The sequence below is a fragment of the Polynucleobacter sp. JS-JIR-5-A7 genome (genome assembly GCF_018687935.1).
GTDB lineage: Bacteria > Pseudomonadota > Gammaproteobacteria > Burkholderiales > Burkholderiaceae > Polynucleobacter.
The window spans coordinates 2011757-2123758 of the sequence record NZ_CP061308.1; the positions used below are offsets into that span (position 1 = coordinate 2011757).

Below are 112002 nucleotides of genomic sequence, written 5' to 3' on the forward strand. Positions count from 1 at the left end.
CCATGCCATCGACCAGCGATATGAGATATCTACATTGACACCATTCTTGCCAGAATTCGATTCGGCGATCGTATCGCCAAACCAGTTGTAGAGCACAAATAAAATCCATGCCACGCCAACTAAACTCATAGCGCCACCCCAAGAGGTGTGATTGACCCAACCGGTCATACCATAGCCAAAGGCGATTAAACCAATAGCAGCCATGGCTGGATGTCTAGATAGTCCAGGGACGAAATAGTGTGGGGTTGAATTGGATGACATCTTATTCTCTCTATCAATCAAAAAATAATCATTGGGACACAACTGCTTTCACTATCAAGAGCAGGATAGCCATAAAAATCAAGGCTCCAACAACACCCGCAATAATAATGTGTAAAAAACTTAATGACGCTACATCTTCCTGCAAACCTGATTTCTTACGCACTCCTAAAAAACCCCACATCACGGCTTTCATAGACTGCGTAAAACTACTTTTTTTCTTCACGAAACTACCTTTGATTTTGGCGCTGGTGGAGTACCACCTAAACCTAGCTCAAAGAAGGTATACGACAAGGTGATCGTTTTCACATCATCTGGCAAGCCTGAATCAATTACAAACACTACTGGCATCTTCTTAGTTTCATTGGCTGCCAAAGTCTGCTCTTGAAAACAAAAACACTCTAATTTAGTAAAAAACTCAGTGGCACTTTTTGGCGCATAACTGGGGATTGCTTGAGCGCGCACGGAGCGACCAAGATTATTGGTAACTTCGTAAACAATCTCTGTCATTTCACCAGGATGTACTTCTAGAAAATTCTTTACTGGCTTAAATGTAAATGGTCCGCGGCTATTAGAGTCAAATTCAATTGTGACGGTACGGGCATAGTTCACTTGCGTATTGCCCACCTTGTTAGGACTAAATGCCCTAACGCCATAATCATTTTTACTCGTGACAACATTAATGCCAGTAACTTCACACAATGCCTTATACATTGGCACCAACGCATACCCAAAGCCGAACATCATTACTGAAGCAATGAGTAGCTTCAGTAAGATTTGGCGGTTAGCAGATTGAGTAACTATCATGTTGGCAAAGTGGGATTAACCCAAAAAGCTCCACTTCATCACAATGCCAATAAAGAACACTGCAGCAATGCTCAAAAGAATAAGCCCTAAGCGACGATTATTCGCTGCTAGGGCTTGTTGAGAAGACGTATTAAATTCCTGCTTCACGTAACTGCTCTGCACTAGGAGGTGTCTCAAAAGTGTGGTGTGGCGCTGGTGAAGCGATAGTCCACTCTAAACCCTTAGCACCATCCCAAGGCTTGGCTGGAGCCTTCTCACCATAACCGCGATAAGCAGGCAATGCTACGAAGAACAAGAAATACACTTGCGCCAAACCAAAGCCGAGCGCTCCAATTGAGGCAATAGAATTAAAGTCAGCAAACTGAGTTGGGTAGTCTGCATAACGACGTGGCATACCTGCGAGACCCAAGAAATGCATAGGGAAGAAGGTAATGTTAAAGAAAATCATGGAAGCCCAGAAGTGGATCTTGCCGCGAGTTTCATTTGCCATATAGCCAGTCCACTTAGGGCACCAGTAGTAGAAGCCCGCAAACATCGCAAACAAGGAACCCGCTACCAAAACATAGTGGAAGTGCGCTACAACATAGTAAGTATCTTGCAGGCCAATATCAATCGGAGCCATTGCCAGGATCAAGCCAGTAAATCCGCCCATCGTAAATACGAAGATAAAGCCAATAGCCCACAGCATTGGAGTTTCAAAGGTCATCGACCCTTTCCACATAGTTGCGACCCAGTTAAAAATCTTCACGCCAGTTGGTACAGCAATCAACATCGTTGCATACATAAAGAACAGCTGGCCAGTGACCGGCATACCCGTTGCAAACATATGGTGGGCCCAAACGATGAATGACAAGATCGCAATAGACGATGTTGCATAAACCATGGAGCTGTAGCCAAACAAGGTTTTTCTGGAGAAAGCAGGAACAATTTCACTGACGATTCCAAATGCTGGAAGAATCATGATGTAAACCTCTGGGTGACCAAAGAACCAGAAAATATGCTGGAACATGATTGGGTCACCGCCACCAACAGCAGAGAAGAATGAAGTGCCGAAGTGACGATCAGTCAAAACCATCGTAATAGCACCAGCCAAAACAGGCATCACCGCGATCAACAAGTAAGCAGTAATCAACCAAGTCCAACAGAACATTGGCATCTTCATCAAAGTCAAACCAGGAGCGCGCATATTCAAAATGGTGACGATGATGTTGATCGATCCCATGATGGAAGAAGCACCCAACAAGTGGAGTGAGAAAATTGCCATATCCATGCCAGGACCCATTTGTGAGGTCAAAGGTGCATAGATAGTCCAGCCGCCAGCAGGCGCGCCACCAGGAACTAGGAATGAGCTCAACAACAAGGTTGCGGCGACTGGCAGAATCCAGAAGCTAAAGTTGTTCATCCGCGCAAATGCCATATCCGATGCGCCAATTTGCAATGGCACCATCCAGTTAGCAAAGCCAACAAAGGCTGGCATGATCGCACCGAACACCATAACCAATCCGTGCATCGTAGTTAATTGATTAAAGAACTCTGGACGGAAGAATTGCAAACCAGGCTGGAACAATTCCAAACGAATTCCTAAAGCCATCAGGCCGCCAGCTAATAAGCTAACAAACGAGAAGATTAGGTACATCGTGCCGATGTCTTTATGGTTGGTTGCGAACAACCAACGGCGCCAACCATGTGGCGTGTGATCATCGTGCGCATGATCGTGTGCGTGATCGTGGGTAGTAGAGACTGTGCTCATGAATTACTCCGGTTTCGTTTTATCTATATTAGTTAATCTGAATTACTTGCCGCCGCGTGCAGTAATAATTTCCTGGGTCTGAATGACTTCACCGGTCTTATTGCTCCACGAGTTACGGGTATAGGTCATGACTGCAGCGATATCACCATCAGAAATCACGCCAGCCCATTTCGGCATCGCGCCCTTTCCATTGATCAGGATATTGAATTGGCCAGCTTTTGGACCCAGGACCATCTTGCTGCCATCCAAAGCTGGGAATGCGCCTGCGCCTTTGCCATTTGGCTGGTGGCATGCTGCACAGTTCGCTGCATACACTTTGGCACCGCGTTCTTTTTGCTCATCCAAGGTGTAAACCTTGGAAGGATCTTCGCCTCCAGCGCCCATCTCTTTCTTTTTCTGCGCAACCCAAGCCGTGTAATCCTCTTCTGAAACTACTCTCACAACGATTGGCATGAAAGCGTGCTCTGCACCGCAAAGCTCAGAACACTGACCACGGAATGTGCCGATGGTTTCGGCTTTAAACCAAGTGTCGCGAACAAATCCTGGGATGGCATCTTGCTTTACGCCAAACGCTGGAATAGTCCATGCGTGAATCACATCGTTCGCTGTAGTAATCAAACGAATCTTCTTGCCAACAGGCACAACCATTTCGTTGTCTACTTCCATCAAATAGGTATTTGATTTTGGTGCGAGATTATTAATTGCTTCACGTGAGGTAGCTAAGGTAGATACGAAGCTAATGCCTTCACCTTCACCTTTGATGTAGTCGTAACCCCACTTCCACTGATAACCAGTAGTCTTAATCGTGATGTCAGAGTTTGTAGTGTCTTTCATTGCAACAACTGTTTTAGTTGCTGGTAATGCCATACCGATCACGATGAGCAAGGGAATGACTGTCCAAATAATTTCAACAGTTGTGCTTTCGTGGAATGATGCTGACTTATGCCCCAATGATTTGCGATGCTTCAAAATCGAATAAAACATGACGCCAAATACGCCAACAAAAATGAGCGCGCAGATCACCAACATCATCCAATGCAACCAATGGATTTCTTGCATGATTTTAGTTGCTGGGGCAGCGAAGTTCAGCTGGTTTACAGCTGGGCCACCTGGCATATTTTCAGCAGCGTATGCAAAAGCAGTGCCGAAGGCTGCTGCAAGATAGAGCGAAGCCCTAGTGACTTTTCCAAATAAATTCATCTTATTCTCTATTGATTGTCGTGAGCACTGCAGCAAAATGCACCACAGAATGCTCAAAATGCGGTCTAAAGCCAATACATCAGCCAATGATTATAGGGTTAATTAAGTTCAAGAACAAACAAGGGCAACCCAGCTCTACTCAATCTTGATCTAGGTTTAAATGATAGTAAACACTTACACTTAAGCAGGATATTACCTAGTCTTGCGTCCAATTTGATTTACATCAATATAGGCAACGCTATCCTCCGCCTTTGCAAGGTGCTTGCCAAGGGCCCAGGCATGTCCATAAACCACCTCTAAGGTGAGTTTTTGAGGTAAATCTGCAATTTCATACTCTGTATTCGCGGTTGGATTGCCCAATTTCAGTGCCTGCACATCGGCCATTAAAAGTGCTGGCTTTTCATAATCAAGAGTCAGGAGCTCCATGTCCATTACGGGATCTGAAAAACGCTCTGCCATCAGAGCATCTCCCATATCGTGCATATCCCAAGGGCTTAATAAATTTTTAAACTGAAAAGATGGGGCTTGTAGAGGGCGCAACTCCTTCCCAGTGTCGGGACCCAGATAGCTAAATGCAATGAGGCCGCCCTCACGCAATACGCGCCAACACTCCTGCAAAAAATATTTGGGATCGGTAAGATCTTGTAATAAAAGATCACTAAATACCAAATCAACAGAATGGTCAGGAAGATCAAATTTTCCTGTGTTGAGATAGTCTGCCATGGAGTTAGTTCTGCTGGTACGCAAACATGATCGCCAATTAGCAAAAACCTTAGTGCGCCACAACTGAAAACTAGATAGGCCCTCTTCAGTAATGCTATGAATACGGGCTTTGGGAAAACGTTTTACAAAAGAAGAAAAGTGTTTTCCAGAAAAATCAGGGATGACTAAAACATCTTTGGCATCTAATTTGACGATATCAAGCTTTTGCAACATGCGGTCTGCAATTTCGTCTTGTAACCATCTGATTGGCTGGGTCATTGGCTCAGTATACTCAGCGCCCCATGCAATTTCTAGAGAAGCTTGTTTATTCAATCAGCGCACAAATAATGCCGACAGCTTGTATCGCCTGTCAGCAATTTCAAGCGCGATACATTTGCAATGCATGTCTTAATGTACTGGAGAGTAATAGCCTTATTCATTACGAGTGTTGTTATCAATGTGGTATTCCACTTCAACTTAAAGAACTTCCTGGGCAGCATTGCCTCCACTGCAAGCAGCATTCTCCGTGGTATGACGAAACCCATTGCCTTGATCGTTATAACGGTATTTTGCAAGATGCTTTGCACCAACTCAAATATCAGAAACAAATTGCATTTGCGCATGGGCTAGCTAAAGCGTGGAATCAAATTCAATCTACTCGATTGGAGCAATATTCTGCAGACTACCTGCTTCCCGTTCCCTTGAGTAGAAAAAAATTACTCGCCAGAGGATTTAATCAAAGCTGGGAGATTGCAAGAAGAATTTGTTCCAACAAGGACATACAAAAGTTGCCGCATGCCTTAAAACGTCATCATCATATAAGCCATCAAGCGGGCAACGCTTTGCATGCGAGGCATGATGCTATTCATGAGATGTTTTATATTGATACTCAATATGTGGATCGCTTGACTGATAAGACGGTCATTGTCTTTGATGATGTCATGACCAGTGGCGCGACACTGAACGAAATTGCGCGTATTCTCAAAGATATTGGAGTATTACGCGTGATTAACTGGGTATTACTGAGAACCACCAGACTGACTTGATCATTTGCTAAATGAATTGAAAATGCAGCATGTTTAATATTGTTTTATTCGAACCTGAAATTCCGCCCAACACGGGGAACATCATTCGCCTCTGTGCTAATACGGGAGCCAAACTGCATCTGATTGAGCCCTTAGGCTTTCCAATGGAAGATGCTAAATTGCGTCGGGCAGGCTTGGACTACCACGAGTTTGCGAGTATTCAAGTACATACCAATTGGGCGCAGTTTTTAAAAAATGAACAGCCTGATCCTCAACATCTTTTTGCTTTAACTACCAAAGGCGGCAGAAAGTTTCATGATGGTCAGTACGTTGCCAGCGATTACTTCGTCTTTGGCTCTGAGACCAAGGGCATTACCGATGAGGTGCGCAACTCCATTCCCACAGCAAATCAAATGCGTCTAGCAATGCAAGATAGCAGTCGCAGCCTGAACTTATCCAATACGGTAGCTATCGTGGTCTACGAAGCTTGGCGCCAGAATGGCCTTGCCGGCGGTAAGTAAAGCTACAGGTAACTTAGGATTCAATTTTGGGGTCGCGACCCATCAGTTTTTTTAACGCTTCTTTGGGAGCGAGCTTACCAGAAAGCACTTCACCCATCATCGCTGTAATTGGCATCTCTACATTTAAACGTTTTGCAAGATCACTTACCGCGGCTGCACATAAAACGCCCTCTGCAACATGACCTAAGCTTGCCAAGATCTGTTCTAGGGACTTACCTGAGGCCAACTCAAGACCTACACGGCGATTACGAGAAAGATCCCCCGTCGCAGTCAAAATCAGATCGCCAACGCCTGTTAAGCCCATACAGGTTTCAGATTTGCCACCGGCAGCTTTTACCAAGCGCATCATCTCTGCCAAGCCACGAGTGAGTACTGCCGCACGCGCATTCAAACCTAGATTTAAGCCATCGCCAATACCTGCAGCAATCGCCAATACATTCTTCACTGCGCCACCTAATTCAACGCCAATCAAATCATCACTTGAATACACCCGCATATTGCCGTGATGAAAAGCGGTCTGAACAATTTCACACAGTTGGGTTGAAGCACTTGCAATCGTTAATGCGCAAGGCATACCGGCGCCAACTTCGTGCGCAAAGCTCGGTCCAGATAGAGCGCCATAAGTATGTTTAAAGCCATGGCTGTATAACTTGTCTTCACGTTCAACCACCTGGTGTGGCAACAACGCTGTGGATGGCTCTAAGCCCTTGCACAACCAAACAATATTGAGCGGGTGCTGGGCAACTTTGAGAACATGAGCAATGGTTTCTGAGAGCCCAGACATTGGAGTTGCAATCACTAAAAGATCTTCAGGCCCAAGTCGTTTGATAGCAGCTGCAAAATCACTTTCCAGGAGCAAATCTTTTGGCAACGAAATGCCTGGTAGATAAGATTGATTTTCGCCACTTTGTGCGATTGCCTGCAGTTGTTTTTCACTGCGAGACCACAAGCACACATCTTCCGCCCGAAGCTGACGCGCCGCCTGAGAGGCCATTGCAGTGCCCCAAGCACCAGCACCGAGCAGCGTCACTTTCATCATCTGTGACCTAGCTGTTGTGCTCAATTCGGAAGAATAATTTTACTTTCATCTGCACTGTCACCCGCATTGCCGCCAGCTGCTTGCTGTGCTTGCATTAATCTGTGCTCGTACATGCCATGAAAATTAATTTCATTTAGATGAATGGGCTGGAAGCCCGCACGGCTAATAACATCAGCCATATTCGAGCGCAAGTATGGATACAAAATCGTAGGGCAAGTGATGCCCAACATGGGATCCACTTGCTCAGCAGGAATGTTGTTGAATTCGAAAATACCAGCTTGATTACCCTCAACTAAGAAGAGCACCTTGCCTTGAACACGTGCAGTTATGGTGGAGCTTAATGCAACCTCAAAGAGTTCATCACTCATGCGTTTAACAGCAACGTCGACCTCAACTTGCACCTGTGGTTCAGCAATCACTAGGAAGATTTCAGGCGCATTCGGTTGCTCTAAAGATAAATCCTTCAGGTAAATTCGCTGAATGCGAAATGAAGGATCATTGGATTCAGCTCCTGCTGCATTGGGAGTAGAAGATTGTTCAGTCATCACAAACTTTCTTTATGTTGTTAATCTATCAAGCCAATAAAGGATCGAGCTTGCCAGCGCGATCCAAAGCAACTAAATCGTCATAGCCACCAACATGAGTCTCGCCAATATAGATTTGCGGAACAGTGCGACGACTGGTACGAGTCATCATGATTTCACGCTGTGTGGGATCGCGATCAATCAAAATCTTTTCTAAGTTAATGACGCCTTTTTTAAGCAACAGTTTTTCTGCCATAACGCAGTATGGGCAAACCGTAGTGCTGTACATCGTTACTTGCGGCATAGAGTCCCTTACTTAACCAATGGGAGAGCGGCCGTTTTCCAGGCTTGAACGCCACCCTCTAAAACGCCAACCTCAACAAATTCGAGCTTTTGTACTTGTGCCAAGGCTTTGCGTGACTGGCTACCGTTATCGCAAACCAATACCAAGGGACGTTTACGATCCAATTTCAAGGTTTCAATCGCACCAATCAAATTCGCCATGCTGGCTAGCTTTGCGCCCGGTAAATGCCCCGCTTTAAATGCTTCCTCGATGCGCAAGTCCAAAACATGGGCCTTGCGGCGGTTTATCCAAATCGTCGCCTCAGTAGGCGACAAGCCTTTTCCGCTAATAAGCGTAGATAATGTAGGTAAGAAGAGCGCTGCGCCCGAAACCAGCAAGAGGGCAATCAGCGCTAAATTATCAATTTGCGTGAGAAAGTTCATCACCGGATTATAGAATGGCTCTATGAAACAACTTGTCCTTATTCGTCACGGCGAATCCGCCTGGAACCTTGAAAACCGCTTCACTGGCTGGGCTGACGTTGACTTAACCCCAAACGGCGCAGAACAGGCCCTAGCTGCGGGGCAAAGTCTCAAAAAAGCAGGCTATGAATTTGACATTGCCTATACCTCGGTTTTAAGGCGCGCTATACGAACACTGTGGCACATTCAGGACGCCATGGATCTGATGTGGATCCCAGTAGTGCATAGCTGGCGCTTAAATGAGCGTCATTATGGTGCTCTGACTGGTCTCAATAAAGCAGAAACTGCGGCCAAGTATGGCGATGAACAAGTCCATATTTGGCGTCGGTCCTATGATGTTCGCCCACCCTTACTTGAAGCACATGATGAGCGTAATCTCAAAAATGATGGGCGTTACTCAAAATTAAATGCTGCCGATATTCCGCTTGGCGAGTGTCTGAAGGACAATGTTGAACGTGTACTACCACTTTGGAATGAATCTATCGCTCCAGCCCTCAAAGCAAATAAGCGCGTATTGTTAGTAGCTCACGGTAATAGCATTCGCTCTTTAATTAAGTATATTGACGAGATGTCTGATGAGGCCATCATGGAAGTCAATGTACCCAATGGCATTCCACTGGTTTATGAGTTAGATGACAACCTCAAACCAATTCAACATTTCTACTTGGACTAATACAAGACATGCGTCAATTTCTTAAAAACTTTGCTCTCATTACGGTTGGCCTGATCGCAGGTGTAGCTGCCACTATCCAGCTCTCTGCAACAGCCCAACAAGGCACACAGCTGCCCTTAGATGAACTCCGCACACTTTCTAATGTATTTGCGCAAATCAAACGGGAGTATGTAGAGCCGATTGAAGACAAGCAACTGTTAACGGATGCTGTCAAAGGAATGGTAAGCAGCCTAGATCCTCACTCCACTTTCTTGGATAAAAAAGATTTTTCTGAAATGCAGGAACAAACTTCTGGGAAGTTTGCTGGTTTAGGAATTGAAATTACTTCAGAAGATGGTGTTGTTAAAGTGCTCAATCCCATTGAAGATAGTCCTGCTGCCCGTGCAGGCCTGCAAGCAGGAGACTTAATTACCCGACTCGATGATAAGCCTGTGCGTGGTATGTCTCTTGATAAAGCGGTACGCACTATGCGTGGCACACCTGGTACAAAAATTACCCTGACTGTATATCGCAAGAGTGAAGAGCGTAGCTTTCCAGTCACCATTACCCGCGCAGAAATTAAGGTGCAATCTGTCAAAGCCAAAATTTTGGATAACGATATTGCCTGGGTTCGGGTTACAAGCTTTCAAGAACGTACCGTTCCTGATCTAGCAAAAAAATTAACTGATCTTGCCAATCAAGATCCAAAACTCAAAGGCATCATTCTTGACCTTCGTAACAATGGTGGTGGCTTATTGCAAGGTGCAGTCGGTGTAGCGGCAGCCTTTCTTCCAGCCGATGCGGTTATTGTTTCAACCAAAGGACAAGCAGCTGACTCCAAGCAAGTATTTAATGCGACGCCAGCGATGTATCGCCTGAGTGAGCCCGGTGATCCATTGGCAGGTGTACCTGAAATCTTCAAGAAACTTCCGATGGTCGTTTTAGTCAACGCCTATTCAGCCTCGGCATCTGAGATTGTTGCGGGCGCCTTGCAAGACTACAAACGTGCAACGATTATTGGAAAAACTACCTTTGGTAAGGGCTCAGTGCAAACCGTTCGCCCACTGACCAATGACTCAGCTCTGAAGATCACCACTGCGTATTACTACACACCTAGTGGCAAATCTATTCAGGCTTATGGTATCAAGCCTGACATCCCCGTAGATCAAAATAAAGATGGCGATCCAGATGATGTATTGATTACCCGTGAGATTGATAGTGAAAAACACCTCCGTAACAAACAATCTGCAGAAGATAAGCTGATTAAAGATCGGGAACAACGCCGTCTCGAAGAGTTACAGCGCATTGAAGAGAAAAATGCCAAGAAAACGCCTGAGGAAAAAGAGAAAGAAAAAAATAAGAAGCCTCCTGAGCTTGGTAGCGCGGATGACTTCATGCTCAGTCAAGCCCTTGCGTTTATTAATGGGCAACCGGTGAAGCGCTCTTCTTCCAAGCTTGAGTAATTCTTTTTTGGTCTGTTAATGAATGATGCGCAGCTACTTCGCTACTCCAGGCATTTACTGCTTGAAGATATTGACGTTGAAGGGCAAGAAAAGCTCTTAAATGCGCATGTGTTGGTGATTGGTGCTGGCGGCCTAGGTAGCGCAGCTGCCCCCTATCTTGCGGCTGCCGGGGTAGGGCATATCACCCTCGTAGATCATGATGATGTTGAGCTGACTAATCTACAACGCCAAATTATGCATACAGAAGCCATGGTGGGTAAAGGCAAAGTTGTCTCAGGCAAGCAATTCTTGCAACAACTCAATCCAGGTATTCAAGTTGAAACCATTCAATCAAAAGCGAATTTATCCTTATTGGATGAGCTTCTACCAAGCGTAGATATTGTTTTAGATTGCACAGATAATTTCTCAACCCGACATCTCATTAATGCCAGTTGCGTTCAACACCAAAAACCTTTAGTTTCAGGATCTGCATTACGCTTTGATGGTCAAGTCTCAGTATTTGATCCCCGCAATGAAACATCTCCCTGCTATGCCTGCATCTTCTCGCCCGAAGAAACATTTGAAGAGGTGAGTTGTGCCACGATGGGCGTCTTCTCACCACTTGTCGGCATTATTGGCACTATTCAAGCAGCACAAGCTTTGCAAGTATTAATTCAATTTGGAGAGCCCCTCATAGGGCGGATGTTACTTTGGAATGCGCGCACTACTCAGGTAGATCAGATTCGCATTACACGCAACGCTGACTGTCCAGTCTGCAGCAAAAACCGCTAAAGCCTAAGCTATTAAACGCTCTAAAGCTTTTGCTTGAGCCTCTGGCTCATAAGCCTTCAGCACTCTAGGTAATCGGGACTTCAACATCCCCACGTTAGCTTGCAGAATCTCACGCTTTACTAGTAGCAGTTGACTGAAATGCATCGAGAAATCCGTTAATCCCATTGCGAGCAATAGTTTGGTTAAGGTAGGATCACCAGCCATCTCACCACAGACTGCAATCGGCACATTAGCACGCTTTGCCTGCTCAATAATATTTGCTAATAAATGCAAAATGGCAGGATGCAGGGGATCATACAAATGTGCTACTGCATGGTCTGCACGATCAATTGCTAAGGTGTACTGAATTAAATCGTTTGTTCCGATGGATAAAAAATCAAAACGATTAATAAACAAAGGCAAGACGAGAGCAGCAGCCGGAATTTCAATCATGGCGCCAACTTGAATATTCGGATTGAAAGGCTGTCCACGTTGCAATAATTGTTGCTTTGCTTTTTCGATCAAGCGAAAAGTTTCATCGATTTCTTTTGCATGCGCGAGCATCGGAATCATGATACGTGCCTGACCATGAGCAGATGCTCGCAAAATAGCCCTAAGCTGTGTCAAGAAAATTTCTGGCTCCGTTAGTGACCAGCGAATCGCCCGTAAACCCAATGGTGATGTGCCCGTTTGCGATACATCAGTGCCGCCTGCACCTAGTGCTTTATCTGCACCTACGTCAATGGTTCTAATATTGATAGGCAAGCCATGCATTAAATCAACCACACGGCGATATTCTTGATATTGCTGTTCCTCATCTGGCAATGCTTGCTTGCGATCCATAAATAAGAACTCGGAGCGGAATAGACCAACACCAACAGCACCTAGTTTTACGGCTTGTACAGCATCTTCGGGCAACTCAATATTAGCAAAGAGCTCAATATCTACTCGATCAAGCGTTTCTGTTTTGGCATGTTTTAGTTGCTGAAGCTTACGAGCCTCTTTTAATACCTGAGTTTGGAGTTTGCGATATTCAGCTAATAAGTGTTCATCAGGAGCAACTACTACTACGCCCTGCTCGCCATCCAAAATCAGCCAATCGCCATGGCGAATCATTTCACTAGCATGGCGCACACCGACTACTGCGGGAATTTCCATACTTCGCGCAACAATAGCGGTATGCGATGTTTTGCCACCTAAATCAGTAACAAAACCAGTAAAGGCATGCTCTTTGAAGCGCAACATATCATGTGGCGCAATATCGTGAGCAACAATAATAGATTCGACTCCAACCTCACTCGATGGCAAGAAATCAGTTTCGTTGAGCGCGTCTTTCTGTGCATTAAGCGCCTTAATCACACGCTCAGCCACCTGACGAATATCATTTGCGCGCTCTTTTAAATAAGGGTCTTCAATCTCAGAAAATTGCTCTAAAAGATCATTTAACTCTGTAGTCAAAGCCCAAGCAGCATTTAAGCGCTGAGTACGAATGAGCTTGATGGGTTTCTCGGCCAACGCTGGATCAGCCAGGATCATGCTGTGCACATCCAAGAATGCCGCCATCTCTTGCGGAGCATCCTTGGGTAATCCCAAGCGCAACTGAGCTAGCTCTAAACGTACTTGATCAAATGCATCTAATAATTTTTGGGCTTCAGCGTCTTCTTTGCCAGGCTCAACTAAATAATGACTAACCTCTAAAGCTGCTCGCGAAATCAGTACCGCCTTGCCGATAGCAATGCCTTTTGATACCGGAATGCCGTGCAGCGCGAACGTCATTATTATTCGCCCTCTCCAAAGCGGTCATTGATTAATACTGTCAGCGCTTCCATAGCCTCATCTGCTTTATCGCCTACCGTTTCAAGTGTGACTGTGCTTCCAATACCTGCTGCCAACATCATGACACCCATGATGCTCTTGGCATTAATCTGACGTCCATTGCGTGACAGGAATATTTCGCAAGGAAATTGGGCGGCCAATTGAGACAACTTTGCCGATGCTCTCGCATGGAGTCCCAACTTATTAATAATCTCAATTTCAGCAACTGGCATTCAACCCTGCTCCCTTTATGCTTGATCTACTTTTATACCAAGACGTAATATTCCATTCTGCCCGCCAGCTAAGGCTTTTTTAGCCAACTCTTCTAGGCCTTCGCCGCGATGAGATATGCAGCGCATGAGCATTGGCAGATTTAATCCCGCCAATACAATCACTGGGGTATTCAATCCCGATAATGGGCCCAAACTTTCTAGTTTGGATGCAACATTCGCTGGGGTTGCACCCATCACATCTGTCAGGATGAGAACACCATTACCAGTATTCACACCATAAGCAGCCTTTAGCAACCGATCAAAACTCACCTTAGTGTCTTCATAAGGGGGTATATCCACCGCCCTTACACGCTCTGGTACAACACCAAAAGTATGCTCTGCAAAACTCAGCATTGCACTTGCAACAGGAGTATGGGCAACGATTACGATTCCAGTCATGTTATGACAATGTCCTCTCTAGAGCCTTTAACCAAAGCTGTGGAACATCAAAACCACTTTGATCAGTAATTTCAACAAAACACGTTGGGCTAGTAACATTGATCTCCGTCAAATAGCCGCCAATTAAATCCAAGCCAACTAAGAATAAACCGCGTTGATTGAGGATGGGAGCAAGTTTTTCAGCGATTTGCTTTTCGACATCACTCAAAGGCATTGCCACACCTTTGCCCCCTGCTGCTAAGTTGCCACGAATCTCTTTACCCTGAGGAATGCGAGCCAACGCAAACGGCACAACCTTGCCACCAATCAACAGGACGCGCTTGTCACCATCAGAGATCTCAGGCAAGAAACGTTGAATCATCAGAGTTCTGGCGCCATTCTCGCCTAATGTCTCAACAATACTGGCGAGGTTCAAACCATCAGACCCCACCCGAAAGACACCCATGCCGCCCATGCCATCCAGTGGCTTAATGACGATATCGCTATGCACTTGATGAAACTCTTCCACCGCACTCAGTTCGCGAGTCACCAGCGTTGGCGGAATCAGCTCAGGAAATTCAGTGATGGAAAGTTTCTCAGAGTGATCACGTACTGCAGTAGGATCATTCAACACTCTTGCGCCCTGCTTCTTGGCGGCAGATAAAAGCCACGTTGTATTGAGATACTCAATATCAAACGGTGGGTCAGTTCTCATTTGTACCGCAGAGAATGTATTTAGTGCCTTTGATTCAATCTCACCCAACTCAAACCAAGATGTAGAGCTAGGCTTAATCATGAGCGACTGACAATCAGCCACAACGAGATTATCTTTCCACAAAATATTGCGGCTCTGACAGAACCACAAACGATGACTAGCTTCTTGAGCAACCCGCATCATCGCTAAAGTGGAATCTTTTTTAATCTTGAAAGATTCGAGAGGGTCAGCAATAAATAAAAGATCCATATTCTTCTATTAAGTTCTCAGCATTGATTTATGCTGCTTCCATATCTGGATCAGTTCTCTCAAGCTCAAGTGAAGCCGCTAGTAATGCTAAGCGGGCAACAACACCATAGAGGTAAAAGCGATTCGGAGCTGCGCTACCAGGCTTAGCAGAAAGATCTGGCATGGAGTTTTGCTCGAATGCTAATGGTACAAAATGCATTCCGGGGGCATTGAGATTTTCATCTGGGCCACGATCGGTATGCACACGATAGAAGCCACCAATCACGTAGCGATCAATCATGTACACCACAGGCTCTGCAACTGCCTCGTTCACCTTCTCAAAGGTATAAACGCCCTCTTGAATTAAGACATCACTTACCTCAAGACCCTCTTTGACAACACTCATCTTATTGCGATCTTTGCGGTTTAAGCCCTTAAGTTGAGCAGGATCATTCACAACCATCACGCCCATTCCATAAGTGCCGGCATCGGCCTTCACTACGACATAAGGTTTCTCTTTAATGCCATATTCACGGTATTTCTTAGCAGTCTTTTTCAGCACTTGCTCCACTGCAGTTTGTAATTCCTCTTCACCTTTGCGTTCATGGAAATTGACATTCGAGCAACTCGTAAAGTAGGGATTAATCATCCAAGGATCGATATCAACAACCTTAGCAAACTTCTTAGCCACCTCTTCATAAGCGGAAAAATGATTAGACTTACGACGGATGTGCCAACCTGCATGCAGCCCAGGTAAAAGGTATTGCTCGTGGATGTTTTCCAGAATCGGTGGAATACCAGCCGATAAATCGTTATTGAGCAAAATAGAACAGGGGTCAAAATCTTTTAAGCCTAAGCGCTGTTTTTTTAATCCTAAGCGCGCTAAAGGCTCCATCAACAAACGATTGCCATCTGGCAATTCAATCCAAGTTGGCTTCTTAATCTCTTCAGAAAAAGTGCCGAGGCGAACGTTGAGTCCAGCCTGACGCAAAATCGAAGACAAGCGCGCAATATTCTGCAAATAGAATGTATTGCGGGTATGGCGCTCAGGAATGAGTAATAAATTTTTGGCTTCTGGACAAATCTTCTCAATCGCAGCCATTGCTGCCTGTACAGCCAAAGGCAACATCTGTGGAGAGAGATTGTTAAATCCACCAGGAAATAAGTTGGTATCAACTGGGGCTAGCTTGAAACCAGAATTTCTTAAATCTACTGAACAATAGAATGGCGGGGTATGTTCCTGCCATTCCAGCCTAAACCAGCGCTCAATCGTTGGGGTAGCTTCTAACACCTTTGACTCTAATTCGAGCAAAGGGCCGCTTAGGGCAGTGATGAGATGTGGAACCATTCCACCATTGTAAGATTATTAAAAGAAAGACGCGGGATCCGAGGATCCCGCGCTTAAAACTAGGCAGCCAAGAAAGCCGCCCAGTGAGGGGTAAATCTGCTAATTATGACTCGTATGCAGTCTCACCATGTGAGCTGATATCCAAGCCTTCGCGCTCTTCTTCTTCCTTAACACGCAAACCGATCACGATATCAATCAATTTGAAGGCAATATAAGAAACAACACCAGACCAAATTACAGTAGTGATCACGCCTTGAGCTTGAATCCACAATTGGCTAGCAATGGAGTAGTCAGGAGCAACAGCATTAGCAACGTAGTCCCAAATACCAGAGCCACCCAATGCTGGATCAGCAAATACACCAGTCAACAATGCACCAGAAATACCGCCTACGCCGTGAACTCCAAATACGTCCAAGCTATCGTCTGAACCCAAAATCTTCTTCAGACCGGTAACACCCCAGAGGCAAACTACGCCAGCGAACAAGCCAATTGCGATAGAACCCATTGGGCCAGCAAAACCAGCGGCAGGAGTAATCGCAACCAAGCCAGCTACGCAGCCAGAAGCAGCGCCTAACATGGAAGGCTTACCTTTGAGAACCCACTCAGCAACAGACCAACCCAATACCGCAGCAGCGGTAGCTAAATAAGTATTAACGAAAGCCAATGCTGCGCTACCGTTTGCTTCTAGTGCTGAACCTGCATTGAAACCAAACCAGCCAAACCACAAGAGTGCAGCGCCAGTCATTACATAAACTAAGTTATGTGGCTTCATTGCTTCTTTGCCATAACCCAAACGCTTACCGATCACAAAGGAACCAACTAAACCAGCAACCGCAGCGTTGATGTGCACAACAGTACCGCCAGCAAAGTCGAGAACACCTTTTTGCCACAACCAACCAGCACGAGCTGTAATGGCTTCGAGTGATGCAGCATCTTTGATGTCATCAGGGCCAGGCCAGAACCAAACCATGTGAGCGATTGGCAAGTAGCTAAATGTGAACCAAAGGACCATGAAGACCAAGATTGCAGAGAACTTAGCGCGCTCAGCAAAAGAGCCGATGATCAAGCAGCAAGTAATCGTTGCAAACACTGCTTGGAAGGCCATGAATATAAATTCAGGAATGACAACACCTTTACTAAAAGTTGCCGCTACTGAGTCCGGAGTCATTCCACCCAAGAACAGACGATCAAGTCCACCAACAAATGCCCCGCCTTCCGTGAATGCAAAGCTATAGCCATAAATAGACCAGAGCACTGTAATCAAAGAAAACACCATGAAGCATTGCATACAGATAGACAAGATATTCTTACTACGTGTTAAACCACCGTAGAACAAAGCCAAGCCAGGAAGTGTCATTAACAACACTAAAGCTGTACATACCATCATCCATGCGGAATCAGCTTTGTTGCACTTTTCGGAACAAAGAACGGGCGCAGGTTCTGCAGCTGCTGGAGTTGCGGCAGGAGCAGTCACTGCTGGTTTTTTAACTTCATCAGCATGCGCTGGCGAAGTCACCATAACACCAGTAGCGCCTATAGCCAAGGCCATAGCACCACCAGCAATGAGTCGTTTCATCCAAGTTAACATTTTGAACCTCTCTTTAAAGTGCTGACGCGCCGGTTTCACCGGTACGAATACGAATGACGTGCTCGACTGGAGAGACAAAAATTTTGCCATCACCAATCTTGCCAGTACGTGCTGATTTTTCAATTGCTTCAATCGCACGCTCCAAGATGCCATCTTCAACAGCAGCTTCAATTTTTACCTTAGGTAAAAAGTCGACAACATACTCAGCACCGCGATACAACTCAGTGTGACCCTTTTGACGACCAAAGCCTTTAACTTCAGTGACGGTGATGCCCGAAACTCCCACTTCCGAGAGAGCTTCGCGCACTTCGTCAAGCTTAAAGGGCTTGATGATTGCGGTAATTAATTTCATGTGTTTCTCCGTTCAGAGGTGGAAATTAGAAAGTTTTGGTTAAGGAAATTAAACCTGCAGAGCGACCATTATTTTTGCCTTGCGGACTATACCAAGCATAATTTCCTTGATATGTTTTAGCGTTGGTACCCGTGTAAGCAATCGCACCAGATAAGCCGCCTCCAAAGTCTTTAGTTAAACCCAACTTCCAATCCGTATATGTGTAGAGATTGTTGTTACTAACACCATCTACTGAAATAGCATTAGGACCGAATGAGCTACCTGTTTTTTGTTGATTGCCGGCTACAAATTGATAACCAACATGTCCGTTTGCAGTAATACCCCAAAAGCCAGTGTCATAGTTCAAGGTTAAATCAGGATAGTAAGAGCCAGTTGAATTGGCATTGCCGAATAATGTTGTAACTGCATACGATACTTTTGCAAAGCCCGTCAAAGGGCCAAAGGTGAAATTTTGCGCAGCATAAATCTCTGTTGTATTTGGATTTACATATGAAGTTGTTGCTTGGATGCCGCTAGTAGGGTAGTAGTACTGAAGAACACCAATATCAGAGGCAAAACCTTCTCCAATAAATTCCTTTTTAAAGCCACCGTAAAAATCCATCTCGATAGGTGCGGATGTTCTTACGCCACCAGAAGTATTGTAGCTATCGCTAACCCAACTGATAGAGCTGTTCCAGTTTCCAATGTAGAAACCGCTCTCATGAGCGTAATCAAAACCACCCTGAATCGCAGGCTTGCCATTTGATTGGGTGATGCCTCGATAGATATAATTATTAGTTACTGTTACGTTTGCAGTAATCGGGCTAGCTTCTGGCTCATCAGCTGCAAAAGCTGGTGTATATGCCAAGCCGCTTAACAAGCCTGCTGCGACCGCAGAGATTGCAGTCTTATGTAAAGTTTTCATCTAATGCTCCTTACTAGTTGTAATAAAAAAAGGGTTGAATGCTTAATGCATGGAGCAATATTGATCGTTTGGGTATTCATGGATTTGTCATAAATCCCCCTAATAAGGCACCTGCACTTTTTTGGTGCTTAATCTTGCCCCATATATGTGAATTTTGGCTTTTTAGGGCTTTTTAAAGCCTTTTTGCCCATTTTTAGCCACCCAAACTAAAATATGTATGTGTATCTTTTATGCAACTTCCAATAGAACTGCGAACCCCTCATGCAAAAACCCGGTGAAATCCTCGAGCAAATCCAACGCATTGCTAACGATATGCAAAATAAAGTGGGTGATGCCATTCGTAATTCACCAATTCAAGAAATTGAAAAAAATGTGCGTGCAATGATGAATCAAGGTTTTCAGAAAATGGATCTCGTGACTCGTGAAGAATTCGAGTTACAAAGCAAAGTACTTACAAAGACCAGGGAAAAACTAGAAGCGCTTGAAGCAAAAGTTGCCGCACTAGAAAAAAATTAATCTACTTAAATTTTTCGTTCTACAGTTTCACTCTGGGTGGAACTCATTAAAAAAGTTTGCATACTCTTCTTTAGATAGGGCTACTTTTGCATCGCTAATATCTGCATTTGCATGCAATACAGATACTTGGTAAATCCAAATTCCACCACCCTCAACTGAACGTACTATCCAACGCACCCTCATGGCTTTTTGAACTTTGCCGTTTGAACTAAACGCAATGAAATAGTCTTTAATAGACAATCGCTGACGACTACCTGTTTGATAGAAAACATCTTCTGTCAAAACAGTACCGCCCGATGCTTTTGCTCGCTCCAATAAATTACTGTGTAATTGATCAATAATTTTCTGAGCTGAATCTGATTGATTAGATGGTACCTGAAGCGAACTGATGGAATAAATATCATCATCGATTTTCACGGCCTCAAGCGTTTGTTTGAATTCTTGATCCTGATAGGGGATAAGTCGCTCAAGCTTGTCTGGCTTACCCGGAAAGAGTGCGGTATATCGCTGCTCAGGAGATTGGACTGTGCGCCAATTCAGCTTAGGACTGCATGCTGCTAAAAAAATACATGCTGCTAAAACTACATAAGCTCTTAAAACACTTTTAAACAACGCCCGCTCCATGTGCTTGTTGATCTGCATGATAACTAGAGCGCACCATTGCACCAACTGCTGCATGCGAGAAGCCCATTGCATAAGCCCTCTCTTCAAACATCTTGAATACATCAGGGTGAACATAACGTTGAACAGGTAGATGATGACCCGAAGGCGCAAGATATTGGCCGATAGTGAGCATATCAATATTGTGCTCACGCATATCCTGCATGACCTCTAGAATCTCTTCGTCAGTCTCTCCCAACCCAACCATCAAACCACTCTTTGTTGGGATCTTAGGAAAGCGTTCCTTAAAGTCTTTTAATAACTTCAGTGAATGCAGATAGTCGGCCCCTGGTCGCGCTTGTTTGTATAAACGGGGGACAGTTTCCAGGTTGTGGTTCATGACATCAGGTAAACCATTGGGTGCATGCTCTGCGAAAATATCAAGCGCTTTATCCAAGCGACCACGGAAATCGGGCACCAATACCTCAATACGCGTATTTGGAGAGAGGCCGCGCGATTGTGAAATGCAATCGACATAATGCATCGCCCCACCATCACGCAAGTCATCGCGATCAACGCTAGTAATTACGACATAATTTAATTTCAACGCTGCAATTGTGCGAGCCAAGTTAGCCGGCTCTTTCTGATCTAGCGGATCTGGTCTGCCGTGACCTACATCACAAAACGGGCAACGTCGCGTGCACTTATCGCCCATGATCATGAATGTCGCCGTACCCTTACCAAAGCATTCGCCAATATTGGGGCAGCTGGCTTCTTCACAAACGGTTACCAATTCGTTTTCACGCAGAATCTTTTTTATCTCCGCAAAACGTGAGTTGCCTGACGCAGCCTTTACCCGAATCCAATCTGGCTTTTTCAGAACTTCCTGAAGAGGCACAATCTTGATTGGAATGCGCGCAGTCTTCTCGCTCGATTTTTGCTTACGAGTAGCGTCATACTGAAGGTCTTGGCGCCCTTCAATAGATTGCTTTGTATCGGTCTTGTTAACAGTCATGATGGTATTAGTTGCTTTTGCAAATGGCTCAAAAGCTTTTGGCTAATTGAATCCATATTGTCCTTGATCCCAAGGGTTTGCATGTCTACTGTCCTTAAGCCCTCATAACCACAAGGGTGGATGCACCCAAAAGCCTCCAAATCAGTTGCCACATTCAGCGCTAAGCCATGATAGGAGCAGCTTTTCGAGACCTTAAGTCCAAGGGCGGCTACTTTTGCCCCAAACCATTCTGGCGACACCCCAGTCTGCTGAGAAACATAGATCCCGGGTGCGCCTGGTTTTCTTTCGGCCTGTATTCCAAAATCTCCCAAGGTATCAATCAAGGACTGCTCAATACGCGAGACCAACTCTTTTACAAATATTCCAAGACGCTTCAGGTCGAGCAATAAGTAGACAACGATCTGACCAGGCCCATGGTAAGTAATCTCCCCGCCACGATCTACTTGCACCAGCGGGATTTGATTACTTGGGGAGTGCAAGTTACCAGCATCGCCAGTCAAACCTAAAGTAAATACTGGCGGATGCTCCAAGATCCAAATCTCATCTGGAGTACTAGAATCGCGATCCTTTGTGAAAGTACGCATTGCCTCATATGTTGCAGCGTAATCAGCCAAACCAAGATGTTTTACTAAAGCCGTCATAAGCGCTTGTTAGAGAACAATACTCACCAATGGATGAGTTGAAAGCGTTCGATAAAGCTCGTCAAGTTGCTCACGACTAGTTGCCGTAATTGGCAGAGTAATGCCAAGATAATTTCCGTCCTTCGATGGTCTCTGCTCTACCTTGCTCTCATCCAATGTTGGATCAAACTGTTTAGCAATATGAATGATTGAGGGCAGGTACTCAGGAATATTTTTTCCCATCACCTTAATCGGAAAAAGAGAGGGATATTCAATGAGTGATTTATCTTCGGCCATAATTTTATTAACTCAATTTCCTATTTTTCTAATCAACTCTTGCGATGGTCTGGCATACCTAGCCAGGCGCTTGTAATGATGTTGCGAATGCAATGCAGTCTACGATGAAAGAAATGGTCTGCGCCAGGCACTACTTGCACTGTTAACTCTTGCGGAAGTGCCCAATCAAAGACATTTTTCAAGAGAATAGTTTCGTCCAGCTCACCATGAATCAGAATGGTATCAGCGGGCACCGGAGCCAATGTCCACTTACCAGCAGCACTTCCCACCATTACTAAACGCTCGGCAGGACGCCCAAGCTCAGCAAGCCTTTGCACCAAATGACTACCCACAAAACTGCCGAACGAGAACCCTGAAACTACCAGCGGCAAAGTACTAGCTGCATTGACCCAAGGCTGATGTGCTGTCGCCTCAAATTGAGACCAACTAGATGGGGTTTGCATCCACTCAGTGACATGCAGTAAATCTTCTAGTTCTCCTACACCATGATCGTGAACACCTGCAGTACCCCCAACACCCCGAAAGTTTGGACGCACACTGACATATCCCAATTGATTAAATGCACGGGCCATTGTTTGCGCAACTTTATTGTCCATGGTGCCGCCCAACAGAGGATGTGGATGCGCAACTAAGGCGAGTCCACGCACAGCAAATGATGGATCATTTTTTAATTCATCAGGAAGATCGATAGACATTTCTATCGCGCCCACAATTCCATCTATATGAATTACTTTTGTACGGCTATTCATTAAGAAAACTTTCAACAATAACTAAAAACTACAAATTACTCAGAAGGGCTACGCAAGTTGTAATCGCTCTACTGGAAGACCATTGATTAAATGGGATTGAATAATTTCTTCTATATCTTCTTTATCCACCAAGGTATACCAAACACCCTCTGGATAGACGACCATCACTGGTCCATCAGCACAACGATCCAAGCATCCTGCTTTATTCACGCGGATCTTTCCGGGTCCGGCTAACCCCAGTTCTTTGACCCGGTTCTTGGCATATTCAAATAGCCCAAAGGCATTATGCCGATCGCAACAATCTTCCCCATTGCTGCGTTGATTCAAACAAAAAAATAGGTGGTGTGAAAAGCTCATCAGAAAATTATATTCATCAATACTTTGATTTCAGGTCTGCTATGTTGCGAATCATCCAAACAGAGGCTAGTGGTAACCATATCACTGAAACCCATTGCATTAACTCATTAAAGTGCAATAGTCGTCCCTGGTTCCAATGCCTGAGAGTCAGGATGAAATAGGGATTATCAGGCATTACATTAATGGCGACCGTAATGCCTATCAAACAAAATATTGCTAACAATTGCTTTGTTATTAACTTCAAACGCAAAGCCCATCGTAGTGCAACTGTTGCCAATAACATTCCCCAAAAGGCGCCTGCTGTCAGCCAGATGAAGCTGAACTCCCAACCAAACTGAAGTGCTGTAAACAGAATCTTTAGCAACACCGTAAGACCCAGTAAGCCGTTAAGAATATGCCATTGTGGCGCCTTGAGGCGCATCCCCGAAGAAATCAAAAGCGCAACGCCAAACCAACAAAAACCAGTAATGAGGGTTTCTTGAATGACTTGATTAATGACTGTCGTACCCCAATCAACAGGGCCAAAAATGACATGCCCCCAAAGTCCTACGCCAAGCCATGAGCTTTGGGGATAAATCTGCGACCATGGAAATAGCAGAAAAAGAGCACATATCGCCCAATTCACACCGAACCATTGACCAAACCTGCGCCGGATGGCAGTTCCAGATAGCCACTCAGGCCCCAGAGGAATAGCCAATAAACCGCCTAATAAACCTCCAAATACATTGGCCCACCAATCCATCAAGCTTGGAATACGCGTTGGAACCCAAGTTTGCAGGGTTTCAACACTCAGGGCCAACAGAGCACTTAAGCTAATAGCCATTCCTAAAGCAACAAAATTTCGCCAGCGAGGATATGCCGAAAAGACTAGTAAAAATCCAAAAGGAATATAGGCCAAGATGTTCACTGAAACATCAAAAAGCGTAATGAAGCGCGGCAAAGGGGCATCTAGCCAAGCCCATGTAGCAATCCCATTCTGAAAGTCAAAATCAAATGGATTTAGGCTGACATAGAGAATCAGCAATGCGTAAGCAAGACTCATTGCGCGAGCCAGCGGCATCGCTTGTAGAGGCCATATTAGTTTGCGGGGGCGCTGATCATTTACATCCATTCCACAATTCTAGGTCAGACCTTTCTACAATGGCGAAATGACTGCTAATTGCATCCTTGAACGTGTAATCGAGACTAGATCAACAAATGATGATCTCTTGGAGCGCTGGCGTGCTGGCGCACTGATAGACCCTATAGCTCGTATTGCCCACATACAGACTGCTGGCAAAGGAAGGGCGGGACGCGCGTGGCTCTCTAACCCAGAGGACTCCCTTTGCTTCTCAATGGCCTTCCCCTTTCATCGCAGCCCTACAGAACTAACCGGTCTTAGTCTATTAGTTGGTATTGCCGTCATTAAAGGCATTGCTCGCGCATATCAACTTGATCAATTCGATCTTCACCAAGCAGGATTGCGCCTCAAATGGCCTAACGATTTATTGCTAAACGGCGCAAAGCTAGCTGGAATTCTAGTTGAAGGTGGACAAGCCCAAGTTGGGGATCCAAGCTGGATGATCGTCGGTGTTGGCATTAATTTATGCAATGCTAATGCGATCGAAAAGGATCTGCAAAACGGGATAAAAGTCAGCTCCTTAGAAGAGTTACTCCCACAGGGAAGAAAACTCCCTGATGTTGAATATCTCTGGCTAACAATATTAGAGTCGCTCGAGGAGCATTTCAAAAAATTTGATCAACTAGGTTTTGCTGCCTATCAACAAGAATGGCTTCACTGGGATGCTTTTACAGATCAGAAAGTCTCTATTTCAGGCGCCAGTAAAGATCCTAGATACGGTATCGCAAAAGGGGTTGATATGAATGGCGCCCTTTTGCTTGAGCAGGAAGATAAAACGATTGCCATTTATGCTGGTGACGTATCACTGAGAGTTCAATCATGAGTCTGTATTTATTGTTTGATATCGGCAACACGCGCTTAAAGTGGGCGGCAGTTGAGTCTGCTCAACATCCTTCTGATCAACAGAAAAAATTGTGGGCCTACTCTGGAGCTATTAGCAGTAAGTCACTGCAATCCGCAGAGCATAGAGCGGAGTTAGCTGATTACATTTCTAAAACTTTACCCAAACCTAGTACCATTGCATTTAGTTGCGTCGCAGGGCAAGAAGCTATCGAGCACCTCAAGTCACTCTTTCCACAGTGGCAAGATGTTGAATGGAAGCAACTCATGGGTGATAGTGCTGTTGATGGCATTCGCACCCTATATCAAGACCCCAGCAAACTAGGGGCTGACCGCTGGGCCGCCGTCATCGCGGCGCGTGCACTATCAAAAACAAATGCCTTAATCATCAATGCAGGCACTGCCACAACCATTGATTTACTTGGCTCTAACGGCGTGCATTATGGCGGCTGGATTCTGCCGGGCCTTGAAGTCATGCGCAAGAGTTTAGAAGGAAATACGGCACAACTACCACTAGCAACTCCAGTAGAGCCTCAACATGGTTTTGGTTTATCCACGAATGAGGCCATTATTAGCGGATGTAATGCCGCGCAAATTGGTGCCATCCAGTGTGCGATCGAGCTTGCAAAACAAATGAATCAACCCGTTGAAAAAATTTGGCTTGATGGTGGTAACGCAAAAATATTAGCAACTGAAATGAAGCAATTTAGCAAACTGAATACATTAAATATAAAAACCAGTGAGGGGCTAGTACTGCGCGGTATTTGGAGCTGGCTTTTACAAAATCATTAAGAGCGAATTTTGCCTAGCAAACTGGTTGTAGAGCGCTCATACAAAAATGGAATGGCAATGGCTTTGCCACCCCACGTTTTGACAAGCTGAGTTTCAGCCAAAGTATTAATCTCATAATCGCCTCCCTTGACATAAATATCAGGACGAATTTTCTCAATTAGATTTACTGGGGTTTGCTCGGTAAACAGCACAGCCATATCAACACTTTCAAGAGCGGCTAATAAAGCTTGCCGATCAGATTCAGAATTAATAGGTCTATCGTCACCTTTACCCAACATTTTTACCGAAGCATCTGAATTCACGCCAACCACCAGACTTGCCCCAAGAGAACGGGCTTGAGAAAGGTAACTCGCATGGCCACGATGCAAGATATCAAATACACCGTTGGTAAATACCAGGGGTCTAGGCAATTTAGCAATTCGTGCCTCAAGTTGCTCGGCCGGGCAAACTTTAGACTCAAATGAAGGTGGGGGCAAAGAACTCATAACGCAATATTAATGGCATTACAAACTAAGCTGTGATATTACCCAGAATGTCTTAAACTTGGACACTCAAAAGCAGAAAAATAAAGTGACAATATGAACCGCAAGAGACTCAATAAAGTGGCTGGTTGGCTTTTCGTACTCTTTTTCTCCATTTCTGGAATCGAGATTGCAAATGCCGTCCCTAATTGCAGCCTCCTGCTTTCGCACACTTTCCTCCGCCTCCAAGACGAAGCACCGCAAAGTCTTTGCCAATACCAAGGCAAGGTCATCCTGGCGGTCAATACAGCGAGTTTTTGTGGATTCACGAGTCAGTATGAGGGTCTCGAAAAAATTTACGCTAAATATAAAGATCGAGGTTTTGTTGTGCTGGGCTTTCCATCGAATGACTTTGGCCAACAAGAACCAGGCAGTAACAAAGAAATTGCTGACTTTTGTAAAAATACTTACGATGTGAAGTTCCCGATGTTTTCCAAGAGTAATGTTTCTGGAAGCAACCCGAACCCCCTCTTCAAAATGTTAATTGCCAAAACAGGCACAACGCCAAAATGGAATTTCTATAAATATTTAATAGACCGTAATGGCAATGTGATTGATTCTTTTGGAAGCATGACCAAGCCCACTAGTAGCAGTATCACCAATCAAATAGAAAAACTCCTAGAGGAAAAAGTTCAGTGAGCAAAAAAAGAATTGCGATTGTTGGCGCTGGAATCTCCGGACTTGGGTGTGCATATGCATTAAGACAGAACCCAGATATTGAACTGACAATATACGAAGGCGGGGATCATATTGGTGGGCACAGCAATACCGTTGACTTTACTTGCAATATCGCTGGCGAAAATATTACGCACGGTGTTGATACTGGCTTTCTAGTATTTAACCGTAAGACCTACCCTAGACTAGTTAGACTGTTCGAGGAAATCCAGGCTCCAGTTGCCCCTTCTGAAATGTCTTTTTCTGTGTCGATTGATGTTTCTGAAAAAAATCCTGCGCATCGAAAGATAGAGTGGGCTGGCAATGACATCAATTCATTTTTTGGACAACGCTCTAACTTACTATCTCTGTCATTTTGGCGTATGGCTTATGACATTCTGCGTTTTAATCGCATGGCAACTCGGCTTGCTCATGAACAGATTTCTGCGGGTCATCATCATACTCAGCCAGATGAAACGATTGCTAATTTCCTAAACCGAAATCGCTTTAGTCAAAGCTTTAGAGAGAATTATTTCCTGCCTATGATTGGTGCAATCTGGTCTTGCTCTGTGGAGCAAATGCTGGAATTTCCAATCCAGACGATGATCCGTTTTTGTCACAATCACGGTTTACTGCAAATTCAAAATCGGCCGCAATGGCTCACCATTCAAGGCGGATCCCGAGAATACGTAAAGCGCTTAGTCAGTGCCTTAGAAAAAAATCAGGTTGCGATCAAGCGTGATTCTGTATTGCGCGTCAACACAAGCCAAGATGAAAGCGCCCAAGTTGAAGTGATTAGTTCAGCAGGCTCAGCCTGGTTTGACGAAGTAGTGATGGCCTGTCATAGCGATCAAGCCTTAGAGCTTGTGCATGGGATTGAGCAACAAGCCAGAAATATCTTAGCCGCCATTCCCTATCAAAAAAATCGTGCGATTTTGCACACGGATACCAATTTCTTGCCGGAAGCAAAGCATTGCTGGGCTGCATGGAACTACACAGCAAAGTCTGGTGCAGCACCAAGCTCGAAGCAGCACGTTAGCGTCAATTACCTCATTAATCGCTTACAGCCTTTACCTGCAAAACTCAACAATACCCAAATTATTGTGAGTCTTAACCCCTCCTCAGAGCCAGATCCAAAACTGGTACATCAAGAAATTCATTATTCACATCCAATATTTGACATGGGCGCTATTCAAGCACAGAAAGAGTTACCACTCATTCAAGGTAACTCATCTATTTGGTATTGCGGGGCATGGACTGGCTTTGGCTTCCATGAAGATGGTCTGCGCTCTGGCGAACTAGTCGCAGAAGCTTTACTTGAAAGCATCCGCCCGGCTCTCAATGTCATCCCAAAACAAGATGCACGCTAAATGAATCAAGCAAAGATTAACTTTGGAGATGTAAAACATAGTCGTCTTCGACCGGCAAAGAATGCTTTTGGATATGGTGTATTTACCGTATCTATCCCAATGCGGGCTCGCAGACAAAATCCTCAGCTTCTGAGCAATAGTGGTCTAGGCGACAACAAACTAGGTTTATGTTCATTCTTCGATAAAGACCATGGGCTTGGAGGCAAAGACAGTCTAGCCTGGATTGAAAATATTCTGCAAGAAAACAATCTACTGAATAAGGAAGGGGAAATTTGGTTACAAACTTTTCCTAGAGTATTAGGCTATGTTTTTAACCCTGTCAGCTTTTGGATTTGCTCCGAGGCAGATGGAAAAGTTTACGCAGTATTGGCTGAAGTAAATAATACCTTTGGCGAGCGTCACTGTTATTTATTACACAAAGATTCTGGAGAGCCGCTTCTATCGGGCGAGACCCTCACCAGTAAAAAAGTATTTCATGTGTCACCTTTTTGTGCAGTCCGTGGTGAATATCGGTTCCGGTTCTTGTTTGCTCAAGATAGCAATTCCAAGCAACACTCTGTTGCCCGTATTGAACTTCACGAAGATGGCCTGCCCCTCATCAATACCAGCATTAGCGGAAAAAGCCGCCTGCTTAGCAAATCCACGCTTTATTTAGCGCTCTTACGCTACCCATTAATGAGCTTGGGAGTCATTTTCCGTATTCACTGGCAAGCATTAAAATTATGGATTAAAGGTGTACCCTTTCATTCAAAACCTAAACCACCAGAATTTGAAGTCAGTAGATGAATCGCCCCGGACAAAACTTACTATCACGACTCAATTTTTCGCGTCCACAAAACCGCGCGATTAACTCATCTAGTAAAGATCTCAGTAGCAAAGCACTTCTGACCAGTTTGTCCAGACTCAGCAGTGGCTATCTCAAAATGACTTTGCCAGATGGTGAAATACGAGAATTTGGTAAGCATACAGATTCATTAAATGCTGACATTCAAATTCATGATTGGTCTGTTTTCAAACAAGTGATGTCACATGGCGATATCGGCTTTGCAGAGAGCTATATCCGCGGCGAGTGGAATACCTCTAATCTCCAAGCGATTTTGGAATTGGCTATTCGCAATCGCACCATTCTTGAAAAAGCAATTTACGGTAGCTGGTTTGGATCGATCCTCTACCGTTTTAAGCACTGGCTTCGCGATAACAGCAAAGCTGGTAGCCGCAAGAATATTCATGCGCACTACGATTTGGGGAATGCTTTTTATAGCCTGTGGTTAGACCCAACGATGAGTTACTCCAGTGCCTGGTTCTCAGAAAGCGACAGGCAAACACTGGCTGAAGCGCAGCGCGCTAAGATCAGGCGGATTCTGGAATCACTCAAGACTAGACCAGGAGATCATATATTAGAGATTGGCTGTGGCTGGGGTGGCATTATGGAGGAGGCATTATTAAGTGAGCGCTCCATTACTGGCCTGACACTTTCGACTGAACAAAAAGCCTTTGCTGAAAATCGTTTGGCAAAGATAGAGGCAAAAGCAAATAAGGCCCAATCGTTTGAAGTTCGGTTGCAAGACTATCGTGACTGCCAAGAAAAATTCAATGGGATTGCTTCCGTTGAAATGTTTGAAGCTGTTGGAGAAAAACATTGGCCAGAATACTTTCAGATGATTGCTAAATGCCTCAAGGCTGGCGGTAAAGCCTGCATTCAAACGATTGTGATTGCTGAAGAATTATTTGAACGCTATCGCCACAACACTGACTTTATTCAGCAATATGTCTTTCCAGGTGGAATGCTACCTTCTCGCTCTAGCTTTAAAGCAAGCGCAGAAAAGGCTGGCCTTCAAATTGAGGCGGAATTTGCGTTTGGATCTGACTATGCCAAAACACTCTGCCTCTGGCGCGACAGTTTTAACCAAAAACTCCAAGAAGTTCGCGAACTAGGCTTTGATGAGGCATTCATCAGACTTTGGAATTTCTATTTGATGTATTGTGCCGCAGGATTTTCAGAGCGCAATATTGATGTTGTGCAGTTCACTTTAAGTCATCAGCAAGCCCCAACATCTCCGGATGCGCTGACAGCATGAAACAAACAGGTATAGCAAATTTTGCAGGAAAGCGCATCTGGGTCATTGGCGCCTCTAGCGGAATTGGCGAAGCATGCGCTAAAGCCTTCATCAATCAAGGCGCTAAAGTTGCGTTATCGAGCAGAAGAGTAGAACGTTTAAATGCAATCGCAGAGCATGCAAAGCTTGCTCAAACCTTAGTCATTCCATTAGATGTCACCAATCGTGATCAACTCACTCAAGGCTATCAGGCTCTCCTTAAGACTTGGGGTGGATTAGATTTATTACTATTTGTCTCAGGCATCTATGTGCCCTTACGGGCAGACGATTTTGAGATCAATATTGCAGAGCAAACGATTGAGGCCAATCTCCTTGGACCCATGAGGGCAGTTGCACTAGCCCTACCTGAAATGCTCAAGGCGCATTCCGGACATATTGCCATTGTTGGTAGCGTTGCAGGATATAGCGGCCTACCTAAAGCATTAGCTTATGGCCCTAGTAAAGCCGGCATCATCAATTTCTGTGAAACTCTGTACTACGATTTACTGCCGCAAGGTATCAGTGTTCATATGATCTCCCCGGGTTTTGTTGCAACCGAGGCTACTGCTCAAAATGATTTTGAAATGCCTGCCTTGATTACGACTGAAGAAGCTGCCAAAGAAATTTTAAGCGGCATCCAAAGAGGGGAATTTGATATTCACTTCCCTAAGAGATTCTCAGGATTTTTAAAGTTCTTAAGAATTCTGCCTTATCCACTCTATTTCTGGATTGTGCGGCGCTTCGTCAAAATCTAAGCAAGAAGAGTGTCTGTAATGATTGAGAATTACTACTTGTACTTATCTTTCCGAATTTTCTCTTCGAGATAATCCATCACAGCAATTGCTTTAGCTTTAGTCCCAGCGATAGATGGTGAAGTAACATACCTGCCCTGCATCACAATCGTAGGAACACCGTCAATACGATATGCCTCCGCCAATTGCTTGGCAGCTCTTGCCTTAGACACAACAGCAAAGGAGCGATAGGTGGCTAAAAAAGTATTGCTATCAACGCCTTGTGAGGCAACCCAATCTGTAATTTCAGGCTCGGTCAGTAAGCGTTTATTTTCCTTATGCATCGCATACATCACCTTCTCATTCAAGGCATTACCTTTACCCATCGCCTCAAGCGCATAGAAAAGTTGGCTATGTGGCAAGAAATCATCGCGGAACGCTACTGGCACTCTACGGAAAACTACATCTTTTGGTTGACGCTTCACCCAAGCACTAAGCTCAGGCTCAAAGTCATAGCAATGGGGACAGCCATACCAAAAGAATTCAATGAACTCAACTTTGCCTTTGGTTCCCACTGGCTGGGGCACAGGCAAAACGCGATATTCAAATCCCTCTTCAATTTTTTGTCCCTGCGCAATGGCAAGGCCACTCAAAAAAATAAAGAAGAATACAAAAAATACTCTTTTACTAAATGCGATCATCATGTTTACTTTACTTGCTAGCTTTGATAAGAGTGGGTTTGATGCCCAAGGTATTTAACTTGTCACGCGCTGGATTGCTTTCTTCAGGACTGTTGTAGGGCCCTGAGCGAACACGCCATAGAGTATTTCCATCAGCAGTAACTTCGCTCAATTGTGTTTGGATACCCTGAATAGCTAGGCTTGCTTTTTGCGCATCTGCATCTGCACGTTTTGTAAAAGCACCAACCTGCAAGAAATAAATAGCATCGCCCTTTGCGGCTGCTTGAGCAGCAGCTTCCGCTGACTTCTTACCGCCTACCAAATCGCCAATAGGATCAGTGGTAGCTGGTGCAGGACTTTTGCCTTGTAGTGGCTTATTCAAATCTAATTGCTCTGCGGGGGCAGCAGCCTCTCCGTCAGCTTGATCGGCAGGCTTAATCAACATTGGTAAATTTGGCGCGCGTACGCCAGGTCTTTCTTGAGGCGTATTTTTAGAAAGGTAGAAAGCAATAAAAAATGCAATCCCAAGACCAGCGCCTAAACCCAAAACAAAGCCCAGAATAGTGCCGCCATATTGAGCATTATTAACAGGAATAGATTCTCTTTCGTGCTTCATGAAGCCATCCTGCTGATTCGGTTTTTTCATCATTTCCTCATCTTACCTATTCACGCTATTCTTTGCTACTACATCTTTACTGGTGCAGATACCCCTAGAAGCTTTAAACCATTCTGTAGAACTTGGCGGGTGGCTGATAAAAGAGCAAGTCGGGCTAATTTCAGGCTTTCATCATCTACCAATACACGATCGGCGTTGTAGAAAGTATGGAAATCTCCCGCCAAATCCCGCAAATAGAAAGCAAGCGCATGCGGGGCCAATTCAGCTGCTGCATCCGTTAACACCTCAGGATACTCAGCCAAACGTCTTAGCAAATGATCTGAAGCTTTACTTTGTAATAAAGATAAGTCTGCACCCGCTAGATCTGGCGTGCTGCCGCCCCATTGCTGCAGGATCGAACTTATCCGCGCATGGGCATATTGCACATAGAAGACAGGGTTCTCATCGTTTTGTTGAAGCGCTAAATCAATATCAAATACAAATTCTGTATCCGCTTTACGAGAGATGAGGAAAAAGCGCACCGCATCACGTCCGCGCTGTAGCGCTAACTCTCTTTCCTCTGGTGTCATCTCTGGGGTAACACCGCCAGACCACTCAACTAAATCGCGCACTGTCACGTATGAACCAGCCCGCTTAGAAATTTTGACTTCTTCGCCGTTACGCATCACAGTAACCATCTTATGCAATACATAGTCTGGATATGTCTTCGGGATTTTCCAGCCACGCTTCTGAGCCACACCCTGCAAGCCTGAACGGACACGCGCAATCGTGCCGTGGTGATCGCTACCTTGCACGTTGATCACTTTTGTAAAGCCTCGGTTCCATTTACTGGCGTGGTATGCGACATCAGGAACAAAGTAAGTAAAGCTGCCATCGGACTTACGCATCACACGATCTTTGTCATCGCTATCATCAGTTGTTCTGAGCCAAAGTGCGCCCTCGGATTCATAGGTCTTACCAATGCTCTGTAAATCCTGAACAATCTCACCAACGCTACCATCTGTATATAAAGAGGACTCTAGGTAATAGCAATCAAACTTCACACCAAATATTTTCAAATCGATATCTTGTTCATTGCGCAAATACGCAACAGCAAATTGACGAATAGCTTCTAGATCATCGCGATATTCGGGAGATGCTTTAAATGCTGTTGCAATCTCTGCAATATATTCACCGTTATAGGCTTGCTCGGGCCAATTAGTATCACCAGGTTTCAAACCATTCAGACGCGCCTGAACAGACAAAGCAAGGTTGGCTATCTGAACGCCCGCATCGTTGTAATAAAACTCACGATGCACCTTAATTCCCTGGGTTGCTAATAGATTTGCTAAGGCATCACCAAGTGCAGCCTGCCTGCCATGACCAACATGCAATGGGCCAGTGGGATTGGCTGAAACGAATTCAATCATAGCGCTAGCAATAGGCTCGCCTCCTTGAGCAATCTCACCAAAATAAGGACCACCCGAAAGAATCTCTCCAACTACTGCCGTTTTGGCTGCATTGCTTAGTCTGAAATTAATAAAGCCAGGGCCAGCGATTTCACAGGATGCGATTAATTGCTTAAAGTCAGACTGTTTTTGTAAACGCTCTACCAAAGCTTGGGCCAGATCTCTTGGATTGAGCTTCCAAGATTTTGAAAGTTGGAGCGCAATATTACAGGCGACATCGCCATGATCAACGGCCTTAGGACGCTCTAAGCGGGGCGCTGGTGTCTCACCTAGTCCGCGCTCTTGAGCCAAGCCCTGAAGGGCTGCACTCAGCATTTCAATTAAACGATTTTTATTAGTCAGCAACATAGATAAGTGAGTTTATCAGGTGGTAAGCTATCAAAATGATCTATCAATTTCGCTCCAAAGCGGGTCCGGACGTCATCATGCTGGCGGATCTGACTCAGCGAATTTTTGATATTTTGGGTCGGCCACTGGAACCCAGAGGGATCCTCACTAAAGAACAGCTCCCCACTCTCATTACAGCCTTGGAAACAGCCATCCTTCAAGACCTTGAAGAACGCTCTAAGGAAAATAATCCGGCTAATGAAAAAACTGAAAAGCCAAAGTTGGCCGACCGACTTGGCCAAAGGGCTTATCCTTTTTTAGAGCTCATGAAACAGGCAAAAGCCAAAAATGAGCCTGTGATGTGGGGCGTTTAATCTATCAGGCTAGCTAATTGACGGCGGACATCTTCGACAGACTGCCCTCGACGCTGAGCAAGATCCTCCACTTGATCGCTACTCATTTTTCCAACATTAAAGTATTGCGCATCTGGATGAGCCATATAAAAACCGCTCACACTAGAAGCTGGATTCATCGCCATTGACTCAGTCAGAGTCATGCCAATATCTTCAGAGCCAATCACTCTTAGCAAGTCCTGCTTTACTTCATGCGCTGGGCAAGCAGGATAACCTGGCGCTGGACGAATACCACGATATTCTTCATTGATCATCTGATCGTTGGTTAAAAGCTCATCTGTTGCATAGCCCCACAAATCAGTTCGCACGCGATGGTGCATTAGTTCTGCAAACGCTTCAGCCAAACGATCTGCTAGAGCCTTCAACATAATGGCACTGTAGTCATCATGCTTTACCTGAAACTCAGCAACTTTCTTTTCAACACCATGGCCAGTAGTCACTGCGAAGCAGCCAAGATAGTCAGCCACACCAGAATCTTTTGGCGCTACGTAATCTGCTAGACAACGATTAGGTCTGCGCGCACCATCGACCACTGGGCGTTCAGACTGTTGGCGCAAATTGTGCCAAACAAATAATGGATGTTGGCGAGCCTCATCGCTATATAAAACAATATCATCACCCACTGTATTGGCCGGGTAAAAAGCGACCACAGCATCAGCTTGAAGCCATTGACCCTTCACCAACTTATCCAACATAGCCTGAGCATCGGCATGCACTTTGCGTGCCTCTACTCCAACTACCTCATCATCCAAAATAGCCGGAAATTTTCCTGCTAAATCCCAAGTTTGAAAGAATGGTGTCCAATCGATGTATTTAGCAATATCACTCAGTGCAAAGTTTTTAAAAACGCGGCGTCCAATAAACTTTGGCTTTTCTGGAACGTAGCTAGACCAATCAATCATCTCGCGATTTTTACGAGCAGCTTCTAAGGAAATGGTTGGGGCAGCCTTCTTGTTGGCATGTTGCTCACGAATACGGACATAATCATCGCGCAAGTCTTGAATAAACTTCTTAGCACTTTCATCAGAGAGCAAGCTTGAGGCAACCGATACCGAACGCGAGGCGTCTGGCACATAAACCACCGGGCCATCATAATGCGGAGCAATCTTCACGGCAGTATGAACACGAGAAGTAGTAGCGCCACCAATCATTAAAGGAATTTGACGCTCACGGAAATAATCATCGCGCTGCATCTCTTGCGCAACATAAGTCATCTCTTCAAGTGATGGCGTAATTAGTCCTGATAAGCCAACAATGTCAGCATTTTCTTCTTTAGCACGCTTCAGAATTTCTGCACAGGGTACCATCACACCCATATTAGCCACTTCAAAGTTATTACATTGCAGAACTACTGTCACAATATTTTTACCAATATCATGGACGTCACCTTTAACGGTAGCCATCACGATCTTGCCCTTAGCTTTCGCTTCGCCACCAGCAGCAATGTGCTGACGCTTTTCTTCTTCAATGTAAGGAATCAGAATGGCAACCGCTTGTTTCATCACACGAGCGCTCTTTACGACCTGGGGCAAGAACATTTTGCCGGCGCCGAATAAGTCGCCAACTACGTTCATACCATCCATCAGAGGGCCTTCAATAACCTCAATTGGCCTACCGCCTGCGCCCATAATTTCCGCACGCAGCTCTTCGGTATCTTCTTCGATAAATGTGGTGATGCCATGAACCAAAGCATGCGTTAAACGATCGCGCACTAGGTTATCGCGCCAGACCAAGTTCTCAATCTGCTTAGTACCATCGCCTTTGAATTGATCGGCAATAGCCAGCAATCTCTCAGTTGGCGTTTGGCCATCTTTATCTTTAAAGCGGTTTAGCACGACATCTTCAACGCGCTCACGCAACTCAGGATCTAAATCTGCATAGACACCTAATTGACCAGCATTGACGATGCCCATATCCATGCCTGCTTGGATAGCGTGATACAGGAATACCGTATGAATAGCCTCGCGTACTCGATCATTGCCGCGGAAAGAGAAGCTCACATTCGAAACGCCACCACTGACCTTAGCGCCCGGCAGATTTTCTTTAATCCAGCGAGTAGCGTTAATAAAATCGACTGCGTAGTTATCGTGCTCTTCAATGCCCGTGGCAATCGCAAAGATATTAGGATCAAAAATAATATCTTCGGCTGGAAAGCCGATTTCATTGACTAAGATGCTGTAGCAACGCTGACAAATCTCGGTCTTGCGCTTAAAGGTATCAGCTTGACCGACTTCATCAAACGCCATCACTACCGAAGCAGCGCCATAGCGACGGATCAAGCGAGCTTGTTTACGAAAAGATTCTTCGCCTTCTTTTAAGGAAATCGAATTCACAATCGGTTTCCCTTGAATACATTTCAGCCCTGCTTCAATCACACTCCACTTAGAAGAATCGATCATGATGGGCACGCGAGCAATGTCAGGCTCGGAGGCAATCAGATTTAAGAAGCGCGTCATCGCCGCTTCTGAATCCAACATGGCCTCATCCATATTGATATCAATGACTTGAGCACCGCTTTCAACTTGCTGGCGAGCCACTACTAGCGCCTCATCAAATTGATTATTCAAAATCATCCGAGAAAATGCTTTAGATCCAGTTACGTTAGTACGCTCACCAATATTCACGAAACCGACAGCAGAAGTTACATTGAAGGGCTCAAGGCCAGAAAGTTTCATTGCTGGCATTGTTTGTTTATCTATCTTGCTCATGCTGATTCCTCTGCATTTTCACGATAGAACGCGCGCGGTTTACGCTTCGCAACGGCATTAGCAATTGCCCGAATGTGATCGGGTGTAGTGCCACAGCAACCACCGACCAAATTCACGAAGCCATCTTTTGCAAAACCATCCACTAGACCTGATGTGATATCAGGCGTCTCATCAAAGCCCGTGTCGCTCATTGGATTTGGTAGACCTGCATTGGGGTAGCAAGACACTGCTGTATCGCAGATACGTGAAAGCTCTGCGATATAAGGGCGCATTAATGCAGCACCGAGAGCACAGTTCAATCCAAATGTTAGTGGCTTGATGTGGCGCAAACTATTCCAGAACGCTTCAACTGTTTGACCAGAGAGAATGCGGCCAGAGGCATCAGTGACCGTTCCAGAAATCATCACTGGCAAGCGCTCACCCGTCTCTTCAAAAAATTCATCCAGCGCAAACAGGGCCGCTTTTGCATTCAGAGTATCGAATATAGTTTCAACTAAGAATAAATCGACCCCGCCTGCAAATAGACCTTCGATCTGTTCACGGTAGGAGGCACATAAAGCATCAAAGGTCACATTACGTGCGCCTGGGTCATTCACATCTGGAGAGATGCTGGCTGTCTTTGGAGTAGGTCCAATTGCTCCTGCGGCAAAACGTGGCTTTTCAGGTGTACTGTATTTTTCACAAGCAGCGCGCGCAAGCCTTGCAGAGACTTCATTCATCTCCCGTGCCAAACCTGGCATTTTGTAATCTTCTTGCGCTACTGAAGTTGCACCAAATGTGTTCGTTTCAATAATATCTGCACCGGCATCCAAATATTGCTCATGGATCTTGCTAATAATTTGTGGCTGAGTCAGTACTAAGAGTTCATTGTTACCCTTAATATCGCCTGGATGATCCGCAAAACGGGTATTAGTAGGCAACCCACGGTAATCTGCTTCACTGAGCTTGTACTGCTGAATCATGGTTCCCATTGCACCATCCAATATCAGGATGCGCTGCTTCAGCAGATCAGGAAGTGCCTGACCACGGGTATAAGGCTGGGACAAACCATTAAATTGCATTGCTTAACCGGGATTAATCTCTAGAATCCCTTATTCTATTGGAAAAGCCACTTTTTATTTATCCCGGAGCCTCTATGTTTGGAACCATTCCAGAATTTAATCAAAGCCTAGAAATGTTTAAAACCATGTGGGGCCAAGGTGCAGCAGGTCAAGCTGGGCAATTTCCCTTTACTACTGATACCTCAAAGGCTGCCGGGGGGATTGGATCCGCTTTTCCAGGCATGGATATTGATGAGCTCGAGAAGCGCATTAAAGACCTGAAAAGCGTCGAGAATTGGCTCAACCTTAACTTGAATATTCTGAAGTCAACCATTCAAGGTCTCGAGGTACAACACGCCACGATGATGGCCTTGAAGTCTTTTGGGGATGCCGTATCAGCAGCCGGGGCTGCAGCCACGACGCCTCGTGAAGAGCCTGAGACTAAAAAAACCAGTGCTAAACCGAAAGCGAAACCGCGGAAAACCTCAACACGCCGTCCTCGCAAAGCTGGCGATCCAACTTTCCTCGACGAAGTAGGTAATTCAGATGCGCAATAGCCTCGCCCATTGCAAATGTGAGTTGATGAATATCTAATTCACGCTTAAATAAAACTGGCACTATCTCACAAGCAGTTGCTGGTTTTTGACAGGCACCAAGCGCCTCTGCTAGACGCTCATCATGATGAGCATTGAGTTGTGCAATCCGAGGCTTCATGCCAGTAAACGGTTTGCCATGCGAGGGAAGCACCAAAGTTTCATCAGGCAAGGGCAAATATTTTTCTAGGGATTGCAAGTAAAGCCCTAGTGGATCAGCATCCGGGTCAGCATCATAAACACTGACATTAGTAGAGATGCGAGGTAACAACATATCGCCAGAAATTAATAAGCCAAGTGCTCTACAAAAAAGCGATGCGTGCTCCGGTGCGTGCCCGTAACCCATGATGACCTGCCAAGAATGACCACCGATCAAAATCAATTCGCCATCGAGGATACGGCGATATTGACGAGGCACGCCAGGAACCATATTGCTGTAGTAATTTGAGCGCGCCCGAATTTTTTCTAGATCTTCTAGAGCAGTTAAACCATGCCTCTGAAAATGATCTGCTGAGCCGCCCCCACCAGCGCGTGCACCAATAGCAGCGCCACCTTCTTTGCAACTTAACCACTGCGCCGTTAAATAGTCCGTCATGGAAATCCATAGGGGCACCTTCCACTTTTCGCACAGCCATTGTGACAAGCCAACATGGTCGGGATGCATGTGAGTCACGAGGACCCTTAGCACCGGCAGACCTTCTAATTGACTCGCAAAAATCTGCTCCCACGAGGCTTTAGTTTCATCATTTGCAATGCCACAATCTATGATGGTCCAACCGACAATGCCATCAATTTCATCTCGTAATAACCACAGATTAATATGGTCCAATGCGAATGGCAGGCGCATTCTGAGCCAGCGCACTCCAGGCGCTACCTCAATAGACTCCCCTGCCTGTGGAAGCTGATCACCTAAGGGATAATGGAGTGCACTTTCTGCAGCAGTTTGTTTTTGAGTGCTCATGAATTTATTTTTTCGTTTTTTCTAATACATCTAGACTTACTTTGACTACAGTACCATCACCTTGTATCAACTGGTGCGACATGAATCCTGAAAATGGGTATTGTCGAGGTTGCTATCGCACGCTTACTGAAATCGCAGATTGGTCAGAACTTTCAAATGCAGAGAAACTCAAGGTTTGGTCACAACTAGAAACTCGCAAACCTCAAGCTACTCAATAGTTCAATAAACGCTTTTTAAAAACTTTACTTATTGACGTCTACAATCAAACGTCCACGCACATTGCCCGCCATCAACTCTTGAGCATACTGAAGTGACTCGCCTAAATTAATTTCATGAGAAATTTCATCAAGCGTTTTCAAATCCACTAACTTACTAAGTTGCTCATAAGCCGCAATTCGTTTTTCACGGGGGACGGTAACGCTATTCACGCCATACAAAGTGACGCCACGCAAAATAAATGGCGCAACACTGGATGGAAAATCCATGCCTTGCGCAAGACCACAGGCAGCGACTGCGCCATTACTCTTTGTCTGTGCACAGGCGTTAGCCAAAGTATGACTGCCAACGCTATCTAATACCGCCGCCCAACGTTCTTTAGCTAAAGGTTTTCCTGGTGCAGACAAAGTTGCACGATCAATCACTTCAGCAGCACCTAGTTTTTTCAAATAATCCGCTTCGGCTATTCGACCTGTACTAGCAACGACCGTGAAACCCAGCTTACTCAACAAGTGGACGGCAAAACTACCTACACCACCTGCAGCACCCGTTACCAATACCTCGCCATCACTTGGTTTGAGACCATGCTTTTGCAAAGCCATGACACACAGCATTGCGGTATACCCAGCAGTGCCAATTGCTAAAGCTTGTTTGGCGGTAAAGCCTTTAGGTAAAGGAATCAGCCAATCAGCCTTTACCCTAGCCTGCTGAGCCAATCCACCCCAATGCCCCTCACCAACCCCCCAGCCATTCAAAAGCACCATGTCACCAGTCTTAAAATCAGGGCTAGAGCTTTCTATCACTTCGCCAGCAAAATCGATCCCCGGAACCATTGGAAAACTACGCACTACTGGGCTTTTGCCGGTAATCGCTAAACCATCCTTGTAATTGAGGGTGGAATATAAGACCCTTACCCGCACATCGCCCTCAGGGAGATTAGCCTCATCTGCCTGGCCCAATTCGGCTCGATAACCCTGATCATCCTTATTAATCAATATTGCTTTAAACATGTCTCTTCCTTTTCAAACGAGGCAATTCCCCACAGCTTTTGCTTAATAGGTTTATCCTAACGAGCATTGCTAATTATGGAGGCTTCCATGAAAAAAATTCTACTATTAACCGCGATTTCTGGTTTGATGCTCTCTGGGTGCTACTCTACCCAAATCAATATGTCTATGGGCAATATGCGCCTCATTACCTCTAGTGCGAACCCACAAGACGTGATGGATTTTGCGACTAAGACTTGTAAGAGCGATTTTTATGAAGGTGCCAGCTTCTTATCCAAGGCTGGCAAGGAATATCGTTTTAAATGCGTGAAGGCGGAAGAAAATGAAGTATTGATTCCCATTCCAGGAACTACTATCGCCCCAGCAGAGGCAAAGTAAGTCGTTGATGACCCCGTTTACCTCACAAGAGCTTCGCAAAGGTTTTGCCTCTTTTGCGACTGGGGTTACCGTCATTACCTGTATTGATGAGAATCAACATTCTCACGGCATCACGATTAGCTCTTTCAATACAGTATCTCTAGAGCCGCCCTTAATCTTGTGGAGCCTCAAGAAACACTCGCGCCTCATGCCCTGGGTGGAAGTTGGCAAAAAGCACCTCATTCATGTCCTAGAGCGGTCACAAGAAAACTTGGCGATGCACTTTGCAACTGTAAAAGTAGATCAGTTTGCTGGGCTTGATCATAAAATTGCCGCTAGTGGTCTTACTCAGATCGATCATTGCGTCGCATATTACGAGTGCGAAACAGTCTCAGTCCACGTCGGCGGGGATCACAATATCATTGTTGCCAAAGTCATTCAATTAAAAAATCATCCTGAAAAAGAGCCGCTCATTTTCGCGCGCAGCAAATTTGTTGGTCTTGATTTTTCTGAGATCAAAACTAGCTAACACTAATTAATACTTCTAAGGAAATGCCATGATGCGTTTATGGGGTCGCAAAAGTTCCATCAATGTTCAAAAAGTATTATGGTGTCTAGCTGAGTTGGGACTCAAAGAAGGGTCTGGTTTTGAAAGAATTGATGCAGGGCTTCAATTTGGCATCGTTCGCTCACCAGAATTCTTAAAGCTGAATCCTAATGGACTTGTGCCAACACTAGAAGATGGCGATCTCGTGCTATGGGAATCGAATACCATCATGCGCTACCTGGCCGCGCAGTACGATAAAAATAAACGCTTTCCATCAGACGTGAAGTCTCAGTTTGGTTCTGAAAAATGGATGGACTGGCAGGTCGGCACTCTTTGGCCAGTTTTACGTCCCACCTTTCTAGGTCTCACTAGAGTTCCGGAAGCGGAGCGTGATCACGCAGCTATTCAAAAAGCGTACCAAGATACCAACCAATTATTTGCTTTGCTTGATCAAACTCTGGAGTCACAAGCCTACTGCTCCGGCAAGCAATTTCATATCGGCGATATTGTGCTGGCCTTATGTGTGCATCGCTGGATATTGCTTAATGAGACCTTCCCTAAGCAAACTGGATTGCGCACTGATCTCAAAAACATTGAGCGTTGGGTAAAACAACTTCAAGCAGAAACTCACTTTCAAGAGTTTGCAGAGAAGGAACTCAATATCATCAGCAAGTGATATTGAGTTAGCTTAGCTTTCCACCTTTATCCCTGCTTAAATTTCTTCTCGTGGTGATCTGCACCCATGAAAAGATACATTGCGGGTACGACAAATAAAGTGAACAAGGTACCAATCGATAGGCCAGTAAAGATCACAATCCCCATTGATTGACGTCCTGCGGCACCAGCACCAGAAGCTATTACTAGCGGCACCACTCCCAAAACCATCGCGGCAGTCGTCATCAAGATCGGCCTTAAGCGCACGCTACTCGCCTCCACAATCGCATCTAGCTTGCTTCGCCCTGCCTCTTGTAATTCATTAGCAAACTCTACAATCAAGATACCGTGCTTGCTGATTAAACCCATCAGCGTAACTAATCCGACCTGTGTATAAACATTCAAAGTTGTGAATCCGAGGTTAATAAAGATGAGAGCCCCAAAGAGTGCTAGCGGCACAGAAACGAGAATGACAATCGGATCACGGAAACTTTCAAACTGCGCAGCAAGTACCAAGAACACGATCAAAATCGCAAAGAACATGGTGACTAGAAATCCGCCAGACTCCGCCATAAATTGACGAGAAGGACCTGCGTAGTCCATGGCATAACCATTTGGCGCAACCTCTTTTAAAGTTTGACGCATGTACTCTAATAGATCCGCCTGAGAAATAAAGGGCGTGCTCACACCAAAAATCGTTGCCGAATTTAATTGCTGAAAGTGATTAATCGATTGGGGAACCACTTTTTGTTTAATACTTGCAATCGTGCGCGCCTGAATCATGGCGCCACTTGGTGTACGAATGTAGTAATCCAAAATCTGGTCGGGATTCAAGCGATCAACTTGTTTCACCTGTGGAATCACTTTATAAGAGCGGCCTGCAACGGAGAAGTAGTTAACATAACCACCACCCAAGGCTGCAGATAATGCTGCGCCGACTTGCTGCTGTGTCATTCCCAAGGCAGCCACCTTTTCGCGATCAATCACTAATACGTCTTGTGGCTTGTCGATCTTTAGATCAGTATCTACAAAGAAGAAATTACTGCTACGGCGCGCTTTATCTAAAACCGCTTGCGCTACATCATTCAACTGCTCATAAGACTCTGTTGTGTTGATAACGACTTGTACTGGCAAGCCTTGGGCCCCCGGTAATGCTGGGAACTGAAATGCGGCTATGCGCGCGCCAGCAATCATATTCCACTTTTGCTGCATGTCTTGTTGGAACTTCGTTGCATTACGACTGCGCTCACTCCAATCTTTTAACAAAATTCCACCAAAGCTAGAGGTTGGACTGGTGATCTGAAACGCTTGCTCATATTCTGGTTCAGCAGCAGCAATTGCATAAATTTGATCTGCATAGGTTTGCATTTGATTCACGGTAGCGTTCGGGGGACCAGATGCCTGCATCAAAACAATGCCTTGGTCTTCGGTAGGAGCGAGCTCTGCGCGAGCGGTGGCATATAAGTAAGCAACACCACCCAACAAAATGGCGCCCATCACAACAATGACCTGCCAAGTACTCAACAAATCACGCAAAGTAGTCTGGTAACTGTGATGTACCTTATCAAAAATCTGATCAATCTTTTTAACGAATAAAGATGCCTCTTGCTCCTCAGTAAAGATGCGCGAGCACATCATCGGGGATAAAGTCAACGCAATTAAACCTGATACCGCAACCGCGCTGGCCAGCGTAAAAGCAAATTCAGTAAAGAGCGCGCCTGTGAGACCACCTTGGAAACCAATCGGAATATAGACCGCAATTAAGACAACGGTCATCGCTAAAATAGGACTGCCTAGTTCGCGAGCAGCAATCAGAGAGGCTTCTAAAGGCGACTTGCCCTCTTTCATATGCCTATCAACGTTTTCTACGACGATGATGGCATCATCAACCACTAAGCCGATTGCGAGCACTAGGGCGAGAAGAGTTAGCAAGTTAATCGAATAGCCCAAAACTTGCATCAAAAAGAAAGTGCCAATCAAAGAGAGTGGCATTGCAATTACTGGCACAGCAACAGCGCGCACGCTACCCAAGAAGAGATAAATCACCAAAGTCACAATGATCAAGGCTTCAAGCAAGGTCGTAACTACTTCATCAATCGAGCTAGTAATAAATTTAGTAGAGTCATAAACAATATTGCCATTCATGCCAATGGGTAATTGCTTTTGAATATTAGGGACGGCGTCTCTTACGCGTTGTGCAACATCTAGTAAGTTGGCCTGCGGTGCGACTTTAATTGCAATAAAGACCGACTGCTTGCCACTGAACGCTACATTCGTGTTGTAGTCTTCAGATCCCAAAGATACATTGGCGACCTGATCTAAATAGACAATATTGATGCCATCTTTTTTAACAACTAACTTGCGAAACTCATCCAGGGTATGAAGATCAGTCCCAGCAACTAAGTCAACAGAGACCATATCGCCCTTGGTGCTGCCCACTGCTGATAAATAGTTATTAGCAGACATCGCGCTATAAACGTCATCTGCGCCTATTCCTAGACCGGCCATCTTTTCACGATCTAGCCAAGCGCGTAAAGCAAACTTTCTGCCGCCAGTAATTTCGGCATTCTGTACACCCTCGATGGAATCTAACTTTGGCTTAACTACGCGCAACAAATAATCTGTGATCGCATTATTGGGTAACTGATCACTATAAAAGCCCATGTACATTGCCGCGATAGATTGACCTACCTGCACCGTGAGAACAGGCTGTTGTGCCTGCGGGGGTAATTGATTTTTGACTGCGCTAATTTGCGTCTGAATCTGTGTCAATGCTGCATTAGAGTTGTAGTTCAACTTTAAGGTAGCAACAATAGTAGATACACCACTAACACTAGTTGAAGATAAGTAATCAATTCCTTGAGCCTGTGCTATTGATGCCTCAAGGGGCTGCGTTATAAACCCAGCAATCGTTTCAGGATCTGCACCGTAATAGGCAGTGGTAATGGTAACAATGGCATTTTGTGTTTGAGGATATTGATTAACTGGGAGAGACCCGATCGCCTTCAAACCAAATGCCAGTACGAGCGCACTCACCACCAGCGAGAGTACTGGCCTGCGAATGAATATGTCCGTCCAATTCATCGACTACTTATTCCTGAGGTCTAGGATCAGGTGAATTTGCAGGTTGCACCTTATTGTTGATCATTAGTGGCGTGCCATTCTTTAGCTTGAGCTGACCACTCGTTACAACGGTATCGCCCTCATTAATACCTTTGAGAATAGCCACCTGATCGCCACGAGTACTACCGGTAGTCACAAATACTTGTTGTGCCTCTAAAGCGGGCTTACCTTTTTTATCTTTCTTACCAGTATCTTTAGCAATGAAGACTGTTGAACCATATGGGTTATAAGTCACAGCAGTTTGTGGCAGCGTTAGCAACTTCACTTGGTCGCCAAGCTTAATATTCACATTCGCAAACATTCCTGGAAGCACTTTCTTGTCCGGATTAGCAATCTGCGCCTCAATTTGAATATTGCGGGTATTGGTATCCACCTTCGGGCTCACGGCCGTAATCTTGCCAGTAAAGCTTGCATCCTTAAATGCATCCGTAGTAACCACTACATCTTGGCCAACTTGAATCTGTTCAGCATTGCTTTGTGGCAATGTGAAGTCCACAAAAATGGGGTCTAAAGTCTGCAGCGTGAATAACTTATCACCAGAATTAACGTACTGACCTAGATTAATAGAAACAATACCGACCCGCCCACTAAAAGGTGCCTTCAAATTTTTCTTGGCTACTAAGGCTGCTTGCGCTTCTACTTGTGCCTGCTTAGATTTTGCGTCAGCTTTGCTGCTATCAAATACGTTTTTACTAATCGCCTGAATCACTAATTGTTGCGCATCCCGCTCATTAATCACCTTAGCGAGGTCTGCCATGGCTTTTAAGGAATTCAACTGTGCCACATCTGAAGCATCATTGAGCTTAATCAATAGCTCGCCTTCTTTGACATCTTGACCAGACTTAATCGGTACTGTCTGTACCAGACCACCGATCTCAGTGCTCAACTCTACACCCCTGAAGGCGCGCACATTACCTACGCTACTCAACTGGGGCTGCCATTCAGAGCTTCCTACTACCATCGTCGACACGGTTGCTGGTGGCAAACCCATTCCCGAGATGAAGTACTTAATCATGAAAGTCTTCAATTGATTAAAAGTAAAAATTAAACCCAGCAATAAGAAAACGGCACACAACATGATCGTCATACGACGTTGAAGTGGCTCCATCGCCATGAGCTTGGCATAGGCTTTAGTACCACGCCACTTAGCTCCCATGCGCGCATAGAAAGCTTTGGCTTTTTCCCAAAGTGCGATAGCTTTATCCCGTAATTTCCATTGCTCAGCTTTGAGTTTCATCCAAGCCCATACGGCAAGAATGGCGGTAATCAACTTGCTTTTAATTGTTTCCAGAAGTTTCATTTTGATCTTTATTCGCTATGGCTTTTGGTTTGAAAGCGGGGCCTTCGCGATTCCACCAGCCCCCGCCTAATGCTGTAAATAATGCTGCTGTATCAGAAAATCTCGTTGCTTGTGCAGCCACCGATTTCACTTTTGCCTGTTGATACTGGTTTTGATAATAGAGTACCGCCAAGTAACTAGCTGTTCCTAATTTATATTGTTGCTGTACAAGGTCCAATGTTTCATAGGCATAGCGCTCGGCGTCAGATGCTGCTTTCAGTCCTTGCGCACCCGTCTCAAGTGCGCGTAATGCATTGGCAACCTCTTGAAAGGCGCTTAATACTGTTGCTTGATACTGAAAAGCTGCCTGCTCGTAATTCGCAATCGCACCACGACGCTGCGCTAATAGCTGCCCACCTTGGAACAGAGGCTGCAAAATACCGCCACCGATAGACCATAAGGCTGAGTTAGGCCCAAATAAAGCTGCTGAAGTTAACGCAGCAGAACCAATGGAACCCGTAATATTAAATTGAGGCAATAAATTTGCCGTAGCAACCCCTACAAATGCGTTCTGTGCCTTTAGCTGAGCCTCAGCTGCCCGCACATCAGGACGTTGACGCACCAAGCTCGATGGTACCGAAAGAGGTAATTTTTCTGGTAGGTGTAATTTGCTGAGATCGAACTGAGTAATAGCGGCATTGCTAGGCAGCTCGCCCACTAATACCGCTAACTGGTTGCGTGCAAACGCTAAATTTCTTTCGTAATTAAAAAGATCTACCTGAGAAGTTGAAACTAAAGTTCGCTGTGAAGTGACGTCTACTTTAGATACTGTGCCAATGGCTAATTGTTTTTCAGTCACTTCCGCAAGATTGGTTTGTGCTTTCAAAATTTCTTCCGTAGCTTGAAGTTGCGCACGGAGTGCTGCTTCTTTCACAGCGCTAGTGACAACGTTCGCCGTCAAAGAGAGATAGGCACCTTCAAGTTGATACTGCGCAACTTCTGCTTGAGCTCTTGCGCCCTCAACCGCACGGCGGGCGCCACCAAACACATCCAGTTTGTAGCTCACGTTTACCGAGGTGTTGTAGAGGTTGTAAGTATCTGAGCCATAAGGAATACCGTAGATTGCTGAAGGCTGAAGCTGCCTTGTGGCAGCACCGCCAACACTCACCGCCGGAAAATATTGCCCACCAATTTGAGCGTTGACATTTTCTTGGGCAGCGCGCAATGCTGCATCAGCTGCGCCTAAATTCGGATTTTGCTGTAAAGCTTTTTTAATCAAAGCATCTAATTCAGGGGACTTGTATAACTCCCACCACTGCGCCTCTATGTCAGCACCTTCGACAAACTCTTGCTCAGTGCCACCAGGAACGCCAGGAGCAGTAGTGAGTTTTTTAGATAAGGGGCCTTCGGTATACGAAGATGTTTTGGGTGCTTCTGGTTGCTTAAAATCTGGCCCAACTGCACACGCAGAAATTACGCCTGTCCAAATCAGTGCAAGTAAACGCAAGCTTGAGAATGGGGGTACTTTCGACAGAAACATGAATTGCAACAAATATCCTCTTTTACAAGAGTTATTTGAACACAAAAATGGCATCAGGACTTCCTAAAGTCCTGATTTATCTGCTTAAATTTATTCGACTGTCACACTCTTGGCTAAGTTTCTAGGCTTATCAACATCAGTGCCGCGAGCACACGCAGTGTGATAAGCCAACAACTGCAGTGGGACCACATGTAGGATGGGCGAAAGATTGCCATAGTGTTCAGGCAAGCGAATCACATGAATACCATCGCTGCTGACGATCTCAGTATCTTGATCGGCAAATACATATAACTTTCCACCACGCGCCTTTACTTCTTGCATATTGGACTTCAACTTCTCTAGCAAGTCATCTTTAGGAGCAACCGTAATGACTGGCATCTTGTCTGTCACTAATGCCAGCGGTCCATGCTTTAGCTCACCCGCAGGATAGGCTTCCGCATGTATATAGGAAATCTCTTTTAACTTCAATGCGCCTTCCAACGCGATTGGGTAATGCATGCCACGACCTAAGAAGAGCGCATTCTCGCATTTAGAAAAAACATCGCTCCAAGCAATGATTTGTGGCTCAAGTGCTAGCGCTGCATGCAACGCTTTTGGTAAATGGCGTAATTCTCGGAGAAGCTCTTTCTCTTTTTCTGCAGAAACTTTTCCAGCACGCTTAGCAATCGAAATCGCCAAAAGATAGAGCGCTAGCAATTGCGTGGTGAATGCTTTAGTAGATGCAACGCCAATTTCAGTACCTGCTTTGGTTAAGAAATGCCACCTGGTTTCACGAACCATCGCACTACTCGCAACGTTGCAGATAGCCAAAGTATATGGATGGCCAAGAGCCTTAGCATGGCGCAAGGCTGCCAAGGTATCCGCTGTCTCGCCTGATTGCGAGACCACCACGATTAAAGTCTTCGGATTAGGTACCGTTGTCCGATAACGATATTCACTCGCGATTTCTACTTGAGTAGGAATACCGGCAAGATCCTCCAACCAATACTTAGCAACGCACGCAGAGTAATAACTCGTGCCGCAAGCCAGAATTAAAATCTGGTCAAAAGCTTTCCAATCATCAGCGTTCGCGCCAAATAACTCTGGACCAAATGAAGCAATGTTGGTAAGAGTATCCCCAATTGCCCTTGGTTGCTCAAAAATTTCTTTTTGCATGTAATGCTGATAAGGGCCCAGGTCTACAGAATCTGCTTGTGCCGGCATTGGTTTGCGATCACGCTCCACAGATTCACCCGCCTGATTAATTACTTCAACGCTATCTGCCTTGAGAACAGCGACATCACCCTCTTCTAAATACATCATCGCATGAGCGCGACCAGCTAAGGCTAGGGCATCGGATGCAAGAAAATTTTCCTGATCGCCAAGCGCCACAACTAAAGGCGAACCTACACGTGCCCCAACCAAAGTTGCGGGGCTGTCTTGTGCGATCACCCCGATTGCATAAGCACCATGCAGCTTAGGTAATACCGCTCTAACCGACTGTGCAATATCCTTTTGGCCAGTACTCACATATTGCTGATGAATCAAATGGGCAATCACTTCGGTGTCAGTCTCAGAAGTAAAGACATAGCCACCCGTTTTTAATCCTGTGCGCAGCGCTTCGTAGTTTTCAATAATGCCGTTGTGAACAACCGCAACCAAATTATTTGAAATATGAGGATGTGCATTTTGTGTATCCGGCTTACCATGGGTTGCCCAGCGTGTATGAGCGATACCTAGGGTGCCACGAAAGTCTTTGCCTTGTTCAGCCAGCTCAGAAACACGTGCGGTGGTGCGCGCTCTTTCAATGGGGTGCTTAGCATCATCACCATTGATTACTGCAAAACCACAAGAGTCATACCCGCGATACTCAAGACGACGCAAACCCTCAACTAAAACATCAACAATATTTTTGTGAGATGCCGCCCCAATAATACCGCACATTATTTTTTACCCTTTACAGCTTTCTTTGCTACTTTTTTTACTACTTTCTTCACAGTCTTTTTGACCGCAACTTTTTTTGTCGCCAGTGTTTTCTTTTTTTTTGTGGGGCGCTGCCATGGCAAAGAAATTTGTTTTGCTCTTGAGATCGTCAATTGATTAGCAGGCGCATCTTTAGTCAAGGTGGTGCCAGCGCCTAATGTAGCGCCGCGTCCAACTCTCACCGGGGCAACCAACTGAGTATCTGAGCCAATGAAGGCATCGTCTTCAATAATGGTCTGGTGCTTATTTACTCCATCGTAATTACAAGTAATCGTGCCGGCACCAATATTGACTCTTGAGCCCACAATAGAATCACCAACATAAGCCAAGTGATTGGCTTTGCTATTAGCTGCAATTTTGCTGTTCTTCACTTCGACAAAATTACCGATGTGAACATCATTCGATAAATCTGCACCAGGTCGTAAGCGAGCATATGGCCCAATCACTGATTGATTGCCAACCTTTGCGCCGTCTAAATGACTATAAGGATGAACAACAACATCTTTACCAATCACGCTGTTACGAATCACGCAATATGGGCCAATCTTTGTGCCCGATGCCAATGTAACGCAACCCTCAAATACACAACCGACATCGATAGAAACATCATTACCGCACTCTAAGGTCCCGCGCACATCTATACGCGCTGGGTCAGCAAGAGATACGCCGGCATCCATTAATTGATTGGCAATATTAAGTTGATGAATTCGCTCTAAAGCGGCTAGTTGATCACGACTATTCACACCGACAGTTTCAAACTCGGCATCAGCTTGCGTAGTTCGAATGGGCACACCATCCTTAACAGCCATTGCGATGACATCCGTTAAATAGTATTCACCCTGAGCATTGCTTGCACGCAATGCTTTGAGCCATTTATTCAGAGCATTGGTTGGCAATACCATAATGCCGGTATTAATTTCATGAATGGTTTTTTGAGCGGATGTTGCATCCTTCTCTTCAACAATCTCTTTAACAGAGCCATCGGTATCGCGCACAATGCGCCCATAGCCTGTTGGATTATTTAAATTCTGAGTAAGAAGTGCTAACGCAGAATCTTTGCCACGTACACCATCAGCTAGCTTAGTCAATTTACTTAAAGTCTTTTGGGTTGTCAGCGGCACATCGCCGTACAAAACTAAAGTAGGTTCTTGTAAATCAAGCTTAGGCAGTGCCTGCAGCAGTGCATGCCCAGTACCCTTTTGTTGGGCCTGCAAAGCGGTGCTCACGCTACTAAATCTGGAATCTTCCTTAGCGGCACTGAATAGGAATTCTTTGACATCTGCAGCGCCATGCCCCACAACCACAATCGGTCCATTTTTAGAGGACTTTCCTTGCAGAGATAAAGCGGTATTAAGCACATGCTGTAGAAGGGGCTTACCTGCCAGAGTTTGCAGGACCTTGGGCAAGGCAGATTTCATCCGCTTTCCTTGCCCAGCAGCCAATATGACGATATTCATAAAGGGGGATTATAAGTCCCCTGAATCAGGGTTCCACATGCCAATTCGTCTAAATCCGCCTCATCAATTGCCTTGTCGCCTGCGGACCTCGCAGCAATTCCAGTCAACTCAGTATCAATCTCCAGACCCTGAAAATCAAAAGCTTCCCCATCCATAAGGTGGGAAGGCACGATATGGTGCATTGAGCGGAATAGATTCTCTACACGACCAGGATACTTCTTTTCCCAATCGCGGAGCATTTCTTTCATCGCCTGGCGCTGCAGATTAGGCTGACTGCCGCACAAATCACAGGGAATGATCGGGAAGTTCATATCAACCGCATATCGTTCCAACAATTTTTCTGGAACATAAGCTAGAGGTCGAATCACAATATGCTTGCCATCGTCTGAGCGTAACTTAGGCGGCATTCCTTTGAGCTTGCCCGCATAGAACATATTGAGCATCAGGGTTTCTAGAATGTCGTCGCGATGATGACCTAAGGCAATCTTGGTTGCGCCCAACTCATCGGCAACACGATACAAAATACCGCGACGCAAACGAGAACACAAACCACAGGTCGTTTTACCTTCAGGGATAACGCGCTTGACGATACTGTAGGTATCTTGCTCTTCAATGTGAAATGGAATGCCTAAACTCTTAAGATAATTAGGCAAGGTCTCCGCAGGAAAATTAGGCTGCTTCTGATCTAAGTTCACTGCAACGATTTCAAAATGGATAGGTGCACGCTCGCGAAGCTTCATCAAGACATCTAGCATGGCATAGCTATCTTTACCCCCAGATACACACACCATCACCTTATCGCCGTCTTCGATCATGCCAAAGTCACCAATGGCTTGACCCACCAAGCGGCAGAGTTTTTTCTCTAGCTTGTTTTCTTCGAAGACAACTTTACGAATATCGCCCATGACAATTGAATTCTTTTCTAATTTCTCTATGCTGATTTAATCCGAAACACCTCAACCCCTACTGAATGGCAGTCCGGGTAAACGTCGGGCTTAGCAGTGCTTACGCACGCAGCCAGGACCTTGGGGTGCAATAACATCGCGGTCACGATATCGTCGCAAAAGGTTTCTTGCAGATGGATATGGCCCTTAGAGGCTCGCGCCTTAATGGTCTCACGCATGAAGTCATAATCTACTACTTCATCCAATTGATCATTTGTTGGTGTATTCATATCCAGCGGAATATACAAATCGATATTTAAAATCACGCGTTGCTCTGCCTTCTTCTCAAAATCATGGACGCCGATATTGATGTAGATCTCGTAATCCCGCAAAAATAAACGGCGGCAATCAGCGAGGGCAGGATGAGAAAGAATAGCGTGCATAGATAGTTACTTTATAGAAATACTTAATTCGTTTTAAACATCACATCACGTGATGAAGATAGTAGATGTTGTCCACCATCTACATAGAGAGTCGTTCCAGTAATTGCGCTTGATTCGGCCAAAAATACAGCAGCCTTAGCAATGTCAGAGGGTGTAGATGATTTACCTAGTGGTGTCATTTGATGGGCTTTAGAGAAACCACTATCAGTTTGATCGCCAGAAGGCAAAGAAATGCCTGGGGCCAATCCCACCACCCTTAAGTGCGGAGCAAAATCCATTGCCAACACTTCGACAGAAGTTGCCAACGCTGCTTTTGATAAGGTGTATGACAAATAATCAGGATTGAGATTAATGAGCTTTTGATCTAGCATTTGAATGGCGGAAGGTACAGCATCTGATTGATCCCCATTGATTTTCTGAAACTCAAACATCAACTGGGACAGCAGAATTGGCGCAGTTAGATTGACTTGCATGTGCTCCTGCAGACTCTGAGAAGTCAGTGGCACATTGGAGTTAGCGCGATCGTATTCAAAAATTGATGCGTTGTTTACTAGGCAATGCAGATTCGTAAATTGTTTACTCACTTGAGAAAAAAGATTTTTAACAGCTTGCTCATCAGCCAAATCAGCCTGAAAGGCTACTGACTTCACACCAAGGCTCTGAATTTGAGCTACGGTTTCTTGAGCTTCTCTTTCAGATCGCCCATAATGAACGGCCACATCCCAGCCTTGGCGGGCGAACTGCATAGCAATTTCTTGACCTAGGCGCTTGGCGGCGCCGGTCACTAAAACGGCTTTTCGTTGCTGGGAAGGGGTGTTTGAACTAGGGTTCAATTAAATTCTCTTAGACTAGCGAGCTATGGATATTACCTTGACCAGCCTCGAAATGGAGCACAGTGAGCTTCTGAAGGCCAAAATAGCCTCTGAGATCGCCTCCCAAGATGCTTGGATTCCCTTTTCCCGCTATATGGAGATGGCTCTGTATGAGCCTGGAATGGGCTATTACAGCGCTGGCGCGCACAAGTTGGGTTCTGGTGGGGACTTCACCACGGCACCAGAACTAAGCCCGCTATTTGGTGCAGCCATTTGCACTACGCTCATTCCAGTTCTTGAAGGACTTAAAGCCCAAGGTCTACAAACCCAAATTTTGGAATTCGGGGCTGGCACCGGTAAATTAGCTGCCTCCATTCTGACTCGCTTACAAGATCTTGATTTCGCATTAGACCGTTATGACATCGTAGAGATCTCTCCCGACTTAGCGCAACGTCAACAAGATTTCATCGGCAAAACTATTAAACAACTCCATAGTCAAACTCAATGCGATTGGCTTAGCGAACTACCTCAAGATTTCAAGGGCATCATTTTGGCAAACGAGGTGATCGATGCCATTCCGTGCGATGCCATCATTTATCAAAATGGGTTTTGGTATTGGCATGGCGTTACTGTTGAAAATAATAATTTCACTTGGAAAAGAGGTTCACCTGTTGAGCAGGATTTGCTCCCAGAGACTTTATTAAGTGGGAATTTTTCAGAGGGCTACGTCACTGAATTGCATGCCCCCGCAAATGCATGGATGCATCAAGTTACACAGCAACTTCACAGCGGTTTGTTCCTAACTTTTGATTACGGCTTTCCAGAAGGTGAGTATTACCATCCACAAAGACTGGAGGGCACTTTAATGGCCCACCATCGTCATCATGCTATTCAAGACCCTTTTCATCTTCCAGGTCTATGTGATCTCACAACACACGTGGAGTGGTCACAAATTGCTCGCAGCGCTCTCGCAGAAAATGCCGACGATGTATTCCTCACAAACCAAGCTGCTTATCTCTTAGATGCAGGCATTGGTGACATTGCTTTGGCGATTGGCGACCCTAATAATCCAACAACGTTTTTACCAATTTCTAACTCATTACAGAAATTGTTATCCGAAGCAGAAATGGGTGAGCTATTTAAAGTCTTTGCTTTCACTAAAAACTTAGAACAGTTATTGCCAGGCTACACGCTAGAGGATCTGCCTGGATTACGCGGCAGAAATAGACTCTAAAACTTAAGTCTGGAGTGCTGAAGTAATTGCCGCTAATCTTGCAAGCTCAAATGCGCTACCGATTCGCTCACCATTAGATCGATCTTCTGCTGCGACACCAGCAATAATTTCGGCAGTATTAAGTGCTTGAGCGTTCCGCATTGCCTTGATCAAGGCGGCAACATTCAACCCTATCTTTGCAGCAAGATTTAATAATTGTTGTCCGCGATCAGGCTTGCGCCAAACATCGGCACGATTCAACCAAGCTAAGACATCCACCGCCTGAAAACGGCTATGGCATTTATCAATGAATGTAATGAGCTCACTAAAGATTTCACTAAAATCACGAACCTCAATAGGCATCCGAACACATTCTGCCCACGAACGAATCTCGCTGGCAGGCACATTCATTAAGGCAATTGCGCAACGATCATCTAATGCATCTCCAATCGAATCAAAATGGGCAATCAACTGTTCACGAAATTTTTCTTGAGCCAGTTGCACGTTTAATGTTGGTGAAAGAATCGTTTTAGCAGCGCCCGTGTTTAACAATACTTGGAACATATGCATTGGCTTGCTCGCAACCAAACCTCTAGCGAGTTCTTGCCAGATCCGCTCTGCGGATAAAGCATTTAATTCGCCGGCCTGAACGATGGCTTTTAATGAGAGCATCGTTTCATCTGCCACACTAAATTCTGGAAAGCGTGCGGCAAAACGAGCGATACGCAATAAACGCAATGGATCTTCTGCAAAAGCATCTGATACATGCCGAAAGACTTTTGCTGCTAAATCTTTTTGTCCGCCATAAGGATCCAAAATAGGTCCGCATAGCTTTCCATCACCATCGACTTCTTGGGCCATGGCATTAATCGTTAAATCACGACGCTGCAGATCTTGCTCTAAAGTGACTGAAGGGTCCGCATAAAAATGGAAGCCTTTATAGCCTTTGCCCGTCTTACGTTCAGTGCGCGCTAAAGCATATTCAGCTTGAGTCTTGGGATGCAAAAAAACGGGGAAATCTTTTCCAACTGGTCGAAAGCCATTCGCAATCATTTCCTCAACGCTGGAGCCCACTACTACGTAGTCAATATCATGGACTGGTAAACCCATGAGGGTATCTCGAATGGCACCGCCAACGGCGTAAATCTTCATTACTGCATACCCTCTAGGGTGCGGCGGCTCATTTTGAACACTTCAGTCAAAGCATCTCTACCGTTCACAGGCAAAGTATTGGGCAACTGCATAGAAGCAATGTTGTCGCGTGACATCAAGGTTGGCACAGGCAAAAACTCAAAGGCTAAAGCCTGGAGATATCCCACAAAAGCCGGCACGGGAATAATGGCACAAGAAGTCTTGGCTTTGCGTGCAGCAAACTCCACAATCTCTTTCATCGTATAAACCGTAGGGCCTACTAAATCATAAGACTGATGAATGGTTTGTGGCATCGCTAAAGATTTTACAAATGCGATTGCGACATCATCCACGCTCACTGGCTGAAACTTTGCTTGATGGTTTGCCAAAGGCATTGCTGGAAACAATTTGGCAAGCTTAGCAAATAAATTAATGAATTGATCTTGCGCGCCGAAAATAACTGAGGGTCTAAAAATAGTCCAATCTACATTACTAGCCTTAACCGCCGCCTCTCCATCACCCTTACTCCGTTGATACATAGAGGGTCCATTGGAGTCGGCACCAAGCGCACTCATGTGCAGATAGCGCTTTAGCCCATGGAGTTGCATCGCAGTAATAATATTTTTTGGTAAATCTACGTGTGCAGCTTTAAATACTTTCCCATAAGGCTGAGCCGGTTTGTCGTGCAATACGCCAACTAAGTTGATGACTGCGCCATTGGGTTTTATACGAGCACACAATGACTGCAATTCATCAAACTCATGAATGTCAGCATCCTCAATATGTATCTTCGGTAGCATACGTAACTCACGCCCAGCCGCAGGATGACTAGACGGAATTAATACTGAATAGCCCGCAACTTGAAGCTGTGCAGCTAACACACGGCCCACAAATCCATTGCCACCAATGAGTAAAATATCGTATTGCATAGAGCCTTCTTTTATAAACGTATCGTTAAGGTAACTCAGATTGTGTCGCAGCTTTAGGCGTAATCACACCTAAACGTTGCTTTAATGATTGTGCTTGTCCGTTCATTACCGATGAATAGTAATTCGCATTGGACAATACATTCTTTACATAAGTACGTGTTTCATTAAATGGAATCGTTTCAGCAAAGATGGCGCCTTCAGTAGGCCCTGTGAGCTTTTCGCGCCAAGCCTTAGACCGCGAAGGGCCTGCGTTATACGCAGCTGAAGCCAGCACCCAAGAGCCGTCCAAATCAATCAACACCATATTGAGGTAATTGCTGCCCAAGGTCAGATTGGTATTGGTATCGGTCAACTTATCGTTGGTGTAATTCGTCATTCCAATTTTCTTGGCGACATACTTTGCGGTGTTAGGCATGACTTGCATCAAGCCAGAAGCGCCAACTGAAGAAGAGGCATTCATGATGAAGCGTGACTCCTGACGAATGAGTCCATAAGCCCAAGCAAGATTCAAATCAATCTGCCTTGCAATTGGAGAAAGCTCATCACGGTATGGCGTCGGGTAACGCAAACTAAAATCATGCTCTTGCTTGGTTCGATCTGCAGTATTGACCACGCGATCATAGAGATTGACTCGTTTGGCATACTCTGCGGCAGCCAATAGCTGCTTATCTGTCATGTTCCGTAATTCCCAATTCCACTCACGATTACCTTCAAAACGTAAGTTCATCGCATAAAGGCGCTCACCACGAATAAATCCCTTATGGCTAGCCATGGCATCAATTTCAGACTCAGTTACCTTGGTGCGACTTGGTGCATGGTTCGATTTGCCCAACTCTTCACGAGCGAGCTGACCATAAAAGTTGTATTGATCAGCAATCATCTCAAAGCTATCTTTAGCCTTGGCATCCTGACCCTCAGCCTTTGATGCACGACCGTACCAATAGGTCCAAGCAGGATCTTTGCTGCGTATCACAGGGTTCATACCATCGATAGCATTCTTCACCAAGACCCAGTCTTTAGCACGTAATGCAGCACGCACTTTCCATTCTTGCGATTCAACCGAGAGCAGTTCGTTATAGCCCAGAGCTTGTTGCAATCGATAAGCGTCATCTGCATTTGGGTCTAATTTCTTCGCCAAAAATTGTCCAATAACACCCCATGCCACCGCTTGATTCTCTTTGCTATAGCGCGATGATGTTTGCAAGAAATCTCGATAGGCTTTTGATGGATCGGCTTTAGCCGCCCTCACAATCTCGCCAATAGGGTCATCACCACCAAGACGTTTCGCCATGGTGTCAAAACCTCTTTCGCTGGCAGCACGACCAATCGCCTTTGCCTCACTTGGCGTCATACCGCCTGCCGCTACTAGTGAAGGCACTAACTCTTGGCAGGCTTGACCGAAGTAACTGGGGTCCAACAAGATTGCCCGTGAATCAATTGCTAATTTTGTTGGGTTCTCACCTTGCGAAAGCTTGGATACCAAGGAATAGCATTTCACTTGAGTATCGTCATCTAAAACAAACTTGGCGTACTCAGCATCAAATCGCGCCCAGTCTTTGCGCTTACCCAGCACCAGTAGCCAATCATTGCGCATACGATCTGCTAAAGCAGTGCCTTGATATTGATTTAAGAATGCAACTACCTGAGTATCGGCACTGTAGTCATTTCGCGGCCCTCCAGCGCTATCAAACAACTGAGGCTTGATACGGAAATAAGCTACATAGTCATCAAAAGGATAGTTGGCTAAATTGGCTGACAACTGCTGCGTACGAAACACATCATTTTTTCTGGCTGCCTCACGTAAGTCGATAAACATCCTATCGGCGTCAGTAATTTCAGCTGGGGCGGCCTTACTCTCATAGGATTTAGGTAGAACTGGCTTTTTCAATTTTTCTGCAAATGCTTGGGGCGCATTGAAGACTAGGCCCAAAATCAGAATCTTGGCCCATTGTTGGCATATGCGAATTTTTAACTTCTTTTTCAACATCTAACCCTATATCGATGGATGAGGCATTTTGTTACGCTAACTTGATTACTACATCTATTGATTTTCGCCTGATAATGGTCGATATGCACGGTAATTCACCAAAAACTCTTCGCCAAGAATTGTTAAAGCAACGCAAAGAATTTGCGGCGAGGGCAAACTATACCCATACCACAGAACTCCTGCTAAGTAAGCTAAACGCATTTTTAGAATCGGATGGCGCATCCCTGCGCTCGATCGCGCTCTATTGGCCCATTCAGGATGAATTGGATTTGCGTCCTACCTTAATTGCTTGGTCTAAAAACGCATCCGGACGTCTACTCACACTGCCTTTTGCTCGGCCTGATAAGCATCTCGATTTTTATGAATGGAGAGATGGTGACAGCCTAATCCCAAGCAAACATGGTGTGCCAGAACCAGACCCGAATAACTCAGATAGGCCTGCTAGCACACCGGACTGCATCCTGATTCCTTGTGTTGGCTGGTCAAGCTCAACAGCAAACGGTAAAACGCATTACTGGCGTCTAGGTTATGGCGGTGGCTATTTTGATCGAACCCTTGCGAACTTGAGAGAAAACAATCCCAAGCTCATTTGTATTGGGATTGGATTTGATTGGCAAAAACTGGATGATACCCAGTGGGCGGCTCAAACACACGATGAGCCTTTGGATATACTACTGACTGAGTCAGGCTTACTTCGTTAGATCGAGGTTGTCGGCGATTGCTAAAACTGCATCTGCTTGATTCAAAGAATAGAAATGTAAGCCTGGTGCGCCAGCGGTCAGAAGCTGGTCACACAGATCCGTCACCACCTGTTCACCAAACGCACGTATAGATGCAATGTCATCGCCATATGACTGGAGGCGCAAGCGAATCCAACGTGGAATCTCAGCGCCACAGGCGTCTGAAAAACGTAGCAACTGCGTACTATTCGTAATCGGCATGATGCCGGCAATAATGGGCTGCGTAACACCTAAGTCATAAGCCTCATCGACAAAACGAAAGTAGGCATCACTGTTATAAAAATACTGCGTTACAGCAGAATTAGCCCCTGCCTTCATTTTTTGCACAAAGAAATCTATATCGCTTGCAGGCGACTTTGCCTGTGGATGAGTCTCTGGATAGGCTGCCACATCAATATGAAACCAATCACCTGTTTCCGCACGAATAAATTCAACTAATTCATTGGCATGATGAAACTCACCGTACTGGCCCATGCCAGATGGTAAGTCACCACGGAGAGCCACGATACGTTTTATGCCTAAAGCTTGATACTGCTTCAACATTTCTCTCACACTATCGCGTGAGCTGCCAACACAAGATAAGTGGGGAGCCACTGCAGCGCCTGCAGCATGAATATCACTCACTACTTTTAATGTGCCAGACTGAGTAGAACCACCGGCACCAAAAGTCACAGAATAAAACGCTGGCTTGAGTGTTTCGCTGAAGCGCTCACGCACAAGGCGCAACTTATTCTCACCTTCAGGTGTTTTTGGAGGAAAGAACTCGACGCTTAATTCCATGATCTTGGGCCTAGGTATCTATTAAATGAATGGATTAATAACGATAGTGGTCAGCCTTATATGGGCCTTCCTTCGTTACACCAATGTAGGAAGCCTGCTGATCAGACAACACCGTTAACTCTGCATTGAGAGTCTTGAGCTGTAAACGTGCAACCTTCTCATCCAAATGCTTAGGCAATGTATATACACCGATTGGGTATTTATCTGTACCTACCGCATTCCACAATTCGATTTGCGCGATCACTTGGTTTGCAAATGATGAGCTCATGACATAAGAGGGGTGTCCCGTACCGCAACCTAGGTTTACCAAACGGCCCTTGGCCAAAATGATGATGCGCTTTTCAGGTTGGCCATTGGCAGCCGGGAAAATCACATGGTCAACTTGTGGCTTGATCTCTTCCCATTTGTATTTTTCGATGCCGGCGACGTCGATCTCGTTATCAAAGTGGCCAATGTTACAAACGATCGCTTGATTCTTCATCTTCACCATATGGTCATGTGTAATCACATGATAGTTGCCTGTTGCAGAAACAAAGATATCTGCTTTGTCAGCAGCATAATCCATAGTCACAACACGATAGCCTTCCATAGCTGCTTGTAACGCACAAATCGGATCCACTTCGGTAACCCAAACTTGAGCAGACAAAGCGCGCAATGCTTGGGCCGAACCTTTGCCGACATCGCCATAACCACAAACTACTGCAACCTTGCCGGCAACCATGACGTCGGTAGCACGCTTGATCGCATCAACTAAAGACTCGCGGCAACCATAGAGGTTGTCGAACTTGCTCTTAGTAACTGAGTCGTTCACGTTGATTGCAGGGAATTTCAAATCGCCCTTAGCAAACATTTGATACAGGCGATGCACACCAGTAGTCGTCTCTTCTGTAACGCCCTTTACTTTTTCCAAGCGTGTGGAATACCAAGTTGGATCTTGTGCCAATTTTTTCTTAATGGCAGAGAACAAAATGGTTTCTTCTTCGCTAGTGGGGTGATTCAAGCAAGCTTGATCTTTTTCAGCACGTGCGCCGAGGTGCAGTAACAAAGTCGCATCGCCACCGTCATCCAAAATCATATTGGTATAACCGCCGTCAGCCCATTCAAAAATACGATGGGTGAAATCCCAATATTGCTCAAGGGTCTCACCCTTAATGGCATAGACTGGCGTGCCATTGGCAGCAATTGCAGCTGCAGCATGATCTTGTGTTGAGAAAATATTGCAAGAAGCCCATTGAACTTGGGCTCCGAGAGCCTCTAGGGTCTCAATCAATACTGCGGTTTGAATGGTCATGTGCAATGAACCAGTAATACGGGCACCGCGTAATGGCTGTTGCGCTGAAAACTCATCACGAATAGCGATCAAGCCAGGCATTTCAGTTTCAGCAATCGCAATTTCTTTACGGCCAAAATCAGCTAAAGAAATATCGGCAATTGCGCAACGGGTGGCAACAAAATTATTTAAATCAGAAACGGTATTCATCAATGCTCCAGCTAAAAACGATCCAATGCTGGAGTGCAAACTCGCTAGCCGTTGAATCATGGGTTAGCGAGCGCAGTTGCAATAAGCAAATTCTGGAGGTTGCCCTAGAACTTACTCCCTCCAAGCCTGGGGAAATGCTGGGTCTCAACATTCCTTGCAACGCTCCTTGAAGGTATAGAGAAATTGTAATCAATTTCTCTATATTTCGCCTCAATCCATCTATAAACTGCTTTTGAAGGCTTTCTAAACGGCTTTAGTACTTATAGACCTGCAGCAGCACGTAATGCGGCGGCCTTATCAGTCTGTTCCCAAGTAAATTCTGGCTCTTCACGACCAAAGTGACCGTAAGCAGCCGTCTTGCGATAGATTGGGCGCAAGAGGTTCAGCATTTTCACAATCCCTTTTGGACGCAAATCAAAGTGCTCAGATACTAATTGCGCAATCTTCTCATCAGAGATCTTGCCAGTGCCATAAGTGCTCACCATCACTGAAGTTGGTTTTGCAACGCCAATAGCGTAAGAGATCTGGATCAAACACTTGCTTGCTAAACCGGCAGCAACGACGTTCTTAGCCACATAACGACCGGCATAGGCCGCAGAGCGATCAACCTTAGATGGATCTTTACCAGAGAATGCGCCACCACCGTGAGGGGCTGCACCGCCGTAGGTATCCACAATAATTTTGCGACCAGTTAAACCGCAATCGCCTTGTGGGCCACCAATAACGAAACGGCCAGTAGGATTGACCAAAAAATTAATTGCGCCTTTGATCAAATGCTTTGGCAATACTGGTTTGATGATTTCTTCGATGACTGCTTCACGCAATTTTTCAAGAGAAATATCTTCATCATGCTGAGTAGACAGCACAACCGTATCGATTGAGTCAGGCTTACCGTCCACATAACGTAATGTCACTTGTGACTTGGCATCTGGGCGCAACCATGTCAAACGGCCATCACGACGCAATTGAGATTGACGCTCAACCAAACGGTGTGATAAGTGAATTGGCAAAGGCATAAGCTCAGCCGTCTCATCACAAGCATAACCAAACATTAAGCCTTGGTCGCCAGCGCCTTGATCTAAACCATCATCATGTGCCTTATCAACGCCTTGCGCAATATCTGGACTTTGCTTGTCATAGGCAACTAATACAGCGCATCCTTTGTAATCAATGCCGTAGGCGGTATTGTCGTAGCCAATTTCACGCAAAGTATTGCGAGCCACTTGAATGTAGTCAACGTTAGCGTTAGTAGTAATTTCACCAGCAAGTACTACTAAACCGGTATTACACAAAGTTTCTGCAGCGACGCGTGCTGTTGGATCTTGGGCCAAAATGGCATCCAAAATCGAATCAGAAATTTGGTCTGCTACTTTATCGGGGTGGCCTTCAGAAACAGATTCTGAGGTGAAGAAGTAATCATTTGCCATTGCATATTCCTTTAAAAATTAACACGCTCTGTAGGACAACTCGACGTGCCAGGAACTACAACGGCGACGCTTTAGCAGAATTTTTGAATCGCCCTGCAAGTTGTCTTAACTCGGCGATAACGTAATTCTATCTGAAAAGGGTGTAATCCATCAAGAGGCACTTAAATTTGGTCTCTACAGCCGCATTGAATATCATTGGAGGGTGCGAAAAATCCTTTTGAATTTCGGTCTCAACATCATCTCTGTGCTGCCCCTAGCAGTAGTGCAGGTATTTGGCGCAATTTTGGGTCTTTTGGCTTATTTGGGCTCAAAACAATATCGCTCATTATTTAGGCCTCAATACGAAGCTGTAGTGAATGCCCGCAAACTCCCTTTCAAACTCTGGGAAGCAGTGCGCGCATCGGGCATGCTGTTTTCAGATAGCCTGTGGATCTGGCGCAATCCCAAAAAAGCATTAGCAATCACCACCGTGCACAACTGGAATGTCGTACAGGATGCCATGTCTGAAGGTAAGGGCATGATCATTCTCTGTCCACATCTAGGTGGCTTTGAAATCATTCCTCGCTATCTTGCAAACCATTACCCAGCAACCATCATGTACCGCCCATCTCGCCAAGAATGGCTTAATGAAGTTGTTGAGGCAGGTCGCGCCTACCCTAACATGCATTTTGTCCCAACTAATCTCAACGGCGTCCGCCAAATGACGCGGGCGCTTTCCAAGGGAGAGGCAATCGCCATCCTTCCCGATCAGGTACCAAGCGGCGGTGATGGCATTTGGGCTCATTTTTTTGAACGTCCTGCCTACACAACCACCTTGCCAATTCGTCTTGCGAATCGCCACAACACTCCTGCAGTCATGTTTACAGCAAAAAGAAACGCGCTAGGCAAAGGATGGACGATTGACGCCAAACGTTTAGATGCGTTTTCAGACGATGCCAATATTGCGGTCAAAGAATTAAACACTTCGATTGAAAACGCGATTTTGGTTGCACCAGAACAATTTATTTGGTCTTACAACCGCTATAAGCATCCAGCCGGTGCAGAATTGCCGCCCAGCGTTTAATCAATTTATTATTTTTGAGATGACCTGGTTATCCAACCTCTTCAATTTCTTAGCGCTTAGCTTATTGCGCTTATTTGCCTTTCTGCCATACACCATCACGATTTATGTGGGCTATGGACTTGGTTGGTTGGCAGCCCATATACCCAATAGTCGCGCCCAGGTTGTTAAAACGAATTTGCGACTGTGTTTTCCCAATCTGAGCGAAGTGGAAATTGATCAGCTTGCGCTGGAGCACTGGAAATTATTTGGTCGCAGCGTATTGGAGAGAAGCCGAATTTGGCTTGGCAGTGGCAATCAAATCACCGATATCGTCACGATAAATTCTGCCATTACCTTGGGTGATCGCAAGCCACGCCTACTCATCAACCCCCACTTTGTTGGCCTTGAGGGTGGTTTTATGGCGCTCTCTGTACTGGCTAACCAGCATGATTGGCCAAGGGGTGCAGGCCTCTACCAAAATATGAAGAACCCCTTCTTCAATCAAAAAATGATTGAATGGAGAAATCGCTTTGGGGGTAAATCGATTGAAAGACAAAGTCGACTCCGCGATCTCATCCGTGAAATTCAGACAGGTAACTTTATTTTTATTGCTCCTGATATTGATTTGGGGCCAAGAGACTCAGTCTTTGTCCCTTTCTTCGGTATTCAAACCAACACTATCACTTCCGTATCACGCCTTGCCAAATTGAGCGGAGCTGAGGTGTGTTTAATGACCACTACGCTAAATCAAGATCGCAAAGGCTATACCTGCAATATCAGTGAACCTTTGCCCAACTTTCCAAGCGATGATGTAGAAAAAGATACAGCTCGTCTTAATCTATATATTGAAGAACTTGTTCGAGAAAGACCAGCAGAGTACTATTGGGTTCATAAACGCTTTAAGCATCGCCCTCCTGGTGAGGCTAGCCTTTACGATTAAAGAGATATTTTGAGCGCTCATCAAGCCAACACTGGACGCAAACTTCGCTTCACCAAAATGCATGGTGCTGGCAATGACTTTATCGTGCTCAATGGCATCGATCAAGACCTCAGCGGCATCACACGCGAGCAGTGGCAATCGTTAGCTCATCGTCAATTTGGCATTGGTGCTGATCAAATTCTCTTGGTGGAAAAAGCTACCAGACCCGATGCGGATTTTAAATATCGGATTTTTAATGCAGACGGTGGCGAAGTAGAGCAATGCGGTAATGGCTCGCGTTGTTTTGTGCGCTTCGTATTAGATCAAGGCTTATCCACTAAAAATCCTTTACGTGTCGAAGTTGCACACACTATTCTCTCGCTTAAATCTTATCCAGATGGACAGGTTGAGGTAGATATGGGTGCACCAATTTTTGAGCCTAGCCAAATCCCATTTAATGACAATGGCTTGGCAAGCATGCAAGAGTTTCATGAAACGCTTTACGCCCTTCCCCTAGATCACCCTGCGACACACGATAGTTTTGTTGGTGTTGTATCTATGGGCAATCCACATGCCGTACAAGTCGTAAGTGATATTGGTAGCGCACCTGTTCTTGAAGAAGGGCCTGAAATTGAAAAACACCCTGCGTTTCCAAAAAAGGTAAATGCGGGCTACATGCAGGCTGTTAATCGCAATGAAATTAAATTGCGCGTATACGAACGTGGCGCAGGAGAAACTTTGGCCTGCGGTACTGGTGCTTGCGCGGCTGTAGTGTCGGGGATTCGCAGGGGTTTGTTGGACTCGCCAGTAAAGGTTCATACCCGCGGTGGGGATCTTCAAATTGCCTGGGGCGGGATCGTCAATAACGTTACTCAGCCCGTCATTATGACTGGACCAGCTGTTACCGTATTTGAAGGTGAAACAGAAATCTAAGCTAGCTTTCTGCTTTCTTAGATGCCGTATTTTTCGCGATAGGCTTTTACTGCCGGCAAATAATTTGTTAACTGAGCATCGCTTGAAGCAGTTAAGAAAGACATTAAGCCAGTCAAGTTCGCAATTGAAATGACTGGTAAGTTAAATTCTTGCTCAACCGCTTGCACCGCCGACTGATCACCAATCTCGGTTGCAGTTCCGGATCTTTCCATACGGTCTAAGGCAATCAAGACGGCCGCAGGTTCCGCTCCTGCTTTGCGAATAAGCTCTACGGACTCTCTGACAGAGGTGCCTGCAGAAATAACATCATCAACAATCACTACCCTGCCTTTCACTGGCGCACCCACCAACACCCCACCCTCACCATGATCTTTGGCTTCTTTGCGGTTGTAGGCATACGGTACATTAATCCCGTCGTCAGCCAAAGCAATTGCAGTAGCGGCTACCAAAGTAATGCCTTTGTAGGCAGGGCCATAGAGCATGTCAAATGGAAGTTTGGATTCTTGCAGGGCCTTAGCGTAATAACGACCCAAGGCGCCTAAGCGAGTACCGTCATCAAATCCGCCCGCGTTAAAGAAATAAGGCGAGAGTCTACCGGCTTTAGTTTTAAACTCTCCGAAGGACAAAACCTTTGCCTCCAAGGTAAAACGAATAAAGTTATCTTGATTTGAATTATTTGAGCTCATAGGACTACATGTTACGCATCATTTCCGCGAACCTCAACGGTATCCGTTCTGCAGTCAAAAAAGGCTTTCTACCATGGGCTATGAAGCAAAAAGCAGACTTCATTTGCATGCAAGAGCTCAAGGCTCAGAAAGATGATCTAGAAGATGCCATCCTCAATCCTGACGGCATGCATGGCTTCTTTCATCATGCCGAGAAGAAAGGCTATAGTGGCTGCGGCATCTATACGCCTCATAAGCCTGATGAGGTTCTCTACGGCTATGGCAATGATGAGTTTGATGCTGAAGGGCGTTACGTAGAAGCCAGATACAAGGGGTTATCAGTAATCTCGGTTTATATGCCCTCAGGCTCAAGCTCCCCTGAGCGTCAAGAAGCCAAATATCGTTACCTCGATAGCTTCTTGCCTCACCTTATTAAACTCAAAAAATCCGGGAGAGAAATCGTACTCTGCGGCGACATCAATATTGCACATCACGAGATCGATTTAAAAAACTGGAAAGGTAATGTTAAAAATTCTGGCTTCCTTCCAGAGGAGCGAGCGTGGCTCACTAATCTCTTTGATAAGAACGGCTATGTAGATGTGTATCGCAAACTAGAGCCCAAAGCTGGAGAGTCTTGCTACACCTGGTGGAGTAACCGCGGTCAAGCCTATGCCAAGAATGTGGGGTGGCGCATTGACTATCAGATCAGCACACCAGGCATTGCTACTACTGCCAAGAAAACAGCAGTCTATAAAGATGAGCGCTTTTCAGATCACGCCCCGCTGACGGTCGACTATGACTGGAAGCTTTAAGTATTAAAAAGAAGGAGATTACTCCCCATCTTTTTTAATCTGCACAACCTTAAAGTGAATCGTTGCCCAAATCAGAATGAGGACAGGGGCACCAATGATCGCAGTGCCATAGAAAAAAGCTTGGTACCCGAAGCTGTCAACAAATACACCCGAGAAGCCTGCAAGCCATTTAGGCAGTAACAACATCATCGAACTAAAGAGTGCGTATTGAGTAGCTGAATAACGAATATTTGTCAGCGATGATAAGAAAGCAATAAAGGCAGCGCTAGCAATACCCGAGCTTAAGTTATCAGCTGAGATTACCCAAATCAAACCATGTAAATCATGGCCTTGGGTGGCAAGCCAAGCAAACAGTAAATTGCTTACGGCAGACAGTACTGCCCCTAAAAACAAAATTCGTAAGACGCCAAATCGCAGAGTGAGGACGCCACCTACAAATGCACCAACTAAAGTCATCACGACACCAAACACTTTACTGACTGCCGCTACTTCATCTTTGGTATAGCCCATATCGACATAAAATGGATTAGCCATAATGCCCATTACGACATCGCTAATACGATAGATTGCGATGAGTGACAAAATCAAAATCGCATGCCAACGATAGCGGGTGATGAATTCTGCAAAAGGTTCTATCAAGGTTTGATAAAGCCATGCTTTAGCATTACGCGCTTTGGCTAATTCATAGCGTGCTGGCTCAGTACTTAATAGCGTAGTGAATACGCCAACACCAATGGAGGCGGCCATACAAAGATAAGCGAATTGCCAGGCACTAGCGTCATAACCGCTGCCTGTTTCAGCTCTTGCAGCGAGCCACAATACGCCCGCACCCGCCCAAATCAACGCCAGTCGATAGCCTGTTTGGTAAGTAGCTGCCAAGGCGGCTTGATGATCGCTATTAGCTGATTCAATGCGGAAGGCATCTAAAGCAATATCTTGAGTCGCTGAACCAAATGCCACCAGCAGCGCGCACCAAACAATGGAGTTCAGAGCCAGCTTGGGATCTAAAGAAGACATTCCTACAAGACCCAAAATAATGAGCGCTTGCGCAAAAAGCAACCAACTTCTTCTGCGCCCCAGCAACTGAGTCAAAAAAGGAATTTGCACACGATCCACTAATGGCGCCCAAACCCATTTGAATGCATAGATCAAGCCAACCCAAGTGAGATAGCCAATCGTGCTGCGATCAATACCTGCTTCACGCAACCAAAAACTTAAAGTGCCGAGAATCAGTAAAAGAGGCAAGCCAGCGGAGAAGCCCAGAAACAGCATTCGCAAACATGGCCATTCGAGGTATACCCGAAAATCCTTTAGCCAAGATTGAACTGCACTTAACACCTTGAGATTATTACCCTATGCACGGCTGACACGAAATAAAGCCAAGCTGCCGAATAAATTTGGCATTAGAGTCACTTGTCGACCGTCATGCAAAATGCACTGATCAATCACTTTGAGACCAATACTAGAGGCTAACTTTTCAAAGTCGGCTACAGTCAACACCCGTACGTTCGGAGTGTTGTACCACTGGTAAGGCAAGCTCTTAGAAACAGGCATACGGCCCAAGCCAACTGCCAAGCGATGAGACCAATGGGCAAAATTCGGAAATGACACAATTGATTCTTTACCGACACGTACCACTTCACGCAAAATCTTTTCCGTTTGATGAATGGTTTGTACTGTCTGTGACAACACGACCGTATCAAAGCTGTTATCTTCAAAGAGCGCCAAACCACCCTCTAAGTCTTGTTGAATAACGTTCAAACCTTTTTGCACGCAAGACAAGACGCGCGCATCATCAATCTCTACACCATAAGCATGAACCGGTTTTTGCTTCTGCAAAAACTCTAAGAAACTACCATCACCACAACCTAAGTCAAGCACCTGGCTATTAGGCGCAATCCAATTGGCTATAGCAGTAAAGTCGGCACGCTGATTCATGATCATGATTGAACCTCACGCATTTGCTTGAAATAAGCTCTCACCAAATTGTGATATCGCTGATCATCTAACAGGAAGGCATCATGGCCGTGAGGTGCATCAATCTCGGCATAGGTCACTTCGCTCTTATTGCTCAAGAGAGATTGAACAATCTCGCGACTACGATTGGGTGGAAAGCGCCAATCGGTAGAAAAACTCACTACCAAAAATTTGGCTTGTACTTCGGCTAAGGCGCGATTCAAACTACCATCGTAACGACGCGAAGGATCAAAATAATCTAAAGCACGCGTGATCAACAAATAGGTATTGGCATCAAAGTAGGTAGAAAACTTATCACCCTGATGACGCAAATAACTTTCAACCTCAAACTCAACATCAAAACTAAAGCGATAGTCGTTTGATTCCCCATGAGGGCGCTGTAACTCACGCCCAAATTTCTCGGCCATGTCATCATCAGATAAATAAGTGATGTGACCAACCATCCGCGCTAAACGCAAGCCCCGCTTGGGCACGACACCGTGCTCGTAATAATTACCACCATGAAAATCGGGGTCAGACAGAATCGCATTTCGTGCCACCTCATTAAACGCAATGTTCTGAGCGCTTAACTTTGGAGTCGAAGCAATCACAACGCAGTGCTCAAGACGCTTAGGAAATTGAATGGCCCAAGCCATCGCCTGCATCCCGCCCAAACTTCCGCCCATGACCGCGGCAAACTTTCGAATGCCTAACTTGTCTGCTAAGCGTGCCTGGGTGTTTACCCAATCCTCAACAGTGACTACTGGAAAATCTGCACCATAAGGTTTACCAGTAGCTGGATTAATACTCATCGGACCGGTAGAGCCAAAGCAGGAGCCTAAATTATTGACACCAATCACAAAAAAATGATTCGTATCAACCGGCTTGCCGGGGCCAATCATGTTATCCCACCAACCAATATCCTTAGGATCGTCGGGGCTTGGTCCCGCTGCATGATGGGATGCATTGAGCGCATGGCAAATTAATACGGCATTAGTTTTATCAGCATTAAGCTTGCCGTAGGTTTCAATGACTAAGTCATAGCCAGACAATAAGGCGCCACTCTGCAAAGGCAGGGGCTCGGCAAAATGGATGGTGTTTCTAGAGAGGTATAGCTCGCTCATTCTGACAAGAGCAGGCGCAAACTAACATCAGACGCATCCGTTGGCAATTTCTTAAAGCCGCTACGGGCAAATCGATGCCAACGACCTAAAACAAAACTCATCAACATCGCAGCACGAATGCTCACTTCTTCCTGACCCAGTTGAGCCCATGTACCGCCCTGGGTTTGGGCAATACGCAAGGATTGCTTTAGCGATGCCTCTACGCGATCTAGTACTTGAGTAATGCGTTCTTGCAGTCGATCATCTTCTTGCAACAAAGCATCGCCCAATAAAACACGGGTCATACCAGGATTTTTTTCAGCAAAGAATAAGAGCATTTGCAAAATACCGCGCGCTTGAGCAAGTCCAGATTCTTCTTTTTGATTGATTTGATTGATCAAACCAAAAACAGTCTGCTCAATGAAAGAAATCAAGCCTTCAAACATCTGCGCTTTACTTGCAAAATGGCGGTACAGAGCCGCCTCAGAAACCTCTATCTTGGCAGCTAAAGCAGCAGTCGTTACGCGTTCACCCCTCGGGTTTTGCAACATTTCTGCAAGGACTTGAAGAATCTGTAGACGACGCTCGCCAGGACGTGGTCGCTTGCGTGTTTTACCAGCGTCAGTATGATTGCTGTCGATATCGGCTGGCTCTAGAGATTCACGCATGGCTATGTACTTATCTAGAACGAATCATCGTACCGAACGCTTGTTCAGTCAGAATTTCTAATAACAAAGAATGCTCTATTCGGCCATCAATGATGTGTACTGAGTTCACGCCACTTTTAGCAGCATCTAAAGCGGAAGAAATCTTTGGCAGCATACCCCCAGAGATCGTGCCATCAGCAAATAAGGCATCAATTTCTCGGGCGGTTAAATCGGTTAATAACTTGCCACTCTTATCCATGACACCAGGAATATTAGTCATCATGACCAACTTCTCTGCATGAAGGATTTCAGCCATCTTGCCAGCCACTAAATCCGCATTAATGTTGAAAGCTTGACCTTCCGCACTAAAGCCAATCGGCGAAATCACCGGAATGAAAGCATCGTCCTGCAAAGCCTTCACTACTGCTGGATTAATCGCCTCAATCTCACCCACAAAACCGATGTCTACTTTTTTACCTGGCTCTGTTTCACTTGGAATCATCATTTTCTTGGCATGGATGAGTCCACCATCTTTGCCAGTCAAGCCAACCGCTTGTCCACCAAAGTGATTAATCAGCATCACGATATCTTGCTGAACCTCGCCACCAAGAACCCATTCCACGACTTCCATCGTTTCTTCGTCTGTGACACGCATACCTTGGATAAAGGTTCCTGCTTTACCAATTTTCTTCAATGCTTCATCAATTTGCGGCCCGCCACCATGAACCACCACAGGATTCATGCCGACTAACTTCAACAAAATAACGTCGCGGGCAAAACTTTCTTTAAGACGCTCCTCAACCATAGCATTGCCACCATACTTAATTACGATCGTCTTGCCGTGATACTGGCGAATGTATGGCAGTGCTTCGGCAAGAATCTCCGCCTTTAATAAAGGCGGGATATCACTTAGAGCAGGTAAATGCTTAGTCATTACAAATAGAATTTATTCGCCAAATAATTTTTGACGGAGTTCGCGACGCTCTTGAGCCTCAAGAGATAAATTGGCTGTAGGCCTTGCAATTAAACGGTTCAAGCCGATTGGCTCCCCCGTTTCTTCGCACCAACCATAGTCGCCAGACTCAATGCGTCCAAGCGCTTGTTCTACTTTTTTCAACAATTTGCGCTCACGATCACGGGTGCGCAATTCCAAGGCATGCTCTTCTTCGATAGTCGCGCGATCAGCTGGATCAGGAACCAGAATATTCTCACGCAAGTGCTCAGTGGTTTCAGATGCATTTTTTAAAATATCTTCTTTGAGCGTAAGCAATTTTTGACGGAAAAAATCTAACTGGGCAGCGCTCATGTAGTCCTTGTCGGACATCTTAAGCAATTCTGCTTCTGTTAAAGGTGCGCCCTTGACTGCTTTAGCGCTAGTAGCTTTGCTGCTCGCTTTTGTAGCGCTTGCAGGTTTTGTTGCTGTTTTTACCGTCATCTCATTCTTTCCTAGATTTGAAGCATTATTGCCTCATTCTGCCAAACTTTTACAGTCCTTCAATCAATATTCTTGAATATTTACCAATCTTGACCATGGCGGCGGATTGTACCCGAATCTTTCTAGACCAAACATCCCTCAAGCCCAGCCAATAGAACATCCTTAGGTAAATCAATGCCTATGAAGACCATCCGGGTTTGTTTAGGCTCAGCACCCCAAGGACCAGCCAAATCGCTGCCCATCATCTGATGAACGCCCTGGAACACTACTTTTCGATTGCTGCCCTTTACATAAAGCACGCCTTTATAACGCAGCATCTTTTCACCAAACACCTCCAAAATGCCTCCAAGGAAGTCTTCTAGCTTTTGGTGATCAAAGGGTTTATCACTACGAAAAACAAAGGATTGGATGCGATCTGTGTGGCCGGCATGGCCATGGTGGTGATGGTCATGACTATGGTCGTGGCCACAGGTGCTGTGATCATGGTCATGGGAGTGGTCATGCCCGCAATCGGCATGGTCATGATCATCCTGCTCTAAGAAATGGGGGTCAATATCCAACTTGGCATTGAGATTGAAGCCCTTGAGATCTAAGACTGCATTCAAAGGCACTACGCCCTTGGAAATAGCGCTGATCGGGGCTCTAGGATTCATATGCATTAAGCGACCGCGCAGGGCCTCTACTTCAGCAGGAGAAACCAAGTCTGTCTTGGTAATAAAGATCTGATCTGCAAAGCCTACCTGGCGCTGAGCCTCTTCATGTTCGGTCAGTTGCTGCTGGCCATGCTTAGCGTCTACCAAAGTAACGACTGCGTCGAGTACATAGTGGTCAGCAACATCGTCATCCATAAAGAAGGTTTGCGCGACAGGGCCTGGATTAGCGACGCCCGTGGTTTCAATCACAACCCGGTCAAAACTAATCTTCTTATCTTTACGCTGCTCCCATAGCGCATTGAGAGCCTCAACAAGATCGCCACGAATCGTGCAGCAAATACAACCATTGCTCATTTGCACAATATTCTCTTCGTGATCTTGAACCAAGATGTCATTGTCAATATTCTCTTCGCCGAATTCATTCTCAATCACTGCAATTTTTTTGCCGTGATCTTCAGTGAGGATGTGTTTCAACAAAGTGGTTTTGCCGCTTCCCAAAAAGCCCGTCAATATGGTTACTGGAATTAATGCCATGAATGATCCAATCAAAATCGAGATGTAATGCTTTCCCAAAGTGGGAAACCCACTATATTACCGAGTTCCTCAGCCTTTACCAGCCTTTGCGCGAGGATGCGCTTTATCGTATGCCTGAGCTAGGTGCTGGAAATCTAAAGAGGTATAAATCTGAGTGCTAGCGATACTGGCATGCCCTAGCATCTCTTGCACGGCACGCAAATCCTGCGAGGATTGCAAAACATGACTTGCAAAACTGTGGCGCATCATGTGAGGATGCACATGAGTTGGCAGCCCAGCCCGCATCGCTAGCATACGCAGACGCGCTTGCACCGTGCGTGGCGATAAACGCTTACCAGTCGCAGATAAAAATAAGGCAATCGATTGCTCGGGATAAGAACTGGCATCACGCAGCTCTCGCCAAGCAAGTAGAGACTTCATTGCAGGCGAACCCACTGGCACAGAACGCCTTTTTCCACCTTTACCTAAAACTGTGACTTCAGCAGCATCCCAATCTAGCCAGCCGGCAGACTCATGCTGACGATCTTTGCTTGGCATCACATCGATACCCAATAATTCTGATAGTCGCAAGCCAGAGGAATACAGCAAATCAATGATGGCGGCATCTCTGACAGACTCCAGATCTTTTTTCTCGTCTGCTTCTTTGACGGCTTGATTTACCAGTGCAAGCGCTTGCTCAACTGATAAGGCCTTGGGTAAAGACTTCAAACGCTTAGGCGCCTTTACATCATCAACGGGATTTGCGATTAAATTACTAGCCACTTTGCCTGCACGTGCATCACGCCGCGCATCTTTTTCAGTCAACCAGTCATACCAACCACGCCATGCTGACAGAGCTCGAGCAATACTTCTAGAAGACTTTTCTTTGGAATGTAAACGACCAGCCCAGCGACGAATATGAGCATTACTCACTTTTAATAAATCAACAGAATCTTCAAGGGCAAAATTTTGCAGATCGCTAAGATCCATGCCATACGCTTTTAAGGTATGTTGAGAAAGTTGCCGCAACACATGTAACTCATGCAAATACTCTTGCATGAGGGGGTGGAGTTCAGTCAGCTTTAGCTTCATAAGCCTGGATGCGATCCAAAGCTGCAGCAGTGAGTTCTGCAATTTGACGCAAATAGAAAGCGCCCATGTCTGCAGTAAATCGTGTTTCATCATTGCTGGCTAGCAGCAGTACTGCGGGAGATTGGATTACCCCAATGCTCCTGCCCAGCGGTAGGCCGATTGCCACCATACTTTGCCACTCTGAACTTATCGTAGTTTGCGATGCCAGCAAATCTACGCTGGCCGCTGCCAACTCTTTTGCTGAGCCGCACAAGGGGGTATCCACCCAAGGACCAAATGCTGAATTAGGCGAAAGCAATTGTGCGGATTCCACCTCAAAAACTTCAGCCAAGCCCGTCGTAATAGCGCCTTCAATATCGGCCTTGTTATTGGCCTTCATCAAACGCAACAACCAAGCCACTAAACTTTGTTGCGTCTTGTCGTTACGACTACCAAAGTGCAACATTTCGCTCAGACGACGATTGAGCTCTTGATTTTGGGTGCGCAATACGGTCATCTGACGCTCTTGTAAAGAGATCGTTCGGTCCTCATGAGGATGTTTAATCCGAATCTCATTAAAGAGATTGGCATAGCGCTCAAAGAAACCGGGTGTTGCACGCAACCACTCGGCAACCAATTCTTCTTGCTCAATTTGCTTAGGATCAATCGCGCTCATCTATCTCTTTCTTGGCTTACTCTTTATTAACTTACTTCACTTAATTTTTTTCGCAACAAATCGTTGACCTGTCCAGGATTTGCTTTACCCTGAGAGGCTTTCATAATTTGGCCTACTAGCGCATTGAAGGCCTTCTCCTTACCCGAGCGGAACTCTTCAACCGACTTCTGATTAGCAGTCAACACTTGATCAATGATGGCCTCTAGTGCGCCACTGTCACTAATTTGTTTAAGGCCCTTAGCATCAATAATGTGGTCAACGGTACTCATGGCTTTACCTGTAACAGCCTCTTCCCACAGAATTGCAAAAATATCTTTGGCAATCTTATTAGAGATGGTGCCATCTGCAACCCGAGTCAGCAATGGCGCTAAGTGCTCTGCCTTTAGTGGCGCGTCTGCAGTCGCAATACCTGCACGATTTACAGCCGAAGCAAATTCACCAGCAATTAAATTGGCTGCTGCTTTTGCGAGAGGCTTACCAACGATCGCCAATAAGTCTTCGAATACTTTTGCAGTATCGCGATCCTGGGTCAGCAATTGGGTATCGTAAGCACTCAAGCCATACTCGCTTTGCCATTGCTCGCGTAACTGAGTAGGTAAAGCTGGCATACCGCTTCGCACCTGAGCGATCCAAGCATCATCAATCACCACTGGCAATAAATCTGGATCCGGGAAGTAGCGATAATCGTTTGCATCTTCTTTGCTTCGCATACTGCGCGTCTCTTGACGATCAGGATCATACAAGCGCGTTTCTTGAATAACCGTACCACCATCCTCAATCAATTCAATTTGACGACGCACTTCATATTGAATCGCCTCTTCGAGGAAGCGGAAAGAGTTTAAGTTCTTAATCTCGCAACGCGTACCAAACTCTACTTGTCCTTTAGGACGAACTGATACGTTGGCATCACAGCGGAATGAGCCTTCCTGCATATTGCCATCACAGACACCCAACCAAACCACCAAAGTGTGGAGCGCTTTTGCGTAAGCTACTGCTTCGGCAGCACTGCGCATGACAGGCTCAGTCACAATTTCTAGTAGTGGAGTGCCTGCGCGATTTAAATCGATGCCGCTCGATGGCTCGCCATGGGGACCAATAAAACCCTCTTCATGCACGGATTTGCCAGCATCTTCTTCCATATGGGCGCGCGTTAGTTCAACTACCTTAACTTCATCACCTACAAGAATTTCTACTTTTCCGCCAACAACTACTGGAATTTCCATCTGACTAATTTGATAGCCCTTAGGCAAATCAGGATAGAAATAGTTCTTCCGCGCAAAAATACTGGCCGGTGAAATTTTTGCACCAACAGCCAATCCAAAACGGATTGCATGCTCAACTGCTTGGCGATTTAATACCGGTAACACTCCTGGTAACGCCAAATCTACTGCACATGCTTGGGTGTTTGGTTGTGCACCAAAGCGCGTACTTGCGCCACTAAAAATCTTGGATTGGGTTTGTAGCTGTGCGTGGGTCTCAAGACCGATAACGACTTCCCATTGCATCACACCACCTCACTTGCTTGACGCAAATGCCAATCACTGGCTTGCTGATATTGATGGGCGACTTGAAGTAAACGTGCTTCAGAAAAATAGTTACCAATCAACTGCATGCCAATTGGTAAATTGTTTGCATTAAATCCGCAGGGCGCACTCATGGCAGGCAAGCCTGCTAAGTTAGTGGAAAGTGTATAAATATCTTCTAAATACATTTGCACTGGATCTTTTGATTTTTCACCTAAACGCCAGGCTACATCAGGTGCTACGGGCCCAAGGATGACATCACACTCTTTAAATGCCGCCTGAAAATCTGAGGCAATAATGCGTCGAATCTTTTGTGCCTGTAAGTAGTAGGCATCGTAATAACCATGACAAAGAACGTAAGTGCCAATCAAGATGCGACGTCTAACTTCTGGCCCGAAACCTTCGGTGCGGGACTTCTGATACATATCACCAAGATCTTTGTAATCACTAGCGCGATGACCATAGCGCACACCATCAAAGCGACTCAAATTACTAGAGGCTTCTGCTGGAGCTAAAACGTAATAAACCGGTATTGAGAGTTTGGTTTTAGGCAAGCTGACTTCAACCAACTTCGCGCCTAAACTTGCTAAAGTTTTGGCAGCTTCATTCACAGATTTCGCTACATCAACAGCTAAACCTTCTGCAAAAAATTCTTTTGGCAAACCAATACGCAAACCCTCTAATGGTTTTGCAGGATTGGCATTGCCTTCTTGCCAAGCTTGATTCAGAAAGCGACCGTAGTCCTCCCCAGAATCTGTGAGCGAGGTCGAGTCGCGTGAATCGTGCGAAGACATGGCAGAAAGTAGTAGTGCGCAATCTTCAGCAGTTTTGCCCATCGGACCTGCTTGATCTAAAGATGATGCATAGGCGATCATGCCGTAACGAGAAACGCGTCCATAAGTGGGCTTAATTCCAGTTAAGCCACAAAATGCTGCTGGCTGACGAATCGAGCCCCCAGTATCGGTCCCTGTAGCAATCGGAGCTAAGCCAGCTGCTACTGCTGCAGCCGATCCACCAGAAGAACCGCCAGCAACGTGCGCAGAGTTCCAAGGATTGAGTACTGGGCCATAAGCTGAGTTTTCATTGGAAGAGCCCATGGCGAACTCGTCCATATTGGTCTTGCCTAAGCAAACCATGCCTGCGCCATGAGGGTTACTTTCATCCGGAATTCCCAAGTTCGCCACTACGGTGGCATCAAAAGGGCTTTGATATCCAGACAAGATTTTGGATGCTGCGGTCGACTTCCAGCCACGAGTAACGAACACATCTTTGTGCGCAACAGGGATACCGGTCAACTTACCAGCTTTTCCAGACGAAATCAGAAAGTCTGCTTTATTAGCTTGCTCTAAACTTAAGTGAGTATTCACATCAATATAGGCATTCCACTGTTTTCCAGCCTCAATGCGGTCTAAAAAATACTGGGTCAGCTCCATGCTAGAAACCTCTTTTGTCGCAAGTGCTTTTGCCATCAAAGCAATAGGTGTGTTGTGCCAACTCATTCAATCACCTTTGGAACCAAAAAGTAGCCATCATGCTGAGCAGGGGCTGATTGCATGTTTTCAGCACGATGATCTGATTCTGTTACTTGGTCAGCACGTAATGGCTGTGCCAATTCCCTCAGAAATAAGATAGGGTGCGCAAGCGGCTCTAAGCCACTAGTGTCGACAGCCTGCATTTCTTCAACGAGGGAAAAAATAGCCTGCAATTGAGGCAAAACTGCCTCAGCTTCTGCCTGGCTTAACTCAAGCCTGGAAAGGTGCGCAATGCGCTGAACATCATCAAGTTTCATGGGGCGCTAGAGTATCATTCCAATATATTTTTATTAACACCTTCTATTTTCCCACTACATCATGTTTAGTTTTTTCCGTAGCTACTTTTCCAATGACCTAGCCATCGATCTAGGAACCGCAAATACCTTAATTTATATGCGTGACCGGGGTATTGTCCTCGATGAGCCATCGGTTGTGGCGATTCGTCAAGAAGGCGGACCAAATGGCAAAAAAACCATTTTGGCAGTCGGAAAAGAGGCCAAAGCGATGTTGGGTCGCGTACCAGGCAATATTGAAGCAATTCGTCCCATGAAAGATGGTGTGATTGCCGACTTCACCATTACCGAACAAATGCTCAAGCAATTTATCAAGCTTGTGCATGAAAGCAAACTTTTAAGGCCAAGTCCACGCATCATCATTTGTGTTCCTTGTGGATCCACTCAAGTTGAGCGTCGCGCGATTCGCGAATCTGCATTGGGCGCTGGTGCATCGCAAGTATTTCTGATTGAAGAACCGATGGCAGCCGCCATTGGATCTGGTCTGCCAGTTTCTGAAGCTGCTGGTTCCATGGTGGTTGATATTGGCGGAGGCACCACCGAAGTTGGCGTGATGTCATTAGGTGGCATGGTTTACAAAGGCTCAGTTCGTGTTGGCGGAGATAAGTTTGACGAAGCGATTACCAATTACATTCGACGTAACTACGGTATGTTGATTGGTGAACAAACTGCTGAGTTAATTAAGAAAACCATTGGCTCAGCCTTCCCTGGCGCTGAAGTGCGCGAAATGGAAGTCAAGGGGCGCAATCTTTCTGAAGGTGTTCCACGTAGCTTCACCGTAACAAGTAATGAAATTCTTGAGGCATTGACTGACCCATTAAATCAAATCGTGACTGCAGTAAAAGCTGCTCTCGAGCAGATTCCACCTGAGTTGGCATCAGATATTGCTGAGCGCGGCATGATGCTAACAGGCGGTGGCGCCTTATTGCGTGACCTTGACCGTCTCCTGCTGGAAGAAACTGGTTTACCTATTCACGTGCCAGAAGATCCATTAACTTGCGTAGCTCGTGGTTGTGGCATTGCACTTGAACGCATGGATAAGTTAGGCGGAGTGTTCTCGCACGAGTAAGCGACATACACGTCGATCAGGGCATTGCAACATACCGCTCCTCCACTTTTCAGACAGGGCATACCAGCCTTACTTAAACTGATTGTCTGTCTGTCGATCAGCATTGCATTGATGCTGATCGATTTTCGCTTTAAAGCGCTCGACCCAATTCGCAACAATATAAATTTAGTTTTGCGTCCTCTTGAGTACATCATGATGGCGCCTCGCAATGTCATCGAAGTAACGTCAGAATATTTCACCACTCGCTCTACACTTGATCAAGAAAATCAGGTCATGAAAGCTCGCCAAGCAGAGCTATCTTTGTTAGCCAATCAATCAGAGTTCTTGATGGTTGAGAATCAAAATTTACGCGAGTTGATGGCGCTGCAAAAACAAGTGGCATTCAAAACCTTGCCAGTAGAAATTCTATTCAATCCGCCCAACCCCATTTCACAACGTATTGTGATTAATCGCGGCAGCAATGACGGTATCAAACTAGGCAACCCGATTGCCAACGATGCTGGCATTCTTGGCCAGGTGGTCCGTCTGTATGAGCGCTCTGCTGAAGTATCACTCTTAGAGGACCGTGACTTTGCGGTTCCCGTCCAAGTGGCTCGCAATGGTCTGCGCGCAGCTGTTTTTGGGGCTGGGCGTGGCAACCCTCTCGAATTACGTTATTTACCTGTTGCCAGCGATTTGGAAGTTGGCGACATTCTCCTGACGTCTGGAATTGATGGCATTTATCCTCCAGGCTTTGCGGTAGCGGTCATTAGCAAAATAGAGCGTAACGCTGATAAAAACTCTTCTAACGTGTTTTGCATACCAGTAGCCGCAGTCAATCGTTATCGTCAGGCACTCGCCTTTTTATACGACCCACAATTTGATGCCAAGGCGCCAGTCCTCAATAATAAGTCAGCCTCAGGCACACCTTTAACCAATAACCCAGGTCGTCGCCAGACTCGTGCGCGAGGCATGCAATGATTGATAACCAAAGTGGCTATATCCTGCGGCCAGTCAGTCCCCTATTTATTTACTTCAGTTTATTTTGTGCGCTGTTATTAAATTTTTTACCGTTTGGAAACTTCGGCTGGGTCCCCGACTTCCTAATCATCAGTATCGTATTTTGGAATATTCACCAACATCGCTATGTCAGCGTTATTTGGGCGTTTGGCTTGGGCCTGATGATGGATGTTCATAACTCAGACTTATTGGGCTTACATGCTTTTAGTTATTCGCTAGTCGCTTACATTGCCATTTCTTGGCATAGGCGCATCATTTCGCTTAACGTTCTATCGCAAGCACTGCATCTTCTTCCCATTTTCTTAATAGTTTCTTTGTTTCCTGTACTGGTGCATTGGATGCTGAGCGGAGAGCTTTATTGGTGGGCCCTAACAGGCGCTATTCAAGCGCTGATTGAAGCGTTGCTGTGGCCAATTGCCACAAATATTTTGTTGGCCCCACAACGCCGTCCGATTGATGTCGATCTCAATCGCCCTCTTTAAGAAGCTGTATGGTTTCTTTTAAAAAGCCTGATCTCGATTCATTTCAAGAGCGCATCCACATTGCGACCTTATTTGTTACGTTTTGCTTTTTAATCTTAATGACTCGCTTGGTATGGCTGCAACTCATCAGTCACGGCAAATATGCCTTACTTGCAGAAAGTAATCGCATTGCATTAGTGCCGGCGCCCGCTAATCGTGGGTTGATCATTGATCGCAATGGCATCGTCATTGGCAGAAACTACTCCGCCCTCACCTTAGATGTGAACGCAGAAGAGCTTAAAGGAAATGTCGATGAGCTCATTAACGAGCTCTCTGAAATCATCGATATCTCCCCTCGAGATAGACGCAACTTCAAGCGCTCTTTAGAGGATTCTCGCAATATGGGCACCTTTCCGCTGCGATCCATGTTGAATGAGGCAGAAACCGCTCGATTTATGGCAAATCGCTACCGTTTCCCTGGAGTAGATATCCGCGCCAGAAGCTTTCGCGAATATCCCTATAACGAGCTAGCCTCTCATCTCATTGGCTATATCGGTCGAGTTTCCCAGCGTGATAAAGAGCGTATGCAAGCCGAAATTGAGAACTCAAAGGGAGATGATCCTGATGCTCTTCAAACCTCCTTTTTGCCCGGTATTCAGTACGTTGGAAAGATTGGCCTAGAGCAAAGCTATGAAACTGTTTTGCGGGGCGTACCTGGCTACGATCAAGTGGAGATTACTGCAGGCGGCAAACCGGTAAGAACACTTTCTAACTCGCCATCAGTACCCGGTAAAAACATTGTGCTGTCGGTCGACATTAAGTTGCAATACTTGGTTGAGCAGCTATATGGAAATTTTCGTGGTGCGTTTGTAGCTATTGAACCTGAAACTGGTGATGTATTGGCATTCGTTTCTAAGCCTAACTTCAACCCAAACGATTTCGTTGAGGGTATTGATTCAGTAACCTGGAAAGAGTTAAATGACTCTCCACAAAAGCCACTCTATAACCGTCCTCTAAAGGGAATTTATCCTCCAGGCTCCACCTACAAACCGTTCATGGCTTTAGCTGCTCTAGAGAATAAAAAACGTACGCCATCACAAACGATTTTTGATCCGGGCTATTTTGATTTTGGTAACCACACCTTCCGCGACGATAAGAAGGGTGGTCATGGCACAGTAGATATGCAGAAATCCATTGTTGAGTCTTGCGACACCTATTACTACTTGCTTGCTCGCGACATGGGCGTGAACATGATGCACGACTTTATGAAACCACTTGGTTTTGGACAAATCACCGGGATTGATTTGCAAGGTGAATCCAAGGGTGTACTGCCGTCTACCGATTGGAAGAAAAATACTTTCAAAAAACCAGAGCAGCAGAAATGGTACGAGGGTGAAACGATCTCCTTAGGCATTGGTCAGGGTTATAACTCGTTTACTATTTTGCAGCTTTCTCACGCTATGGCTAACCTAACTAACAATGGCGTTGTGATGAAACCTCATCTCGTGAAGGCGATTGAGGATCCCTTTACACGTAACAGGGTGCTCACTACTCCAAAAGAAAGTTATCGCATTGATCTGAATGCTGAGAATATTGAGATCATCAAAAAAGCGATGGTTGAGGTGAATGTTTCTGGAACATCTGCAGCAGCATTTAAGGGCGCAGGATATGTTGCCGGAGGCAAGACTGGAACTGCACAGGTGTTTAGCCTGAACTCAAAAGAGTATAAGCATGGCTCTACTGCAGAGTTCTTGCGTGACCACGCTTTATATATTGCTTTTGCGCCTGCAGACAAGCCGACGATTGTGATCGCGATGGTAGTTGAGAATGCAGGCTTTGGTGCACAGCATGCCGCACCAATCGCACGGAAAGCCCTGGATTACTACATTGATGGCAAATGGCCTAAGGAGGTTCCTGAGTGGAAAAGAGCCCCATAAAAAAAATCCAATTACTATTTTTTAGTTTTTTTGCAGGATTAGATCGCCAGCTGGGCTTTATTTTACTTGGCTTAGCGGCTGTAGGCTTTTTTACTTTTTTATCGGCAAGTCAAAATACTCCCGTACAAATTGGGGATGAGTTACGTAATCTTGCGCTGTCTTTTGTGGTGATGTGGATAGTGTCTCGCATTCCCCCTAAGTGGTTAGAGATGGGGGCTGTTTGGATTTATGGACTTGGCGTTACGCTTTTAGTTGCAGTGGCCATCTTTGGATTAATTAAAAAGGGTGCGCGTCGCTGGCTCAATATTGGCATTGTGATTCAACCCTCCGAGATCATGAAGATCGCTATGCCACTCATGCTTGCTTGGTACTTCCAAAAACGCGAGGGGATTCAAAAGACTTGGGATTATGGAGTTGCTGGAATTATTTTAGCCATCCCCGTTTTTTTAATTGCCCGTCAACCAGATCTTGGAACTGCCTTGTTAGTTTCTGCTGCTGGACTCTATGTCATCATCCTTGCCGGTCTTCCATGGAAATGGATTCTGCCCTTTGTAGGAATTGGTGTTGTAGGCATCTTGCTGATTATTATTTTTGGCAGCACCATCTGCGCGCATGATGTAGCGTGGCCATTTGTACACAATTATCAAAAGAATCGTATCTGTACATTGCTTGACCCCAGCAGCGATCCTCTCGGCAAAGGCTTCCACACCATTCAATCGATGATTGCTATCGGCTCTGGTGGATTCTTTGGTAAAGGCTGGTTCCAGGGAACCCAAGCGCACTTAGAATTCATTCCAGAAAAGCATACTGACTTTGTCTTTGCCGTTTTCTCGGAAGAATTTGGCCTACTTGGAAACCTCGTATTGCTTGGGCTTTTCTTTGCACTCATTAAACGAGGCTTAGCAATCTCTGCAAGCGCTCCCAATTTGTTTACTCGTTTGCTAGGCGCTGCTGTGACTATGATTTTCTTTACCTACGCCTTTGTGAATATTGGCATGGTGAGCGGCCTACTTCCAGTGGTGGGCGTTCCATTACCCTTTATTAGTTACGGTGGCACTGCTTTAGTCACGCTAGGGTTTGGTGCTGGCATCTTAATGAGCATTCATCGCCATCGCCGCTTAGTGCAAAGTTAAGCAAGAAATTGCAGAAGTTGCATACATGAAGATCATATTCTTCAGGAAATAAAAAAGCCCGGCGTACCGGGCTTTTTTATTAACAAAGGAAGAATTACTTCTTACGCTTGTTCACTGAATCTTTAAATGCCTTACCAGCAGAAAACTTAACAGTTTTAGCAGCGGCGATTTTGAGTGGCTCGCCAGTTTTTGGATTACGGCCCATACGTGCAGCACGCTTACCAGATGCGAAAGTACCGAAGCCGATCAGTTGTACTGAATCGCCTTTAGTAACAGCTTTGATAATGTTCTCAATTGCAGAATTCAATGCGAATTCTGCTTTGGCTTTAGAGATCTCCGCGTCGTCAGCAATCGCTGCGATTAGTTCGGCTTTGTTCAAGTGAAGCTCCTTATAGATATTGATATCGGCGCACATTGCGCTTGCATGATTTTAACCACAAAAAATTACAAAAATAAAGCTGCGTAACAACAATTTTTAAAACAACTACAAATTAATCTTCCAGAACCTCTATACCAGACACAAAATATTCAGTATCCCCAAAACATGTTGTTGGCAATCCGATGTGTTGATCATATTTTAGAGCCACTTTTTTGCCTAGATTAGCATTTATTTTTTGTGCCACGGCATCATCACGCACCGTAAAGAGGAATTTTTCTGACATCGTTCCAGGCATGGAAACCATCGCTAATTCACCTTCCCAGGTTTTGCAAAGATATCCTCGATTAGAGAATTTTTGCACATAACCAGCACGCTCTCCGCTGCCATAACTCCATGTGAGCATCAACCATGTATATCCCGCAATCCCCACTAAGCCAATTAAAACAAGGCTTAAGAGCCACTTTATAAAGCCATTCATACGATCTTCTCCGCTCTATATCCTCATTAACCCTAACTGGGTGACCATATTGATTCTCCTTGAGTATATGAGGATATAGGGACAAGAAATAGTCAATTAAACACTTCCATACAAATTAAAATGTTAGTCATTACTTTGGATTGGCAAATCGCATGCAAGCTCGTCACATCATTTTTTTTATATTTGTAATCTCAGCAATTTATGTCTATTTCAGAGGGAGAGTACGTTTTGGAGTGGTGAGATCGCTCACCGACTATCAAGTCTTGTTGGCGCCGATCAATGCTTTACTGTATTTATTTTCCAAGGTCAAAGCTAGCGCATTTATCCCTGTAAACCAGTTTCCCGAAATGCAACCTTTAAAAGATAACTGGGAAACTATTCGCCAAGAAGCGCTTTCTTTAAATGCAGATGGTGCCATTGCGGTTGCTACTGGCTATAACGATATTGGCTTTAATTCCTTCTTTAGGACGGGCTGGAAACGTTTTCACCTCTATTGGTACGGCAAAGATCTGCCATCAGCACAAACAAGTTGCCCTAAAACCGTGGCCCTTCTCAAATCGATTCCCTCCATCAAGGCGGCCATGTTTGCCTCCCTACCACCTGGAGCAACACTGGTGCGGCACCGTGACCCCTATGCTGGATCCCTGCGATATCACATTGGATTAGTGACCCCCAATGACCCCAAATGCTTTATTGAGGTGGATGGAGAGCGTTATTTCTGGAAAGATGGTGAAGCGGTCATGTTTGATGAAACCTATATTCATTTTGCAGCCAATGAAACTGATCATCAACGCATAGTCTTGTTTTGCGACGTTGAGCGCCCTGTCTATACAAAAGTAGTACAGCTGCTCAATCGCTGGTTTGGGCGCTATGTGATGAGTGCTGCAGCCTCACAAAACGTTGCTGGCGAAAAAGTGGGCTTTGTGAATGTCTTATTTACCTACTTTTATCACCTTAGGGCACAAGCAAAAAAACTGAAAGCAAAACATCGCTCCGTTTATTACATCAGCAAATGGGTGCTGATCTTAGGTATTTTATGGGCCATCTTTTGGTAAGCGCGCCTCTTAGGGCTTTAGTATTTGAGCGATTTGCTCAGCGCTAATGGATCCCCAGATTTCCACTTGCTTCTTACGGCTATTTTGACCAGAAATGAATTGAATCTGCTTTTGCGGAATTTTTAACTGCTTAGAGAGCCAAGCCAACAAAAGCTCATTTGCCTTATTTTCTGAGGCTGGAGCTTGTAAAGAAATTTTCAGACAGCCATCATGTAAACCAACTACTTTGGTCTGTTTTGCACCAGGCTGGCAATGCAAAGTAAGGGCAATTCCAGTGGGGGTTTGTTTTAACCAAATCGGCGTCATTAAAGTACTTTAAACTTGAACCATGCCATATAAAAATTCCCAAGCTTTAGACCATCTATTTGCAAGTAATCGCCACTGGGCGGAAGACATGGTTGCCAAGGATCCTGATTTTTTCAAGCGCTTGGTCAATCAGCAGGCTCCGCAGTATCTTTGGATTGGCTGTGCCGATAGTCGAGTACCCGCAAATGAGATTGTGGACTTATTGCCAGGCGAACTTTTTGTTCACCGTAACGTGGCAAACGTCGTTGTTCATACTGATCTGAATTGCTTGTCAGTAATTCAGTTTGCCATTGACCTTTTGAAGGTCAAGCATATTTTAGTGGTGGGTCACTATGGTTGTGCTGGTGTTCATGCTGCCCTGAGCGATAGACGTGTTGGTCTTGCTGACAATTGGTTGCGCCACGTAAAAGATGTCCATCAAAAACATGAGCGCTATTTGGGGGAAATGTTGCCAACGCCAAAACGACAAGATCGTCTCTGCGAACTCAACGTCATTGAGCAAGTTGTCAACGTATGTGAAACAACGATTGTTCAAGATGCGTGGGCACGCGGTCAAGATCTCACCGTGCATGGCTGGGCCTATCGCTTAGACACTGGCTTAGTAAATGATTTAGGAATGTCGAGTAGCTCAACGGAAGAGATGCTTGATCGCTATGCCAAATCGATCAAACGTTACGAAACAGAATAAAACTCGTTTGTTCAAATCTTTTGCTAATTATGTAGGGCTAGTTTTTCTTAAACTCCTATCTCTACTCCCCTATAAGATTTTAGTATCGATTGGATATGGCTTAGGTTTTATTGCTGCCAGATTGCCAGGGGATAGAAACCGGGTGGTTAAAACCAACCTTCAATTGTGTTTTCCTAATCTCAATGCAGATGAAATTGATATTCTCAGAAAAAAACACTGGCGTCTTCTGGGTCGCAGTCTTGTAGAGAAAAGTATTATCTGGCTTGGCAGTGAAAAACAATTGAGCAAAATGATTGAAGTGAAGTCAGCTGTTGACCTCAAAAGTCGTAAGCCGCGCATTCTGGTGAATATGCATTTCACAGGAATCGAGGGTAGTATTATTTTGAGTGCGTTAGCAAAACGGATGGATTGGCCGCGAACTTCAGGATTTTTTCAGCGCATGAAAAATCCATTCTTCAATCAAAAAATTATTGACTGGCGCAACCGTTTTGGCGGCAACTCGATAGATCGTCAAGGCAATGCCAAAGCGATCATCCGCGAAATTCGTAATGGCGACTTCATCATCATTGCACCAGACATTGATTTGGGAATGAAAGATTCTGAGTTCGTACCTTTCTTCGGCATTGAAACCAATACCATTACAACCATCTCTCGCCTAGCAAAAATTACTGGCGCTGATGTTTGTATGATGGTCACCACTCTCAAAGATGATGAGTCTGGTTATCTTTGCGAGATCAGTAAGCCCTTAGAAAATTTCCGGGGGGATAACGTTAAGTCTGACACCGCTCGACTCAATCAAATTTTCGAAAAAGAAATTCGCCTTCGCCCCGCTGAATATTATTGGGTTCATAAGCGCTTTAAAAATCGCCCTAACCACGAATCAAACCCCTACAGCCCTTCTAAGTAGAGGACTCTCGCTTGCCATGAAAAAAGCGGAGGGGCTGGACGAGACTACTCAGCGAATCGCGACAGGCGCTCAGCACTGGCGGGCTTCATCTCTGTTCCAAGAGATGGATAAACATAAGCCAGTAAAACACCAAGGACAACGGCTACAAGCACCTGAAAATAAAGGATTTTATAAATCGGTGGATTTTTTTAAGATAGCAGTCATTACTTCTTCCCTGATTGAATATTCTGCAATGTCATAGTGTAGTCAATGTGAAGTGGTACCGCGCACCAAGTAGGCTCAGGCTTTATCGGATAATGCAGGTATGGAAGAAAAAGTTCGCGTCTCTAAATTACTATCTGAACTGGGCTTATGCTCTAGACGCGAGGCCGACTCTTATATTGAGCAAGGCTTAGTCACAGTAGATGGTGAAGTGGTAAATGAACTAGGTGTTCGTGCTTATCGTCATCAAAAAATTGAATTGCAATCTGGCGCTAAAGTGCAGCAAGCATCTCGCATTACCGTCATCCTCAATAAGCCTGTTGGATACATCTCACATTATGATGATGAGCAAGAATATCAACCGGCAGCATCTCTCATCACTCCAGAAAACTACTTTGGTAGTCCGCTGGATAGAGGTAGAAATCCGCGCTTCAACACCAAGGGACTTGCTCCCGCTGGTAGATTGGATATCGACTCCACAGGCTTGCTGGTCTTAACGCAAGATGGGCGCATTGCCAAACTACTGATTGGCGAGAACAGTCCGATTGAAAAAGAATATTTAGTACGGGTTGAAGGAGTACTCTCTTTTGAAGATTTAGATCGTCTTAAACATGGCCTCTTTCTAGATGGCGTGGCGCTCAAGCCAGCACAAGTGAGCTGGCAGAACGAAGATCAATTGCGGTTTGTTCTACGCGAAGGTCGTAAGCGTCAAATTCGTCGCATGTGCGAAATGGTGGGGCTAAAAGTGCTGGGCTTGAAACGCGTCAGAATGGGTCGCATCTCTTTGGGGCCACTACCTCCAGGCCAATGGCGATTTGTAAGGCCGGAAGAGCAATTCTAAAAGGCTTAGACGCTTATAATTGCGTCCTTACCTAGATTAACCAGCGCAGAATTACCATCGATACCTCCACCTCCAGCACCCCAGCCGCAGAAGTACTTAGACGTCGCAGCTTTGCCATCATCTCTCACCCAGATGCGGGTAAAACAACGCTGACTGAAAAGCTATTACTGTATGCAGGTGCAATTCAGATTGCAGGAAGTGTCAAGGCACGTAAAGCTAGTAGGCACGCAACCTCTGACTGGATGGAAATTGAAAAGCAACGTGGGATCTCGGTAGCCAGTTCTGTCATGCAGATGGAATATCGTGATTGCATTATTAATTTGCTCGACACTCCGGGGCACCAAGACTTTTCTGAAGATACCTATCGCGTATTAACAGCAGTTGATTCTGCCTTGATGGTAATTGATGCGGCTAATGGTGTTGAATCACAAACCCTACGCTTACTAGAAGTCTGCCGCGCGCGTAACACGCCGATTGTTACCTTCATCAACAAGATGGACCGAGAAGTAAAGCCGCCGATGGAGCTGATGGATGAAATTGAATCTGCGCTCGGCATTGAAGTTGTTCCATTTACTTGGCCTGTGGGTATGGGCAAATCTTTTGCTGGCGTAATCGATATTGCCAATATGCGCATGCGCATGTTTAAAGCTGGCGAAGATCGTGTGACCGAAGATTCTCATGCCGTCGTTGATGTCAATGACCCGGCCCTGAAAGAGCGTTTGGGCACAGATTTAGAAAATGCCTTGGCGGAAGTTGCCTTAATCAAAGAAGCCATGCCAGCGTTTGATCGGGAGGCATTCTTAGCCGGTCGCCAGTCGCCTGTTTTCTTTGGCTCAGCTATTAATAACTTTGGTGTACGAGAAATTCTGAACACCTTGGTTGAATTAGCGCCATCCCCTTGCTCACGTAAAGCATTACAACGCGAAGTGAGTCCAGCTGAAAATAAATTCTCAGCTGTGGTCTTCAAAATTCAAGCCAATATGGATCCTGCGCATCGAGACCGCGTGGCATTTTTGCGGATTTGCTCTGGTCACTTTCAGCGCGGCATGAAGCTCAAGATTTGTCGCAACAACAAAGAAGTTCGCACCAATAACGCCCTATCATTCTTATCGCAACGACGTGACATTTTGGATGAAGCTTTTCCGGGTGACATCATCGGCTTACCAAACCATGGTTTACTGCGTCTCGGTGACACTCTTACTGAAGGCGAGCAGCTGCAATTTACTGGACTACCATTTTTTGCCCCTGAAATTTTTCGCATGGTTGAGTCTGCCGATCCATTGCGGTCAAAGCAATTAAGAACTGGCTTGATGCAGCTAGGCGAAGAGGGAGCCATTCAAGTATTTCGTCCGATGGCTGGGGGCACAATGTTACTCGGTGCTTTTGGCCAACTGCAATTTGAAGTAGTTAGTCATCGACTGCAAACTGAATATGGTGCTGAGGTACACCTTCTCCCAGCACGCTATAGCTTAGCTCGCTGGGTTAGCTCAGATGATCCTGTTGCACTGAAAAAATTTACCCAGGAAAATATTCATCGTATGGCAGAAGATGTGGTCGGCGCATCGGTATTTCTTGCCTCTCATAAATCAGAATTGGATGTTGCTCAACAACGCTGGGAATCAATTCAGTTCCATGCACTGAGGGAGCATGCAGGTCTGATTTATCAATCAGACCTAGCTGGCTAATAGCAACCTTTATTGGCGAGCGGCATTGCAGTTGAACACAACAAGCAAAGATGAATCAGCGCTTTTAAAAGAAGCCTTCTTGCCGTATTGCGCGCAGTAAGCATTCGCTTTTTGAGTAAGCTGTTCGATTGATTCGCCACTGCTATTTAAAAAGGTTACGTGATTTGCATCGGATGCATCCGTGAAGACAGCTGCGCACCCTATGAATGCAAAACTGCATAACGCTAATAAAAAAGATCTCTTCACTTTGGCCCTGTTAATTTCTCAATGATTACAGCGCTTACCTTAGTGGCAAATGGTCGATATATCAAGATACAAATAATGGCTACAGGATAGGCTACGGCCCACATCTCAAGCCATACCGAAAAGAAACTATCTCCAGCACCGATACGAACAAAGGTTGCCACTAGAGTAATACTCAATGACATTAAAAAGCCCATTACCAAGGAGAAGATAAGGGCCGGAAGATTTATCATCATCTAATCATAGCGCTTGATTTTTTTAACTGTTATTCTGAGTGGTGATCACTATCTCGCGCCCTAAATAGGGGAATCTTTAGAGCATTGCCCTAGATTCATCACTCCTTTACTTTAGGAATACGAATGGCTGTAGGCCAAAACCAAAAAAACAGAAAAAACGATCCCATGCTCACAAAAACAGGCAAAACACGCCTAGGGCCACTTAACCCAGATCAGCTCACTAAGCTCATGGAAACCAGCACCAAACCAAAAGAAAAAAGCAAAATTTTGCGAGCACTAAATAAGATCCAAATAATTGCAGCATAAATACCAAGCCCCGATTAACGGGGCTTTTTCTTTCTGCCGGCAAGTTACCTGCGCTTGACCAACATTTTTTTGCTCAAGATGACAGTCGATACGACTAAGAAAGCAAACAACATATTCATCAAAGTAAGATGATCGCCCAAGAAAATACTTGCGGCTATTAAGGTGCAGAATGGTTGAATCAACTGCACCTGACTCACTCTGGCAATGCCGCCAATAGCGAGACCCTCGTACCAAAAGAAAAATCCTAAGAACATTGGAAATAGACTTAAGTACACGAAGCTGGTCCAGGCGATCGTATCAGCGCTCCAATATTCCGAATGGAATGTTAAATAAGACATCACTATATTGATTGGCAGTGAAATGACTAATGCCCAAGAAATAACTGCGCGGGGATTCATCTTCCGAGATAACTCGCCGCCCTCAACATACCCAACACAAGCACAAATACCACCGAGCACTAATAAGCCATCTATATAAGTAAAGCTACCAGCACTTTTGAGTAGCGCATAAATAACTACCAAGGCAGCACCCAGTAAGGAAACAAACCAAAAACCCAGGGAAGGGCGCTCCTTAAAGCGCAGAACTCCGATCACCGTTGTAGCTAATGGCATCATGCCCAAAATAACGGCGCCATGAGAAGAAGATCCTTCCTTCATAGCAACCGTTGTAAAAATTGGAAAGCCAAATACGACTCCTAAAGCAATCACAATAAACTTAACTAAATCCGTTTTACTGGGAAACTGAGCCTGCTTATATACAAGATAGGCTAAAGCCACTAGACCTGCTAAACATGCCCTACCAAAGGCAATGAAGTAAGGATTAAAACTGAGAATGGCAATTTTGCTGACAGGCAAGGTTAGGCTAAAGATCAGGATGCCGATAAACCCAATCAACATTCCTTTGCTTTCTTTGTTCACCGTCGCCCTTTATAAATTAGTCAATCTATTGTATTAATAAAGAGGGCTTGACAGGATCTAATATACAAATTCTGCTGAAGAAGGCGCCCACCTTTATCATTACCTCATGAATATCACTCGATTCTGCTTAGTGCGCCATGGTGAAACCGACTGGAATGTCGCACGTCGACTTCAAGGTCATACCGATATTGATCTGAATACTCATGGGGTAAAACAGGCCCAACAGATGGCTAAAGCTCTCAAGAGAATCAATCTGCAGTTTGACGTCCTCTATACAAGTGACCTTGTACGAGCAGCCAAAACTGCCAAGGCCATCGAAGAAATATTTGGGGTGGATGCAATTACTACTGAAGCACTAAGAGAGCGTCATTTGGGAGCGCTTCAAGGACTCACCATAATCGATGCGCCAAATCTTGAGCCCGAACTATGGAATATCCATCTGAGTAGAAATCTAGAGCATGACTTACGTGGTGGCGAAAGCATCAAACGCTTTGCAGAGCGTATTCACAGAGGACTTGAAACAATTCGCATGCAACACCTGGGTAAAACGATTTTGCTGGTCAGTCACGGTAGCGCCATAGAGATGATGTATCGACTAGCAAGCAATCAAGCCTTAGAAGCAGAAAGGACTGTATCTGTGCCGAATGCCTCGCTCAACTGGATTAGCCATGATGGATCTTCGTGGAAAGTAGATCGCTGGGCAGACACCAGTCATTTAGCAAGCTTAGCGCTCGATAATGTAGATCTTTAGGTCTTGCAACTGAAATCGCCTATGATGAGCTCATGAGATTCATTAAAACAATACAGCTCTCTTTGCTATTGGCAGCATTCTCAATGCCAATTTATGCCGCTGAAAATGTACCTGATGGCATCCCCGATCGCATCGTCGGAGACATTGGGGCTGCAGTCTACACCTCTAACCTACACATCGGAACCGAAGGTACCCAATCCATTGTGATGCCTTATGCTTTTTTTGATTACCAACGATTCTTTGTTCGCATCGATGAAGTGGGTATCAAGACTTTTAAAATGGGTTATGGCTATTTTGAGGTCATCGGAAAAATTAATTTAGATTCCTATAAAGTGAAGTCACCAATCAATGGCAACTCTATTAATCGTAGCGATCCAATTCCCTTGGGATTAGGCACTTTTCAAGAAACACCCATTGGTGGTTTTTTTGTGAACGCTTATCATGACTTTGGAAAATCTAAGGGGGCGCTTTATGAGTTTCTCTACTTCGCTGAAATTGAAACATATAAAAAAGTGGTTGTGTATCCACAAATTGGGGTGGAACGCCAATCAAGTCAATATGCCAACTATTACTATGGCATCAATCCTGGAGAGTCTTCACTTACGGGCTACAACGCTTACAGCGCCCCAGCAACTAATAATGTATTAGCAGGCTTTCTGGTGGAAATCCCCGTCCTTGACAACTGGTATGTCAACATTTACGGCAAACGGAAGTGGATGGGTAGCGGAATTAACAATAGCCCAGTGATGAACCGCTCATTTCAAGATAATATTTTTGCAGCTCTAGCGTATCGCTTTAAATAGTCTACCAAGGTAAAGCTGGAAGGAGAGGCTTAAGACCAGCTTTTTGTATTGTTGGTGCAGCCTTTGGCGAAGCTAAATATGCAATTAAATCTCTCGATGCAATCTGACTATTCACATTACTAGTAATGCCCGCTGAAAACAAAACTGTCTGCTGTACTTCTGGTGGAATCTCGCCAATGAAATCAACCCCTGGTATAGGAATCAATTCGCTAACCTGCTGAAAGCCTAACTCAGCGTCTCCTCTAGCAATCACTGTGCCTACACGCTCGCTGTAAATCTTCTTTGCCGTCTTACTCATCTGCTCTGCAATGCCCAGCTTTGGAAATAATTCTGTAGATAAATAGGTTCCACTAGCGCTAGCAGAATATGCCACAGACTTTGCATTCAGTAAGGCTTGCTTCAGTGCGGGGACAGTACTGATATCGGGCCTTGGCGAACCCGCCCGAACTGCAGCGCCAATTACGGAGGCAACCAAATCGACCCTACTTCCTGACTGTACTGCGCCACTCTGAATGAAGCGCTCTAATGCAGGCGCCGCCAAAATCAAAACATCAAATTTTTCATCTCGGGAGAGTCTTGAAGGAATGGAGTCAGGCGCACTTCCCATCGAAGAGCCATACGAGATGATGACTTTATTAGAAGATTGTTTTTCATACTCGGGCACTAGATCTTTGAGGGCTTCTGCAAAAGCACCCGAAGTAATGACCTTTATCTCTGCAGCAAATGAGGGACTTACAAAAAATACAGTTGCAAGAAAAATGAAGGTCGTGACTCTAAGTGAGTGAATAATTTTCATTTTTTAGTGAATGTTAGATCAGAGCAAGATAAGAAATATAGTAACAGCTTAGTTTCTTCAAATGACTTCCAAAACCTTACTTAAAGAGTTGCCCTCAAAATTTGGTTGCTCGCCAATTTCCTCGAATGGATGCCCAAGACGATTTACCCAAAATACGTCATACCCATACCATTTAGCTGCTAGTGCATCCCAAGCATTGCTTGATACAAATAAGACTTCCTCTTTTTTTACAGGAAATGATTTGAGTAGCAACTCATATGCCTGGGGGGCGGTCTTAAATAAACGCACCTCTTCAATCGTGACCACTTTATCTAAATACGGCTTAAGGCCATTGCTTTCTACTACTGTAGCAAGCATCTCTCTACTGCCATTAGACAGAATTGCAGTAGAGGCGCCACGTTTTTTTATTTCTTGAAGAACCATCAAGCTATCTTCAAAACTACTGAGCTTGGCATATTGATCCATTAACTGCTTTTCTATTAATGCAGTCAGCCCTAATCCTAATCGCTTACAGACATAGCGCAGTGAGCGAATGGTTAGATCCCAAAATGGCAAATAGTGTTTACTACCAACGGCACTAGGGTCGCTCATAGTGACAAGACGGGTGTAATCAATTTGCCGATCGCGCCACATCAATGACAGCGTTTGACCATGTCCAGGAAACAATGCTTCTGCCAATTCTCCCATGGAGTAAACGTCAAACAACGTTCCGTAGGCATCGAATGCAATTAGCTTATACATGTCACCCCTTGAATTGATTATTTTTTATTATCGCTCGGTACTAAGGAATGGCATCGACTAAAGCCAAAGATATGAATTCTTTGACTATGTCGGCTATCTGTAGCCCAGCACGTCGTCATGAGTTCTTTTTTGGCCCTCTACGAATCGTTTACTACATATCCCCGACCCACTATGACTAGCTTCTTTTCTTGCGTCTACCTGCATTTGATACATCGCCTCAAAACAATCTCTTCGATTCACGAACTCAAAAGCTTTTGTATGCGTTTGCTTGCCTTTATAAAAGTAGAAAAAATCTAAAGTCCAATACTGATCACCCTTAATGCCCGTATTCAAAGATTCTGATAGTTGTGCAGGAGGGTGACTGACGCATGCACTTAACAAAAATATAAAATAGATAAGGAAAAGCTTATGCAGGTTCAATCGATCACCTATTGAGTAACTCTATTTTTCAAGTTTATAGAAGTTTATGGTTTATCGTTTTGAACGACAAAATAATCCAACCATCACCAATGCCGGCAATATTTCAGCAAGTACAAATCCGAAGACATCATTTGGAGCAATGCCTACAAAAGTATTTGTGAGAGTTCTTGCCACAGCAACTGCTGGATTCGCAAAAAAGGTTGAGGAAGTAAACCAATACCCTGCAGTGACAGTTAAGGCAACAAGCATGGGCACTCGATCTTTTACTTCTTGATCGCCAATACGAATTACTGAAAGCAATACGAGAGTTGATACAAACTCACTAATCCAAATACCTAAGCCAGTTCTGACTTTGGTTGATTCTTGAATGATAGGAAGACTAAACATCAAATGCGTTAGCCATATTCCAGCAATAGCGCCAGTGAACTGACAGCCCCAATAAGCTAACATCTTTTTGAAATCAAGATGTCCTAGCCTCCAAAACATCAGGCTCACGACTGGATTGAAATGAGCGCCTGAGATGGGGCCCAGTAACACAATCAAAGCGTAAAGTCCTGCTCCAGTAGCAATACTATTTCCAAGCAAAGCAACTGCGGCATTGCCAGCGGCCAAAGACTCACCCATCAGGCCAGACCCTGCCACTATTGCCAACAATAGTGCTGTGCCAACAAACTCACTGAGATAGCTTCTCATACTTTTGTATGAATCTCTTTTAGGCTCATTGAATCCAATTTATCTAATGGCATCGCAGCAAGAATATCAATGCGCTTCTGAAGTCCGTTCATCACATTAACAAAAGCTGCCTTTTTCTCCAAGTCAGTACCTTGCACTTGTGATGGGTCAGGAAAGCCCCAATGCGCTGTTGCAGGATTACCAGGCCAGAATGGACATTGCTCACCAGCCGCATTGTCACAAACAGTAATAATGAAATCCATCTTCGGCGCATTGGGCTCTCCGAAAACATCCCAGCTCTTAGACTTTAATTTTGCTGGATCCATGCCCATCTCTAATGCCAACTCCCTAGCAATAGGATTAACAGATGTGCCCGGGGTCGAGCCAGCAGAAAAACCAATAAGCTTGCCACTGGGATGAGTCGAGGCAAGAGCCTCGCCTAAAATTGAGCGTGCAGAATTATGCGTACAGAGAAAGAGAATGTTGTATTGCTTCATTGCTTGTCTTTAGTTAATTAGTAATAAGATTTTTTAGTGATCGATAAAATTTAAACTATAGCCAATGGCATGGGGGTTTGAATATCGGCAAGCTTGATATAAAACCGTAGTCTTTTCATTTGCAGCTCACCTTCTTTTTCTTGGGGGCCTCACAAGACTTGCCACCACAGCAGTTTTCCAACAAAAAGTCGCTTAAGGTATTTACTAAGTTCGTATTAGGTCGGTAGATTAAATTTCTACTTTGGCGCTCAACTACCAAAAGATTAGCATTCACCAATTCTTTTAAGTGAAAACTCAAAGTTGCATTAGGGATGCCTAACTTCTCAATAATTTGACTGGGCGTTAAACCAATATCCCCTTTTTGAACAATCAAGCGAAATACATTAAGACGGCTTTCTTGTCCGAGTGCAACAAATGCCTCAACAGCTTCTATATTTTTCATGTTTCTATAATAATGGAAATATATGACAAAGAGGTTACATAATTTTTCGCCTAATACCCATATTCATAAAATTTAGAATTTGCTAGGAAGGATGCTTGGGGGCCTAGGATATCTAAGCCTAGTGGCTCTTCAAATAATCAATTACCCAGGCTGGATCACTATCACTTGGGAAAATTGGATAGTGAACAGCTTCAATCACACCATGATTAGCAATTAATGTAACCCGCTTCAATAAAATCATCCCTGATGTTGCAAAGGTTGGCATATTCAATGCCTTTTGAAATTGATAGTTCACATCACTGACAACCGGAAATGGCAGATGCAGTCTATCGGCCATTTCTTTTTGATATTCAGTGGATTGAACGCTCAAACCTACAAGCTCCGCACCTAATGCTTGAAGCTCTTGATAGTGATCTCTAAACGAGCAACTTTGCGGCGTACAACCTCTTGCCCCAGGAATTTGATCCCAGCCATCAGGTAAAGCAACATTCGGCCGCCCTGTCATCGGATAACAATAGATAACGAATTTGCCTTTGATATCGCCAAAATGAATAGCCTTACCATTGGTGGCATTTAAAGAAACCTTAGGTAGTTTCATTCCCTTCAAATGATTGGTCGAGCCATCGTCTTGAGGGATTGGTAGACCTGCAGGAAGTTCATTAAAGTTTGTCATAGATCTGGGATAGTCAATGCAATATTTTCAGCAACGCTGTTATTCAAACTGTTGCATCAGGCACTAATCATTTTCTTTAAGCATATTGACACGACTAATAATCCAGCAAGCACCAGCAATCAAGATAATAGCCCCGCTCTCATAGAGCAGGATTGAAGGATTTCCATCTTTGCCCTGAAGGATAATTAATCTACTCAATGCAGTCATTGCAATAAATAAAGGGATTGTTATAGGAATACGATGGCTAGAATAAAAGGCTGCCAGCATCCCAAGTACCTCGGCATAAATAAACATCAGCAATAGATCTTGTAGCTCAACACGACGGCTACTAATAAGGGAAAAAACCTCTTGGCCCATTGCTGCAATAGTAAAAATCGCAATAGTAATTAAAAATAATTTTTCAACAAAGCCAATGATATTTTTAACGTTCATACGCTGACCTTTTTAATTTGGAATTCAATTTTAAATACGCCCTAATATGTGCAGGGCATATATCACTCTACTTTCTAGACTTATATTTTTGTATAGCCTCTTTTAAATCTGAATATTCCTCGCATCCAAATGTACAAACTTTATCTAATCTTGCCAATAATGCCTCAGCGCCTGGTAAGTCATTGTTAATTAACTTTAGCTTGCCGTAATACTCAAGAGCACCGCGATGATTTGGGTCTATTTTCAGGGCGGCTTGATAATACTTTTCAGCCCCAACCAAGTCCGGCGGCTGTTTCTTGCGAAGACTGTAACCCAACAAATTATTCCAATCAGCAGAGCTTATTTCATTGGCAGCCTGTAATTGTTTTATTGCCTGATCATATTTTTCAGCTTTAATGCTTGCCCTTGACTCTGTTAGCCAAGCCGGGTCTGACTTAATAGGTGCAGTATCTGCAGCTTGAGATAGTCCAACCATGGAAATGAACCATAGTGCCGCTAGAAATATTTTTTTCATTTGAAAGCCTATAAGTTAGAGAATCTTTTTGCTGATTATTTAATTGCCACTTGAATAGCATGCGTATGAAAACACTAAAACCACCCAAAGGTGGCTTTAGTGTTTCTTAGCGGCTCCAAGCAGAATCGATCAAAGCCTTAAATGCTCCACCTTACTTAATTAGACCGCAGGCAATTCTGGGGCCTGAGTTACCCGCTGGCTGTGATTTGTAATCATCGGGGTCGCGATGAACAACAACTGATCTTCCCAATATTCCAGTAGGGCCACTATTAACTGCAAACCCACTTAACTTTGCCGAATACACTGCATTGCCATTGGCGTCCGATTTAATATTTGGCATATCTCCAGCATGATTTGAGCCGCTTCCAGGCATACCATGCGACTGTGTGTCTGGATTAAAGTGTCCGCCCGCACTGGTTGCATCAGGGGCAGAACAATCTCCCTTTTCATGAACATGAAATCCTTGCTCAGCATTTGGCTTTAATCCGGAAAAGTTCCCGGTTACCAAAACATCATGTCCTTGCCAAACAAAGTTAACCGTACCTTTTGTATTTGATCCAGAACGTGAATCCAGGGTGGCCGATGCTTTTTGGCCGGTTCCATGCTCCATGGATTGGCAAGCCACCAAAGACATAACAGCAAGCGCGCCCATTGTTAAAGAAATCCCTTTAATCATTACCTGTCTCCTTTTGTTTATATTGCTGCAAGCTAGATCTTGCCTGATTCTCACAAAAATACCATTAAATCAAAAAAGACCTCTTTCAAAGTAGTCTTATTAATTCATTTATTTAAGGGTGGACGGTATCAAACTCTGTCCTCAGGGCTTGGGACTGGGATAAATCGCATGGGAAAGATGTTTTCCGTTTTTATTCACCTTCACCAAAACCATATCACCCACCCCAACTACTTTGCCAGTGAAGGCCTGAATATTGACATGGTGTGTTACCAGAATGAGTGGCGCCTTAGATTGCCTAGACAGCTCGCTTTTAATGAGCTCCTCCAATTCTTTGGTTTGCTTCTTTTCTAGGCTCATATTGTCAAAAAATGAGCCGAGTGATGGTTCAATTTTTATTGGACCTTTATTAAGAAGGGTTGCTGTATCCAAACATCTACACCATGGACTACTAAACACGTCTGCCTTTTGAATACCTTGGCTAGCTAACCACACCCCTATTGCCTTAGCTTGTCTTTTGCCGTAATCATCTAAGTTACGCTGAGTGGAGCACTGGCTAATGACATACCCAGCAGGATCTCCATAGCCAGGAGCATCAGCGTGCCTCATTAACAGCACATGCTGACCATCCTGCAAATCATTTGCCAGAGTAGCCATTACTTGCTGAGCAATACAAAGACTGCTCAGTAAAAAAATGCATGTAGTAATGGTTCGATTAATACGATTCATAAAAATTTTGTCATTTTGCAAGCTAGCCACACCATCCTAATTGATGTCCAATAATCCTGCCAGACAAAAGATAATGCCCCGCATAAAGCGGGGCATTATTGAGTTCTTGGTAACCCGGATCGGAATCAGCAAGAGCCAAGGATCTCTAATCCAGCTTAACCACTCTTTAGAGCTTTTTCTAGACAGGCAGATAAATGCTCATAATGCTTAATCGCTTTTGTCGTAGGAATCACAAATTTTTTGCGCCCATCAGTCTTATCTTCATTGAGCTTTACATAACCCATGGCGACTAAATTCTTAATACGTCCGTGGAGCGTCGCTTGTGAGCCTAGCTCACTTAAGGAAATTAAATCGCCCACCAAAAGCTCCTTGCCTTGAGTGGCAGCCAAGGTAATCTTGTTCAGAAGTTGCTCTTCGGTTGCGTCTAGTTTCTTGCCTGGATTCATATGATCAAGGCCATCTAAGCAATTTAAAAAACGAATATAGGCTGAAGGGTTAATAGCTTTCATAATCTCAATTCTACCCCCCGAAGGGTAAACACCACTATGCTATGCACCAATTAAATTCATAATCATTTAATGCCTATTTTCAAGGCTTCTAGCCAATTTCTCTTCGAAATCATCCTTAGCGCCGCTCCGTATATGGCATTCTTTTATTTCAATCAAGCCATCACGGCACCACTTGAAGATGCCAGGGGGGTTAATTGGATTTTTCTCCCTGCAGGCATTCGTATTTTTATCACTCTAATATTAGATTACTCTGGCGCTATTGGCCTAGCCATTGCTTCACTCTTAATTAACTACATTGGTTTTTATGAATACGGTATAACTTCTACAGTTGGTATTGCGATTATTTGCGGAGTAGCGCCACTACTAGGTAGGCACTTTGTCATTCACAACCTCAAAGTTCAGCCCGATCTTAGTAACATTTCATTAAGACAGCTCTTGGTGATAATCATTGCATATTCATTCCTGAGTTCAGGCCTACATCAACTTTGGTTTGTGATAATGGGTCTAGATTCTGGCAGTTGGAATCATTTCATTGCCATGTTCTGCGGAGATATTGCAGGCTCAATATTGTTTGTGGCCGTTATTAAATATGGGATTGACTTAGTTAAGGGAAGGCTAGGCAGAGATAACTTGATTGAGTAGCGCCCTTTTAAAGAACGCTTCATGCTGGAGATAATCTAAGATTTCTGACTAAGTCTTATTTGGTAGGGGCCGAAGTTGGCTTACCTTTTTCCAAGATCACGGTTGCCAATAATTTGGTGATTCCTTTAGCCGTATTCTTTGCAGCATGCACTTTACCGCCTTCAATAATAAAACCATCGCCTTCTTTCAAAGAGGCCATCGGTTTTCCTTCAACCATTAAATCTACAGAACCCTCTAATATATAGCCCACTAATTCGCCAGGATGGGTATGAGGAACTTCAGCGGCGCCAGCTGGAAACTCAACAATCTGCAAAGTGGCCTCTCTTCCGGTGCTACCCACATCCGATTTTTGAAGTACCGTACGTTTTGGTCGCAACTCGTCAGTCTGCGTCTGCGCGAACGCAAAGTGGGCCATAAAAAAACTGATCGACAAACCCAGCCCAAGCCATTTTGCTAGTTTCATTTTCGGTCCCTATTAAATTGATGTAAATATCGTATCGTAAACTGATTCTATGTGAGGATATATGAGACTACTAGGCCCTAGAATAGCTAATCTTTGGGGGCGTATTGCATCTCACCATTACCAAATGACCAGTTTTCTTTATTCACCTCAATCAAATTGATGACAATGTCTTGAGGTCTAACTTTAAGTCTTTCAACCAAGCCTTCACATATGGCTTTGTAGAACTTTTTTTTCAGCTCAGTAGTTCTACCCTCATTTAAAGTCACCTGAATAAAGATAATATCTTCAGAATACTCAATGCCTAGATAACTTTTAGGTACGACTAGCTCCTGACTTTCGTGCTTAGTAATAACTTGAAACTTATCATCTTTAGGCACATTAATATGCGCCGTCATCACTTGATAAACAATTTCGCCTACTTGTTGGGCAAAACCTTCTGGATGTTTTTTACTTAAATCGATTCTGACAAATGGCATCTAAATATCTCCTTGGGTTTTATTTCTTGAGCCGCTCATTACTTGGAAAAAGATTCTTTCTGGACTCTTCATCAACCTCTGTCTTGAAAGTGAATTTAGTCTTAATAGCTTCAACAGCCTGAGCACTTGGCTTGGCATTGATTTCATCTAACAATCGCTTCACACTAGGCAACTTTTCCCAGGCACCTTCACCCAATACAAACGGAATCACTCTGGCCCAACCCCAAACAGACATGTCCACAATGCTGTAGTCACTGAGCATATAAGGCTGTTTAGCTAGATGCTCTTCAATTAATAACCAGTGACGCCATGCCTCAAAATCATAGCGATTGACCGCATATTCTTTTGGCTCTGGAGCAAAGTGTTTGAAATGAACAGCTTGCCCACAATACGGTCCAATACCGGTAGCAACAAACATAAGCCATGAATAGAGCTCAGCATGTGCTTGCGGCGTATTTGTTGGCATGAACTTGCCAATCTTCTCGCCCAAGTAAAGCATGATGGCATTGCTATCAAACACCTTAATGTCGCCATCAACTAAAGCAGGCGTCTTTCCATTGGGATTGATTGCTCTAAACTCTGGTTTGTGTTGATCGCCCTTACGGGTATCAGTCACAATGATTTCGTAAGGCGTATTGGTCTCTTCTAAATACAGGGCTACTTTCGCTGGATTGGGTGATGGGTGATAGTAGAGCTTAAGCATTTTTTATTCCTAGAAGTCAGTCTCTTTTAATAATACCCACAAATGAAAAACCACCCGAAGGTGGTCTTTGTGTTTCTTGGTGGCTTGAGGTGGAATCGATCGGGGCTGAGGATGCCTGATCCTTAAGGCATTAGTGATTATGGCCCTTATTATTCATTGGCATCTGACCGTCGATCATTTTCTGATGTTGTTTCATCATGTCGCCATGCCCATCAGGATGGCAAAACTCATGATCCGAGTTACCACCCATTTGATGAGGATTAGCGCCTTTGTATCCTAGAATACTTGGATCAAGCATGCCGGCGATCATGGCAATGTGTCCAAATACCAAGAACAAGGCGACACATATCGCATGAATTTTTAGCTTGCCCATTTGGTCTAGCGTTCGATTTACTAAACCCAACTCTTGTAGGGCAATCCAGATCAGCGGCAATCCTGCGATGACATAAGTGCTAACAGCGATTACATCAATCACTGTTCTCCACTCGCCTGCCTGTGTAACAGGAATAATGGCATTAGTCACAATGTAGTAAATGATCCCAACAAAGTAAACGCCTACAGCAATTCCAGAAAAGCGATTGAGGTAATAAACAGCACCATCGAACTTGCGAGTAAAGAGTAGATATAGCTCAGTGATAGCTAAAGTCTCTGCCAAGATGATTGGGATGGCCATAAAAATAATTAAATTCCAGGGCTGATTAACAGCCAATAACTCCATGTAGTGAGTCATGTTCATAAGATTTCTCCAATAGATTACGGTGGCTGGATGCCACAAAAATTAGTTAATGCGTAGTTAACTAATTAATCTTGGAGGTTTGAATATATGACTTGGAACTGCCTCAACAATGAGTTGGAGCACTTGAGAAACAAAGTGATTTGAGAAATCTGGCTGGATATATTGGCTAGTAGATAAGTTTGCTATTACGCCCAAACAGCATTGATGCTGTGCTTGATGATTTGTTGATTGCGAGTTCTCAACATTCACATCTCTTTTTGTATGGCAATCATGCTGAACTACATGCCCAGAATGAGCTTGTGATTTAGAGTCAGCAGATAAGGGCATGCTAGCCGCGTGAATCAAGCTGGCAAATAGACTAAAGCAAAGGCTGATACATATCCTTCTCATAATTCCATTCTACGCCCAACAAATAAAAACCACCCGAAGGTAGTTTTAGTGAATCTTGGTGGCCCGGGGCGGAATCGAACCACCGACACAAGGATTTTCAATTCTTTTTACAGGATTAATACTGACTCTTGATATTTCCCTTTTGAGCCAATTGTGGAAACATTTCGGCTGCCAACTCCAGAACAATCTTGATGCCTTATTTTGGAATAATTGGACTATTTGGATCTTTTGGCATCGAAGGAGCTGGGTAACCCGCAGCATGGGAAAACTTAACAATGCCTGGAATCATTTCCTTAGCCAATCCTGAATATACTGGCAGCAGATTATTCAAATCCGGCGCCTTATATTCTGAAACTGGTCGCGCGACTGGGGTAGGCCATGTACTTGGATCGCAAGGGGTTGTCCGTATGAAGCAAGGCTCATGCGTTCTCACACTGGCATCACAGGCAGTAAATGGTTTGCCAAGATTCTATGCTTTACGCAAACTCGCAATCATAGAGGTATCACGGAATTCTTTAGCGAATACTGTCTTCCCAGGAATCCATGACAAAATCATTACCACAAGAACAAGATAGCCAGATCTGCGGAAATCAAATCTTTGTTGGCCTTTTGGCACTGATGGATCTGGAGCAGGAACCAATGGAGGTGGCACGCGATCATAAGTTCCACCCGGCTCATCCCAACCAAGAAAAAAGTGTTGAGCACATTAGACCCTGCCCGTGTTGTTGACTCGTTTAAGACGAGCGAACAGTTCTTTTAGTCTTTTAATCTTCGCTTTTTCAGTTGTAGGTAGTTTAAATAGAGCGGTAGCATCTTGAACTTGCTTTGCTGGCTGTAATTTCTTTTTGATTTCTTCTAATGTAGATGACATTTACGAAAAATCAGTTAAAGTTCGCACATATATTATGCTTAAAGCTTTGCTACTAGTGCGTGCCCTCCAATAATCTCTCTATTTGTAAAATGATCCCAAAACTTAAAGTTATATACATTAGGATCTCTAAACATCTTAATTTGAAATCCAATAGACAAGTCTTCCAGCGGCAAACCCTGCTCAAAAACCCCTTGAAGACTACCCTGTCTAACTCTCAGGAGTTCAATATTATTTCTAGTATGCTTCCTCAACATATCAATAACCTGAGAATCTAATTTTTTATCAATATCAATAATTGAAGACCCTCTGCCTTCTTGTGAAAAATTTACAACTAAAGCTGTATTTTCAAAATTTGAAAAGTCATCATTAGAGGGAATTATTACTATTGTTAACTTATCAAAAAAAGAAGCACTAAGAAATTTTTCACCAAGAATAAGTAATTTTTTAGAAATAAAACCTTCCGCATCTGAAGAAAATTTTGTAATTTCTTCTTTTACGTATTCTTCATCAAGAAAGTAAAGTGGGGACTCATATTGCTCTAACTTATTTAAATCTTTTCCAAAAATATTTAAACGTGAAGTTTCTATTGGGTTAATTCCAATAACTTCAGGAAAGGTAGCCTCTACATATTGTATAAGGTCATCTGGAGAGTTTTTGATATTAATTCTTTTTACATCTAAATCTCTATTTATTTCTGTAAAGTATCCGGCGTATGGGATAACGAATTTTGGCATAGTTGCCGCCACTAATTTTTTTACGTAATGTGTAAGTACCGAATTTCTGTTTGCGTTTGCTATTTCAATTTTTTTCTGTAAATCAAAATTTTCAATCCGAGAAGGAAAAGCGCTCGCCCCACCTGCAAAGAGAGTAAAAAGCATATCTACTTTTGGTAAAACCCAGTTGTTAGGCATATTTGTGTCTACCCCAAAAAAAATAACGTTTTCTTTAGTGTAGACAAGCAAAGAGCTGTCATCCCTATCATCGCCTGATTTAACAATAATTAGCTTTATACTTTCATCTTTATTTATGGTCACCTCCTCAAGGAAATCAGCAATAATTAAGTTGTTATATCCTAATTTTCTTAAAATAGTTTCAACTGACTTTGATTCAAAGTTTGGCACTAAAAAACACTTGTCTTTTGATACGTATTTCTCAAGCGTAGGAATGTGTAGGTGATCTGAATGATTATGACTTATGTAGATTAAGTCGGCATTTACAAGTCTATCTACTGCCTCAACACTTGGCGGATATAAGTGCCACCATCCTGTAGCAAAACAAGGTCCAATGTACCAAGGGTCTGTGATTATCGAAATGCTGCCAGCCACTAAAGATACTGAGGCGTGAGCATTGAAATCAATTCTTATCTCACCACCATAAAGCATTTCACACGGCACTAAAGGAAAAGACTCATCTTCCTTTAGTACACATAGAATATTTTCTTTATCTACTACCTTTAGTTGTTTCTTTGGACAGGCGTTTTCATATACTCCTTCACTAAGCAATAGCGTCCATTTATGAATTGGGCAGGTTGCTGTTTTTTTACCTGGATCAAGCGATAAATTACCTCCGTTATGATCACAAATCCTATCATAAGCAACCCATTCGCCTTTGACCTTACCCAGAAAAAATTCAGCGTGCTCTGTAAAACTTTCCTCTTTTGGCTTTTTTATTTCATAGCTAATAATTTTTTTTGTATTTTTTAAAAAAACATTCTTCTGGATAGAAATAATATCTGGATTCATCAAAAAAATTTCCAAGTTATGTCAATCTGTATGCTTCCATCGTCGCAGTGAGCTTACTGTAGTGTCGCTCAATCATTCCGGCACTATTACCCATCTGCTTCGCAAGCGTGTGAATATCTATTCTATATTCTATAAGCTCCAATGTAGCATAAGTGTGTCGCAATGAGTACAAAGTGCGTGTCTGTCCTTCTGCGTCTTTTTCTAATCCGCTATCACGCATTAGCCGTCTAAAAGTTCCATTCAAACTCGGCGGTTGATAACCATTACTAAATGTAAAAAGTTTATGTGCTGTGCGTTCTTTAATAAATTGCTCAAACTCAATACCATTGTGCGATTGCTGTCTGTTGTGTAGTCGCTTTAATACATCTACAGCGCGATGCTTTGCTATCAACCATCTACCGCCCGTTTTACCATTCACCCATATGCGTAAGTAGCGTATGTCTTTGTCTGTGTGCCACTCAATGTGCTTCCAACTAATGCCTAATGCCTCTGTGCCGTGTCGCATTCCCGTTAGCAATAGCATCTCTACATAATCACGCAGTAGCGGACGCATCTCACGCTCTACAGCTAATCTCCCCTTCATACTTCACTTCACCATATACACAAGCAGATGCTCTATCTCCTCCCTGCTAAATGCTGGGCGAGCGATACTCTTTAGTCCTCGTGTTGATAGCTTCGGTATCGCAACACGCTCGCTAATCCAACCTCTACTGACAGCAACGCTACACAATCTACTCCACGCACTCGCAAGGTTATTCAGCGTGCTTGCTTTAGGCAACTTCGCCATCTGTCTATTTCGCCATAACTCAAACTCTACGATGTCGCTGTGCGTGAGCTCCTCTAACTGCTTGTCCGCAAAGTACGGAATGAAATACTTTTCTATACAAGTTATATACGATTGATACACGCTCTTTCCTCTACCCAAGTCCATCTCTTTGCGTAGCTCATCTAATGTTGCGTCTGCGATGTGTGCGAAGTCGTGTGATATGTGTGCTAAACCCAGTCGCTGTCTAAAGCGTATCTCGTCGTACATCTCGCACGCAACACTATCGGCACTTTCAACACTCGCTTTGCGCGTGCTGACTCTGTACCAACTGCCGTTGGCTAACTTAAAGCGACATTGATATAGCGGACTGCTACTGCGACGATACAAAACAACTTCGCTATCACGCAGATACAGAATGTTGGGGTTAGATGTGTAGTGTGCTGTGAGTAGTCGTAGATACCTTGCGAGTGTCATTACACAAAGTTAAACAGCGTGTTGCTAAAGTGCGGAGAGCGTAGATTATTTTTACGCACGCAAAGAGCAAAAGTTTGTACAAGCACAAAAGAAAACACCGCAGTCTTTCGACTACGGTGTATATATGGTGGCCCGGGGCGGAATCGAACCACCGACACAAGGATTTTCAACTCTGTCCCCCAGACTAAACTCCCGCTAGATCTCAAAAGGTTCACCCCACCATAGGCAAACTTTGTGCACAAAACTTTCTTAGGTGTTTGTATGGGGTTGATTTGGTTGAGTTATTTTGACCCACGCAAGGATAGTAAGAGAGTTTGGTGGCGTAGCGAGGATTTGACTGACACAGGGATAACGACTCCTTGTTGTGATTGGGGTACCCCGTGCATGAACTGTCCTTTTAAAGGACATTGCCTCTATAAACCTCTTGTATAGCTCTTGTTATCTTTTGGCTCAACTAGAGCAAGAATTCCAACAACCAATAATGCCGCAATGACCTCAGCCACAACAAATCCTAAAACATCATTAGGAGCAATGCCCACAAAGGTATTGGTTAAGCTCCTTGCTACTGCTACTGCTGGATTGCTAAAGAAGGTAGAGGAAGTAAACCAGTAGCCTGCTGTCACTGCCAAAGCAACTAACATTGGAACCTTATCTTTAGCCTCTTTATCTCCAATGTGTATTACTGAGAGCAATACGAGTGTTGATACAAGCTCACTCACCCAAATACCTAATCCTGTTCTGACTTTGGTTGATTCTTGAATAATGGGCAAGCTGAACATTAAATGGGTGAGCCATATTCCAGCAATAGCGCCTGTGAACTGGCAAACCCAATAGCCCAACATCTTTTTTAGATTGAGATGTCCTAACTTCCAAAACATCAATGTGACAACTGGATTAAAGTGGGCGCCAGAGATGGGTCCGAGCAAAACAATTAAAGCGTAGAGTCCTGCGCCTGTAGCAATGCTATTACCAAGTAAGGCAACTGCGGCGTTGCCTGCTCCCAATGATTCACCCATAAAGCCAGACCCCGCCACTATTGCTAATAGCAGGGCTGTGCCCACAAACTCACTTACATAACTTTTCATGCTTTTGTATGAATCTCTTTTAGGCTCATTGAATCTAATTTGTCTAAAGGCATAGATGCCAAGATATCGATACGCTTTTTCAAACCAATCATCACATCCTTAAATGCTTTGCGTTTTTCTTCATCACCACCTTGAACTTGTGATGGATCAGGAAAGCCCCAGTGAGCTGTAGAAGGTTTGCCAGGCCAAAATGGGCATACTTCACCCGCGGCATTATCACAAACAGTAATAATGAAATCCATTTGTGGAGCATCAGGCAAGCCATACTCATCCCATGACTTAGAGCGCAACTTATTCTCGTCGTAGCCCATCTCTAAGGCTAACTCTCTAGCAAAAGGATTAACAGATGTACCTGGGGTAGAGCCAGCTGAGTAACCAACAAACTTACCACTTAGATGGGTTGATGCTAATGCTTCACCCAATACAGAGCGGGCGGAGTTATGGGTACACAAAAAGAGAATGTTGTATTGCTTCATTTGATTTTGGCTTTCTTGAGGGGTTTGATGGGAAGGCAAGACTTACCGCCACAGCAGTTATCTAATAAAAATTCACTTAACTTTTGAACTTGCTCGGCATTAGGTCTATAGATGAGATTACGACTTTGACGCTCTACCAATAAAAGCTCGGCATCCACTAAATCTTTTAGGTGAAAACTGAGGGTGGCATTGGGGATGCCAAGTTTTTCAATAATTTGACTTGGAGTTAACCCAAGGTCACCACGCTGAACAATGAGGCGAAACACATTAAGTCGGGTTTCTTGCCCTAGAGCGAGGAAAGCAGAGATAGCGTTATCATTATTCATATTTCGAATTATATGGAAATATATGACAGTTTTATGAAATCTCGTTTCTAATAGACTCTCTTAATAATTTCACCTTTAAATTAGTATTCATCCATGACTGATCTACCCAATATCGATAAAGCCCTATTTCATAAGCCAAGTCTTGATGAATTAACCATCAACTCCATTGATAGTCACCCACCTAAGATTTTGCTTTTATATGGATCACTTAGAGAGAGGTCATTTAGTCGCCTTCTGGCAGAAGAAGCAGAAAGAATATTAAAAGCGATGGGCTGTGAAACGCGATTCTTTAATCCTCATGGATTGCCGCAAGTGGATGACGCTCCTGAAACACATCCCAAAGTAGTAGAGCTAAGAGAGTTAGTTCAATGGGCAGAAGGAATGGTGTGGAGCAGTCCTGAGCGACACGGAGCTATGACAGGACTAATGAAATCGCAGATTGATTGGATCCCACTTAGCGTTGGCGCTGTCAGACCCTCTCAAGGCAAGACTCTTGCT

At 44.8% G+C, this 112002-nt stretch carries 129 protein-coding genes, 1 pseudogene and 1 riboswitch (2 of these 131 only partly in view); of the genes and pseudogenes, 40 read left to right on the forward strand and 90 right to left on the reverse strand.

Translation table 11 applies throughout. The features are described 5' to 3' along the window. The 7 genes from AOC29_RS10445 to AOC29_RS10475 form a co-directional block, all read right to left on the reverse strand. A protein-coding gene (locus tag AOC29_RS10445) for a cytochrome c oxidase subunit 3 (protein ID WP_215295924.1) crosses the window boundary here: on the reverse strand, positions 1-261 show its beginning. It extends 594 nt beyond the left edge of the window; 261 of the gene's 855 nt are visible here — the first part of the coding sequence; the start codon lies at positions 259-261; its stop codon lies beyond the left edge, outside the window. Positions 262-289: 28 nt separating this feature from the next. After that, the gene (locus tag AOC29_RS10450) at positions 290-454 is read right to left on the reverse strand and encodes a DUF2970 domain-containing protein (RefSeq protein ID WP_215297511.1); all 165 of its coding nucleotides are present in this window, start codon (positions 452-454) and stop codon (positions 290-292) included. Positions 455-480: 26 nt separating this feature from the next. Next, a complete protein-coding gene (locus AOC29_RS10455) occupies positions 481-1065 on the reverse strand; it encodes a cytochrome c oxidase assembly protein (RefSeq protein WP_215295925.1) in 585 nt (194 codons plus the stop codon). 15 nt (positions 1066-1080) lie between these two features. Continuing rightward, the gene (locus tag AOC29_RS10460) at positions 1081-1212 is read right to left on the reverse strand and encodes a cytochrome oxidase small assembly protein (protein ID WP_215295926.1); all 132 of its coding nucleotides are present in this window, start codon (positions 1210-1212) and stop codon (positions 1081-1083) included. Next, on the reverse strand, positions 1196-2815 hold the full coding sequence (gene ctaD / locus AOC29_RS10465; protein ID WP_215295927.1) for a cytochrome c oxidase subunit I: 1620 nt from the start codon (positions 2813-2815) through the stop codon (positions 1196-1198). The genes AOC29_RS10460 and ctaD overlap by 17 nt, the downstream gene beginning before the upstream one ends. Positions 2816-2857: 42 nt before the next feature. Continuing rightward, entirely contained in the window at positions 2858-4015 is a 1158-nt protein-coding gene (coxB, locus tag AOC29_RS10470; RefSeq protein WP_215295928.1) for a cytochrome c oxidase subunit II, read from the reverse strand. Positions 4016-4207: 192 nt separating this feature from the next. Continuing rightward, complete coding sequence (locus AOC29_RS10475; protein WP_251369996.1) at positions 4208-4996, reverse strand: methyltransferase domain-containing protein; 789 nt, start codon at positions 4994-4996, stop codon at positions 4208-4210. 23 nt (positions 4997-5019) lie between these two features. On the opposite strand from AOC29_RS10475, the gene AOC29_RS10480 reads away from it, so the two are divergent. Both AOC29_RS10480 and trmL read left to right on the forward strand, forming a co-directional pair. Then, the gene (locus AOC29_RS10480; protein ID WP_215295929.1) at positions 5020-5763 is read left to right on the forward strand and encodes a ComF family protein; all 744 of its coding nucleotides are present in this window, start codon (positions 5020-5022) and stop codon (positions 5761-5763) included. 29 nt (positions 5764-5792) lie between these two features. Continuing rightward, positions 5793-6263 (forward strand): tRNA (uridine(34)/cytosine(34)/5-carboxymethylaminomethyluridine(34)-2'-O)-methyltransferase TrmL, encoded by a 471-nt coding sequence (gene trmL, locus AOC29_RS10485; protein ID WP_215295930.1) that lies wholly within the window; start codon positions 5793-5795, stop codon positions 6261-6263. A gap of 13 nt (positions 6264-6276) precedes the next feature. Here the strand turns inward: trmL and AOC29_RS10490 are convergent, their stop codons facing one another. The 4 genes from AOC29_RS10490 to AOC29_RS10505 are packed head-to-tail and all read right to left on the reverse strand — an operon-like array spanning position 6277 to position 8552. Further along, on the reverse strand, positions 6277-7299 hold the full coding sequence (locus AOC29_RS10490) for an NAD(P)H-dependent glycerol-3-phosphate dehydrogenase (RefSeq protein ID WP_215297515.1): 1023 nt from the start codon (positions 7297-7299) through the stop codon (positions 6277-6279). A gap of 23 nt (positions 7300-7322) precedes the next feature. Beyond that, on the reverse strand, positions 7323-7847 hold the full coding sequence (gene secB / locus AOC29_RS10495; protein WP_215295931.1) for a protein-export chaperone SecB: 525 nt from the start codon (positions 7845-7847) through the stop codon (positions 7323-7325). Positions 7848-7875: 28 nt separating this feature from the next. Further along, positions 7876-8130, reverse strand: coding sequence for a glutaredoxin 3 (grxC, locus tag AOC29_RS10500; RefSeq protein ID WP_215295932.1), 255 nt, complete (start codon positions 8128-8130; stop codon positions 7876-7878). Between the two features lie 8 nt (positions 8131-8138). Beyond that, the gene (locus AOC29_RS10505) at positions 8139-8552 is read right to left on the reverse strand and encodes a rhodanese-like domain-containing protein (protein WP_215295933.1); all 414 of its coding nucleotides are present in this window, start codon (positions 8550-8552) and stop codon (positions 8139-8141) included. A gap of 22 nt (positions 8553-8574) precedes the next feature. Here AOC29_RS10505 and gpmA point away from each other — a divergent pair, with 22 nt between their 5' ends. The 3 genes from gpmA to AOC29_RS10520 are packed head-to-tail and all read left to right on the forward strand — an operon-like array spanning position 8575 to position 11477. Continuing rightward, complete coding sequence (gene gpmA, locus AOC29_RS10510; protein ID WP_215295934.1) at positions 8575-9264, forward strand: 2,3-diphosphoglycerate-dependent phosphoglycerate mutase; 690 nt, start codon at positions 8575-8577, stop codon at positions 9262-9264. Between the two features lie 8 nt (positions 9265-9272). Beyond that, positions 9273-10706, forward strand: coding sequence for a S41 family peptidase (locus AOC29_RS10515; RefSeq protein ID WP_215295935.1), 1434 nt, complete (start codon positions 9273-9275; stop codon positions 10704-10706). An 18-nt stretch (positions 10707-10724) separates the two neighbouring features. Then, positions 10725-11477, forward strand: a complete 753-nt coding sequence (locus AOC29_RS10520) for a HesA/MoeB/ThiF family protein (protein WP_215295936.1) — start codon at positions 10725-10727, stop codon at positions 11475-11477. 3 nt (positions 11478-11480) lie between these two features. On the opposite strand, the gene ptsP is transcribed toward AOC29_RS10520, so the two are convergent. From ptsP to AOC29_RS10560, 8 genes are all read right to left on the reverse strand, one after another. Next, positions 11481-13232: a phosphoenolpyruvate--protein phosphotransferase gene (gene ptsP, locus AOC29_RS10525; protein ID WP_215295937.1), complete on the reverse strand. Its 1752-nt coding sequence runs from the start codon at positions 13230-13232 to the stop codon at positions 11481-11483. A gap of 2 nt (positions 13233-13234) precedes the next feature. Further along, on the reverse strand, positions 13235-13504 hold the full coding sequence (locus tag AOC29_RS10530; protein ID WP_215295938.1) for an HPr family phosphocarrier protein: 270 nt from the start codon (positions 13502-13504) through the stop codon (positions 13235-13237). A gap of 15 nt (positions 13505-13519) precedes the next feature. Continuing rightward, complete coding sequence (locus AOC29_RS10535) at positions 13520-13942, reverse strand: PTS sugar transporter subunit IIA (RefSeq protein WP_215295939.1); 423 nt, start codon at positions 13940-13942, stop codon at positions 13520-13522. Position 13943: 1 nt separating this feature from the next. Beyond that, on the reverse strand, positions 13944-14885 hold the full coding sequence (gene gshB, locus AOC29_RS10540) for a glutathione synthase (RefSeq protein WP_215295940.1): 942 nt from the start codon (positions 14883-14885) through the stop codon (positions 13944-13946). 28 nt (positions 14886-14913) lie between these two features. Further along, complete coding sequence (gshA, locus tag AOC29_RS10545; RefSeq protein ID WP_215295941.1) at positions 14914-16212, reverse strand: glutamate--cysteine ligase; 1299 nt, start codon at positions 16210-16212, stop codon at positions 14914-14916. Positions 16213-16315: 103 nt separating this feature from the next. Next, positions 16316-17800, reverse strand: a complete 1485-nt coding sequence (locus AOC29_RS10550) for an ammonium transporter (RefSeq protein ID WP_215295942.1) — start codon at positions 17798-17800, stop codon at positions 16316-16318. Positions 17801-17813: 13 nt separating this feature from the next. Beyond that, positions 17814-18152: a P-II family nitrogen regulator gene (locus tag AOC29_RS10555; RefSeq protein WP_011903792.1), complete on the reverse strand. Its 339-nt coding sequence runs from the start codon at positions 18150-18152 to the stop codon at positions 17814-17816. Positions 18153-18177: 25 nt separating this feature from the next. After that, positions 18178-19056, reverse strand: coding sequence for a TorF family putative porin (locus AOC29_RS10560; protein WP_215295943.1), 879 nt, complete (start codon positions 19054-19056; stop codon positions 18178-18180). Positions 19057-19317: 261 nt separating this feature from the next. Here AOC29_RS10560 and AOC29_RS10565 point away from each other — a divergent pair, with 261 nt between their 5' ends. Continuing rightward, positions 19318-19572, forward strand: coding sequence for an accessory factor UbiK family protein (locus AOC29_RS10565; RefSeq protein ID WP_215295944.1), 255 nt, complete (start codon positions 19318-19320; stop codon positions 19570-19572). A 27-nt stretch (positions 19573-19599) separates the two neighbouring features. Here AOC29_RS10565 and AOC29_RS10570 read toward each other — a convergent pair whose 3' ends face one another. From AOC29_RS10570 to AOC29_RS10600, 7 genes are read right to left on the reverse strand one after another with little or no spacing between them, the layout of a single operon-like run. Next, positions 19600-20184, reverse strand: a complete 585-nt coding sequence (locus AOC29_RS10570) for a hypothetical protein (protein WP_215295945.1) — start codon at positions 20182-20184, stop codon at positions 19600-19602. Continuing rightward, positions 20177-21187 carry a lipoyl synthase gene (gene lipA, locus AOC29_RS10575; RefSeq protein ID WP_215295946.1) on the reverse strand — a complete coding sequence of 337 codons (1011 nt, stop codon included), beginning with the start codon at positions 21185-21187 and terminating at the stop codon, positions 20177-20179. The genes AOC29_RS10570 and lipA overlap by 8 nt, the downstream gene beginning before the upstream one ends. After that, positions 21184-21828, reverse strand: coding sequence for a lipoyl(octanoyl) transferase LipB (gene lipB / locus AOC29_RS10580; RefSeq protein ID WP_215295947.1), 645 nt, complete (start codon positions 21826-21828; stop codon positions 21184-21186). Before lipB ends, lipA begins: the two co-directional genes overlap by 4 nt. 9 nt (positions 21829-21837) lie before the next feature. Continuing rightward, a complete protein-coding gene (locus tag AOC29_RS10585; protein ID WP_215295948.1) occupies positions 21838-22104 on the reverse strand; it encodes a YbeD family protein in 267 nt (88 codons plus the stop codon). Between the two features lie 32 nt (positions 22105-22136). Next, a complete protein-coding gene (locus AOC29_RS10590) occupies positions 22137-22853 on the reverse strand; it encodes an alpha/beta hydrolase (RefSeq protein WP_215295949.1) in 717 nt (238 codons plus the stop codon). A 48-nt stretch (positions 22854-22901) separates the two neighbouring features. Then, positions 22902-23210, reverse strand: a complete 309-nt coding sequence (locus tag AOC29_RS10595) for a ferredoxin (RefSeq protein WP_215295950.1) — start codon at positions 23208-23210, stop codon at positions 22902-22904. A gap of 16 nt (positions 23211-23226) precedes the next feature. Next, positions 23227-24321 carry a VanZ family protein gene (locus AOC29_RS10600; protein ID WP_215295951.1) on the reverse strand — a complete coding sequence of 365 codons (1095 nt, stop codon included), beginning with the start codon at positions 24319-24321 and terminating at the stop codon, positions 23227-23229. A gap of 37 nt (positions 24322-24358) precedes the next feature. Between AOC29_RS10600 and AOC29_RS10605 the strand changes: the two genes are divergently transcribed. Together AOC29_RS10605 and AOC29_RS10610 are read left to right on the forward strand one after the other, a co-directional pair. Then, positions 24359-25153: a biotin--[acetyl-CoA-carboxylase] ligase gene (locus AOC29_RS10605; protein WP_215295952.1), complete on the forward strand. Its 795-nt coding sequence runs from the start codon at positions 24359-24361 to the stop codon at positions 25151-25153. After that, positions 25150-25962 (forward strand): type III pantothenate kinase, encoded by an 813-nt coding sequence (locus tag AOC29_RS10610; protein WP_215295953.1) that lies wholly within the window; start codon positions 25150-25152, stop codon positions 25960-25962. The genes AOC29_RS10605 and AOC29_RS10610 overlap by 4 nt, the downstream gene beginning before the upstream one ends. Here AOC29_RS10610 and rfaE2 read toward each other — a convergent pair. Next, a complete protein-coding gene (rfaE2, locus tag AOC29_RS10615; protein WP_215295954.1) occupies positions 25959-26447 on the reverse strand; it encodes a D-glycero-beta-D-manno-heptose 1-phosphate adenylyltransferase in 489 nt (162 codons plus the stop codon). The two genes, AOC29_RS10610 and rfaE2, sit on opposite strands and share 4 nt — an antisense overlap. Positions 26448-26540: 93 nt before the next feature. Between rfaE2 and AOC29_RS10620 the strand changes: the two genes are divergently transcribed. The 5 genes from AOC29_RS10620 to AOC29_RS10640 are packed head-to-tail and all read left to right on the forward strand — an operon-like array spanning position 26541 to position 31358. Further along, positions 26541-27122, forward strand: coding sequence for a glutathione peroxidase (locus AOC29_RS10620; protein ID WP_215295955.1), 582 nt, complete (start codon positions 26541-26543; stop codon positions 27120-27122). Continuing rightward, complete coding sequence (locus AOC29_RS10625; protein ID WP_215295956.1) at positions 27119-28507, forward strand: NAD(P)/FAD-dependent oxidoreductase; 1389 nt, start codon at positions 27119-27121, stop codon at positions 28505-28507. Before AOC29_RS10620 ends, AOC29_RS10625 begins: the two co-directional genes overlap by 4 nt. Then, complete coding sequence (locus AOC29_RS10630; protein ID WP_215295957.1) at positions 28508-29293, forward strand: DUF1365 domain-containing protein; 786 nt, start codon at positions 28508-28510, stop codon at positions 29291-29293. Continuing rightward, a complete protein-coding gene (locus AOC29_RS10635; RefSeq protein WP_215295958.1) occupies positions 29290-30585 on the forward strand; it encodes a cyclopropane-fatty-acyl-phospholipid synthase family protein in 1296 nt (431 codons plus the stop codon). The genes AOC29_RS10630 and AOC29_RS10635 overlap by 4 nt, the downstream gene beginning before the upstream one ends. Beyond that, positions 30582-31358 (forward strand): SDR family oxidoreductase, encoded by a 777-nt coding sequence (locus AOC29_RS10640; protein WP_215295959.1) that lies wholly within the window; start codon positions 30582-30584, stop codon positions 31356-31358. The genes AOC29_RS10635 and AOC29_RS10640 overlap by 4 nt, the downstream gene beginning before the upstream one ends. Before the next feature lie 32 nt (positions 31359-31390). Here the strand turns inward: AOC29_RS10640 and AOC29_RS10645 are convergent, their stop codons facing one another. From AOC29_RS10645 to argS, 3 genes are read right to left on the reverse strand one after another with little or no spacing between them, the layout of a single operon-like run. Then, on the reverse strand, positions 31391-32038 hold the full coding sequence (locus AOC29_RS10645; RefSeq protein ID WP_371819523.1) for a thiol:disulfide interchange protein DsbA/DsbL: 648 nt from the start codon (positions 32036-32038) through the stop codon (positions 31391-31393). Between the two features lie 7 nt (positions 32039-32045). Beyond that, complete coding sequence (locus AOC29_RS10650; protein WP_215295960.1) at positions 32046-32663, reverse strand: SPOR domain-containing protein; 618 nt, start codon at positions 32661-32663, stop codon at positions 32046-32048. Between the two features lie 35 nt (positions 32664-32698). Further along, a complete protein-coding gene (gene argS, locus AOC29_RS10655) occupies positions 32699-34426 on the reverse strand; it encodes an arginine--tRNA ligase (RefSeq protein ID WP_215295961.1) in 1728 nt (575 codons plus the stop codon). Between the two features lie 35 nt (positions 34427-34461). On the opposite strand from argS, the gene AOC29_RS10660 reads away from it, so the two are divergent. Next, entirely contained in the window at positions 34462-34779 is a 318-nt protein-coding gene (locus AOC29_RS10660) for a DUF1840 domain-containing protein (RefSeq protein WP_215295962.1), read from the forward strand. Here AOC29_RS10660 and metH read toward each other — a convergent pair. After that, entirely contained in the window at positions 34776-37526 is a 2751-nt protein-coding gene (gene metH, locus AOC29_RS10665) for a methionine synthase (RefSeq protein ID WP_215295963.1), read from the reverse strand. The two genes, AOC29_RS10660 and metH, sit on opposite strands and share 4 nt — an antisense overlap. Next, a complete protein-coding gene (locus AOC29_RS10670; RefSeq protein ID WP_215295964.1) occupies positions 37523-38587 on the reverse strand; it encodes a homocysteine S-methyltransferase family protein in 1065 nt (354 codons plus the stop codon). The genes metH and AOC29_RS10670 overlap by 4 nt, the downstream gene beginning before the upstream one ends. Positions 38588-38625: 38 nt before the next feature. Here AOC29_RS10670 and AOC29_RS10675 point away from each other — a divergent pair, with 38 nt between their 5' ends. After that, entirely contained in the window at positions 38626-39123 is a 498-nt protein-coding gene (locus AOC29_RS10675) for a PhaM family polyhydroxyalkanoate granule multifunctional regulatory protein (RefSeq protein ID WP_251369997.1), read from the forward strand. On the opposite strand, the gene AOC29_RS10680 is transcribed toward AOC29_RS10675, so the two are convergent. Next, positions 39023-40120: an MBL fold metallo-hydrolase gene (locus AOC29_RS10680; RefSeq protein ID WP_215295965.1), complete on the reverse strand. Its 1098-nt coding sequence runs from the start codon at positions 40118-40120 to the stop codon at positions 39023-39025. The two genes, AOC29_RS10675 and AOC29_RS10680, sit on opposite strands and share 101 nt — an antisense overlap. 41 nt (positions 40121-40161) lie before the next feature. Between AOC29_RS10680 and AOC29_RS10685 the strand changes: the two genes are divergently transcribed. After that, positions 40162-40338, forward strand: a complete 177-nt coding sequence (locus AOC29_RS10685; RefSeq protein WP_215295966.1) for a DUF1289 domain-containing protein — start codon at positions 40162-40164, stop codon at positions 40336-40338. Between the two features lie 24 nt (positions 40339-40362). Here the strand turns inward: AOC29_RS10685 and AOC29_RS10690 are convergent, their stop codons facing one another. Beyond that, positions 40363-41346: an MDR family oxidoreductase gene (locus AOC29_RS10690; protein ID WP_215295967.1), complete on the reverse strand. Its 984-nt coding sequence runs from the start codon at positions 41344-41346 to the stop codon at positions 40363-40365. A gap of 87 nt (positions 41347-41433) precedes the next feature. Between AOC29_RS10690 and AOC29_RS10695 the strand changes: the two genes are divergently transcribed. Genes AOC29_RS10695 through AOC29_RS10705 form a run of 3 tightly spaced genes read left to right on the forward strand, consistent with a single transcriptional unit; the run spans position 41434 to position 42923 of the window. Then, positions 41434-41721 carry a hypothetical protein gene (locus AOC29_RS10695; RefSeq protein ID WP_215295968.1) on the forward strand — a complete coding sequence of 96 codons (288 nt, stop codon included), beginning with the start codon at positions 41434-41436 and terminating at the stop codon, positions 41719-41721. Between the two features lie 7 nt (positions 41722-41728). Continuing rightward, a complete protein-coding gene (locus AOC29_RS10700; RefSeq protein ID WP_215295969.1) occupies positions 41729-42229 on the forward strand; it encodes a flavin reductase family protein in 501 nt (166 codons plus the stop codon). A gap of 28 nt (positions 42230-42257) precedes the next feature. After that, positions 42258-42923 (forward strand): glutathione S-transferase family protein, encoded by a 666-nt coding sequence (locus AOC29_RS10705; protein ID WP_215295970.1) that lies wholly within the window; start codon positions 42258-42260, stop codon positions 42921-42923. A gap of 26 nt (positions 42924-42949) precedes the next feature. Here the strand turns inward: AOC29_RS10705 and AOC29_RS10710 are convergent, their stop codons facing one another. The 8 genes from AOC29_RS10710 to AOC29_RS10745 form a co-directional block, all read right to left on the reverse strand. Beyond that, a complete protein-coding gene (locus AOC29_RS10710) occupies positions 42950-45985 on the reverse strand; it encodes an efflux RND transporter permease subunit (RefSeq protein WP_215295971.1) in 3036 nt (1011 codons plus the stop codon). Between the two features lie 7 nt (positions 45986-45992). Continuing rightward, the gene (locus AOC29_RS10715) at positions 45993-47132 is read right to left on the reverse strand and encodes an efflux RND transporter periplasmic adaptor subunit (RefSeq protein ID WP_215297520.1); all 1140 of its coding nucleotides are present in this window, start codon (positions 47130-47132) and stop codon (positions 45993-45995) included. Between the two features lie 169 nt (positions 47133-47301). Continuing rightward, entirely contained in the window at positions 47302-48843 is a 1542-nt protein-coding gene (locus AOC29_RS10720) for an efflux transporter outer membrane subunit (RefSeq protein ID WP_215295972.1), read from the reverse strand. A 90-nt stretch (positions 48844-48933) separates the two neighbouring features. Beyond that, entirely contained in the window at positions 48934-50766 is a 1833-nt protein-coding gene (glmS, locus tag AOC29_RS10725) for a glutamine--fructose-6-phosphate transaminase (isomerizing) (RefSeq protein ID WP_215295973.1), read from the reverse strand. Continuing rightward, complete coding sequence (gene glmU / locus AOC29_RS10730) at positions 50766-52262, reverse strand: bifunctional UDP-N-acetylglucosamine diphosphorylase/glucosamine-1-phosphate N-acetyltransferase GlmU (protein ID WP_215295974.1); 1497 nt, start codon at positions 52260-52262, stop codon at positions 50766-50768. The genes glmS and glmU overlap by 1 nt, the downstream gene beginning before the upstream one ends. Further along, positions 52259-53167: a tRNA 2-thiocytidine(32) synthetase TtcA gene (ttcA, locus tag AOC29_RS10735; RefSeq protein WP_215295975.1), complete on the reverse strand. Its 909-nt coding sequence runs from the start codon at positions 53165-53167 to the stop codon at positions 52259-52261. Before ttcA ends, glmU begins: the two co-directional genes overlap by 4 nt. Positions 53168-53193: 26 nt before the next feature. Beyond that, positions 53194-53589, reverse strand: a complete 396-nt coding sequence (locus AOC29_RS10740; protein ID WP_215295976.1) for a dihydroneopterin aldolase — start codon at positions 53587-53589, stop codon at positions 53194-53196. A gap of 23 nt (positions 53590-53612) precedes the next feature. Further along, on the reverse strand, positions 53613-54422 hold the full coding sequence (locus AOC29_RS10745; protein WP_215295977.1) for an SDR family oxidoreductase: 810 nt from the start codon (positions 54420-54422) through the stop codon (positions 53613-53615). A gap of 25 nt (positions 54423-54447) precedes the next feature. Between AOC29_RS10745 and AOC29_RS10750 the strand changes: the two genes are divergently transcribed. Then, complete coding sequence (locus AOC29_RS10750) at positions 54448-55635, forward strand: class I SAM-dependent methyltransferase (RefSeq protein ID WP_215295978.1); 1188 nt, start codon at positions 54448-54450, stop codon at positions 55633-55635. A gap of 3 nt (positions 55636-55638) precedes the next feature. Here the strand turns inward: AOC29_RS10750 and AOC29_RS10755 are convergent, their stop codons facing one another. Genes AOC29_RS10755 through AOC29_RS10765 form a run of 3 tightly spaced genes read right to left on the reverse strand, consistent with a single transcriptional unit; the run spans position 55639 to position 59661 of the window. Next, positions 55639-56766 carry a polynucleotide adenylyltransferase gene (locus tag AOC29_RS10755; protein ID WP_215295979.1) on the reverse strand — a complete coding sequence of 376 codons (1128 nt, stop codon included), beginning with the start codon at positions 56764-56766 and terminating at the stop codon, positions 55639-55641. Continuing rightward, on the reverse strand, positions 56766-57674 hold the full coding sequence (locus AOC29_RS10760) for a complex I NDUFA9 subunit family protein (RefSeq protein ID WP_215295980.1): 909 nt from the start codon (positions 57672-57674) through the stop codon (positions 56766-56768). Before AOC29_RS10760 ends, AOC29_RS10755 begins: the two co-directional genes overlap by 1 nt. Before the next feature lie 25 nt (positions 57675-57699). Then, entirely contained in the window at positions 57700-59661 is a 1962-nt protein-coding gene (locus tag AOC29_RS10765) for a lytic transglycosylase domain-containing protein (RefSeq protein ID WP_251369998.1), read from the reverse strand. Positions 59662-59675: 14 nt separating this feature from the next. On the opposite strand from AOC29_RS10765, the gene AOC29_RS10770 reads away from it, so the two are divergent. Then, positions 59676-60362: a 5-formyltetrahydrofolate cyclo-ligase gene (locus AOC29_RS10770; protein WP_251369999.1), complete on the forward strand. Its 687-nt coding sequence runs from the start codon at positions 59676-59678 to the stop codon at positions 60360-60362. On the opposite strand, the gene metF is transcribed toward AOC29_RS10770, so the two are convergent. The 3 genes from metF to metK form a co-directional block, all read right to left on the reverse strand. After that, on the reverse strand, positions 60351-61181 hold the full coding sequence (gene metF / locus AOC29_RS10775) for a methylenetetrahydrofolate reductase [NAD(P)H] (protein ID WP_215295981.1): 831 nt from the start codon (positions 61179-61181) through the stop codon (positions 60351-60353). The two genes, AOC29_RS10770 and metF, sit on opposite strands and share 12 nt — an antisense overlap. 34 nt (positions 61182-61215) lie before the next feature. Beyond that, complete coding sequence (gene ahcY / locus AOC29_RS10780; protein ID WP_215295982.1) at positions 61216-62661, reverse strand: adenosylhomocysteinase; 1446 nt, start codon at positions 62659-62661, stop codon at positions 61216-61218. A gap of 61 nt (positions 62662-62722) precedes the next feature. Continuing rightward, positions 62723-62835, reverse strand: a riboswitch (S-adenosyl-L-homocysteine riboswitch). An 86-nt stretch (positions 62836-62921) separates the two neighbouring features. Next, complete coding sequence (metK, locus tag AOC29_RS10785; RefSeq protein ID WP_215295983.1) at positions 62922-64088, reverse strand: methionine adenosyltransferase; 1167 nt, start codon at positions 64086-64088, stop codon at positions 62922-62924. Positions 64089-64305: 217 nt separating this feature from the next. On the opposite strand from metK, the gene AOC29_RS10790 reads away from it, so the two are divergent. The 3 genes from AOC29_RS10790 to dapF are packed head-to-tail and all read left to right on the forward strand — an operon-like array spanning position 64306 to position 66982. Beyond that, a complete protein-coding gene (locus AOC29_RS10790) occupies positions 64306-65151 on the forward strand; it encodes a lipid A biosynthesis acyltransferase (protein ID WP_251370000.1) in 846 nt (281 codons plus the stop codon). Between the two features lie 19 nt (positions 65152-65170). Further along, on the forward strand, positions 65171-66070 hold the full coding sequence (locus AOC29_RS10795; RefSeq protein ID WP_215295984.1) for a lipid A biosynthesis acyltransferase: 900 nt from the start codon (positions 65171-65173) through the stop codon (positions 66068-66070). A gap of 57 nt (positions 66071-66127) precedes the next feature. Further along, the gene (dapF, locus tag AOC29_RS10800) at positions 66128-66982 is read left to right on the forward strand and encodes a diaminopimelate epimerase (protein WP_215297527.1); all 855 of its coding nucleotides are present in this window, start codon (positions 66128-66130) and stop codon (positions 66980-66982) included. 17 nt (positions 66983-66999) lie between these two features. Here the strand turns inward: dapF and pyrE are convergent, their stop codons facing one another. Then, complete coding sequence (gene pyrE / locus AOC29_RS10805) at positions 67000-67668, reverse strand: orotate phosphoribosyltransferase (RefSeq protein ID WP_215295985.1); 669 nt, start codon at positions 67666-67668, stop codon at positions 67000-67002. 8 nt (positions 67669-67676) lie between these two features. On the opposite strand from pyrE, the gene AOC29_RS10810 reads away from it, so the two are divergent. Next, positions 67677-68459, forward strand: coding sequence for an exodeoxyribonuclease III (locus AOC29_RS10810; protein WP_215295986.1), 783 nt, complete (start codon positions 67677-67679; stop codon positions 68457-68459). An 18-nt stretch (positions 68460-68477) separates the two neighbouring features. On the opposite strand, the gene AOC29_RS10815 is transcribed toward AOC29_RS10810, so the two are convergent. From AOC29_RS10815 to gatC, 12 genes are all read right to left on the reverse strand, one after another. Continuing rightward, positions 68478-69797 carry an MFS transporter gene (locus AOC29_RS10815; protein ID WP_215295987.1) on the reverse strand — a complete coding sequence of 440 codons (1320 nt, stop codon included), beginning with the start codon at positions 69795-69797 and terminating at the stop codon, positions 68478-68480. Between the two features lie 15 nt (positions 69798-69812). After that, positions 69813-70403: a methionine biosynthesis protein MetW gene (gene metW, locus AOC29_RS10820; RefSeq protein WP_215295988.1), complete on the reverse strand. Its 591-nt coding sequence runs from the start codon at positions 70401-70403 to the stop codon at positions 69813-69815. After that, complete coding sequence (locus tag AOC29_RS10825; protein ID WP_215295989.1) at positions 70400-71539, reverse strand: homoserine O-acetyltransferase; 1140 nt, start codon at positions 71537-71539, stop codon at positions 70400-70402. Before AOC29_RS10825 ends, metW begins: the two co-directional genes overlap by 4 nt. After that, complete coding sequence (slmA, locus tag AOC29_RS10830; protein WP_215295990.1) at positions 71536-72186, reverse strand: nucleoid occlusion factor SlmA; 651 nt, start codon at positions 72184-72186, stop codon at positions 71536-71538. The genes AOC29_RS10825 and slmA overlap by 4 nt, the downstream gene beginning before the upstream one ends. 10 nt (positions 72187-72196) lie before the next feature. Further along, a complete protein-coding gene (gene argB / locus AOC29_RS10835) occupies positions 72197-73099 on the reverse strand; it encodes an acetylglutamate kinase (RefSeq protein WP_215295991.1) in 903 nt (300 codons plus the stop codon). 12 nt (positions 73100-73111) lie between these two features. Continuing rightward, a complete protein-coding gene (gene dksA / locus AOC29_RS10840; protein ID WP_215297529.1) occupies positions 73112-73489 on the reverse strand; it encodes an RNA polymerase-binding protein DksA in 378 nt (125 codons plus the stop codon). A 233-nt stretch (positions 73490-73722) separates the two neighbouring features. Beyond that, entirely contained in the window at positions 73723-74787 is a 1065-nt protein-coding gene (locus tag AOC29_RS10845; RefSeq protein WP_215295992.1) for a GTP-binding protein, read from the reverse strand. A 69-nt stretch (positions 74788-74856) separates the two neighbouring features. Then, positions 74857-75858, reverse strand: a complete 1002-nt coding sequence (locus AOC29_RS10850; protein WP_215295993.1) for a tyrosine recombinase XerC — start codon at positions 75856-75858, stop codon at positions 74857-74859. Further along, positions 75839-76513 (reverse strand): DUF484 family protein, encoded by a 675-nt coding sequence (locus AOC29_RS10855; protein WP_215295994.1) that lies wholly within the window; start codon positions 76511-76513, stop codon positions 75839-75841. The genes AOC29_RS10850 and AOC29_RS10855 overlap by 20 nt, the downstream gene beginning before the upstream one ends. Before the next feature lie 26 nt (positions 76514-76539). Beyond that, positions 76540-78018, reverse strand: coding sequence for an Asp-tRNA(Asn)/Glu-tRNA(Gln) amidotransferase subunit GatB (gene gatB / locus AOC29_RS10860; RefSeq protein WP_215295995.1), 1479 nt, complete (start codon positions 78016-78018; stop codon positions 76540-76542). Continuing rightward, positions 78018-79535: an Asp-tRNA(Asn)/Glu-tRNA(Gln) amidotransferase subunit GatA gene (gatA, locus tag AOC29_RS10865; RefSeq protein ID WP_215295996.1), complete on the reverse strand. Its 1518-nt coding sequence runs from the start codon at positions 79533-79535 to the stop codon at positions 78018-78020. Before gatA ends, gatB begins: the two co-directional genes overlap by 1 nt. Further along, on the reverse strand, positions 79532-79825 hold the full coding sequence (gene gatC / locus AOC29_RS10870) for an Asp-tRNA(Asn)/Glu-tRNA(Gln) amidotransferase subunit GatC (protein WP_215295997.1): 294 nt from the start codon (positions 79823-79825) through the stop codon (positions 79532-79534). Before gatC ends, gatA begins: the two co-directional genes overlap by 4 nt. Before the next feature lie 61 nt (positions 79826-79886). Here gatC and AOC29_RS10875 point away from each other — a divergent pair, with 61 nt between their 5' ends. From AOC29_RS10875 to rodA, 5 genes are read left to right on the forward strand one after another with little or no spacing between them, the layout of a single operon-like run. Continuing rightward, positions 79887-80930 carry a rod shape-determining protein gene (locus AOC29_RS10875; protein ID WP_215295998.1) on the forward strand — a complete coding sequence of 348 codons (1044 nt, stop codon included), beginning with the start codon at positions 79887-79889 and terminating at the stop codon, positions 80928-80930. A gap of 24 nt (positions 80931-80954) precedes the next feature. Continuing rightward, a complete protein-coding gene (gene mreC, locus AOC29_RS10880) occupies positions 80955-81890 on the forward strand; it encodes a rod shape-determining protein MreC (protein ID WP_215295999.1) in 936 nt (311 codons plus the stop codon). After that, positions 81887-82411 carry a rod shape-determining protein MreD gene (gene mreD, locus AOC29_RS10885; protein ID WP_215296000.1) on the forward strand — a complete coding sequence of 175 codons (525 nt, stop codon included), beginning with the start codon at positions 81887-81889 and terminating at the stop codon, positions 82409-82411. The genes mreC and mreD overlap by 4 nt, the downstream gene beginning before the upstream one ends. Before the next feature lie 8 nt (positions 82412-82419). Further along, on the forward strand, positions 82420-84327 hold the full coding sequence (gene mrdA, locus AOC29_RS10890) for a penicillin-binding protein 2 (RefSeq protein ID WP_215296001.1): 1908 nt from the start codon (positions 82420-82422) through the stop codon (positions 84325-84327). Further along, positions 84309-85460: a rod shape-determining protein RodA gene (gene rodA, locus AOC29_RS10895; protein WP_215296002.1), complete on the forward strand. Its 1152-nt coding sequence runs from the start codon at positions 84309-84311 to the stop codon at positions 85458-85460. The genes mrdA and rodA overlap by 19 nt, the downstream gene beginning before the upstream one ends. 94 nt (positions 85461-85554) lie before the next feature. Here rodA and AOC29_RS10900 read toward each other — a convergent pair whose 3' ends face one another. Both AOC29_RS10900 and AOC29_RS10905 read right to left on the reverse strand, forming a co-directional pair. After that, positions 85555-85839: an HU family DNA-binding protein gene (locus tag AOC29_RS10900; RefSeq protein WP_087908896.1), complete on the reverse strand. Its 285-nt coding sequence runs from the start codon at positions 85837-85839 to the stop codon at positions 85555-85557. Positions 85840-85951: 112 nt separating this feature from the next. Next, positions 85952-86317: a hypothetical protein gene (locus AOC29_RS10905; RefSeq protein ID WP_215296003.1), complete on the reverse strand. Its 366-nt coding sequence runs from the start codon at positions 86315-86317 to the stop codon at positions 85952-85954. A gap of 152 nt (positions 86318-86469) precedes the next feature. On the opposite strand from AOC29_RS10905, the gene AOC29_RS10910 reads away from it, so the two are divergent. Continuing rightward, complete coding sequence (locus AOC29_RS10910) at positions 86470-87372, forward strand: aspartyl/asparaginyl beta-hydroxylase domain-containing protein (protein ID WP_215296004.1); 903 nt, start codon at positions 86470-86472, stop codon at positions 87370-87372. A 9-nt stretch (positions 87373-87381) separates the two neighbouring features. Here the strand turns inward: AOC29_RS10910 and AOC29_RS10915 are convergent, their stop codons facing one another. Continuing rightward, the gene (locus AOC29_RS10915) at positions 87382-87678 is read right to left on the reverse strand and encodes a DUF167 domain-containing protein (RefSeq protein ID WP_215296005.1); all 297 of its coding nucleotides are present in this window, start codon (positions 87676-87678) and stop codon (positions 87382-87384) included. Positions 87679-87700: 22 nt separating this feature from the next. On the opposite strand from AOC29_RS10915, the gene can reads away from it, so the two are divergent. The 5 genes from can to AOC29_RS10940 all read left to right on the forward strand — a co-directional run bounded on the left by can (position 87701) and on the right by AOC29_RS10940 (position 92000). After that, positions 87701-88366, forward strand: a complete 666-nt coding sequence (can, locus tag AOC29_RS10920; protein ID WP_215296006.1) for a carbonate dehydratase — start codon at positions 87701-87703, stop codon at positions 88364-88366. Beyond that, the gene (locus AOC29_RS10925; protein ID WP_251370001.1) at positions 88332-89273 is read left to right on the forward strand and encodes a lipid A biosynthesis acyltransferase; all 942 of its coding nucleotides are present in this window, start codon (positions 88332-88334) and stop codon (positions 89271-89273) included. Before can ends, AOC29_RS10925 begins: the two co-directional genes overlap by 35 nt. A 16-nt stretch (positions 89274-89289) precedes the next feature. Then, positions 89290-89514, forward strand: a complete 225-nt coding sequence (locus AOC29_RS10930) for a hypothetical protein (RefSeq protein WP_215296008.1) — start codon at positions 89290-89292, stop codon at positions 89512-89514. Between the two features lie 63 nt (positions 89515-89577). Next, positions 89578-90315, forward strand: a complete 738-nt coding sequence (locus AOC29_RS10935) for a pseudouridine synthase (RefSeq protein WP_215296009.1) — start codon at positions 89578-89580, stop codon at positions 90313-90315. A gap of 56 nt (positions 90316-90371) precedes the next feature. Then, a complete protein-coding gene (locus AOC29_RS10940; RefSeq protein ID WP_215297531.1) occupies positions 90372-92000 on the forward strand; it encodes a peptide chain release factor 3 in 1629 nt (542 codons plus the stop codon). 242 nt (positions 92001-92242) lie between these two features. On the opposite strand, the gene AOC29_RS10945 is transcribed toward AOC29_RS10940, so the two are convergent. Both AOC29_RS10945 and AOC29_RS10950 read right to left on the reverse strand, forming a co-directional pair. Continuing rightward, complete coding sequence (locus AOC29_RS10945) at positions 92243-92479, reverse strand: DUF2798 domain-containing protein (protein ID WP_371819524.1); 237 nt, start codon at positions 92477-92479, stop codon at positions 92243-92245. A 350-nt stretch (positions 92480-92829) separates the two neighbouring features. Continuing rightward, the gene (locus AOC29_RS10950; RefSeq protein WP_215296010.1) at positions 92830-93702 is read right to left on the reverse strand and encodes a DMT family transporter; all 873 of its coding nucleotides are present in this window, start codon (positions 93700-93702) and stop codon (positions 92830-92832) included. 106 nt (positions 93703-93808) lie between these two features. On the opposite strand from AOC29_RS10950, the gene AOC29_RS10955 reads away from it, so the two are divergent. After that, entirely contained in the window at positions 93809-94453 is a 645-nt protein-coding gene (locus AOC29_RS10955) for a histidine phosphatase family protein (protein WP_215296011.1), read from the forward strand. Between the two features lie 32 nt (positions 94454-94485). After that, positions 94486-95256 (forward strand): MipA/OmpV family protein, encoded by a 771-nt coding sequence (locus AOC29_RS10960; RefSeq protein ID WP_215296012.1) that lies wholly within the window; start codon positions 94486-94488, stop codon positions 95254-95256. Between the two features lies 1 nt (position 95257). On the opposite strand, the gene AOC29_RS10965 is transcribed toward AOC29_RS10960, so the two are convergent. The 11 genes from AOC29_RS10965 to AOC29_RS11015 all read right to left on the reverse strand — a co-directional run bounded on the left by AOC29_RS10965 (position 95258) and on the right by AOC29_RS11015 (position 102354). Next, positions 95258-96052 carry a substrate-binding domain-containing protein gene (locus AOC29_RS10965; protein WP_215296013.1) on the reverse strand — a complete coding sequence of 265 codons (795 nt, stop codon included), beginning with the start codon at positions 96050-96052 and terminating at the stop codon, positions 95258-95260. A gap of 57 nt (positions 96053-96109) precedes the next feature. Continuing rightward, the gene (locus AOC29_RS10970) at positions 96110-96793 is read right to left on the reverse strand and encodes a haloacid dehalogenase type II (RefSeq protein ID WP_215296014.1); all 684 of its coding nucleotides are present in this window, start codon (positions 96791-96793) and stop codon (positions 96110-96112) included. Between the two features lie 471 nt (positions 96794-97264). Next, entirely contained in the window at positions 97265-97906 is a 642-nt protein-coding gene (locus tag AOC29_RS10975; RefSeq protein WP_215296015.1) for an MIP/aquaporin family protein, read from the reverse strand. Then, the gene (locus tag AOC29_RS10980) at positions 97903-98382 is read right to left on the reverse strand and encodes an arsenate reductase ArsC (RefSeq protein WP_215296016.1); all 480 of its coding nucleotides are present in this window, start codon (positions 98380-98382) and stop codon (positions 97903-97905) included. The genes AOC29_RS10975 and AOC29_RS10980 overlap by 4 nt, the downstream gene beginning before the upstream one ends. 115 nt (positions 98383-98497) lie before the next feature. Beyond that, a complete protein-coding gene (locus AOC29_RS10985) occupies positions 98498-98824 on the reverse strand; it encodes a helix-turn-helix transcriptional regulator (protein WP_215296017.1) in 327 nt (108 codons plus the stop codon). Between the two features lie 118 nt (positions 98825-98942). Further along, positions 98943-99497, reverse strand: a complete 555-nt coding sequence (locus AOC29_RS10990; RefSeq protein WP_215296018.1) for a peroxiredoxin — start codon at positions 99495-99497, stop codon at positions 98943-98945. Between the two features lie 63 nt (positions 99498-99560). Further along, positions 99561-99929, reverse strand: coding sequence for a phosphate-starvation-inducible protein PsiE (locus AOC29_RS10995; RefSeq protein WP_215296019.1), 369 nt, complete (start codon positions 99927-99929; stop codon positions 99561-99563). 67 nt (positions 99930-99996) lie between these two features. After that, entirely contained in the window at positions 99997-100443 is a 447-nt protein-coding gene (locus AOC29_RS11000; RefSeq protein WP_251370003.1) for a tetratricopeptide repeat protein, read from the reverse strand. Between the two features lie 151 nt (positions 100444-100594). Continuing rightward, positions 100595-101119: a superoxide dismutase family protein gene (locus tag AOC29_RS11005; RefSeq protein ID WP_251370004.1), complete on the reverse strand. Its 525-nt coding sequence runs from the start codon at positions 101117-101119 to the stop codon at positions 100595-100597. Between the two features lie 141 nt (positions 101120-101260). Further along, entirely contained in the window at positions 101261-101845 is a 585-nt protein-coding gene (locus tag AOC29_RS11010) for a histidine phosphatase family protein (RefSeq protein WP_251370005.1), read from the reverse strand. Between the two features lie 155 nt (positions 101846-102000). Then, positions 102001-102354 carry a winged helix DNA-binding protein gene (locus AOC29_RS11015; RefSeq protein ID WP_215296020.1) on the reverse strand — a complete coding sequence of 118 codons (354 nt, stop codon included), beginning with the start codon at positions 102352-102354 and terminating at the stop codon, positions 102001-102003. 69 nt (positions 102355-102423) lie between these two features. Here AOC29_RS11015 and AOC29_RS11020 point away from each other — a divergent pair, with 69 nt between their 5' ends. Next, the gene (locus AOC29_RS11020) at positions 102424-102996 is read left to right on the forward strand and encodes a hypothetical protein (RefSeq protein WP_251370006.1); all 573 of its coding nucleotides are present in this window, start codon (positions 102424-102426) and stop codon (positions 102994-102996) included. A 55-nt stretch (positions 102997-103051) separates the two neighbouring features. Here the strand turns inward: AOC29_RS11020 and AOC29_RS11025 are convergent, their stop codons facing one another. The 13 genes and pseudogenes from AOC29_RS11025 to AOC29_RS11075 form a co-directional block, all read right to left on the reverse strand. Further along, positions 103052-103459, reverse strand: a complete 408-nt coding sequence (locus AOC29_RS11025; protein WP_215296021.1) for a cupin domain-containing protein — start codon at positions 103457-103459, stop codon at positions 103052-103054. An 86-nt stretch (positions 103460-103545) separates the two neighbouring features. Next, complete coding sequence (locus tag AOC29_RS11030; RefSeq protein WP_215296022.1) at positions 103546-103935, reverse strand: tautomerase family protein; 390 nt, start codon at positions 103933-103935, stop codon at positions 103546-103548. Positions 103936-103954: 19 nt separating this feature from the next. Next, positions 103955-104638, reverse strand: a complete 684-nt coding sequence (locus AOC29_RS11035) for a glutathione S-transferase family protein (RefSeq protein ID WP_215296023.1) — start codon at positions 104636-104638, stop codon at positions 103955-103957. A gap of 130 nt (positions 104639-104768) precedes the next feature. Next, on the reverse strand, positions 104769-105374 hold the full coding sequence (locus AOC29_RS11040; protein ID WP_215296024.1) for a DUF6803 family protein: 606 nt from the start codon (positions 105372-105374) through the stop codon (positions 104769-104771). A 586-nt stretch (positions 105375-105960) separates the two neighbouring features. Further along, positions 105961-106095: a hypothetical protein gene (locus AOC29_RS11395; protein ID WP_256441760.1), complete on the reverse strand. Its 135-nt coding sequence runs from the start codon at positions 106093-106095 to the stop codon at positions 105961-105963. A 138-nt stretch (positions 106096-106233) separates the two neighbouring features. After that, a pseudogene (locus AOC29_RS11045) lies at positions 106234-106446 on the reverse strand (alkaline phosphatase family protein); the annotation flags it as partial. Positions 106447-106470: 24 nt separating this feature from the next. Beyond that, positions 106471-106635 (reverse strand): hypothetical protein, encoded by a 165-nt coding sequence (locus tag AOC29_RS11050; RefSeq protein ID WP_215296025.1) that lies wholly within the window; start codon positions 106633-106635, stop codon positions 106471-106473. Positions 106636-106673: 38 nt separating this feature from the next. Then, entirely contained in the window at positions 106674-108377 is a 1704-nt protein-coding gene (locus tag AOC29_RS11055; RefSeq protein WP_215296026.1) for a Rieske 2Fe-2S domain-containing protein, read from the reverse strand. Positions 108378-108393: 16 nt separating this feature from the next. Next, entirely contained in the window at positions 108394-108930 is a 537-nt protein-coding gene (locus tag AOC29_RS11375; protein WP_251370007.1) for a tyrosine-type recombinase/integrase, read from the reverse strand. Positions 108931-108963: 33 nt separating this feature from the next. Beyond that, a complete protein-coding gene (locus tag AOC29_RS11380) occupies positions 108964-109617 on the reverse strand; it encodes a hypothetical protein (RefSeq protein WP_251370008.1) in 654 nt (217 codons plus the stop codon). A 413-nt stretch (positions 109618-110030) separates the two neighbouring features. Further along, the gene (locus tag AOC29_RS11065) at positions 110031-110702 is read right to left on the reverse strand and encodes an MIP/aquaporin family protein (RefSeq protein WP_215296027.1); all 672 of its coding nucleotides are present in this window, start codon (positions 110700-110702) and stop codon (positions 110031-110033) included. Next, positions 110699-111178 carry an arsenate reductase ArsC gene (locus AOC29_RS11070; RefSeq protein ID WP_215284966.1) on the reverse strand — a complete coding sequence of 160 codons (480 nt, stop codon included), beginning with the start codon at positions 111176-111178 and terminating at the stop codon, positions 110699-110701. The genes AOC29_RS11065 and AOC29_RS11070 overlap by 4 nt, the downstream gene beginning before the upstream one ends. Further along, the gene (locus tag AOC29_RS11075; protein ID WP_215296028.1) at positions 111175-111504 is read right to left on the reverse strand and encodes a helix-turn-helix transcriptional regulator; all 330 of its coding nucleotides are present in this window, start codon (positions 111502-111504) and stop codon (positions 111175-111177) included. The genes AOC29_RS11070 and AOC29_RS11075 overlap by 4 nt, the downstream gene beginning before the upstream one ends. Before the next feature lie 93 nt (positions 111505-111597). Between AOC29_RS11075 and arsH the strand changes: the two genes are divergently transcribed. Next, positions 111598-112002, forward strand: partial view of an arsenical resistance protein ArsH gene (gene arsH, locus AOC29_RS11080; protein WP_215296029.1) — the 5' portion only. The gene runs 306 nt beyond the window's last position; only the first 405 of its 711 coding nucleotides appear in the window; the start codon lies at positions 111598-111600; its stop codon lies beyond the right edge, outside the window.

Coding starts and splice junctions, on each gene's coding strand:
- glmS (WP_215295973.1), bottom strand. CDS start 50,766: ATGTGCGGTATTATTGGGGCGGCATCTCACAAAAATATTGTTGATGTT.
- AOC29_RS10810 (WP_215295986.1), top strand. CDS start 67,677: ATGTTACGCATCATTTCCGCGAACCTCAACGGTATCCGTTCTGCAGTC.
- glmU (WP_215295974.1), bottom strand. CDS start 52,262: ATGAATATCGTCATATTGGCTGCTGGGCAAGGAAAGCGGATGAAATCT.
- AOC29_RS10635 (WP_215295958.1), top strand. CDS start 29,290: ATGAATCGCCCCGGACAAAACTTACTATCACGACTCAATTTTTCGCGT.
- AOC29_RS10700 (WP_215295969.1), top strand. CDS start 41,729: ATGACCCCGTTTACCTCACAAGAGCTTCGCAAAGGTTTTGCCTCTTTT.
- AOC29_RS10915 (WP_215296005.1), bottom strand. CDS start 87,678: ATGACGCCGATTTGGTTAAAACAAACCCCCACTGGAATTGCCCTTACT.
- AOC29_RS10760 (WP_215295980.1), bottom strand. CDS start 57,674: ATGCAATACGATATTTTACTCATTGGTGGCAATGGATTTGTGGGCCGT.
- AOC29_RS10695 (WP_215295968.1), top strand. CDS start 41,434: ATGAAAAAAATTCTACTATTAACCGCGATTTCTGGTTTGATGCTCTCT.
- AOC29_RS11030 (WP_215296022.1), bottom strand. CDS start 103,935: ATGCCATTTGTCAGAATCGATTTAAGTAAAAAACATCCAGAAGGTTTT.
- AOC29_RS10505 (WP_215295933.1), bottom strand. CDS start 8,552: ATGAACTTTCTCACGCAAATTGATAATTTAGCGCTGATTGCCCTCTTG.
- AOC29_RS11055 (WP_215296026.1), bottom strand. CDS start 108,377: ATGAATCCAGATATTATTTCTATCCAGAAGAATGTTTTTTTAAAAAAT.
- AOC29_RS10970 (WP_215296014.1), bottom strand. CDS start 96,793: ATGTATAAGCTAATTGCATTCGATGCCTACGGAACGTTGTTTGACGTT.
- AOC29_RS10610 (WP_215295953.1), top strand. CDS start 25,150: ATGAGTCTGTATTTATTGTTTGATATCGGCAACACGCGCTTAAAGTGG.
- AOC29_RS10630 (WP_215295957.1), top strand. CDS start 28,508: ATGAATCAAGCAAAGATTAACTTTGGAGATGTAAAACATAGTCGTCTT.
- AOC29_RS10645 (WP_371819523.1), bottom strand. CDS start 32,038: ATGATGATCGCATTTAGTAAAAGAGTATTTTTTGTATTCTTCTTTATT.
- mrdA (WP_215296001.1), top strand. CDS start 82,420: ATGGTTTCTTTTAAAAAGCCTGATCTCGATTCATTTCAAGAGCGCATC.
- AOC29_RS10960 (WP_215296012.1), top strand. CDS start 94,486: ATGAGATTCATTAAAACAATACAGCTCTCTTTGCTATTGGCAGCATTC.
- AOC29_RS10535 (WP_215295939.1), bottom strand. CDS start 13,942: ATGACTGGAATCGTAATCGTTGCCCATACTCCTGTTGCAAGTGCAATG.
- AOC29_RS11380 (WP_251370008.1), bottom strand. CDS start 109,617: ATGACACTCGCAAGGTATCTACGACTACTCACAGCACACTACACATCT.
- AOC29_RS10750 (WP_215295978.1), top strand. CDS start 54,448: ATGGATATTACCTTGACCAGCCTCGAAATGGAGCACAGTGAGCTTCTG.
- slmA (WP_215295990.1), bottom strand. CDS start 72,186: ATGCGTGAATCTCTAGAGCCAGCCGATATCGACAGCAATCATACTGAC.
- AOC29_RS10705 (WP_215295970.1), top strand. CDS start 42,258: ATGATGCGTTTATGGGGTCGCAAAAGTTCCATCAATGTTCAAAAAGTA.
- AOC29_RS10975 (WP_215296015.1), bottom strand. CDS start 97,906: ATGAGAAGCTATCTCAGTGAGTTTGTTGGCACAGCACTATTGTTGGCA.
- ttcA (WP_215295975.1), bottom strand. CDS start 53,167: ATGGGCGATATTCGTAAAGTTGTCTTCGAAGAAAACAAGCTAGAGAAA.
- AOC29_RS10450 (WP_215297511.1), bottom strand. CDS start 454: ATGAAAGCCGTGATGTGGGGTTTTTTAGGAGTGCGTAAGAAATCAGGT.
- AOC29_RS11005 (WP_251370004.1), bottom strand. CDS start 101,119: ATGATTAAAGGGATTTCTTTAACAATGGGCGCGCTTGCTGTTATGTCT.
- AOC29_RS10480 (WP_215295929.1), top strand. CDS start 5,020: ATGCAATTTCTAGAGAAGCTTGTTTATTCAATCAGCGCACAAATAATG.
- trmL (WP_215295930.1), top strand. CDS start 5,793: ATGTTTAATATTGTTTTATTCGAACCTGAAATTCCGCCCAACACGGGG.
- gatC (WP_215295997.1), bottom strand. CDS start 79,825: ATGAAACTTGATGATGTTCAGCGCATTGCGCACCTTTCCAGGCTTGAG.
- AOC29_RS10905 (WP_215296003.1), bottom strand. CDS start 86,317: ATGAATGGCTTTATAAAGTGGCTCTTAAGCCTTGTTTTAATTGGCTTA.
- dapF (WP_215297527.1), top strand. CDS start 66,128: ATGCATGGTGCTGGCAATGACTTTATCGTGCTCAATGGCATCGATCAA.
- AOC29_RS10590 (WP_215295949.1), bottom strand. CDS start 22,853: ATGAATAGCCGTACAAAAGTAATTCATATAGATGGAATTGTGGGCGCG.
- argS (WP_215295961.1), bottom strand. CDS start 34,426: ATGTTGCTGACTAATAAAAATCGTTTAATTGAAATGCTGAGTGCAGCC.
- AOC29_RS10650 (WP_215295960.1), bottom strand. CDS start 32,663: ATGATGAAAAAACCGAATCAGCAGGATGGCTTCATGAAGCACGAAAGA.
- AOC29_RS10855 (WP_215295994.1), bottom strand. CDS start 76,513: ATGAGCGCGATTGATCCTAAGCAAATTGAGCAAGAAGAATTGGTTGCC.
- AOC29_RS11020 (WP_251370006.1), top strand. CDS start 102,424: ATGCCTATTTTCAAGGCTTCTAGCCAATTTCTCTTCGAAATCATCCTT.
- pyrE (WP_215295985.1), bottom strand. CDS start 67,668: ATGAGCTCAAATAATTCAAATCAAGATAACTTTATTCGTTTTACCTTG.
- coxB (WP_215295928.1), bottom strand. CDS start 4,015: ATGAATTTATTTGGAAAAGTCACTAGGGCTTCGCTCTATCTTGCAGCA.
- AOC29_RS10690 (WP_215295967.1), bottom strand. CDS start 41,346: ATGTTTAAAGCAATATTGATTAATAAGGATGATCAGGGTTATCGAGCC.
- AOC29_RS10565 (WP_215295944.1), top strand. CDS start 19,318: ATGCAAAAACCCGGTGAAATCCTCGAGCAAATCCAACGCATTGCTAAC.
- AOC29_RS10680 (WP_215295965.1), bottom strand. CDS start 40,120: ATGAGCACTCAAAAACAAACTGCTGCAGAAAGTGCACTCCATTATCCC.
- gshA (WP_215295941.1), bottom strand. CDS start 16,212: ATGGTTCCACATCTCATCACTGCCCTAAGCGGCCCTTTGCTCGAATTA.
- AOC29_RS10475 (WP_251369996.1), bottom strand. CDS start 4,996: ATGACCCAGCCAATCAGATGGTTACAAGACGAAATTGCAGACCGCATG.
- AOC29_RS11015 (WP_215296020.1), bottom strand. CDS start 102,354: ATGAAAGCTATTAACCCTTCAGCCTATATTCGTTTTTTAAATTGCTTA.
- AOC29_RS10620 (WP_215295955.1), top strand. CDS start 26,541: ATGAACCGCAAGAGACTCAATAAAGTGGCTGGTTGGCTTTTCGTACTC.
- mreD (WP_215296000.1), top strand. CDS start 81,887: ATGATTGATAACCAAAGTGGCTATATCCTGCGGCCAGTCAGTCCCCTA.
- AOC29_RS10770 (WP_251369999.1), top strand. CDS start 59,676: ATGGATGAGGCATTTTGTTACGCTAACTTGATTACTACATCTATTGAT.
- AOC29_RS10670 (WP_215295964.1), bottom strand. CDS start 38,587: ATGCAATTTAATGGTTTGTCCCAGCCTTATACCCGTGGTCAGGCACTT.
- AOC29_RS10995 (WP_215296019.1), bottom strand. CDS start 99,929: ATGAACGTTAAAAATATCATTGGCTTTGTTGAAAAATTATTTTTAATT.
- AOC29_RS11000 (WP_251370003.1), bottom strand. CDS start 100,443: ATGAAAAAAATATTTCTAGCGGCACTATGGTTCATTTCCATGGTTGGA.
- metF (WP_215295981.1), bottom strand. CDS start 61,181: ATGGAATTAAGCGTCGAGTTCTTTCCTCCAAAAACACCTGAAGGTGAG.
- AOC29_RS10985 (WP_215296017.1), bottom strand. CDS start 98,824: ATGAAAAATATAGAAGCTGTTGAGGCATTTGTTGCACTCGGACAAGAA.
- AOC29_RS10850 (WP_215295993.1), bottom strand. CDS start 75,858: ATGAAGCTAAAGCTGACTGAACTCCACCCCCTCATGCAAGAGTATTTG.
- AOC29_RS10910 (WP_215296004.1), top strand. CDS start 86,470: ATGCAAGCTCGTCACATCATTTTTTTTATATTTGTAATCTCAGCAATT.
- AOC29_RS11025 (WP_215296021.1), bottom strand. CDS start 103,459: ATGAAACTAGCAAAATGGCTTGGGCTGGGTTTGTCGATCAGTTTTTTT.
- AOC29_RS10875 (WP_215295998.1), top strand. CDS start 79,887: ATGTTTAGTTTTTTCCGTAGCTACTTTTCCAATGACCTAGCCATCGAT.
- AOC29_RS10515 (WP_215295935.1), top strand. CDS start 9,273: ATGCGTCAATTTCTTAAAAACTTTGCTCTCATTACGGTTGGCCTGATC.
- AOC29_RS11010 (WP_251370005.1), bottom strand. CDS start 101,845: ATGAATCGTATTAATCGAACCATTACTACATGCATTTTTTTACTGAGC.
- AOC29_RS10720 (WP_215295972.1), bottom strand. CDS start 48,843: ATGTTTCTGTCGAAAGTACCCCCATTCTCAAGCTTGCGTTTACTTGCA.
- grxC (WP_215295932.1), bottom strand. CDS start 8,130: ATGCCGCAAGTAACGATGTACAGCACTACGGTTTGCCCATACTGCGTT.
- dksA (WP_215297529.1), bottom strand. CDS start 73,489: ATGTCCGACAAGGACTACATGAGCGCTGCCCAGTTAGATTTTTTCCGT.
- AOC29_RS10935 (WP_215296009.1), top strand. CDS start 89,578: ATGGAAGAAAAAGTTCGCGTCTCTAAATTACTATCTGAACTGGGCTTA.
- AOC29_RS10755 (WP_215295979.1), bottom strand. CDS start 56,766: ATGAAGATTTACGCCGTTGGCGGTGCCATTCGAGATACCCTCATGGGT.
- AOC29_RS10825 (WP_215295989.1), bottom strand. CDS start 71,539: ATGAGCGAGCTATACCTCTCTAGAAACACCATCCATTTTGCCGAGCCC.
- AOC29_RS10600 (WP_215295951.1), bottom strand. CDS start 24,321: ATGGATGTAAATGATCAGCGCCCCCGCAAACTAATATGGCCTCTACAA.
- metW (WP_215295988.1), bottom strand. CDS start 70,403: ATGATCATGAATCAGCGTGCCGACTTTACTGCTATAGCCAATTGGATT.
- AOC29_RS10925 (WP_251370001.1), top strand. CDS start 88,332: ATGCCAAATCGATCAAACGTTACGAAACAGAATAAAACTCGTTTGTTC.
- can (WP_215296006.1), top strand. CDS start 87,701: ATGCCATATAAAAATTCCCAAGCTTTAGACCATCTATTTGCAAGTAAT.
- AOC29_RS10945 (WP_371819524.1), bottom strand. CDS start 92,479: ATGATGATAAATCTTCCGGCCCTTATCTTCTCCTTGGTAATGGGCTTT.
- metH (WP_215295963.1), bottom strand. CDS start 37,526: ATGAGCAAGATAGATAAACAAACAATGCCAGCAATGAAACTTTCTGGC.
- AOC29_RS10955 (WP_215296011.1), top strand. CDS start 93,809: ATGAATATCACTCGATTCTGCTTAGTGCGCCATGGTGAAACCGACTGG.
- argB (WP_215295991.1), bottom strand. CDS start 73,099: ATGACTAAGCATTTACCTGCTCTAAGTGATATCCCGCCTTTATTAAAG.
- gatA (WP_215295996.1), bottom strand. CDS start 79,535: ATGAGTTGGCACAACACACCTATTGCTTTGATGGCAAAAGCACTTGCG.
- AOC29_RS10710 (WP_215295971.1), bottom strand. CDS start 45,985: ATGAATTGGACGGACATATTCATTCGCAGGCCAGTACTCTCGCTGGTG.
- ahcY (WP_215295982.1), bottom strand. CDS start 62,661: ATGAATACCGTTTCTGATTTAAATAATTTTGTTGCCACCCGTTGCGCA.
- AOC29_RS10595 (WP_215295950.1), bottom strand. CDS start 23,210: ATGAGCTTTTCACACCACCTATTTTTTTGTTTGAATCAACGCAGCAAT.
- AOC29_RS10990 (WP_215296018.1), bottom strand. CDS start 99,497: ATGACAAACTTTAATGAACTTCCTGCAGGTCTACCAATCCCTCAAGAC.
- AOC29_RS10930 (WP_215296008.1), top strand. CDS start 89,290: ATGAAAAAAGCGGAGGGGCTGGACGAGACTACTCAGCGAATCGCGACA.
- AOC29_RS10845 (WP_215295992.1), bottom strand. CDS start 74,787: ATGGCATTAATTCCAGTAACCATATTGACGGGCTTTTTGGGAAGCGGC.
- AOC29_RS11035 (WP_215296023.1), bottom strand. CDS start 104,638: ATGCTTAAGCTCTACTATCACCCATCACCCAATCCAGCGAAAGTAGCC.
- AOC29_RS10640 (WP_215295959.1), top strand. CDS start 30,582: ATGAAACAAACAGGTATAGCAAATTTTGCAGGAAAGCGCATCTGGGTC.
- AOC29_RS11375 (WP_251370007.1), bottom strand. CDS start 108,930: ATGCGTCCGCTACTGCGTGATTATGTAGAGATGCTATTGCTAACGGGA.
- ptsP (WP_215295937.1), bottom strand. CDS start 13,232: ATGACGTTCGCGCTGCACGGCATTCCGGTATCAAAAGGCATTGCTATC.
- AOC29_RS10530 (WP_215295938.1), bottom strand. CDS start 13,504: ATGCCAGTTGCTGAAATTGAGATTATTAATAAGTTGGGACTCCATGCG.
- AOC29_RS10555 (WP_011903792.1), bottom strand. CDS start 18,152: ATGAAATTAATTACCGCAATCATCAAGCCCTTTAAGCTTGACGAAGTG.
- AOC29_RS10490 (WP_215297515.1), bottom strand. CDS start 7,299: ATGAAAGTGACGCTGCTCGGTGCTGGTGCTTGGGGCACTGCAATGGCC.
- AOC29_RS11050 (WP_215296025.1), bottom strand. CDS start 106,635: ATGTCATCTACATTAGAAGAAATCAAAAAGAAATTACAGCCAGCAAAG.
- AOC29_RS10795 (WP_215295984.1), top strand. CDS start 65,171: ATGACCTGGTTATCCAACCTCTTCAATTTCTTAGCGCTTAGCTTATTG.
- AOC29_RS11070 (WP_215284966.1), bottom strand. CDS start 111,178: ATGAAGCAATACAACATTCTCTTTTTGTGTACCCATAACTCCGCCCGC.
- gshB (WP_215295940.1), bottom strand. CDS start 14,885: ATGGATCTTTTATTTATTGCTGACCCTCTCGAATCTTTCAAGATTAAA.
- metK (WP_215295983.1), bottom strand. CDS start 64,088: ATGGCAAATGATTACTTCTTCACCTCAGAATCTGTTTCTGAAGGCCAC.
- AOC29_RS10715 (WP_215297520.1), bottom strand. CDS start 47,132: ATGGAGCCACTTCAACGTCGTATGACGATCATGTTGTGTGCCGTTTTC.
- secB (WP_215295931.1), bottom strand. CDS start 7,847: ATGACTGAACAATCTTCTACTCCCAATGCAGCAGGAGCTGAATCCAAT.
- AOC29_RS10765 (WP_251369998.1), bottom strand. CDS start 59,661: ATGTTGAAAAAGAAGTTAAAAATTCGCATATGCCAACAATGGGCCAAG.
- rfaE2 (WP_215295954.1), bottom strand. CDS start 26,447: ATGAGTTCTTTGCCCCCACCTTCATTTGAGTCTAAAGTTTGCCCGGCC.
- AOC29_RS10980 (WP_215296016.1), bottom strand. CDS start 98,382: ATGAAGCAATACAACATTCTCTTTCTCTGTACGCATAATTCTGCACGC.
- AOC29_RS10740 (WP_215295976.1), bottom strand. CDS start 53,589: ATGCACGCTATTCTTTCTCATCCTGCCCTCGCTGATTGCCGCCGTTTA.
- gpmA (WP_215295934.1), top strand. CDS start 8,575: ATGAAACAACTTGTCCTTATTCGTCACGGCGAATCCGCCTGGAACCTT.
- AOC29_RS10560 (WP_215295943.1), bottom strand. CDS start 19,056: ATGAAAACTTTACATAAGACTGCAATCTCTGCGGTCGCAGCAGGCTTG.
- AOC29_RS10520 (WP_215295936.1), top strand. CDS start 10,725: ATGAATGATGCGCAGCTACTTCGCTACTCCAGGCATTTACTGCTTGAA.
- AOC29_RS11065 (WP_215296027.1), bottom strand. CDS start 110,702: ATGAAAAGTTATGTAAGTGAGTTTGTGGGCACAGCCCTGCTATTAGCA.
- lipB (WP_215295947.1), bottom strand. CDS start 21,828: ATGACGGCTTTAGTAAAACATCTTGGTTTGGCTGATTACGCTGCAACA.
- AOC29_RS10455 (WP_215295925.1), bottom strand. CDS start 1,065: ATGATAGTTACTCAATCTGCTAACCGCCAAATCTTACTGAAGCTACTC.
- gatB (WP_215295995.1), bottom strand. CDS start 78,018: ATGCAATGGGAAGTCGTTATCGGTCTTGAGACCCACGCACAGCTACAA.
- AOC29_RS10965 (WP_215296013.1), bottom strand. CDS start 96,052: ATGAAAATTATTCACTCACTTAGAGTCACGACCTTCATTTTTCTTGCA.
- AOC29_RS10660 (WP_215295962.1), top strand. CDS start 34,462: ATGATCTATCAATTTCGCTCCAAAGCGGGTCCGGACGTCATCATGCTG.
- AOC29_RS10550 (WP_215295942.1), bottom strand. CDS start 17,800: ATGTTAACTTGGATGAAACGACTCATTGCTGGTGGTGCTATGGCCTTG.
- AOC29_RS11040 (WP_215296024.1), bottom strand. CDS start 105,374: ATGAACATGACTCACTACATGGAGTTATTGGCTGTTAATCAGCCCTGG.
- ctaD (WP_215295927.1), bottom strand. CDS start 2,815: ATGAGCACAGTCTCTACTACCCACGATCACGCACACGATCATGCGCAC.
- AOC29_RS11075 (WP_215296028.1), bottom strand. CDS start 111,504: ATGAATAATGATAACGCTATCTCTGCTTTCCTCGCTCTAGGGCAAGAA.
- AOC29_RS10605 (WP_215295952.1), top strand. CDS start 24,359: ATGACTGCTAATTGCATCCTTGAACGTGTAATCGAGACTAGATCAACA.
- lipA (WP_215295946.1), bottom strand. CDS start 21,187: ATGACTGTTAACAAGACCGATACAAAGCAATCTATTGAAGGGCGCCAA.
- AOC29_RS10585 (WP_215295948.1), bottom strand. CDS start 22,104: ATGGCCGAAGATAAATCACTCATTGAATATCCCTCTCTTTTTCCGATT.